Source organism: Pantoea sp. B566, from assembly GCF_024793925.1.
GTDB classification, from domain to species: Bacteria; Pseudomonadota; Gammaproteobacteria; order Enterobacterales; family Enterobacteriaceae; genus Pantoea; species Pantoea ananatis.
Genome location: NZ_JANUQL010000003.1, coordinates 2,466,656 through 2,581,998 on the forward strand (window position 1 = coordinate 2,466,656; position 115,343 = coordinate 2,581,998).

Annotated in this window: 103 protein-coding genes and 1 riboswitch (2 of these 104 running past the window's edge); of the genes, 45 read left to right on the top strand and 58 right to left on the bottom strand. The window is 54.8% G+C overall.

The features are described 5' to 3' along the window. From glgP to asd, 6 genes are all read right to left on the bottom strand, one after another. Positions 1–1,870 carry the 5' portion of a glycogen phosphorylase gene (glgP, locus tag NYE92_RS13305; protein ID WP_013027535.1) on the bottom strand. The gene continues 578 nt to the left of window position 1, outside the view, so only the first 1,870 of its 2,448 coding nucleotides appear in the window; its start codon is at positions 1,868–1,870; its stop codon lies off the left edge, out of view. An 18-nt stretch (positions 1,871–1,888) separates the two neighbouring features. Further along, on the bottom strand, positions 1,889–3,322 hold the full coding sequence (gene glgA, locus NYE92_RS13310) for a glycogen synthase GlgA (protein ID WP_014604840.1): 1,434 nt from the start codon (positions 3,320–3,322) through the stop codon (positions 1,889–1,891). A 63-nt stretch (positions 3,323–3,385) separates the two neighbouring features. After that, on the bottom strand, positions 3,386–4,678 hold the full coding sequence (glgC, locus tag NYE92_RS13315) for a glucose-1-phosphate adenylyltransferase (protein ID WP_014604839.1): 1,293 nt from the start codon (positions 4,676–4,678) through the stop codon (positions 3,386–3,388). A gap of 13 nt (positions 4,679–4,691) precedes the next feature. Continuing rightward, entirely contained in the window at positions 4,692–6,671 is a 1,980-nt protein-coding gene (glgX, locus tag NYE92_RS13320) for a glycogen debranching protein GlgX (protein ID WP_167310104.1), read from the bottom strand. Next, entirely contained in the window at positions 6,668–8,851 is a 2,184-nt protein-coding gene (gene glgB, locus NYE92_RS13325; protein WP_015699381.1) for a 1,4-alpha-glucan branching enzyme, read from the bottom strand. Before glgB ends, glgX begins: the two co-directional genes overlap by 4 nt. An 890-nt stretch (positions 8,852–9,741) precedes the next feature. After that, on the bottom strand, positions 9,742–10,851 hold the full coding sequence (asd, locus tag NYE92_RS13330) for an aspartate-semialdehyde dehydrogenase (protein ID WP_013027540.1): 1,110 nt from the start codon (positions 10,849–10,851) through the stop codon (positions 9,742–9,744). A gap of 219 nt (positions 10,852–11,070) precedes the next feature. Between asd and NYE92_RS13335 the strand changes: the two genes are divergently transcribed. Beyond that, on the top strand, positions 11,071–11,664 hold the full coding sequence (locus NYE92_RS13335) for a YhgN family NAAT transporter (protein ID WP_006121032.1): 594 nt from the start codon (positions 11,071–11,073) through the stop codon (positions 11,662–11,664). Positions 11,665–11,708: 44 nt separating this feature from the next. Here NYE92_RS13335 and gntU read toward each other — a convergent pair whose 3' ends face one another. From gntU to NYE92_RS13360, 5 genes are all read right to left on the bottom strand, one after another. Next, positions 11,709–13,049 carry a gluconate transporter gene (gene gntU, locus NYE92_RS13340; RefSeq protein WP_013027541.1) on the bottom strand — a complete coding sequence of 447 codons (1,341 nt, stop codon included), beginning with the start codon at positions 13,047–13,049 and terminating at the stop codon, positions 11,709–11,711. Between the two features lie 3 nt (positions 13,050–13,052). Further along, a complete protein-coding gene (gene gntK, locus NYE92_RS13345) occupies positions 13,053–13,589 on the bottom strand; it encodes a gluconokinase (RefSeq protein ID WP_078829321.1) in 537 nt (178 codons plus the stop codon). 141 nt (positions 13,590–13,730) lie between these two features. After that, a complete protein-coding gene (gene gntR, locus NYE92_RS13350) occupies positions 13,731–14,726 on the bottom strand; it encodes a gluconate operon transcriptional repressor GntR (RefSeq protein WP_013027543.1) in 996 nt (331 codons plus the stop codon). Positions 14,727–14,825: 99 nt separating this feature from the next. Next, entirely contained in the window at positions 14,826–15,521 is a 696-nt protein-coding gene (locus NYE92_RS13355) for a pirin family protein (RefSeq protein WP_014594800.1), read from the bottom strand. A gap of 94 nt (positions 15,522–15,615) precedes the next feature. Beyond that, positions 15,616–15,810: a hypothetical protein gene (locus NYE92_RS13360; protein ID WP_104932978.1), complete on the bottom strand. Its 195-nt coding sequence runs from the start codon at positions 15,808–15,810 to the stop codon at positions 15,616–15,618. Between the two features lie 74 nt (positions 15,811–15,884). On the opposite strand from NYE92_RS13360, the gene NYE92_RS13365 reads away from it, so the two are divergent. Next, a complete protein-coding gene (locus NYE92_RS13365) occupies positions 15,885–16,379 on the top strand; it encodes a GNAT family N-acetyltransferase (RefSeq protein ID WP_014604835.1) in 495 nt (164 codons plus the stop codon). A gap of 33 nt (positions 16,380–16,412) precedes the next feature. Here the strand turns inward: NYE92_RS13365 and ggt are convergent, their stop codons facing one another. Then, a complete protein-coding gene (ggt, locus tag NYE92_RS13370) occupies positions 16,413–18,164 on the bottom strand; it encodes a gamma-glutamyltransferase (RefSeq protein ID WP_014604834.1) in 1,752 nt (583 codons plus the stop codon). Positions 18,165–18,367: 203 nt separating this feature from the next. Between ggt and NYE92_RS13375 the strand changes: the two genes are divergently transcribed. Next, complete coding sequence (locus tag NYE92_RS13375) at positions 18,368–18,655, top strand: DUF2756 domain-containing protein (RefSeq protein WP_014604833.1); 288 nt, start codon at positions 18,368–18,370, stop codon at positions 18,653–18,655. Here the strand turns inward: NYE92_RS13375 and ugpQ are convergent. The 10 genes from ugpQ to NYE92_RS13425 form a co-directional block, all read right to left on the bottom strand. After that, entirely contained in the window at positions 18,652–19,395 is a 744-nt protein-coding gene (gene ugpQ, locus NYE92_RS13380; RefSeq protein ID WP_014594802.1) for a glycerophosphodiester phosphodiesterase, read from the bottom strand. The genes NYE92_RS13375 and ugpQ overlap by 4 nt on opposite strands. After that, positions 19,392–20,465 carry a sn-glycerol-3-phosphate import ATP-binding protein UgpC gene (locus NYE92_RS13385; protein ID WP_013027549.1) on the bottom strand — a complete coding sequence of 358 codons (1,074 nt, stop codon included), beginning with the start codon at positions 20,463–20,465 and terminating at the stop codon, positions 19,392–19,394. Before NYE92_RS13385 ends, ugpQ begins: the two co-directional genes overlap by 4 nt. A gap of 2 nt (positions 20,466–20,467) precedes the next feature. Then, the gene (gene ugpE / locus NYE92_RS13390; protein ID WP_013027550.1) at positions 20,468–21,313 is read right to left on the bottom strand and encodes a sn-glycerol-3-phosphate ABC transporter permease UgpE; all 846 of its coding nucleotides are present in this window, start codon (positions 21,311–21,313) and stop codon (positions 20,468–20,470) included. Continuing rightward, positions 21,310–22,197 (bottom strand): sn-glycerol-3-phosphate ABC transporter permease UgpA, encoded by an 888-nt coding sequence (gene ugpA / locus NYE92_RS13395; RefSeq protein ID WP_014594803.1) that lies wholly within the window; start codon positions 22,195–22,197, stop codon positions 21,310–21,312. The genes ugpE and ugpA overlap by 4 nt, the downstream gene beginning before the upstream one ends. 55 nt (positions 22,198–22,252) lie before the next feature. Further along, entirely contained in the window at positions 22,253–23,569 is a 1,317-nt protein-coding gene (gene ugpB / locus NYE92_RS13400; protein WP_013027552.1) for a sn-glycerol-3-phosphate ABC transporter substrate-binding protein UgpB, read from the bottom strand. Between the two features lie 274 nt (positions 23,570–23,843). Then, positions 23,844–24,551, bottom strand: coding sequence for a high-affinity branched-chain amino acid ABC transporter ATP-binding protein LivF (livF, locus tag NYE92_RS13405; RefSeq protein WP_013027553.1), 708 nt, complete (start codon positions 24,549–24,551; stop codon positions 23,844–23,846). 1 nt (position 24,552) lies between these two features. Then, positions 24,553–25,320 carry a high-affinity branched-chain amino acid ABC transporter ATP-binding protein LivG gene (livG, locus tag NYE92_RS13410; RefSeq protein WP_013027554.1) on the bottom strand — a complete coding sequence of 256 codons (768 nt, stop codon included), beginning with the start codon at positions 25,318–25,320 and terminating at the stop codon, positions 24,553–24,555. Beyond that, positions 25,317–26,588, bottom strand: coding sequence for a high-affinity branched-chain amino acid ABC transporter permease LivM (locus NYE92_RS13415; protein ID WP_013027555.1), 1,272 nt, complete (start codon positions 26,586–26,588; stop codon positions 25,317–25,319). Before NYE92_RS13415 ends, livG begins: the two co-directional genes overlap by 4 nt. Further along, positions 26,585–27,511 (bottom strand): high-affinity branched-chain amino acid ABC transporter permease LivH, encoded by a 927-nt coding sequence (gene livH, locus NYE92_RS13420; protein WP_014594805.1) that lies wholly within the window; start codon positions 27,509–27,511, stop codon positions 26,585–26,587. Before livH ends, NYE92_RS13415 begins: the two co-directional genes overlap by 4 nt. Positions 27,512–27,648: 137 nt before the next feature. Next, complete coding sequence (locus tag NYE92_RS13425; RefSeq protein ID WP_013027557.1) at positions 27,649–28,773, bottom strand: branched-chain amino acid ABC transporter substrate-binding protein; 1,125 nt, start codon at positions 28,771–28,773, stop codon at positions 27,649–27,651. 402 nt (positions 28,774–29,175) lie between these two features. Here NYE92_RS13425 and panM point away from each other — a divergent pair, with 402 nt between their 5' ends. After that, positions 29,176–29,562: an aspartate 1-decarboxylase autocleavage activator PanM gene (panM, locus tag NYE92_RS13430; protein ID WP_014604831.1), complete on the top strand. Its 387-nt coding sequence runs from the start codon at positions 29,176–29,178 to the stop codon at positions 29,560–29,562. Between the two features lie 45 nt (positions 29,563–29,607). Here panM and rpoH read toward each other — a convergent pair whose 3' ends face one another. The 4 genes from rpoH to ftsY all read right to left on the bottom strand — a co-directional run bounded on the left by rpoH (position 29,608) and on the right by ftsY (position 33,989). Further along, positions 29,608–30,465: an RNA polymerase sigma factor RpoH gene (gene rpoH, locus NYE92_RS13435; protein ID WP_013027559.1), complete on the bottom strand. Its 858-nt coding sequence runs from the start codon at positions 30,463–30,465 to the stop codon at positions 29,608–29,610. A 230-nt stretch (positions 30,466–30,695) separates the two neighbouring features. Beyond that, a complete protein-coding gene (gene ftsX / locus NYE92_RS13440) occupies positions 30,696–31,679 on the bottom strand; it encodes a permease-like cell division protein FtsX (protein ID WP_022622526.1) in 984 nt (327 codons plus the stop codon). After that, complete coding sequence (gene ftsE / locus NYE92_RS13445; RefSeq protein ID WP_013027561.1) at positions 31,669–32,337, bottom strand: cell division ATP-binding protein FtsE; 669 nt, start codon at positions 32,335–32,337, stop codon at positions 31,669–31,671. Before ftsE ends, ftsX begins: the two co-directional genes overlap by 11 nt. A gap of 5 nt (positions 32,338–32,342) precedes the next feature. Next, the gene (ftsY, locus tag NYE92_RS13450; protein WP_259019059.1) at positions 32,343–33,989 is read right to left on the bottom strand and encodes a signal recognition particle-docking protein FtsY; all 1,647 of its coding nucleotides are present in this window, start codon (positions 33,987–33,989) and stop codon (positions 32,343–32,345) included. Between the two features lie 233 nt (positions 33,990–34,222). Between ftsY and rsmD the strand changes: the two genes are divergently transcribed. Next, entirely contained in the window at positions 34,223–34,822 is a 600-nt protein-coding gene (rsmD, locus tag NYE92_RS13455; RefSeq protein ID WP_014594808.1) for a 16S rRNA (guanine(966)-N(2))-methyltransferase, read from the top strand. Further along, positions 34,812–35,081: a DUF1145 family protein gene (locus tag NYE92_RS13460; RefSeq protein WP_013027564.1), complete on the top strand. Its 270-nt coding sequence runs from the start codon at positions 34,812–34,814 to the stop codon at positions 35,079–35,081. Before rsmD ends, NYE92_RS13460 begins: the two co-directional genes overlap by 11 nt. Positions 35,082–35,109: 28 nt before the next feature. Here the strand turns inward: NYE92_RS13460 and NYE92_RS13465 are convergent, their stop codons facing one another. Beyond that, a complete protein-coding gene (locus NYE92_RS13465; RefSeq protein ID WP_013027565.1) occupies positions 35,110–35,466 on the bottom strand; it encodes a DUF2500 domain-containing protein in 357 nt (118 codons plus the stop codon). A gap of 152 nt (positions 35,467–35,618) precedes the next feature. On the opposite strand from NYE92_RS13465, the gene NYE92_RS13470 reads away from it, so the two are divergent. Beyond that, the gene (locus tag NYE92_RS13470; RefSeq protein WP_013027566.1) at positions 35,619–36,248 is read left to right on the top strand and encodes a lysoplasmalogenase; all 630 of its coding nucleotides are present in this window, start codon (positions 35,619–35,621) and stop codon (positions 36,246–36,248) included. Between the two features lie 88 nt (positions 36,249–36,336). Continuing rightward, complete coding sequence (locus NYE92_RS13475; protein ID WP_259019061.1) at positions 36,337–38,622, top strand: zinc/cadmium/mercury/lead-transporting ATPase; 2,286 nt, start codon at positions 36,337–36,339, stop codon at positions 38,620–38,622. A gap of 26 nt (positions 38,623–38,648) precedes the next feature. On the opposite strand, the gene tusA is transcribed toward NYE92_RS13475, so the two are convergent. After that, on the bottom strand, positions 38,649–38,900 hold the full coding sequence (gene tusA / locus NYE92_RS13480) for a sulfurtransferase TusA (protein ID WP_014604827.1): 252 nt from the start codon (positions 38,898–38,900) through the stop codon (positions 38,649–38,651). A 205-nt stretch (positions 38,901–39,105) separates the two neighbouring features. On the opposite strand from tusA, the gene NYE92_RS13485 reads away from it, so the two are divergent. After that, a complete protein-coding gene (locus tag NYE92_RS13485) occupies positions 39,106–39,771 on the top strand; it encodes a 7-cyano-7-deazaguanine/7-aminomethyl-7-deazaguanine transporter (RefSeq protein WP_014604826.1) in 666 nt (221 codons plus the stop codon). A 117-nt stretch (positions 39,772–39,888) separates the two neighbouring features. Then, positions 39,889–40,443 (top strand): DcrB family lipoprotein, encoded by a 555-nt coding sequence (locus tag NYE92_RS13490; RefSeq protein ID WP_013027570.1) that lies wholly within the window; start codon positions 39,889–39,891, stop codon positions 40,441–40,443. A gap of 106 nt (positions 40,444–40,549) precedes the next feature. On the opposite strand, the gene iolC is transcribed toward NYE92_RS13490, so the two are convergent. Further along, positions 40,550–42,469: a bifunctional 5-dehydro-2-deoxygluconokinase/5-dehydro-2-deoxyphosphogluconate aldolase gene (iolC, locus tag NYE92_RS13495; protein ID WP_014604825.1), complete on the bottom strand. Its 1,920-nt coding sequence runs from the start codon at positions 42,467–42,469 to the stop codon at positions 40,550–40,552. Positions 42,470–42,982: 513 nt separating this feature from the next. Between iolC and iolD the strand changes: the two genes are divergently transcribed. The 4 genes from iolD to NYE92_RS13515 all read left to right on the top strand — a co-directional run bounded on the left by iolD (position 42,983) and on the right by NYE92_RS13515 (position 48,007). Next, the gene (gene iolD, locus NYE92_RS13500) at positions 42,983–44,923 is read left to right on the top strand and encodes a 3D-(3,5/4)-trihydroxycyclohexane-1,2-dione acylhydrolase (decyclizing) (protein WP_112900597.1); all 1,941 of its coding nucleotides are present in this window, start codon (positions 42,983–42,985) and stop codon (positions 44,921–44,923) included. A 60-nt stretch (positions 44,924–44,983) separates the two neighbouring features. Continuing rightward, entirely contained in the window at positions 44,984–45,994 is a 1,011-nt protein-coding gene (locus tag NYE92_RS13505) for a Gfo/Idh/MocA family protein (protein ID WP_013027573.1), read from the top strand. 25 nt (positions 45,995–46,019) lie between these two features. Continuing rightward, positions 46,020–46,916: a myo-inosose-2 dehydratase gene (gene iolE / locus NYE92_RS13510; protein WP_029569244.1), complete on the top strand. Its 897-nt coding sequence runs from the start codon at positions 46,020–46,022 to the stop codon at positions 46,914–46,916. A gap of 239 nt (positions 46,917–47,155) precedes the next feature. Further along, positions 47,156–48,007, top strand: a complete 852-nt coding sequence (locus NYE92_RS13515; RefSeq protein WP_259019064.1) for a MurR/RpiR family transcriptional regulator — start codon at positions 47,156–47,158, stop codon at positions 48,005–48,007. A 546-nt stretch (positions 48,008–48,553) separates the two neighbouring features. Here NYE92_RS13515 and iolB read toward each other — a convergent pair. Next, a complete protein-coding gene (iolB, locus tag NYE92_RS13520) occupies positions 48,554–49,372 on the bottom strand; it encodes a 5-deoxy-glucuronate isomerase (protein WP_014604822.1) in 819 nt (272 codons plus the stop codon). Positions 49,373–49,429: 57 nt separating this feature from the next. Next, the gene (locus NYE92_RS13525; protein ID WP_014604821.1) at positions 49,430–50,935 is read right to left on the bottom strand and encodes a CoA-acylating methylmalonate-semialdehyde dehydrogenase; all 1,506 of its coding nucleotides are present in this window, start codon (positions 50,933–50,935) and stop codon (positions 49,430–49,432) included. 685 nt (positions 50,936–51,620) lie between these two features. Between NYE92_RS13525 and NYE92_RS13530 the strand changes: the two genes are divergently transcribed. Together NYE92_RS13530 and NYE92_RS13535 are read left to right on the top strand one after the other, a co-directional pair. Next, positions 51,621–53,000 carry a nucleobase:cation symporter-2 family protein gene (locus NYE92_RS13530; RefSeq protein ID WP_028715893.1) on the top strand — a complete coding sequence of 460 codons (1,380 nt, stop codon included), beginning with the start codon at positions 51,621–51,623 and terminating at the stop codon, positions 52,998–53,000. Positions 53,001–53,265: 265 nt separating this feature from the next. After that, positions 53,266–54,321 (top strand): AI-2E family transporter, encoded by a 1,056-nt coding sequence (locus NYE92_RS13535; RefSeq protein WP_013027580.1) that lies wholly within the window; start codon positions 53,266–53,268, stop codon positions 54,319–54,321. Here NYE92_RS13535 and NYE92_RS13540 read toward each other — a convergent pair. After that, on the bottom strand, positions 54,310–54,993 hold the full coding sequence (locus tag NYE92_RS13540; protein ID WP_013027581.1) for a FadR/GntR family transcriptional regulator: 684 nt from the start codon (positions 54,991–54,993) through the stop codon (positions 54,310–54,312). The genes NYE92_RS13535 and NYE92_RS13540 overlap by 12 nt on opposite strands. Positions 54,994–55,141: 148 nt before the next feature. On the opposite strand from NYE92_RS13540, the gene uxuA reads away from it, so the two are divergent. Both uxuA and NYE92_RS13550 read left to right on the top strand, forming a co-directional pair. Continuing rightward, positions 55,142–56,326 carry a mannonate dehydratase gene (uxuA, locus tag NYE92_RS13545; RefSeq protein WP_014604819.1) on the top strand — a complete coding sequence of 395 codons (1,185 nt, stop codon included), beginning with the start codon at positions 55,142–55,144 and terminating at the stop codon, positions 56,324–56,326. Positions 56,327–56,754: 428 nt separating this feature from the next. Beyond that, complete coding sequence (locus tag NYE92_RS13550) at positions 56,755–58,335, top strand: EAL domain-containing protein (RefSeq protein ID WP_013027583.1); 1,581 nt, start codon at positions 56,755–56,757, stop codon at positions 58,333–58,335. A gap of 50 nt (positions 58,336–58,385) precedes the next feature. Here the strand turns inward: NYE92_RS13550 and NYE92_RS13555 are convergent, their stop codons facing one another. Then, a complete protein-coding gene (locus tag NYE92_RS13555) occupies positions 58,386–58,706 on the bottom strand; it encodes a hypothetical protein (RefSeq protein ID WP_013027584.1) in 321 nt (106 codons plus the stop codon). Positions 58,707–59,198: 492 nt separating this feature from the next. On the opposite strand from NYE92_RS13555, the gene proP reads away from it, so the two are divergent. The 3 genes from proP to NYE92_RS13570 all read left to right on the top strand — a co-directional run bounded on the left by proP (position 59,199) and on the right by NYE92_RS13570 (position 62,563). Beyond that, positions 59,199–60,704, top strand: coding sequence for a glycine betaine/L-proline transporter ProP (gene proP, locus NYE92_RS13560; RefSeq protein WP_013027585.1), 1,506 nt, complete (start codon positions 59,199–59,201; stop codon positions 60,702–60,704). 129 nt (positions 60,705–60,833) lie between these two features. Further along, positions 60,834–61,811 (top strand): porphobilinogen synthase, encoded by a 978-nt coding sequence (gene hemB, locus NYE92_RS13565; protein WP_014594817.1) that lies wholly within the window; start codon positions 60,834–60,836, stop codon positions 61,809–61,811. A 287-nt stretch (positions 61,812–62,098) separates the two neighbouring features. Beyond that, positions 62,099–62,563, top strand: coding sequence for a helix-turn-helix domain-containing protein (locus NYE92_RS13570; RefSeq protein WP_013027587.1), 465 nt, complete (start codon positions 62,099–62,101; stop codon positions 62,561–62,563). A gap of 16 nt (positions 62,564–62,579) precedes the next feature. Here the strand turns inward: NYE92_RS13570 and NYE92_RS13575 are convergent, their stop codons facing one another. The 4 genes from NYE92_RS13575 to NYE92_RS13590 form a co-directional block, all read right to left on the bottom strand. Next, positions 62,580–63,239 (bottom strand): epoxyqueuosine reductase QueH, encoded by a 660-nt coding sequence (locus tag NYE92_RS13575; RefSeq protein WP_014594818.1) that lies wholly within the window; start codon positions 63,237–63,239, stop codon positions 62,580–62,582. A gap of 123 nt (positions 63,240–63,362) precedes the next feature. After that, complete coding sequence (locus tag NYE92_RS13580) at positions 63,363–64,043, bottom strand: SDR family oxidoreductase (RefSeq protein WP_014604816.1); 681 nt, start codon at positions 64,041–64,043, stop codon at positions 63,363–63,365. A gap of 133 nt (positions 64,044–64,176) precedes the next feature. Beyond that, positions 64,177–64,998, bottom strand: coding sequence for a hypothetical protein (locus NYE92_RS13585; RefSeq protein WP_013027590.1), 822 nt, complete (start codon positions 64,996–64,998; stop codon positions 64,177–64,179). Between the two features lies 1 nt (position 64,999). Beyond that, entirely contained in the window at positions 65,000–65,197 is a 198-nt protein-coding gene (locus NYE92_RS13590; RefSeq protein ID WP_013027591.1) for a hypothetical protein, read from the bottom strand. A 632-nt stretch (positions 65,198–65,829) separates the two neighbouring features. Between NYE92_RS13590 and NYE92_RS13595 the strand changes: the two genes are divergently transcribed. The 8 genes from NYE92_RS13595 to NYE92_RS13630 all read left to right on the top strand — a co-directional run bounded on the left by NYE92_RS13595 (position 65,830) and on the right by NYE92_RS13630 (position 74,082). Beyond that, positions 65,830–66,696, top strand: coding sequence for a MurR/RpiR family transcriptional regulator (locus NYE92_RS13595; RefSeq protein ID WP_013027592.1), 867 nt, complete (start codon positions 65,830–65,832; stop codon positions 66,694–66,696). A gap of 18 nt (positions 66,697–66,714) precedes the next feature. Next, the gene (gene ddpX / locus NYE92_RS13600) at positions 66,715–67,299 is read left to right on the top strand and encodes a D-alanyl-D-alanine dipeptidase (protein WP_013027593.1); all 585 of its coding nucleotides are present in this window, start codon (positions 66,715–66,717) and stop codon (positions 67,297–67,299) included. After that, complete coding sequence (locus tag NYE92_RS13605; RefSeq protein ID WP_014604815.1) at positions 67,296–68,861, top strand: ABC transporter substrate-binding protein; 1,566 nt, start codon at positions 67,296–67,298, stop codon at positions 68,859–68,861. Before ddpX ends, NYE92_RS13605 begins: the two co-directional genes overlap by 4 nt. A 54-nt stretch (positions 68,862–68,915) precedes the next feature. Then, positions 68,916–69,932 (top strand): ABC transporter permease, encoded by a 1,017-nt coding sequence (locus tag NYE92_RS13610; RefSeq protein ID WP_029569247.1) that lies wholly within the window; start codon positions 68,916–68,918, stop codon positions 69,930–69,932. Positions 69,933–69,935: 3 nt separating this feature from the next. Further along, positions 69,936–70,829: a D,D-dipeptide ABC transporter permease gene (gene ddpC / locus NYE92_RS13615; protein WP_014604813.1), complete on the top strand. Its 894-nt coding sequence runs from the start codon at positions 69,936–69,938 to the stop codon at positions 70,827–70,829. After that, positions 70,829–71,815 (top strand): ABC transporter ATP-binding protein, encoded by a 987-nt coding sequence (locus NYE92_RS13620; RefSeq protein ID WP_013027597.1) that lies wholly within the window; start codon positions 70,829–70,831, stop codon positions 71,813–71,815. Before ddpC ends, NYE92_RS13620 begins: the two co-directional genes overlap by 1 nt. Beyond that, entirely contained in the window at positions 71,808–72,758 is a 951-nt protein-coding gene (locus NYE92_RS13625; protein WP_072138373.1) for an ABC transporter ATP-binding protein, read from the top strand. The genes NYE92_RS13620 and NYE92_RS13625 overlap by 8 nt, the downstream gene beginning before the upstream one ends. A 73-nt stretch (positions 72,759–72,831) precedes the next feature. Continuing rightward, positions 72,832–74,082 carry a D-amino acid dehydrogenase gene (locus NYE92_RS13630; RefSeq protein WP_014604811.1) on the top strand — a complete coding sequence of 417 codons (1,251 nt, stop codon included), beginning with the start codon at positions 72,832–72,834 and terminating at the stop codon, positions 74,080–74,082. 21 nt (positions 74,083–74,103) lie between these two features. Here the strand turns inward: NYE92_RS13630 and NYE92_RS13635 are convergent, their stop codons facing one another. Continuing rightward, the gene (locus NYE92_RS13635) at positions 74,104–75,288 is read right to left on the bottom strand and encodes an NAD(P)/FAD-dependent oxidoreductase (RefSeq protein WP_014604810.1); all 1,185 of its coding nucleotides are present in this window, start codon (positions 75,286–75,288) and stop codon (positions 74,104–74,106) included. A 242-nt stretch (positions 75,289–75,530) separates the two neighbouring features. On the opposite strand from NYE92_RS13635, the gene pitA reads away from it, so the two are divergent. Next, the gene (pitA, locus tag NYE92_RS13640) at positions 75,531–77,033 is read left to right on the top strand and encodes an inorganic phosphate transporter PitA (protein WP_128392450.1); all 1,503 of its coding nucleotides are present in this window, start codon (positions 75,531–75,533) and stop codon (positions 77,031–77,033) included. 36 nt (positions 77,034–77,069) lie between these two features. On the opposite strand, the gene uspB is transcribed toward pitA, so the two are convergent. Next, positions 77,070–77,405, bottom strand: a complete 336-nt coding sequence (gene uspB, locus NYE92_RS13645) for a universal stress protein UspB (protein ID WP_014604809.1) — start codon at positions 77,403–77,405, stop codon at positions 77,070–77,072. Positions 77,406–77,828: 423 nt separating this feature from the next. Here uspB and uspA point away from each other — a divergent pair, with 423 nt between their 5' ends. Continuing rightward, positions 77,829–78,266: a universal stress protein UspA gene (gene uspA / locus NYE92_RS13650; protein WP_014604808.1), complete on the top strand. Its 438-nt coding sequence runs from the start codon at positions 77,829–77,831 to the stop codon at positions 78,264–78,266. Between the two features lie 53 nt (positions 78,267–78,319). Here uspA and rsmJ read toward each other — a convergent pair whose 3' ends face one another. Together rsmJ and prlC are read right to left on the bottom strand one after the other, a co-directional pair. Continuing rightward, a complete protein-coding gene (gene rsmJ, locus NYE92_RS13655; protein ID WP_041455812.1) occupies positions 78,320–79,069 on the bottom strand; it encodes a 16S rRNA (guanine(1516)-N(2))-methyltransferase RsmJ in 750 nt (249 codons plus the stop codon). A gap of 7 nt (positions 79,070–79,076) precedes the next feature. Further along, positions 79,077–81,119, bottom strand: coding sequence for an oligopeptidase A (prlC, locus tag NYE92_RS13660; RefSeq protein WP_015699358.1), 2,043 nt, complete (start codon positions 81,117–81,119; stop codon positions 79,077–79,079). 371 nt (positions 81,120–81,490) lie between these two features. Here prlC and NYE92_RS13665 point away from each other — a divergent pair, with 371 nt between their 5' ends. Together NYE92_RS13665 and NYE92_RS13670 are read left to right on the top strand one after the other, a co-directional pair. After that, positions 81,491–82,333, top strand: coding sequence for a 23S rRNA (adenine(2030)-N(6))-methyltransferase RlmJ (locus NYE92_RS13665; protein ID WP_013027606.1), 843 nt, complete (start codon positions 81,491–81,493; stop codon positions 82,331–82,333). A 61-nt stretch (positions 82,334–82,394) separates the two neighbouring features. Further along, entirely contained in the window at positions 82,395–83,210 is an 816-nt protein-coding gene (locus tag NYE92_RS13670) for a CPBP family intramembrane glutamic endopeptidase (protein WP_105079947.1), read from the top strand. A 3-nt stretch (positions 83,211–83,213) separates the two neighbouring features. On the opposite strand, the gene rnz is transcribed toward NYE92_RS13670, so the two are convergent. Continuing rightward, positions 83,214–84,125: a ribonuclease Z gene (gene rnz, locus NYE92_RS13675; protein ID WP_014604804.1), complete on the bottom strand. Its 912-nt coding sequence runs from the start codon at positions 84,123–84,125 to the stop codon at positions 83,214–83,216. 124 nt (positions 84,126–84,249) lie between these two features. Between rnz and gorA the strand changes: the two genes are divergently transcribed. Next, positions 84,250–85,602 (top strand): glutathione-disulfide reductase, encoded by a 1,353-nt coding sequence (gene gorA, locus NYE92_RS13680; RefSeq protein ID WP_029570766.1) that lies wholly within the window; start codon positions 84,250–84,252, stop codon positions 85,600–85,602. 59 nt (positions 85,603–85,661) lie between these two features. Here gorA and NYE92_RS13685 read toward each other — a convergent pair whose 3' ends face one another. After that, complete coding sequence (locus tag NYE92_RS13685; RefSeq protein ID WP_014604803.1) at positions 85,662–86,792, bottom strand: ROK family transcriptional regulator; 1,131 nt, start codon at positions 86,790–86,792, stop codon at positions 85,662–85,664. A gap of 299 nt (positions 86,793–87,091) precedes the next feature. On the opposite strand from NYE92_RS13685, the gene NYE92_RS13690 reads away from it, so the two are divergent. The 7 genes from NYE92_RS13690 (at position 87,092) to NYE92_RS13720 (ending at position 94,155) form a co-directional block, all read left to right on the top strand. Then, positions 87,092–87,865: an inositol monophosphatase family protein gene (locus NYE92_RS13690; protein WP_228225488.1), complete on the top strand. Its 774-nt coding sequence runs from the start codon at positions 87,092–87,094 to the stop codon at positions 87,863–87,865. A 292-nt stretch (positions 87,866–88,157) separates the two neighbouring features. Further along, positions 88,158–89,258, top strand: coding sequence for an ABC transporter ATP-binding protein (locus NYE92_RS13695; RefSeq protein WP_014604801.1), 1,101 nt, complete (start codon positions 88,158–88,160; stop codon positions 89,256–89,258). After that, complete coding sequence (locus NYE92_RS13700) at positions 89,255–90,121, top strand: ABC transporter permease (RefSeq protein ID WP_105080817.1); 867 nt, start codon at positions 89,255–89,257, stop codon at positions 90,119–90,121. The genes NYE92_RS13695 and NYE92_RS13700 overlap by 4 nt, the downstream gene beginning before the upstream one ends. Beyond that, the gene (locus NYE92_RS13705) at positions 90,121–90,957 is read left to right on the top strand and encodes an ABC transporter permease (protein WP_014594835.1); all 837 of its coding nucleotides are present in this window, start codon (positions 90,121–90,123) and stop codon (positions 90,955–90,957) included. The genes NYE92_RS13700 and NYE92_RS13705 overlap by 1 nt, the downstream gene beginning before the upstream one ends. A gap of 31 nt (positions 90,958–90,988) precedes the next feature. Further along, complete coding sequence (locus tag NYE92_RS13710; protein WP_259019069.1) at positions 90,989–92,092, top strand: extracellular solute-binding protein; 1,104 nt, start codon at positions 90,989–90,991, stop codon at positions 92,090–92,092. Between the two features lie 37 nt (positions 92,093–92,129). Then, positions 92,130–92,876, top strand: a complete 747-nt coding sequence (locus NYE92_RS13715) for a glycerophosphodiester phosphodiesterase family protein (protein WP_105087922.1) — start codon at positions 92,130–92,132, stop codon at positions 92,874–92,876. A 199-nt stretch (positions 92,877–93,075) separates the two neighbouring features. Beyond that, positions 93,076–94,155 carry a porin gene (locus NYE92_RS13720; protein ID WP_116198003.1) on the top strand — a complete coding sequence of 360 codons (1,080 nt, stop codon included), beginning with the start codon at positions 93,076–93,078 and terminating at the stop codon, positions 94,153–94,155. Between the two features lie 106 nt (positions 94,156–94,261). On the opposite strand, the gene NYE92_RS13725 is transcribed toward NYE92_RS13720, so the two are convergent. The 4 genes from NYE92_RS13725 to NYE92_RS13740 form a co-directional block, all read right to left on the bottom strand. Further along, entirely contained in the window at positions 94,262–95,197 is a 936-nt protein-coding gene (locus NYE92_RS13725; RefSeq protein ID WP_013027618.1) for an alpha/beta hydrolase, read from the bottom strand. A 170-nt stretch (positions 95,198–95,367) separates the two neighbouring features. Then, positions 95,368–95,706, bottom strand: coding sequence for a hypothetical protein (locus NYE92_RS13730; RefSeq protein ID WP_015699351.1), 339 nt, complete (start codon positions 95,704–95,706; stop codon positions 95,368–95,370). A gap of 30 nt (positions 95,707–95,736) precedes the next feature. Continuing rightward, positions 95,737–97,080 (bottom strand): sodium:proton antiporter, encoded by a 1,344-nt coding sequence (locus NYE92_RS13735; protein WP_013027620.1) that lies wholly within the window; start codon positions 97,078–97,080, stop codon positions 95,737–95,739. 61 nt (positions 97,081–97,141) lie between these two features. Continuing rightward, positions 97,142–98,350 carry an MFS transporter gene (locus NYE92_RS13740; protein WP_014594837.1) on the bottom strand — a complete coding sequence of 403 codons (1,209 nt, stop codon included), beginning with the start codon at positions 98,348–98,350 and terminating at the stop codon, positions 97,142–97,144. Positions 98,351–98,443: 93 nt separating this feature from the next. On the opposite strand from NYE92_RS13740, the gene NYE92_RS13745 reads away from it, so the two are divergent. After that, the gene (locus tag NYE92_RS13745; RefSeq protein ID WP_259019070.1) at positions 98,444–99,376 is read left to right on the top strand and encodes a LysR family transcriptional regulator; all 933 of its coding nucleotides are present in this window, start codon (positions 98,444–98,446) and stop codon (positions 99,374–99,376) included. A gap of 61 nt (positions 99,377–99,437) precedes the next feature. Here NYE92_RS13745 and NYE92_RS13750 read toward each other — a convergent pair whose 3' ends face one another. From NYE92_RS13750 to NYE92_RS13785, 8 genes are all read right to left on the bottom strand, one after another. Further along, complete coding sequence (locus tag NYE92_RS13750; RefSeq protein ID WP_014604798.1) at positions 99,438–99,941, bottom strand: TIGR00645 family protein; 504 nt, start codon at positions 99,939–99,941, stop codon at positions 99,438–99,440. Positions 99,942–99,995: 54 nt separating this feature from the next. Next, positions 99,996–102,671 carry a two-component system sensor histidine kinase KdpD gene (kdpD, locus tag NYE92_RS13755; RefSeq protein WP_013027624.1) on the bottom strand — a complete coding sequence of 892 codons (2,676 nt, stop codon included), beginning with the start codon at positions 102,669–102,671 and terminating at the stop codon, positions 99,996–99,998. 13 nt (positions 102,672–102,684) lie between these two features. Continuing rightward, entirely contained in the window at positions 102,685–103,254 is a 570-nt protein-coding gene (kdpC, locus tag NYE92_RS13760) for a potassium-transporting ATPase subunit KdpC (protein WP_014594840.1), read from the bottom strand. Positions 103,255–103,264: 10 nt separating this feature from the next. After that, complete coding sequence (gene kdpB / locus NYE92_RS13765; RefSeq protein ID WP_013027626.1) at positions 103,265–105,310, bottom strand: potassium-transporting ATPase subunit KdpB; 2,046 nt, start codon at positions 105,308–105,310, stop codon at positions 103,265–103,267. Then, positions 105,307–106,995: a potassium-transporting ATPase subunit KdpA gene (gene kdpA / locus NYE92_RS13770; RefSeq protein WP_029569254.1), complete on the bottom strand. Its 1,689-nt coding sequence runs from the start codon at positions 106,993–106,995 to the stop codon at positions 105,307–105,309. The genes kdpB and kdpA overlap by 4 nt, the downstream gene beginning before the upstream one ends. Beyond that, positions 106,995–107,084 (bottom strand): K(+)-transporting ATPase subunit F, encoded by a 90-nt coding sequence (gene kdpF / locus NYE92_RS13775; protein WP_015699348.1) that lies wholly within the window; start codon positions 107,082–107,084, stop codon positions 106,995–106,997. Before kdpF ends, kdpA begins: the two co-directional genes overlap by 1 nt. A gap of 110 nt (positions 107,085–107,194) precedes the next feature. Next, positions 107,195–108,361, bottom strand: a complete 1,167-nt coding sequence (locus NYE92_RS13780) for an HD-GYP domain-containing protein (protein WP_259019071.1) — start codon at positions 108,359–108,361, stop codon at positions 107,195–107,197. A gap of 149 nt (positions 108,362–108,510) precedes the next feature. Continuing rightward, positions 108,511–109,014, bottom strand: coding sequence for a GNAT family N-acetyltransferase (locus NYE92_RS13785; RefSeq protein WP_015699346.1), 504 nt, complete (start codon positions 109,012–109,014; stop codon positions 108,511–108,513). Positions 109,015–109,085: 71 nt separating this feature from the next. Here NYE92_RS13785 and NYE92_RS13790 point away from each other — a divergent pair, with 71 nt between their 5' ends. Next, complete coding sequence (locus NYE92_RS13790) at positions 109,086–110,918, top strand: ABC transporter ATP-binding protein (protein WP_259019073.1); 1,833 nt, start codon at positions 109,086–109,088, stop codon at positions 110,916–110,918. On the opposite strand, the gene NYE92_RS13795 is transcribed toward NYE92_RS13790, so the two are convergent. Beyond that, positions 110,915–112,039: a GNAT family N-acetyltransferase gene (locus NYE92_RS13795; RefSeq protein ID WP_259019074.1), complete on the bottom strand. Its 1,125-nt coding sequence runs from the start codon at positions 112,037–112,039 to the stop codon at positions 110,915–110,917. The genes NYE92_RS13790 and NYE92_RS13795 overlap by 4 nt on opposite strands. Before the next feature lie 181 nt (positions 112,040–112,220). Between NYE92_RS13795 and NYE92_RS13800 the strand changes: the two genes are divergently transcribed. Next, complete coding sequence (locus tag NYE92_RS13800) at positions 112,221–112,826, top strand: alpha/beta hydrolase (RefSeq protein ID WP_028715904.1); 606 nt, start codon at positions 112,221–112,223, stop codon at positions 112,824–112,826. 29 nt (positions 112,827–112,855) lie between these two features. On the opposite strand, the gene crcB is transcribed toward NYE92_RS13800, so the two are convergent. After that, complete coding sequence (crcB, locus tag NYE92_RS13805; RefSeq protein WP_015699341.1) at positions 112,856–113,233, bottom strand: fluoride efflux transporter CrcB; 378 nt, start codon at positions 113,231–113,233, stop codon at positions 112,856–112,858. 93 nt (positions 113,234–113,326) lie between these two features. Then, a riboswitch (Fluoride riboswitch) is annotated at positions 113,327–113,403 on the bottom strand. Between the two features lie 244 nt (positions 113,404–113,647). Between crcB and NYE92_RS13810 the strand changes: the two genes are divergently transcribed. Further along, entirely contained in the window at positions 113,648–114,565 is a 918-nt protein-coding gene (locus NYE92_RS13810) for a nucleoside hydrolase (protein WP_015699339.1), read from the top strand. A gap of 33 nt (positions 114,566–114,598) precedes the next feature. Here NYE92_RS13810 and NYE92_RS13815 read toward each other — a convergent pair whose 3' ends face one another. Beyond that, positions 114,599–115,343 carry the 3' portion of a zinc-binding alcohol dehydrogenase family protein gene (locus NYE92_RS13815; protein WP_022622550.1) on the bottom strand. The gene runs 284 nt beyond the window's last position, so only the last 745 of its 1,029 coding nucleotides appear in the window; its start codon lies off the right edge, out of view; the stop codon is at positions 114,599–114,601.

Here is a 115,343-nt window from a genome sequence, read left to right on the forward strand (position 1 = left end):
CCTTAAGTTTGTTTTTAACCTGAGGATCGTTGTTGATGACCTTAGCCACATCGTTAATCAGATGAATAATGTGCTTGGCAACGTAGTAAGCGGACGCGGCTTTACCTGCAAAAATGTTAACACGCGGCACCCACTCGGCGTCCGGATCGGCTTTGATGCGGTTGTAGCGCGTAATCACGTGCAAAACGTTAAGCAACTGGCGCTTGTACTCATGGATGCGCTTAATCTGTACGTCAAACAGCGCGTTAGGATCGATAACGACATCCAGATTCTTCGCCACCCAGATCGCCAGACGTTTTTTGTTTTCCAGCTTGGCTTCGGCCACTTTCTCAATAAACGCAGGATAATCAACACAGCTTTTGAGTTCACTGAGCTGGCTTAGATCGGTGCGCCAGTTACGGCCAATTTGTTCGTCCAGTAATTCTGACAGTGGCGGATTAGCCAGCGCCAGCCAGCGACGTGGCGTTACGCCGTTGGTTTTGTTACAGAATCGGCCTGGGAACAGCCGCGAGAAATCGGCAAACAGGGACTGAACCATCAGGTTCGAGTGCAGTTCAGAAACGCCGTTAACCTTATGACTGACAACAACAGCCAGCCAGGCCATACGTACCCGACGCCCGTCGTTCTCGTCGATGATCGAAATACGCGACAGCAGATCCCAGTCGTCTGGATAGTATTCCTGAATCGTTTTAAGGAAAAAGTCGTTGATTTCAAAGATGATGCTCAGATGACGCGGCAGGATCTTACCGATCATGTCTACCGGCCAGGTTTCCAGGGCTTCAGTCATTAACGTGTGGTTGGTGTAAGAGAACACCTGGCAGCACACATCAAACGCATCATCCCAGGTGAATTTATGCTCATCAATCAACAACCGCATCAGCTCAGGAATCGCTAACACCGGATGTGTGTCATTAAGGTGAATGGCGATTTTATCAGCCAGATTGTTCCAGGTGCGGTGCATCATCCAGTGGCGATTCAGGATATCCTGCACGGTAGCTGACACCAGGAAGTACTCCTGACGCAAACGAAGCTCACGCCCGGAATAGGTCGAGTCATCGGGATAAAGCACGCGCGACACGTTTTCTGAGTGGTTTTTATCTTCCACAGCCGCAAAATAGTCACCTTGGTTGAATTTACCCAGGTTGATTTCGTTACTGGCCTGCGCGCCCCACAAACGTAACGTATTGGTCGAGTCAGTGTCGTAGCCAGGGATAATTTGATCGTAGGCCATAGCGAGAATTTCTTCGGTTTCCAGCCAGCGCACTTTGGCACCTTCGTGCTGAACGCGGCCACCGAAGCGAACTTTATAACGGGTGTTAAAGCGCTGAAACTCCCACGGGTTACCGTATTCCAGCCAGTAATCCGGAGACTCTTTCTGCTCGCCGTCCACAATATTTTGTTTGAACATGCCGTAATCATAGCGGATGCCGTAGCCGCGTCCGGGCATGCCCAGCGTAGCCAGAGAATCCAGGAAGCAGGCGGCAAGACGGCCTAAACCCCCGTTGCCCAGGCCGGGATCGTTCTCTTCTTCCATGAGTTCGGCCAGATCGAGGCCCATTTCGTCCAGTGCCAGATTGAGATCGTCGTAGATCCCCATGGCCAGTAGCGCATTGCCCAACGTGCGGCCCATCAGGAATTCCATCGACAGGTAATAAACCTGACGCACATCCTGGGAAAGTTGAGCACGATTAGAACGCAGCCAGCGCTCTACCATGCGATCGCGCACGGCAAGCAACGCGGCGTTGAGCCATTCATGTTTGTTCGCAATCGAAGGGTCTTTACCAATGGTGAACATCAGTTTGTAAGCGATTGAGTGCTTTAAGGCATCAACCGTCAACGTAGGTGAAGCGTAAGTGAATGGTGTATTCATTTTCTGTTTCCCAATCCGTTACAACAAACGTTGGTAAAGATCGCGGTAGGCTTGAGCGGCAACCTGCCAGCTAAAGTCCATTCCCATCGCCTGACGCTGCACATAACGCCACAGTGAAGGACGAGACCACAACACAAAAGCACGACGAATGGCCCTTAATAAGGACCAGGCATTACTGTCTTCGAAACTGAACCCACTGGCAATGCCATCCGCTAAATTTTCTAGCGAACTGTCGTTGACCGTATCCGCCAGCCCGCCCGTGCGGCGGACCAGTGGCAGCGTGCCGTATTTCAGTCCATAGAGCTGTGTCAGGCCGCAAGGCTCAAAACGGCTCGGTACCATAATGACATCGGCCCCACCAACGATGCGATGCGAGAATGCCTCGTGGTAGCCAATCTGCACGCCCACGCTGCCGGGATGTTCGGCGGCGGCGGCCAGAAAGCCCTGCTGCAGCTCAGCATCACCCTGTCCTAACAGCACCAGCTGTCCGCCCTGCGCCAGTAAACCCGGCAGCGCTTCCAGCACCAGATCCAGCCCTTTTTGCCGGGTCAGGCGGCTGATCACGGCAAACACCGGTGCTTTATCGTCAACCTTCAGTCCCATCGCAACCTGCAGCTGGCGCTTGTTTTCCGCTTTAGCTTCCAGCGTATCCCGGTTGTAGCGGGAGCTCAGCAACAGATCGTGAGAAGGATCCCAAATAGCCGGGTCCACGCCGTTCAGAACGCCGCTCAGGCGACCTTCACGCATACGCTGTGCCAGCAACGTTTCCATGCCATAGCCGTACTCTGGCGTCGTAATTTCACGCGCGTAAGTTGGGCTGACTGCCGTCACGTGGTCGGCGTAGAACAAGCCGGCCTTCAGGTAAGAGATCTGGCCAAAGAACTCCAGACCAAACATGTTAAAAAACGATTGTGGCAGCTGAATCTGATCCAAATGGTGCGCCGAAAAAAGCCCCTGATAAGCCAGGTTATGCACGGTGAAGACAGACTTAGCCGGACGGCCACGCGCCTCCAGATAAGCACACGTCAGACCCGCATGCCAGTCGTGTGCATGAACAATATCCGGTCGCCAGTAGCTATCCAGCCCGCAGCCTAACTCACAGCCCATCCACCCCAGTAAAGCAAAGCGCAAATAGTTGTCGACGTAGGCAAACTGCGATTCATCATGATAAGGACTGCCCGGCCGATCGTAGAGATCGGGAGCGTCGATAAGATAGATACCTACCCCATCGAATCGCCCAAAAAGCAGGCGCACCGGACCGGCAAAGGTTTGCAGTTCCGCAACCACCTGCGTATCGGGTATTCCTTTACGTAATGCAGGAAACGCGGGTAACAACACACGCGTATCTGTTCCACCCGCAATTTGTGCCTGAGGTAATGCTCCGACTACATCAGCCAGCCCGCCCGTTTTCAGCAGCGGGAAAAGTTCTGAACAGACATGTAAAACCTGCATCCTCGACCTCATTAAGTTACCAGGCACGATCCTCGTGCCGATGGGTTGTGTGCCGCTTGTCGTTTATGATCCCGCGCTATTTAGTTTGGCCAGCATGGCGCGCGTAACCAGTACAATGCCTTCTTCTGAACGGAAAAACCGGCGGCTGTCTTCATCAGGGTTTTCACCAATCACCATCCCTTCTGGCAGCACACAGGCGCGGTCAATGACGCAGCGGCGCAGACGACAGGATCGGCCGACTACCACATCAGGTAGCAGTACCGTTGAATCGATATTGCAAAATGAGTTCACCCGCACGCGGGAAAACATGACCGAATTCACCACCACCGATCCCGAGATAATGCAGCCACCGGAGACCAGTGAGTTCATCGTCATACCATGGCTGCCGGAACGGTCCTGAACAAACTTTGCCGGTGGCAAAGGTTCCATGTGCGTCCGAATCGGCCAGGTGCTGTCGTACATGTCCAGCTCGGGTGTAACAGAGGCTAAATCAAGGTTGGCGCGCCAGTAGGCTTCCAGCGTACCCACATCCCGCCAGTAGGGCGGTGCCTCGTGATCGTTTTGCACACAAGAGATCGCAAACGAATGGGCGTAGCCCTCTCCACTCGCGACCACTTTTGGCAGAATATCTTTGCCGAAATCGTGGCTTGAACCTGCTTCATGCAGGTCGGCTTCCAGCAAGCCATAGAGGTATTCGGCGTCGAAGACATAAATTCCCATACTGGCCAGCGATTTGGTGTCATCGCCCGGCATTGTCGGTGGCTTCGGCGGCTTCTCTACGAAATCGATTACTTTATTGTTTTCGTCGACGGCCATCACACCAAATGCGGTCGCCTCATGCACCGGCACGGGCAGACAGGCGATGGTGCATCGCGCATCGTTCAGCACGTGGTCCAGCAACATCCTTGAGTAATCCATCTTATAGATATGATCACCGGCCAGGATGACGACGTACTGCGCGCCATAGCGTCGGATAACGTCAAGGTTCTGTGTTACTGCATCCGCTGTTCCGCGATACCATTGCTCCGTCGAGAAGCGCTGCTGCGCAGGTAGCAGGTCAACAAATTCATTCATCTCTTCGTTGAAGATAGACCAACCACGCTGAATATGTTGAGTTAACGTATGAGACTGGTATTGCGTAATGACCCCAATGCGGCGAATCCCTGAGTTCACACAGTTGGAAAGTGCAAAGTCGATAATGCGGAATTTGCCACCAAAGTGAACGGCGGGCTTGGCACGCTTAGCGGTAAGATCGACCAGACGCGTACCGCGTCCACCAGCCAGTACAAGGGCAACGGTTTGTGTAGGGAGCTGGCGCGCCAGCATGAGATGTTCTGCTCTTTCTAATTTGACCATGTCTGACTCCTTATCATTGCTTTTGGAACACACACACAGCGTGTGCGGGACCATGCCAGACAGTTAACCGGATGGGGTGACATTCCCCGGTGAAAGGAGGAAGGACGTGCCATTCTCCGTCTGGTAAGGCGATATCACATATCGAATCTGTCGCATTTATTGTTATTAACCAGCGGTCTGAAAGCAGAATCTGCAGGCTACACATGCCCTGCTTCCAGCCAGCTTCATCTACGGGATTACCCTGGGCGTCCAGCCACTGGACATTGCCGTCATCGTTCTGCCACCAGCGATCTGCTGTGAGTGCAGGAATTCGCTTGCGCAGTTGAATCAGCGACGCCGTAAAATCGACCAGCGCTTTTTCGTCATCGTGCCAGTTGAGCCAGCTCAGAGGATTGTCCTGGCAATACGCATTGTTATTGCCCTGCTGACTTTGACCCCGTTCGTCTCCCGCCAGCAGCATGGGCGTTCCCTGAGAAAGCAGCAGCGTGGTCAGCAGCCCTTGCATGCTGCGGCGCCGGCGCTGCGCCACCTCCGCACTGCTCTCCAGACCTTCTGTACCATGATTGTGGCTATAGTTGTTACCGTGCCCGTCACGGTTTTCTTCACCGTTAACTTCGTTATGTTTATTGTTGAAACTCACGAGGTCGCGTAGGGTAAAACCATCGTGAGCGGTAATCAGATTGATGGTCGCGTGCGGCCTGCGATCGTCATGCTGAAAAAGGTCGCTTGACGCGGCAAACCGGCAGGCAAATTCCCCCAGGCTGACGTCACCATGCAGCCATGCGCGCCGGGTCGTATCGCGAAATTGATCGTTCCATTCTGCAAAGGGCGCAGGAAAATTGCCTACCTGATAACCACCTGGACCGATATCCCAGGGCTCGGCGATCAGTTTGACTTTTGACAGTATCGGACAGGCGCGGATGGCCTCAAACAGAGCCGCATCGCGGTGATAATCCGGTTCGCGACCCAGCACCGGCGCAAGATCAAAGCGGAAACCATCGACGTGACAGACGCGCACCCAGTAGCGCAGCGCCTCCAGCGTCCAGTTCATTACCTGCGGATGGTTGAGGTTCAGGGTATTGCCGCAGCCGGTCCAGTTGTGATAATCGCCCTGTTCGTCCAGCCAGTAATAGCTGGCGTTATCAATGCCGCGAAAGGAAAGCGTCGGTCCGGTGTCATCCAGTTCCGCCGTGTGGTTAAACACCACATCCAGCAACACCTCAATCCCGGCAGCGTGCAGACGCTTTACCGCCTGCTGAAACTCTTGCAGAGGAGACAGGCCATCCTGACCCGATGCATAGCGGGGATCGACAGCCCAGAGGGCAAAGGGGTTATAACCCCAGTAGTTAGTCAGTCCCAGGCGCAGCAGGCGAGGCTCGCTGGCGAACTGCGCAATGGGCAGGAGCTCAATGGCGGTGATGCCCATTTTCAGCAGGTAATCCACCATCACCGGATGGCCCAGAGCAGCATAGGTGCCGCGCAGGGGTTCGGGAATGCCGGGATGCAGCTGCGTCAGACCGCGGACATGCGCTTCGTAAATGACGCTATCGCCCCACGACGTGCGCGGCGGCACATCCCCTTGCCAGTCGAAATCGTCCGTCACGACAATGCTCTTGGGAGCGAGGGCGGCGTTATCACGACCATCAGGCTCGCCATACCCGCAGTGAAAGCGCGGATCGTCGGGGACATCGCCCTGCACTGCTCTGGCGCAGGGATCGATTAACAGTTTGGCAGGATTAAAAAAGTGCCCCTGCTGGGGCGCCCACGGCCCGTGTACCCGATAGCCATAACGCTGTCCGGGCTTGAGTCCGGGCAGATAGCCGTGCCAGATATCGCCGCTTCGCTCAGTGAGTTCAACGCGCTGCTCAAGGCCGTTCTCATCGAACAGGCACAGTTCAACACGCTCAGCGTGATGGGAAAACAGCGTAAAATTGACCCCTTTCCCATCGTAGCTGGCACCCAGCGGTTGGGGATGTCCGGCACGTAATATCATTCCCCCTCCCGCACGAACCATACCGTCGCCAGTGGCGGTAAATTCAGGCTCAGCGATTGCGGGCGGCCATGACTTTCCTGCTGATCGGTGTGCACCAGATGATTGCGCACGTCGCTGCCGTGGTATTCATGCTGGTCGGTATTAAGCACTTCGCGCCAGCTGCCCGCCTGGTTCACGCCGAAGCGATAGCCCGGACGCGGGACAGGGGTAAAGTTGCTGACAATAATCACTTCATTGCCATCGCGGTCGCGACGTACAAACGCAAAGACGGAATGCTCTGCATCATCAACAACCAGCCACTCAAACCCCGATGGATCGAAATCAAGCTGATGCAGGGAGGTGTAATGCTGATAGGTATGGTTCAGATCGCGCACCAGACGCTGAACGCCGTGATGCCAGTTGTCCTCACCTTCAAGCAGGTGCCAGTCAAGGCTGACATCGTGATTCCACTCTTTGCCCTGCGCAAATTCGTTGCCCATGAATAACAGCTTCTTACCCGGAAACGCCCACATCCAGCCGTAGTAGGCACGCAGGTTAGCGAATTTTTGCCAGGCATCTCCCGGCATGCGATCAAGAATAGAGCGTTTTCCGTGCACCACTTCATCGTGCGACAGCGGCAGGACGAAGTTTTCGCTGTAGTTGTACATGATGCCAAAGCTCATCAGATTATGATGGTAGCGGCGATGTACCGGGTCGAGTTTCATATAGTCCAGCGTGTCATGCATCCAGCCCAGGTTCCATTTGTACCAGAACCCCAGGCCGCCACCTTCAGGCGGTCGTGAAACACCAGGATAGTCTGTGGACTCTTCAGCCATCGTCACTGAACCTGGGGCGACATGTCCCAAAGTACGGTTGGTATAGCGCAGGAAATTAATGGCTTCGAGATTTTCGCGACCACCGTATTGATTGGGGATCCACTCGCCTTCGGCGCGGCTGTAATCACGATAGATCATTGAAGCCACCGCATCGACACGCAGGCCATCAATACCGAAGCGCTCCATCCAGTACAGTGCATTGCCTGCCAGGAAGTTACTGACTTCCCGACGGCCAAAGTTGTAAATCAGCGTATTCCAGTCCTGATGGTAACCTTCACGCGGATCGCTGTGCTCATACAGTTCGGTGCCATCAAACTTTGCCAGACCAAAATCATCGCTCGGGAAATGGCCTGGCACCCAGTCCAGTAACACATTCAGCCCTGCCGCATGGGCGCTGTCGATAAAGTAGCGGAAATCATCACGGGTACCGAAACGGCGGGTGGGCGCATACATACCGAGCGGCTGATAACCCCAACTGCCGTCAAACGGATGTTCGTTAATGGGCAGCAGCTCGATATGGGTAAACCCCATCTCTTTAACGTAAGGCACCAGCTGCTCAGCCAGCTCTTTGTAACTGAGCCAGAAGTTGTCATCAGTATGGCGACGCCACGATCCCAGATGCACTTCGTAGATAGAGATGGGTTTATCAAACTCATTTGCCGCCTTGCGTGAGGCCGACATCTCCACTTTTTCGGGCAGGCCGCAAATCATTGATGCGGTTTGCGGACGCATTTGTGCTTCAAACGCTAAAGGATCGGCCTTGATACGGAGCTGTCCATGGGCATCGATGATTTCAAATTTATAGAGTTGCCCGTTAACAGCGCCAGGAACAAACAGCTCCCAGACGCCCATTTCCTGACGCAGACGCATCGGATGACGACGGCCGTCCCAAAAGTTGAAATCACCGACAACCGATACGCGGCGTGCGTTAGGTGCCCAGACACAAAAACGCGTACCAATCACACCATCAATGACGTCGCCGTGGGCGCCCAGCGTTTCATAGGGCCGCAGGTGCGTGCCTTCTGCCAGCAGCCACAAGTCCATCTCTTGCAACAAAGGGCCAAAGCGGTAGGCATCATCAATGAGGTTCTGCTGGCCGTGCCAGTTAACCGCCAGTTGATAGCGAAACGGATTTTTACGACGAGGAACGACGCCACTGAAAAAACCACGAGAATCATCACACTTCAGTTGGACCAGTTTGCGTCCTGTTGAGGTTTCAATGACCCAGACTTCCAGGGCTTCCGGAAGCAGCGCACGCACTTCAAGACCATTTTCGGTTTTATGCATCCCCAGCAGTGAAAAGGGGTCGGAATAATTACCCGCAAAAAGGGCATTGATCGCCTGGCGATCGGGTAGCTCTGACATGACTTTCTTCCTGTGATAGTTGGCAGGCGAAAAGACCACGACGTCGTGTTATCGCAGGTCTGTTGCGCTGCTCTTCATTGAGCCATGAGTACAGCGGCGTGGGTGTCAAAACGAAACGCTCCTCACCACGCGCCTCCTTAAATCACAACCAGTTAGCATCAAGCCTGTCTGCTCAATGCAAAGCCCGTAGTACCGCCAGATGCCCATCCGGCAAGCCTCCAGACATTAAATAACTTTTACTTTCACGTGCAAGCCGGCCCTGGCTAAAAAAGGCAGTCATCACCTACATCATCTGATGTAAGGCCGTTTTTAAGAGAGAACACCCGCCTTTTATTTTTGCGAACCGCCCCGCAAAAAATTAAATTATATTAATGTATAACAGATTCGCGTTTCATCTTATTTAATAAAAACCGGCCACTTTTCGCTAAGAGCCCGCCATTCCGCTTAAGCCGTTCTTTTTTTCGGAAAGACCGGCCGGGAGGAGGACGTTTTACCGCCCCGCTGCTGCACCGCGTATCTCAGGCGCAGCCGGGTTTTAACGCAGAGCGAAGCCGCCAGCATCGCGGGTTAAGCGCTGCCAGTCAGATATGATTTATCCGCCTCATCGGTTGGATGGACATCGGTGAAAAACAGTGCCAGTACGTTCCTCGAAAAAATGTCTTTCCCATCTACAACAACCATTTAGTTAATAAAGTAAAACAGTTAACTCGCGGCGCACCCTTGTTAAATCATAGCTTGATGACAGCGGTTATAAGAGCAGATAAGCAAAAATTTATTTCTGGACAGGCAAAAAGGGGAAGCGGATCACTTAGCGATCGTAACAGTAGAACAATTTGCAGTGAATTGTGGGAATAAGACCGGACAAGTCCGGTCTTTTGATGCTTTCAGATTTAGTCGATGAGCAAACGCAACATGCGACGCAGCGGCTCGGCAGCGCCCCAAAGGAGCTGATCGCCGACAGTAAAGGCAGAAAGATATTCTGGCCCCATATTCAACTTGCGGAGACGTCCTACCGGTGTATTCAGCGTACCGGTCACGGCGGCTGGGGTGAGTTCACGCAGGGTGAGTTCACGATCGTTAGGCACCACTTTCACCCATTCATTGTGGGAAGCCAGCAGTTGCTCAATTTCCGCCAGCGGCAGGTCTTTTTTAAGCTTAAGCGTAAAGGCCTGGCTGTGGCAGCGCAGCGCGCCCACGCGGACGCACAGCCCGTCAACCGGAATGACGCGCGGGGTCGCCAGAATTTTGTTAGTTTCGGCCTGACCTTTCCACTCTTCGCGGCTCTGACCGTTTTCGAGTTGCTTGTCGATCCACGGAATCAGGCTGCCCGCCAACGGCACGCCAAAGTTATCCGTTGGCAGCGTACCAGAGCGGGTGAAATCCGTTACGCTTCGCTCAATATCCAGAATCGCCGAAGCCGGGTTTTGCAGAGAAGTCGCCACGTGATCGTGCAACATGCCCATCTGCGTCAGCAGTTCGCGCATATGACGCGCGCCGCCGCCGGATGCAGCCTGATAGGTTGCCACTGAGGCCCATTCCACCAAATCCTGTGCAAACAGACCGCCTAGCGACATTAACATCAGGCTGACGGTGCAGTTACCGCCAACAAAGGTTTTTACGCCGCTGTCGATGCCCTGACGAATAACCTGATGGTTAACCGGATCGAGAATAATGATGGCATCGTCTTTCATACGCAGCGTTGACGCCGCATCGATCCAGTAGCCATTCCAGCCGCTGGCGCGCAGTTTTGGATAGATCTCAGAGGTGTAGTCACCACCCTGACAGGTGATAATGATATCCAGCGCGTTCAACGCCTCAATATCAAAGGCATCCTGCAACGTACCCTGCTGCTTGCCTGCAAACGTCGGGGCCGCTTCACCGTGCTGCGAGGTGGAGAAGAAGACCGGATTGATCACATCAAAATCCCGTTCTTCGCTCATGCGGGACATCAGCACTGAGCCAACCATACCGCGCCAACCAACTAAACCTACATTCTTCATGTCATGTCCGTTTCAGGATGATAAACACCTGACTTTCTTATCGAAGGGAAAAGTGTCGTGGTACTCTCACGCCACTCTGCGTAATAATCAGATCTGCCTGTGATGATTTACTCTACAAAATGCAGCTTTTCTGGCAAGTGAATTAATGTAATCAGGCCAACTTTTTCAGCAACACCGCTAATAACCTGACTTTATCTATAACGAGAAGACGTAAAACGAATGACTGAAATGATCTCGGCAACAATATTATTGTTGTTAATAATGGATCCCTTAGGCAATTTGCCGATTTTTATGTCGGTTTTAAAGCATCTGGAACCGAAACGTCGGCGAGTCGTGCTTATTCGTGAAATGCTGATTGCGCTCATCATCATGTTGCTGTTTTTGTTTACCGGCGAGCGAATTCTGGCCTTTCTCAACCTGCGTACCGAAACCGTGTCCATATCTGGTGGCGTCATCCTGTTTTTAATCGCCATCAAAATGATTTTCCCGTCACCTGAAAGCAGTAGCACGGGCTTACCGGCGGGAGAAGAGCCTTTTCTGGTGCCGCTGGCGATTCCCCTGGTGGCCGGGCCGTCATTGCTGGCGACCCTGATGCTGCTGTCGCATCAGTATCCCAATCAAATGTCGCATCTGGTGGGTGCCCTGCTCATTGCCTGGGGCGTAACGGTCATGATTCTGCTGTTGTCAGGCCTGTTTCTTCGGCTGCTGGGCGATAAGGGCGTTAATGCGCTGGAACGTCTGATGGGATTGATACTGATTATGCTGGCAACGCAGATGTTCTTAGACGGGATTCGCGTGTATCTGAAGTTGTAACCATGGTCGATTGTAACCGGGCAGCCCTGCCCGGTTACAACGCATCAGGAAAGCAGCGTAAAGGCGATCATGCCGACTACGGCACCGACGGTGCCCAAAATGGTCTCCATCAATGTCCACGTCTTTAAGGTTTCCCCTTCCGTGGCGCCGGTAAATCGCCCAAACAACCAGAAACCTGCATCGTTAACATGGCTGATAATAATGGAACCGCCACCGATACAGATGGACAAGGCCGCCAGCTGCGCGCCGTTATAATGCAGTGGCTCAATCACAGGCATGATCAGTCCCACTGTCGTCAAACAGGCGACCGTGGCCGATCCCTGAATCACCCGGACCGCCCCAGACAGAATAAAACAGGCCAGCGCAACGGGCAGCCCGGCACCGGTCAGGGCATTTCCCAACACAGGCCCTACGCCGGAATCGACCAGTACCTGTTTAAAGACGCCGCCCGCACCAATCACCAGCAAAATAATGCCCGCTGGCTGCAGTGCGCTGCCGCAGATCTGCATCACTTTCTCTTTTTCCATGCCCTGACGATAAGCCAGGCCGTAAATAGCCACCAGGCAGGCCAGCAGAATGGCGATAAAAGGATGGCCGATAAATTCCAGCCATTGATAAAGCGCGGTGCCTTCCGTGGTGAAGCGTGCGCCAATGGTTTTTAACCCGACCAGCACGAGAGGAAACAGGATTAACGCCAGGCTAAAACCAAAAGAGGGCAGCTTGTTTTCATCAATATCCGGCTGATGATCTTCAGGAGGCGCGCTGAACGAAACGCGTCTGGCGATAAAATTACCAAACAGCGGCCCGGCAATCAGCATGCCCGGCAGCGCAGCGCACAGGCCGATTAAAATCATCCAGCCAAAATCTGCATGCATCTGAGACGCCAGCAACATGGGCGCAGGCCCCGGCAGCAGAAAGGCCGCGGCGGCCGCCACTCCGGCAAACAGCGGTATCACCAGCTTCACCAGATTATCCCCCGTGCGTCGGGCGACGGCGAAAGCAATGCTGATAAGCAGTACCACGGCAACTTCAAAGAAGAGCGGTAAGGCGCAGATTAGCCCGGCGATTCCCATGGCAAAGTGGGCGCGGTTTTCGCCAAAGGTCTTGAGCATGCGAATCGCAATTTGGTCAACGGCACCGGTTTCATGCAGGATCTTGCCGAACATCGCGCCCAGCGCCACCACAATTGCCAGAAAGCCCAGCGTGCCGCCCATGCCTTTCTGCATGGTTTCGGCGATGTTATCCAGTGGCATACCGGATAACAGCCCGGCCCCGACTGAAACCAGCATCAAGGCAAGAAAGGCATGCATGCGGGCTTTCATCACCAGAAAGAGCAGCAGCAGGACAGAGCCTGCTGCGGTTAAAATAAGTGTTGCGGTATTCATGGCCTAGCCTTGATTAATGGCGTCCTTGATGGTCGCAACCGTCGCCGCCACAACCTCATCCAGCGGGTTCGCGATATCCACGACCAGCACATCTTTTTCATCACTGCCCGGCTCTTCCAGGGTGGCAAACTGCGTCACCAGCATTTGCGGCTTGAAGAAGTGGCCTTTACGCGCCTTCAGACGGGCTTCGATGGTATCGAAATTCCCTTTCAGATACACAAAACGCAGGTTGTCATTGCCCTGACGAAGAATATCGCGGTAATGCTTTTTCAGGGCTGAACAGACGATGATGGAAATGGCCTGGGTGCGTTGCATCGCGAAAGCCGCGTCGTTCAGAGCCTGTAACCAGGGCAGACGATCGTTATCATCCAGTGGATGGCCTTCTGCCATTTTCAGGATATTGGCACGCGGATGAAGAAAATCACCGTCGAGAAACGCGGTGTTCAACTGGTGAGAAACCTGGTTAGCGACAACGGATTTACCGCTGCCTGAAACACCCATCAGAATAAAAACGTGATGTGGCGAAGATTGCGTGGTCATTTTTTACTCCGGCAAGTTCAGTCAGTCTGCCATGTTACCGATAACAATGGTGGAGCACATTGTCCTGGTGGCATTCCATGCTGGCAACCTTTTTACATCCCAAAGCGTTAAAGTGTGAGCTGCTTCATAAAATCGCGTTAATCAGATACTGCCACCTTCCAGAATCTCAAAACCGATATCCAGCGGTGGTGTAACGCTGTGTTCCCCGGCGATACGCGCCAGTAATAATGCAGCAGACTCACGTCCCATTCGGTCGCGCGGGGTGAGTACCGTTGCCAGCTGCGGCGTGACAACCTGGCTAATATCATGGCCGTGGAAACCGGCAATCGCCATTTGGGAAGGCACCTTGAGTCCCTGTCGCTGACACTCAAACATCGCGCCGACCGCCAGATCGTCATTGGTACAGAACAGGCTGTCTGTCTGAGGATAACGGCGCTGCGCTTCACGCAGCAGATCGCCGCCTGCGCTAAACGAGGAGGCTTCTTCCATCATCACGCTGCGCGGAGTTAATCCGGCCTCGCGCATGGCGGCTTCATAACCGCGCTGTTTTTGCAGCGTTCGCTCATCCAGACGCGCGCCCAGATAAACGGTGTGCCGATGACCTTTATTGATGATGGCCAGCGTCATCTGCCGGGCCGCCTCGACATTGTCAAAGCCGACCGCCATATCAAGACAAGGGGTAACGCTGTCCATCATTTCAATGACCGGAATCCCCGCCACTTCCAGCATGCGCAACGTGCCGGGCGTGTGGGTGCGTTCCGTCAGGATAACGCCGTCGATGTTCCAGCCCAGCAACGACCGTAGCTGACGCTCTTCTTTTTCCGGGTTATAGCCAAAGTGCGCCACCAGCGTCTGATAACCGGCCTCATCGGTGACGGCTTCAATGCCACGCAGTACGTCGGCAAAAACCTGATTGGTCAGGGAAGGCAGCAACACGCCAATGGCGCGGCTGGTCGCATTCGACAGCATATCCGGGGCACGATTCGGTATGTATCCCAGTTCGTCCAGCGCCACGGCAATCTTTTTCCCCAGCGCAACGGACACCTGCTCGGGATTACGCAGATAACGACTGACAGTCATTTTGGTGATACCGATACGATCGGCAACGTCCTGTAAAACCGGTCTTTTCTTCTTCATCGTAAGCGCCTGGATAGCCCTGAAAGCAAGTTACGACGAGTCTATCACTTTTTTGCAGCCAGATTGCCAGTGGGGCGAGATATGCCCGCCCCAACAGGCTTATACCGGCGGCAGATCAAACAGCAGGACTTCCGCGGCGCTGTCTGCTTCGAGCACCAGGCTGCTTTCGTCCCAGATGGCAAAAGCATCGCTGTTTGTCGCTGGCTGACCGTTTACCTTGACCTGGCCCTTCACCACCTGGATCCAGATACGGCGGCCCGCGTCGGGTACCACGCTGTCGCTGTCGCCCGCCGCAAATACCCAGCGCGACAACGTCATGTCCTGCCAGACTTTGAGCGATCCGTCACGGGCATCAGGCGTCAGAATATACTGGCGTCCCTGTACGTCGGGAAAACGGCGCTGAGCGTAGCGCGGCTCTATCCCTGTACTTTCTGGAATAATCCAGATTTGGTAGAGGTGCAGGGGTTCGGTTTGGCTGGCGTTATATTCTGAATGACGCACGCCCGTACCGGCACTCATAATCTGGAATTCGCCTGCCGGTATCTGTTCTTTATTCCCCATGCTGTCCTGATGTTCAACGGTACCTGACAGCACATAGGTCAGAATTTCCATGTCTTTATGGGGATGCGTACCAAAGCCCTGACCCGGATCGATCACGTCTTCGTTAATGACGCGTAACGCCGAAAAGCCCATAAAATTGGCATCGTAATAGTTGGCAAAGGAAAAGGTATGCCAGCTGTCCAGCCAACCGTGATTCGCGTGACCGCGTTCTTCAGCTTTACGTAAATAGATCATGTTCAAATCTCCTCACTGTTTTTTATAGTGTGGTATCCGGCGTAAAAGATTGATAGCTGAAAAACTTCACCTCTCTGTTCAAAAATTATGAACATTAAATCACGGGTTGTTGAAAGGGGCTGAAGGAGGCCTGGCGGGAAGAGGTAGCAAAAAAAAAGCCAGCACCCGGCTGGCTAAATAATACTGGAAGCAATGTGAGCAATGTCGTGCGTTCTACCGTGTCGATGACACGCGAGAAAGCATGACAATAATAATCATTATCATTCGCATCTGTAAAGTCTTTTTGCACATTCTTTTATTGACGTCATGCGTAAATACCTTGAAGTTGAAAGGGTTATCACCCTGCCAACAAGGATAAGCGCTATGAACACGGTAACCATTCGTCATGCTATCCCTTCTGACGCATCCGCATTAACGCGTCTTTACAGCCAGCCCGAAACGCAGGCGGCTACCCTGCACCTGCCTTATCCTTCCCCCTCGCTGTGGGAGCAGAAACTCGCCAACCCGCGCGCGGGCGTTTATATGCTCGTTGCCTGTCTCGGTGAGCAGGTCGTTGGGCAACTTACGCTTGAGGGAATGACGGCCGCACGGCGACGGCATTGTGCCAGCCTGGGGATGGGCGTCGATCCGGCGTTTCATCGTCGCGGGATTGGCAGCGCCCTGATGGCCGCGATGATCGATCTCTGCGACAACTGGCTACAGGTTACGCGCATTGAACTCACGGTGTTTGCCGACAATGACAACGCGATAGCGCTGTATCACAAGTTCGGCTTCCGAATTGAAGGCACCGCGCAAGGCTTCGCCATGCGTGAGGGTGCCTTGATCGATACACATTATATGGCGAGGCTGAAAACATAAGATTACGGGCAGCCAAAGGGCTGCCCGTTTTCATCAGTAACCTGCGCTCAGGTCATCTACGGTGCGTGGATCGGACGCGCCATACAGCGTACCGTCAGGCCCAATCATAATACTTTGGGTACTGCCCATCGACGGCAGCACTTTCACATGCTGGCCTTTGGCCTCCAGTAACCGCAAGGTATCCGGACTGAATCCCTTTTCAACACGCAGCTGATCGGGCAGCCACTGATGATGGAAGCGCGGCGCGTTGGTCGCCTCTGCCACGTTCATCCCGTAATCAATACTGTTCACCACCATCTGCAATACCGTGGTGATAATGCGGCTGCCGCCCGGGCTACCCGTTACCAGCCAGGTCTTGCCGTCTTTCACCACGATAGTCGGTGACATCGAAGACAGCGGACGCTTCCCGGCCTGCACGGCATTGGCTTCGCCGCCGACTAACCCGTAAACATTCGGCGTGCCCGGCTTGGCAGAGAAATCATCCATCTGGTTATTCATCAGAATGCCGCTGTTACCGGCGACGATACCGCTGCCGAAGTAGGTGTTAAGCGTGTAGGTGACAGCGACCGCATTGCCACTTTTGTCCACCACGGAGAAGTGAGTAGTTTGATTACTTTCGTAAGGGGCCAGTTTACCCGGCTTGATCTCGCTGGACGGGCGGGCTTTGGCAATATCAATCTGCTGCGCCAGTGACTTCGCATAGGCTTTGCTGGTCAGCGCCTGCCAGGGCACCTTAACGAAATCCGGATCGCCCAGATATTCGGAACGGTCCGCGTAAGCATACTTCTCCGCTTCCGCCATGACCTGCATCGCGTCCGCGCTGCCGAAGCCCATTTTGCCCAAATCAAAATTTTCCAGGATATTCAGGATCTGCACGATATGAATGCCGCCCGATGAAGGCGGTGGCATGGAAAACACCTCATAACCACGATAGGTGCCGCTGACGGGCTTACGTTCAACCGCATGATAGGCTGCTAAATCGGCTTTATTAATTAACCCGCCATGCTGGGCCATTTCGGCAGCGATTTGATCGGCAATTTTCCCTTTATAGAAGGCATCCGGGCCTTGCTGCGCAATCAGCTGTAAGCTGTGGGCCAGATTTTTTTGCACCAGACGGTCGCCCTTCTGCCACGGCGTGCCATCGGGCTTATAGAAAATGGCTTTGCTATTGGGATGCGTGATCAGCACTTCCTTACCGTAGGTTTTCAGGTCATCCGCCAGCGCATCGTTGACGACAAAACCGTCACGCGCCAGTTTAATAGCAGGCGCCAGCAGCTTGCTGAGCGGCAGCGTGCCATATTTATTGACGGCTAAAGCAAAACCCGCCACGGTGCCGGGCGTACCTGAGGCCAGGTGCGAAGTGAGGGAAAGCTTGCTATCGGCATTTCCCTGCTTATCCAGGAACATATCGCGTGAAGCCGCCGCCGGGGCCATTTCACGGAAATCGATGGCCGTGGTCTGTCCTGATGCCGTGCGCAGCAGCATAAAGCCCCCACCGCCCAGGTTGCCCGCCTGCGGATGCGTGACCGCCAGCGCAAAGCCCACCGCAACGGCGGCATCCACGGCGTTACCGCCCTGGCGCAGGATATCAACGCCGACCTGGGTTGCCAGCGCATCCACTGAGGCCACCATACCGTTATGCGCCTTAACCGGATGAAACGTATCGCTGTCGATACCATAAGAGACGGGCGGTGCCTGAACCGGCGCGGCACCCGCCCCGGTCACAACAGTAAAACTCATCAATAATGACCAGCCCAGCTGGCGCAGTTTGCCTTGCATCATCATGTTGTTTCCACTCTCCACTTTTATTTACATTTCTTTATTCTTTATGTAACTGACTACAAACACAGTCGAATATCAAGAATTAACGCAAATTCAGTGCACTCCTGGAGCAGGAATCTGAACCCGTGCATAGAATGACGATAACGACCTCGTGACCCGATTTGGGCACGCACACACAGCACCCGGTCGTTTACTGGAGGATAAAAATGAAAAAGTGGCTTATGGTTTTTGCCGCCCTGCTGCCGTTAAGCGGCATGGCGAACATGCTGAATAACACAAACAATCCTAATCAACCCGGCTATAACCCTAGCCAGCAGCGCATGCAAACGCAGATGCTCAACCAGTCGCAGCAACAACAGAACAAACTGCAACAGGATCAGCAGCGTCAGAATCAGGATTTACAGCGTAAACTGCAGGAACAACGAGACAGTGCCCAGCAGCGAGTGATTAAATCGCAGCCGGGCCAGCAGCAGAATCAACAGAGTCAGTATTAGCGGAAATCGGGGCCGATGATGTCGATGCTGTCCGTACAGATGGCATCAACGCCCCATTTCAACAGCGTTCTGGCCCGGTCAGGGCTGTTTACGGTATAAACCAGAATATGCAGATCGGCCTCTTTCAGTTCTGCCACCCGCGCCTCGGTTAACACCTTATGATTGAGATGAATGGAGGTGCAGTCGAGCGCGCGGGTTTTCGCTTTCCACGCGGTGTCCCAGCTATGGGATAACAGCCCACGCGGTAGCTGAGGTTCAGCCTGCATCGCGGCTTCCAGCGCCTCAAAGGAAAATGATGACAGCAATGGCAGCGTTTGTCCCTGCCACAGCGCGGCGGCTGCCTGGGCAATGGCGCGCCCGGTTTCTGCATCCGTTCCTGTTGTAGGTTTAATTTCGATATTGGCCATCATGCCATGCTGGCGACAGCGCGCGGCGACCTCATCCAGCCGGGCCAGCTTTTCCCCCTGAAACACATCGCTAAACCAGCCGCCCGCATCCAGCTGCGACAGCTTGTCCCAGGGCAGTTCACCCGCTACGCCCCAACCGTTGCTGGTACGATCTAACGTATCGTCATGCAGCAGGAAAATATGCGCATCGGCCGACAGTTTGGCGTCGAATTCAATCATCAGGTGACCATATCTGGCGCCCGTATCAATTGCCGCAAGTGTATTTTCCGGTGCCAGCTTTCCTCCGCCCCGATGGGCGACGATGGGCGGATAAGGCCACTGTTTTTTGCTCATTCCAGACGTTTCCCGTGCGTTGAATCGAAGAAATGTAGCGACCCCACGGGCAGATGCAGCCATAAGGTACTGCCTGCTTCAGGGCGCTCGCTGTGGGGCAAGCGTACCACTAAACGTGCCTCACCGATGCGGCCATGCGCCAGATTATCCGCCCCGAGCATTTCCAGGGTTTCCACCCGGAACGGAATTCCGCCCTGCGCCTGGCTGCTGATCTGAATATGTTCTGGTCGTACGCCAAGGACGACGGGACGGTTGGCCCACTTTGCTTTTCCCTCGCCAATGGCTATCCCGTGGGAGGCATCAATCGTAAAGCGCGTCCCCTCCTGGCTGATATTGCCATGGATCAGATTCATGGCTGGTGAGCCCATAAAAGACGCGACAAACTGGCTGGCGGGCCGTTCATAGACCTCTACCGGCGTGCCGATCTGCTCCAGTATGCCTTTGTTCATGACCATGACGCGCTGTGCCAGCGTCATCGCCTCGACCTGATCGTGCGTCACGTACAGGCTGGTGGTTTGCAGACGACGGTGCAGCTGCTGAAGCTCCAGGCGCATCTGGACACGCAGGCGGGCATCCAGATTAGAGAGGGGCTCATCAAACAGAAACACGGCAGGCTCACGCACGATAGCGCGGCCCATGGCCACGCGCTGGCGCTGCCCACCCGATAACTCACGCGGACGGCGCGTCAGCAGGTGATCCAGCTCCAGGCTCCGTGCGGCTTCCAGCACACGTTGACGAACATGTTCTTTACTCATGCCGCGGATTTTCAGGCCGTAAGCCATGTTCTCTTCGACGGACATATGGGGATAGAGCGCATAGTTTTGGAACACCATGGCAATGCCGCGGTCTTTTGGCTCTTCGTGAGTGACACGTTTATCGGCAATATAGATATCGCCAGAGGTCACCCGCTCCAGTCCGGCGACCATACGCAACAGCGTCGATTTGCCACAGCCCGAAGGGCCCACCATCACCATAAACTCGCCGTCGTTGATCGTGACGTTGAGCGGTTGGATGATCTGATTTTTACCGTCGTAAGACTTGGTCACCGCCTGAAGGGTTACGCCTGCCATCTTTATTTCTCGCTCTCAACCAGACCACGCACAAAGGCGCGCTGCATAACAAATACCACCACCACCGGTGGAATCAGGGTTAACAACATTGCCGCCATCACTTCGTTCCACTGGGTCGGCGAACCGCTGGTGGAGATCATGCTTTTAATGCCGGCCACGGCAGTGCCCAGGTTAGCGTTATCAATGATTAACAGCGGCCAGAGATACTGGTTCCAGCCATAGATAAAGGTGATCACGAACAGCGCCGCCAGGTTAGTTTTCGACAGCGGCAGCACGATGTCCCAGAAAAAACGCATCGCGCTGGCCCCGTCAATGCGCGCCGCTTCGATTAACTCATCCGGTAGCGACATAAAGAACTGCCGAAACAGAAAAGTGGCGGTAGCTGAGGCCATCAGGGGCAGGGTCAGCCCGCTGTAGCTGTCCAGCAGATTAAGATCGGCGATAACCTGCACCGTCGGGAAAATGCGCACCTCAACCGGCAGCATCAGGGTAATAAAGATCATCCAAAAGAACAGCGAACGCAGTGGAAAGCGAAACCACACCAGCGCAAAGGCCGACAGAATCGACACCAGGATTTTGCCAATCGTAATACCCAGCGCCATGATGACGCTGTTCATCAGCATCACGCTAAAGGCCGGACCGTTGCCGTTAACCCCGCGCGTCCAGATGTTTGAAATGTTTTCCCACAGGTGCGTGCCAGGAATTAGCGTCATCGGGACGTTATACACGGCGTCGTTATCCAGCGTAGCCGCCACAAAGGCGACATAGAGCGGAAACAGAATGGTCAGGATGCCCAGTACCAGCACCACATGGCTGAATATGTCCAGCCCGCGACGGTTTTCAATCATTGGTATTGCACCTTACGCTCAACAAAACGGAACTGAATGACCGTCAGGCCAATCACCAGCAGCATTAACACCACGGACTGCGCGGCTGAAGAGGAGAGATCGAGGCCGGTGAAGCCTTCCCGGTAAATTTTATAGATAAGCGTGGTCGTTGCCTGAACCGGACCACCGCCTGTCGCGGCATCAATCACCGGGAAGGTATCGAAGAAGGCATAGATCAGATTGACCACCAGCAGAAAGAAGCTTACCGGCGTGATCAACGGGAGCGAAATCGAGAAGAAACGGCGCACCGGCCCCGCGCCATCAATGGCGGCGGCTTCGACCAGCGATTTCGGTATCGACTGTAATGCCGCAAAAAAGAACAGGAAGTTGTAGCTCATCTGTTGCCACACCGAGGCCAGCACCACCAGAAACATAGCCTGACCGCTGTTTTGGGCAAAGTTCCAGTTATAGCCCATGTGGTTAAGCAGATAGCTGAGTAAACCCAGGCCGGGGCTGAACAGAAACATCCATAATACCGCGGCAATAACCGGCGCCACGGCGTAGGGCAACAGCAGCAGCATCTGATACAGCTTGCGCAGCCGCACGACATAGTCCACCAGTGCCGCCAGGAGCAAAGACGATACCATGCCAAAAAACGCCACCATCCCGCTGAACTTGATCGTGGTCCAGAAGGTATCCAGATAGAGGCTATCGGAAAACAGCCGTTTGAAGTTATCCAGCCCGACAAAGGTGCTGGAGATACCGAAGGGATCCAGGTTTTGCAGGGAATACCACAGCGCTTCACCCGCTGGCCAGACAAAGAAAATAGCGGTGATCAGGAGCTGCGGGAGCACCAGCAAATAGGGTAACAGGCGATTGCGAAACACCGGGCGAGATGGAGACATAACGTTCTCTGACTTTGGGGAAAAAAGGCCAGCCGGAGCTGGCCTGCACACCGGATTACTTGTTCTGTTGCTCGAAACGACGCAGCAGTTCGTTACCGCGTTTCACTGCGTTATCCAGTGCCGCCTGCGGTGACTGCTTGCCGGTCCAGACGCCTTCCAGCTCTTCATCCAGAATGGTACGGATCTGAGGCATATTCCCCAGACGCATGCCTTTGGTGTAAGGCAATGGTGGCTTGTTCATCATCTGGCGAATGGCGATATCCGCGCCTGGGTTTTTATCGTAGAAGCCTTCTTTCTTCGTCAGCTCATATGCCGCAGTGGTAATCGGCAGGTAGCCGGTTTTCTGATGCCATTCCGCCGCAATTTTTGGCTCGGTGAGGAATTTCATGAATTCCGCTGCACCTTTGTAGGTGTTAGCATCTTTGCCCTTCATCACCCACAGGCTGGCACCGCCGATAATCGCGTTCTGTGGCGCATTCGGGATATCCGCATCGTAAGGCATCATGCCTACGCCGTAGTTGAATTTGGCATAATGACGGATGTCGGCCAGCGAGCCGGATGAGGCCGTCGTCATACCACAATCCCCGTTGTAGAACTTGGCGGTCGATTCATCTTTACGACCAAAATAGGTGAAGTCACCTTTCTTGTTCATATCTTCCAGTAGCTGGATATGACGAACCTGTGCCGGCTTGTTGAACTCCAGCACGGCATCAGTGCCGTCGAAACCATTGTTCTTGGTCGCCACCGGCAGACCGTTCCAGGCACTGAAGTTTTCAATCTGGATCCATCCCTGCCAGCCGCTGGCATAGCCGCAGCTCATGCCTGACTTACGCAGCGCGTCGGCATCCTTTGCCAGTTCCTGCCAGGTTTTTGGCGGCTGGTCCGGATTCAGGCCCGCTTTTTTAAACGCGTCTTTGTTGTAGTACAGCACGGGCGTAGAGCTGTTAAAGGGTTGAGAGATCAGCTGGCCTTGTGCGTTGCTGTAGTAACCGGCGACCGCAGGCACAAACTGCTTCTCATCCATTGGGATGCCAGCATCTTTAAACACCTGGTACACCGGCACGATGGCTTTGGAGGCCATCATGGTTGCCGTACCCACTTCATAAACCTGTAACAGCGCAGGGGCTTTTCCTGTGCGGACCGCAGCGATACCTGCCGCCAGACTCTGTTCGTAGTTCCCTTTATACACCGGGACGATCTTGTAGTCGGGGTGCTCCTGGTTAAAACGTTGTGCCAGTGAGTCAACTTCTTTGCCTAACTCGCCTTCCATTGAGTGCCAGAAAGGGATCTCAGTTACGGCCAGTGCATTACCACTGATCGCCAGACCGAGCAGTGCGCTCATCAGGCTACGACGAAAAGTAACAACGGACATAGAATTTTCCTGTTCAGGTAGGTACGCGCGTTATCACGCATTTTTTGCTCGCGAAGTAACATGACACGCGGAAATGACGGAAAAATAACAGTCAGATGACGGAAAAATGACGGCAGAATGTCAGAAGATGACAGGGATAAGCGGGATTAATGCATGATGACGATAAGCGAGTGCAGAAGAATGCAGCTAAGGCAGCGCTGAGAAACAGCGCCCACACCTGTACGAGGAGGGGCGCTGCCGGATCCTGGCCTGACAGGAACGTCAGGCCAGAAAGCTAGGCGCCCAGATACGCGCTGCGCACGGCCTCGTTAGAAAGCAATGCCTCACCGCTGTCCTCCAGCACCACGTGACCGTTTTCCAGTACGTAGCCCCTGTCGGCCAGTTTCAGTGCCTGGTTCGCGTTTTGCTCGACCAGGAAAATCGTCATGCCTTCGCTGCGTAACTGCTCAATCGTATCGAATATTTGCTGAATAATAATCGGCGCCAGGCCCAGAGAAGGCTCATCGAGTAACAACAGGCGCGGCTGGCTCATCAGTGCCCGGCCGATAGCCAGCATCTGCTGTTCGCCACCGGACATCGTGCCTGCCCGCTGAATTTTACGCTCAGCCAGACGCGGGAACAGCTGGTAAACACGTTCGATGCGCTGCAGATACTGCTGACGACTGGCAAAAAAACCGCCCATCGCCAGATTCTCTTCCACGGTCATACGTGAAAATACGCGACGGCCTTCAGGCACGATGGCAATGGCTTCACGCATAATGCGCGCCGTTTGCCAGTCGGTAATGGCTTTGCCATCAAAAGTAATGGTGCCGCTGGTGGCACGCGGTTCGCCGCACAGCGTACCCAGCAGCGTGGTTTTACCGGCACCGTTGGCACCAATCAGCGTGACGATCTCACCCTGATCGATATGCAGGCTTACGCCATGCAGGGCCTGAATTTTGCCGTAATGCGCACTGACGTTATCAATGGTTAACATGGCCATATTACGCCTCTCCTAAATAGGCACGGATCACGTCCGGATTGTTACGAATCTCTTCCGGCGTGCCGTTAGCCAGCGGCGTTCCCTGATTAACCACATAGATACGATCGGAAATGCCCATGACCAGTTTCATGTCGTGCTCAATCAATAAAACGGAAACCTTATGTTCGCCACGTAACTCGGCAATCAATTCATCAAGCTCGTGCGTTTCTTTGGGGTTAAGCCCGGCGGCCGGTTCATCCAGCATTAAAATCTCCGGACGCGTCACCATGCAGCGGGCGATCTCCAGGCGGCGCTGCTGACCGTAGGCCAGATTACCGGCCTGGCGGTTGGCCATGTCCAGCAACCCGACGCGTTCGAGCCAGGTGGCGGCACGATCCAGCGCCTCGCCTTCACTGCGGCGAAAGGCGGGCGTTTTAATCAGGCCGGAAAAGACCCCGCTTTTCAGATGTTGGTGCTGCGCGACCAGCAGGTTTTCTATCACCGTCATTTCGCGGAACAGGCGCACATGCTGAAAGGTACGGACAATCCCCATGCGCGCGATCTTCTGCCCGGATAAACCAGCCAGATTCTTGTCACGCAAGGTAATGCTGCCGCCTGTTGGCTTGTAGAAACCTGTCAGGCAGTTGAACACGGTGGTTTTGCCTGCTCCGTTCGGACCGATAAGCGACACGATTTCCTGTGGACGCAGTTCCAGTTTGACGTTGTTTACGGCTAACAGACCGCCGAAGCGCATCATCAGGCCTTCAACGGCTAATAAAGGCTGACTCATGCCTGCTCTCCTTGTTTACCCTGCCTGAGTTTCAGGTGTGGACGCTTCATCGGCAATAAACCCTGCGGCCGCCAGATCATCATCAGCACCATCAACCCACCGAGGACCAGCATGCTGTACTCATTGAGGTCGCGCATCAGTTCACGCGACACCACCAGCAGAATGGCGGCCAGAATCACCGCAAACTGCGATCCCATTCCGCCCAGAACCACGATGGCCAGCACAAACGCGGATTCAACGAAGGTAAAGGATTCGGGACTGACAAATCCCTGGCGCGCGGCAAACAGCGTACCGGCAAACCCCGCAAAAGCCGCACTGATAGTAAAGGCAGTCAGCTTGATACGGGTCGGGCTTAAGCCCAGCGAGCGACAGGCAATCTCATCTTCACGCAGTGCTTCCCAGGCCCGTCCAAGCGGCATACGCAGCAGACGGTTAATCACAAACAGCGTCAACACCACTAACAGTAACGCCACCAGATACAGGAAAATCACCCTGTCGCTGGGATCGTACTTCATGCCAAAGACCTCGTGAAACGTGCCCCATCCCCCTTCACTGACGCGGCGGCCGAACTCCAGGCCGAAGAAAGTGGGTTTGGGAATCTGGGCAATACCGTTCGGTCCCCCTGTAATCGCGGTATTGTTAAGCAGCAGAATACGGACGATTTCGCCGAAGCCCAGCGTCACGATAGCCAGATAATCGCCGCGCAGCCGCAATACCGGGAACCCCAGCAGCAGGCCAAAGGCCGCGGCCACTAATCCGGCCAGCGGCAGGCTCTGCCAGAAACCGAAACCATAGTAATGATTGAGCAAAGCAAAGGTATAGGCACCGATGGCATAGAAGCCGCCATAGCCCAGAACCAGCAGCCCCGATAGCCCAACCACCACGTTCAGCCCCAGGCCCAGCATGATGTAGATGAGCGTCAGCGTCGCAATATCAACGCTGCCGCGCGAGACCAGAAAAGGCCAGATAACGGCAGCAGCGATCATTAACGCCATGACAAGTTTTTGCTTCGGCGTGGAACCATCAAACCCAGGCAGCACCAGACCGCCACTGCTGCGCTTCAGCTTGCCCTGAAGCAGCGGACGCAGCAGCTGGAACAGAAACACCACCGCACAACCGATAAATATCCAGTTCCAGCGCACGCTACCGGCATTGACCACCTGTAGCTTCGTACCATTCAGATCGAGGCGCATTCCCATAAAGAACGCAGCCAGAACCAGCAACATGACCGTAGAGATCAGCGCATTGACCAGACCAAGGCGTTTCATACTTTCTCTACCTCCGGACGGCCCAGAATGCCGGTCGGCATCACCAGCAGCACCACGATCAGTAAGGCAAACGACACCACATCTTTATATTCCGTGGAGAGATAGGCCGAGGTCAGGGCTTCAGCAATGCCCAGCACCAGACCGCCAATCATCGCGCCGGGAATACTGCCAATGCCGCCCAGCACCGCTGCGGTAAAGGCTTTCATGCCCGCCATGAAGCCGATAAAGGGGTTGATGGAGCCATAAAACTGGCCTAACAGCACACCGGCCACCGCCGCCATCGCGGCACCAATCACGAAGGTCAGCGAAATGACGCGATCCGTATTAATGCCCAGCAGGCTGGCCATTTTCAGGTCTTCAGCACAGGCTCGGCAGGCGCGGCCCATGCGGGAATAGCGAATAAACAGGGTCAGCGCCAGCATGGTCAGGAACGTCACCACCCAGATCACCAGCTGCATCGTCGACAGCGTGGCCGCGAAACCATTGCTTTCTCCCAGCGTCCACTGGCCGGTAATTAAGCTCGGCAACGCAAGATCGCGCGAGCCCTGGGTGAGGCTGACGTAGTTTTGCAGGAAGATGGACATTCCGATGGCGGAGATCAGCGCAATCAGGCGCTTGGAAGAGCGAACCGGCCGGTAAGCCACGCGCTCAATGCTCCAGCCATAGGCGCTGGAAATAATCACTGCCATCACAAAGCCGGCGGCGATCATGAGCCATGAGGTATCAATGCCCATCATCATCAGGGCAGCAATCACCATAAAAGAGACATAGCTGCCGATCATATAGACCTCGCCGTGGGCGAAGTTGATCATGCCGATAATGCCGTAAACCATGGTGTAGCCAATGGCGATCAGCGCGTAGGTGCTCCCGAGGGTGACCCCGTTGAACATCTGCTGAATGAAATAGAGAAACTGCTCGGACATAATGAGGACCTACTCAGAAACCAGAAAACCCCTCTCCTGCCAGCAGGAGAGGGTTAGCAAGGCGAAAGCATTGCCCCACAGGGCGCATCGCTTTGGCCTGCTTCCCCGAGCAAAGGCTGCAGGGAAGCGTCATGACCTTATTTAACCGCGGTGGATGAACCGTCTTTGTGCCATTTGAAGACACCAAACTCGAAGCCTTTCAGATCGCCTTTCTGATCCCAGCTCAGGTCACCCATCACTGTCGGCACAGGCGCGCCGGTTTTCAGGTTCTTCGCAATCGCATCTGGCTCATCGCTCTTACTGCGTTCAATACCAGTTACCAGAGACTGAATCGCCGCGTAGGTTGTCCAGACAAAGGGGCCGGTTGGATCTTTGCGGTTAGACGCGGTATTCGCTTTAATGGCTTCAACAATCGCCTTGTTCTGCGGCAGCTGGTCGTAACGTTTTGGTAAGGTTACATACAGCCCTTCAGAAGCGTCGCCTGCGATGTTAGACAGCGAGGCGTTACCCACACCTTCTGGTCCCATAAAGCCGGCTTTCAGGCCTGCCGCTTTCGCCTGGCGCAGAATCTGGCCCAGCTCCGGGTAGTAACCACCGTAGTACACGAAATCCACGTTCTCTTTCTTCAGACGCGCAACCAGCGTAGAGAAATCTTTATCGCCCGCGGTGATACCTTCGAACATCACCACGTTGCCGCCTTTGGCCTTCAGGGTTTTTTGTACGGATTCCGCGAGGCCCTGGCCATACTGCTGTTTGTCATGCACCACAGCGATACGTTTAGGTTTGATCACATCCAGAATGTAGTTCGCCGCCGTTGGGCCCTGGTCAGAATCCAGACCGGTGGTGCGCATCACATCTGCATAGCCACGTGCCGTGAGTTCAGGTGCCGTGGCCGCGGGGGTAATCATCAGCACGCCTTCGTCGTTGTAGATATCTGAAGCGGGCTGAGTTGAGGAGGAGCACAGGTGGCCGATAACATACTTAATGCCGTCGTTGATCACCTTGTTCGCCACCGCAACCGCTTGTTTTGGGTCGCAGGCGTCGTCATATTCCACACCGACCAGTTTGTCGCCGTTCACGCCGCCTTTGGCATTAATATCTTTAATCGCCTGTGCAGCACCGGTAAATTCCATATCACCGTATTGCGCGACTGGGCCAGTAGCGGCGCCTACGATAGCTATTTTAATCTCTTTCGCCATTGCCGCATGGCTCATCGCCAATGCAACGCATCCAGCCAGTAACGCGCGACCTGTCATTTTCATGCGAACTACCCCATCAGTTGTGTCGTGTTTGTTGTGAGTGGTTTTATTTTCTGCCAGATAAAGTGGAAAACTGATTTAACAATAATGAGTTAGCACGCTTTTCTGGCTTTTATTAATAATAAGGCTTTATATTTCAGTCTATTAAACAGGAAGTATATTCTGTAAAGCAACTGACATATTCATGATTCGCAGCCAAAAGCAGCATAATCCTCTGGAGCCAATGCGTGGCTTTTACTCACCAGGCCAGCGCGTTATGCTGCCTTTAAAAGCGGATATCATGTTTATAGCTATTATCCTGGCACTCTGTCGCTGTTTTGACCTGTTTTATTGCCTAAAATGTGCCAGGGTTCCGGTAACGGGAATTGACTACACTAACGACTTTTACACGCACAGGTGTTTATTATGAAGCTCACCATTTTGCGTCTCACCTCGTTGACGCTACAGGACCGGATAGATCTGGGGAAAATCTGGCCTGAGATCGATATAGAAAAGCTGGAGACAGCGTTGAATGAAAGCCATCGTCTTTATGCGGCGCGCTTCAACGATCGTCTACTGGCTGCATTACAACTTGAAATTTCAGGTATTCACGGCAAAGTGCATCATTTGGCTGTAAGAGATGTTACCCGGCGACGTGGCGTAGGACAGTATTTGCTGGAAGAGACGATGAAGCAGAATCCATCGTTAAACGACTGGTGGATTGCCGATGACGGCAGTGACGATCAACGTATTCGGGCGGCGTTTATGCAGGCCTGTGGTTTTCGCGCCCAGGTTGACGGCTGGGTAAAATAAAAAAACAGACAATAAAAAAGGGCGACCTGAAGTCGCCCTGTCTCGTCAGGCTTCGATAGCCATTCGGAGTTTCTTCATCGCGTTCTTTTCAAGCTGTCGGACGCGCTCTGCGGAAACGCCATAACGATCGGCCAGTTCCTGCAGGGTAGTTTTGTTGTCCTCATCCAGCCAGCGGGCGCGAATGATATGCTGGCTGCGCTCGTCCAGGCCTTCCATTGCGTACGTCAGCTTGTCGGCTGCATGTGACTCCCAGTTATCCTCTTCGATACCGTCGGCAAAATCAGAGGTTTTATCCTGGAGATACAGCACCGGCGCCATGGATTTACCTTCACCGCTTTCGTCATCAGCGGACATATCGAAGGTCATATCCTGCGCGGCCATGCGCGATTCCATTTCCCGCACATCTTTGCTGCTCACGCCCAACTCGCGCGCGACCATTTCTACTTCGTCCTGATTAAACCAGCCCAGGCGCTGCTTGGTTTTACGCAGGTTAAAGAACAGCTTGCGCTGTGCTTTCGTGGTCGCCACTTTCACGATGCGCCAGTTACGCAGCACATATTCGTGAATTTCCGCTTTAATCCAGTGTACGGCAAAGGATACCAGACGGACGCCAACTTCAGGATTAAAGCGACGAACGGCTTTCATCAAGCCGATGTTACCTTCCTGAATCAGGTCAGCCTGAGGCAGGCCGTAACCTGAGTAGTTACGAGCGATATGAACAACAAAGCGTAGGTGAGACAGGATCAGCGTCTTAGCCGCATCCAGATCGCCCTGGTAATGCAGCCGTTCAGCCAACGCCTTTTCCTCTTCTGCCGACAGCATCGGCCAGGTGTTGGCAGCCCGAACGTAAGATTCCAGGTTGCCCAGAGGAGCAATAGCTAAAGTTTGCATTTCTTTGGTCATTCAAACCCTCACAAAATCAATGGAATTGCCGCATCTTTCCTTAAGCGCACGTCACATTATGTCAACGTCGCAGGAAAACCAAAAGCAATCTGTGCTACTTGGAAAACAAAGTTATCCACAAGTTCAATTTTAGCAGTGAATATTTTACACACAGATGACAGCGGGGCAATATCCTCTGCACCCATTGTCGGCAGCAGAGGATGATTATAACAAAAAAATGTTGCAGAGGTTTACTGCGGCGTAAATCGGCGTAAATGTTGTACCGTAGCCAGCCAGGCCGCAACCCATCCAATAATCGCCGCGATCAGCAGCAACAACAGTGCCTCATCCCAGGAGAACCCTTCCAGCGAGAAGGTCGTGCCAAACACCGAGGCAACATGGGCCACCACGGACTGCAAACGCAGGACAAGCACTTCGGAAAGAAGCAGCGATAACACGGCACCAGAGAAACCTAACAACGCACCGCCATACAGGAACGGACGCAGAATAAACCCGTCGGTCGCCCCGATCAACTTCTGCACGTTGATGGTATCGCGCCGGGCAAAAATGCTCAGCCTGACGCTGTTGCCAATCACCAGGAACACCGCCACGATCATTAAGATACCGATCATGGAGGCAATCTGCCCCACCAGCCCGGTCAGCGCCGCAAGACGAGCAAACCAGCTGTCATCCATGCGCACTTCGTCAACGCCCTGCACTTTCGCCACCCTGTCGCGCAAAGTTTGTAGCGTGTCGGAATTCTGGAAGGTCAGTTTAGGCGTAATGATGACCACGGCCGGGAGAGGATTCTGCTCCAGCATATCCATCGCGCCGCCAAAGCCTGACCAGTTACGGAATTCGTTCAGGGCTTCTTCACGCGTCAGGTAGTTAACGTGGTCCACGCCATCGACCTGCTTCAGCTGAGTCGTCACGTTTTCGGCGGCGGCATCATCCAGCGTTTTGGAGAGATAGACCGTCAGCTGCGGCGCGGGATACCACTGAGTGGCGGCCTGGCTAACGTTTTTCCACACCATGTAACACACGCTGGGCAACGTCAGAGAGATCGCGATAACCATCACCGTCAGCAACGTCGCTAACGGCTGACGCCACATGTCAGACAACGTACCGCGCAGCGCATAGCGCCACTGCTCCTGCCAGCCGCCGCGTAACGCTTTGCTTTTCGACGGTTGCTTCGCCTTCGGCGCGGGCGCGCGTTTGTTGCGTTTATTGACCATCGTGGCCTCCGTGCAGGCGTCCTTTATTTAGCGTCATCACCCGATAATTTCGGCGACCGATTAGCCCCACATCGTGTGTCGCCATCAGGACCGTCACCCCAACGCGGTTAAACTCTTCAAACAGGCGCAGGATGTCTTCAGACAGCGCCTCATCCAGGTTACCGGTTGGTTCATCAGCCAACAGCACCGCCGGTTTATTCACCACGGCGCGTGCAATACCCACGCGCTGCTGTTCACCACCGGAAAGTTGAATAGGATAACTTTTCGCTTTGTCGAGCAGGCCCACTTTATCTAGCGCGGCTGAAACACGCCGCCGGATATCTTCCCCGCTGGCACCGGAGATGATCAGCGGAATGGCCACGTTGTCATAGACAGAACGATCCATCAGCAGGTGGTGATCCTGAAAGATCATACCAATCTGACGGCGCAGAAACGGCACCTCGCTGTTACGCAGGCGTGAAATGTCATGCCCGCTAAACCAGATTTGTCCGGCGCTGGGACGCTCAATGCCACAAATCAGCTTCAGCAAGGTACTTTTCCCTGCGCCAGAATGGCCGGTCAGAAACGCCATTTCACCGGGGCGTAGATGAAAATCTACGCCCTGCAGCGCCTGACGTCCGCCGAGATATGCCTTACTGACCTCTTCAAAGCGAATCATCCTAATTAGTCCTCTCGGGCAAACAATGCCTCAATAAAATCCTCGGCCTTGAACGGCCGTAAATCTTCGATGCCTTCTCCGACACCGATATACCGGATAGGGATGCCAAACTGATCTGCCACCGAGAAAATCACACCGCCTTTGGCCGTGCCATCCAGTTTTGTCAGGGTAATACCGGTCAGACCAACCGCTTCATGGAACAGTTTGGCCTGGCTGATGGCATTTTGCCCGGTGCTGGCATCAATTGTCAGCATGACTTCATGCGGCGCCTGCTCATCCAGTTTTTTCATGACGCGCGTAATTTTCTTCAGTTCTTCCATCAGGTGCGATTTGTTTTGCAAACGGCCTGCGGTGTCGGCGATTAACACGTCAACGCCACGGGATTTCGCGGCCTGAATCGCATCGAAAATCACCGAAGCGGAATCGGCACCGGTATGCTGCGCCACCACAGAAATGTTGTTACGCTGGCCCCATACCTGAAGCTGTTCAACGGCCGCTGCACGGAAGGTGTCGCCCGCCGCCAGCATGACCGACTTGCCTTCTGCCTGATACTGACGAGCCAGCTTGCCGATGGTGGTCGTTTTACCTACGCCGTTAACACCGACCATCAAAATGACAAAAGGCGTTTTGCCTTCAACATTAAGCGGTTCTTCCACTTTCGCCAGAATGTCGGCCATTTCAGTTTTCAGCAGGCCATAAAGCGCCTCTGCATCGCGAAGCTGTTTACGGTCGGCATGCTGCGTCAGGCTGGTGATGATACGGCGCGTCGTTTCGACCCCCACATCCGCAATCAGCAGTTGCTCTTCGAGCTCTTCAAACAGCTCATCATCAATCTTTTTGCCACGGAACAGGCCGATAAAACCCGATCCCAGGTTCTGACGGGTTTTCACCAGGCTGCGTTTCAGGCGGGCAAAGAAGCCCTCTTTTGTCGGACGATCCTGCTCCTGCGTCACCAGTGGCGCGGCGGCTAAAGGAAGATCGCTGACGGTATCTGTTGGCTCCACCCGATCGGCGTTTTCTGGAACATCCTGAACGGCATCCGCGTCGGCCAGCGCCAGTGCGGCGAGTTCGTCATCGCTGAGCGGCGCCTCGTCTGCCTCCGGGACAGGTTCGGACTGAAGGATTTCAGGCTCGTGCGTCGTAACCTCCACGATATCCGCATCGGCCAGCACCAGCGCGGCGAGTTCGTCATCGCTGAGCGGCGCCTTGTCTGCCACCGGGACAGGTTCGGGCTGAAGGATTTCAGGCTCGTGCGGCGTAACCTCCACGATCTCCGCATCGGCCAGCGCCAGTGCGGCGAGTTCGTCATCGCTGAGCGGTGCCTCATCGTCCACAGGCTCGGACGCAGGTTCTGCGGGCGTGATAACGCCATCATGCGGATCAGGCACGTTTTCAGCCGATGGGGTAATTGCTGTCAGCTTTACTTCGCTATCGGGATCCGCTGTGTGTTGCTGTTCAACGACTTTTTCAGTCGTTTCAACGGTCTCTTCCGCGTGGATCTCCGCCTGACTTATTGCCGGGGCTTCCTGTTCTGGCTGCTGGACTTCCGGTTGTGCAGTTTGTGATGCCTGCGCTTCCGTTGAGGGTTGTTTCTCTTCTTCTTTGCCAAATCCCAGCCAGGAAAAAAAGCCTCGTTTTTTCTCTTTTGCCATTGTGTAACCACACTCCTCGATGGCTTCATCCCGGTAGCACAATGTTCCCAGGGTTAAAAACAGTATTGGTGATAAACGCCAGATGAGCGTCAAACCGCAGAATTATGCATAACAGCAGCAACGCTGTAGTCTAACACTTTCCAGCCAGCTCACCACAGCACCCTTTTTTAACGTTTCTTCTCATCGTTTCGCCCGTTAAACTACGCAACAAATTATGAAGATTTGTGAGCAAGATGATAAAACCTCCCCGTAAGACTGGTGGTGCAGGCCAAATCCGCATTATTGGCGGACAGTGGCGCGGCCGCAAATTGCCGGTGCCGGACAGCGCCGGACTGCGTCCGACTACCGACAGAGTGCGTGAAACGCTGTTTAACTGGCTGGCGCCCTCTATTCAGGCGGCCAACTGTCTGGACTGCTTTGCCGGCAGTGGTGCGCTGGGGCTGGAAGCCTTGTCGCGTTTCGCCGCGTCGGCAACGTTACTGGAGCTGGAACGCCCGGTAGCGCAGCAGTTGGCCAAAAATTTACAGACGCTTCAGGCCGCCAACGGCCAGGTTGTGCAGACCAATACGCTGACATGGCTGGCGCAGAGCGGTAAGCCGTTCAATATCGTGTTTATCGACCCGCCGTTTCGTCAGGGCCTGCTGGAACAAACGCTGCAACTGCTGGAGAATAACGGCTGGCTGACTGCTGACGCACTCATCTACGTTGAAAGTGAAGTTGAACGCGGTGCTCCCCCGGTTCCAGCACACTGGGATCTATACCGCGAAAAAATTGCCGGCCAGGTGGCCTATCGCTTATATCAGCGCCAACAGGAGACACACGATGTTACTTAATTTAGGACGCCTGCTGATGCTGTGCGTATGGGGTTTTTTACTGTTTAACCTGATTCATCCTTATCCTAAGCCACTGACCTGGTTTATCAATGTGGCTCTGATATTTATGATTCTGATGCATGGTCTGCAGTTGGTCCTGCTGCGCACCACCCAAGGTAAAGATGCGCCGCCGATCGATCGTGTCACCCAGATAAAAGTCTTTTTGTTTGGCGTATTCGAACTGGTCGCGTGGCAGAAAAAAAACTTTCCACGTAAGTAAGTCGTCACGGCGGGCACCTGGCCCGCCGTCAGTGCCGGGCGGGCGTAAACTGAATAAAGCGCGAGCCCTGCAGAGTCAGTTCCCCTTGCGTGCCCTTGTCCATCAGATGGTAGTCGCTTTCACTTACCCGCATCTTAATATCGCTTTCGCCGTTCAGCGGATGAAACCAGGCCTCATAGCGCATTTCATCACCGGCGATCACTTCCCGTTCACGCGAGCGCCGGCTGGAAACAGAAAACTCACGTTTGGTTTTCACTTCGACTGTCAGGGTGCGAACCGGCGAGGCATCGTTGACGGCGGCTTCACGCCGCTGTTTGATGAACTGGCGAGTCGCTAAAACGGCGATAACAGCCAGCACAATGATAAAAAGTAGCGGTGGTTTCATAATATCCCAACGTTTCTCAGGTTACAGATGGCGTACATGGCGCGCTAAAGCATACAACCAGAGTTGACCGATTGTCACATCAGGCTGGCGTAACCTAGACTGACAGGAGTATTTCAGGAACTGTCACCATTTTTGGTCAATAGGGAGAAGCAATGCTCTGGTCCTTTCTCGCGGTACTTTTCTCCGGCTGGCTGTATGTGGATGCCTCTTACCGGGGACCTCAATGGCAACGCTGGTTATTCAAGCCGGTAACCTTACTGCTGTTAGTCGGCCTCGCCTGGCAAGCCCCCACGCGCAACACGTCAGACTATCTGATTGTGGCCGGGCTGGTCGCCACGCTTGTCGGCGATACGCTGACGCTGCTTCCACGTCAGCAGACGCTCTACGCGCTGGGCGCGTTTTTCCTGTCGCATCTGCTCTATACGCTGTGCTTCGCCGCCAACATGACGATGAGTTTCTACTGGCCCATTCCGCTGACCTTTTTGATCATCGGGGTTGTCGTGATTGGCATTCTGTGGAGCAAGCTGGAAACGCTACGCTGGCCGGTCTGTACGCTTATTGGCATGACGCTGGTGATGAACTGGATGGCGGCAGAGCAATATTTTTTCCGTCCCAGCGATTACAGCTTTTCGATTCTCGTCGGTTCGGCCCTGCTTCTTTTGGCCAATATTGTGTGGTTTATCAGCCATTACCGTCGCCGCTTTAGCGCGGACAGCGCCATCGTCGCAGCCTGCTATTTCGCGGGCCACTTTATGATTGTCCGCTCCCTGTGGATTTACTAAGAAAGCGTCACAATAAATCTGAAGATGGAATAAACCGTCGGGTGTAAGATAAGGCGTGGGCATGGTGCCCACGTCTTCCGGAGGTTATATGCATCAACATCATGCTTGTGGCTGCGGTAAGCCCTGCGGTACGCACCGTGCCGCAAAACCGCTTTGTGCAATCCGCCCTGTTCGTTCCGGTACGCTGTCTGTTACTGCGGCAACGCCTGAAATTTCTGACGGCAATGGCTGCGGTGGTGACTGCGCGTGCGGCAGTTCATCCAGCAGTGAAGCCAATGACGAAGGTGACCGACGACGGTCCTCAGATGCTTTTCAGTTCAGCTGGCTGGTCAGCGGCATGGACTGCCCCAGCTGTGCCCGCGCTATCGAAACGGCCGTTCGTCAGCTTCCTGACGTCACCCAGGCCCGCGTCGTATTCTCCAGTGAGAAGCTGATTGTTGACGCCCGCGCACCGGTTCAAGGCGCGATAGAAGACGCCGTCAGAAAAGCCGGATTTCAACTCTCCTCCACCGCTGCTTCCGCTTCTTCACTCGCCTCCTGGCAAAAACATATCCCCCTTTTTCTGCTCGCCGGGTTAATGCTGGCCAGCGTTGCGCTCAGCCAGATCAATGCTGTGTGGGGCGATCGATTATTTATTCTCACCACGCTGGTTGGTCTGGCACCGGTCGCGCGTAAAGCCTGGCAGCGTCTACGAACCGGCTCCGCTTTTACGATTGAAACCCTGATGACGCTGGCGTCGGCGGGCGCGCTGTTGATTGGCGCCCATGCGGAAGCAGCCATGGTGTTGCTGCTGTTCCAACTGGGTGAACGCCTGGAGGCCTATGCGGCAACCCGTGCGCGCAGTGGCGTGAGTCAGCTGATGGCGATCCGTCCCGAATCGGCCGTGCGCCTGCAAAATGGCGTTCGCAGTGAGGTTCCACTGGCGGCGCTGCAGCCAGGCGACCGTATAGAGGTTGCCGCCGGTGGTCGCCTGCCGGTTGACGGATGTCTGGTCGCGGAAAGCGCCAGCTTCGATGAAAGCGCCTTAACCGGCGAGTCTTTGCCGGTTCTTCGCATGCGGGGCGATAAGGTGCTGGCTGGCGCCACCAGCGTAGACAGGCTGGTGACGCTGGACGTGGTGTCAAAACCCGGCGAGAGCGCGATTGACCGCATTTTGCAGCTGATTGAGGAAGCCGAAAGCCATCGTGCTCCGGTGGAACGCTTTATCGATAATTTCAGCCGCATTTACACGCCTGCAATCATGCTACTGGCGCTGCTGGTCATGGTCATACCGCCGCTGCTCGGCGCGGGTCCATGGCTACCGTGGATCTACAAAGGGCTGACGTTACTTCTCATCGGTTGCCCCTGTGCACTGGTGATCTCGACGCCAGCGGCCATTACGTCTGGCCTTGCGACCGCGGCGCGGCGCGGCGCTTTAATCAAGGGCGGTGCAGCCCTGGAACGCCTGAGTACGGTGCAGACGATTGCGTTCGATAAAACCGGGACGCTCACGGAAGGTAAACCGCAGTTAACCCGCATTTTGTCATTCGGCGATCTCAGTGAAGACGAGATTCTGCTGCTGGGCGCCGCCGTTGAACGGGGCTCCACGCATCCGCTGGCTACGGCAATTGTGGCTGCGGCCCAGGCGAAATCCCTGACAATTCCGGCAGCCGCACATCAACAGGCCATCGCCGGCAGCGGCATCAGGGCCGAGGTTGCAGGCCAGCGCATTGAACTGCTGGCACCGGCCTACGTCAACGCGCTGAACGCCCGGCAACTGGACATGATTAGCGAGCAGGAAGCCCAGGGCGAAACCCTGGTGATTGTGCTGCGTAATGGCGATGCGCTGGGTGCACTCGCGTTGCGCGATCGGCTGCGCAGTGAAACGCCTGCCGCGTTGCAGGCGTTAAAGGCGCTCGGCATCAACAGCATTATGCTCACAGGGGATAACCCGCGAGCGGCGGCTGTGGTGGCGCAACAACTGGATATCGCGTGGCACGCAGGCTTATTACCCGCCGACAAGGTTGAGCGGGTTCGCCAGCTCAGTCAGCATCAGGTTGTGGCAATGGTGGGCGACGGCATCAATGATGCGCCAGCCATGAAGGCGGCCACGCTGGGCATCGCCATGGGCAGCGGCACCGATGTCGCGCTGGAAGCAGCCGATGCGGCCCTGACGCGCAATCAGCTCAGCCATCTGGCTCCGATGATCGGTCTGGCGCGTCGCACCCGGGCAATTATTCGTCAGAATATCGGCATTGCGTTAGGGCTTAAGGCGCTGTTTCTGGTTACCACGCTTCTCGGACTGACCGGATTGTGGCTGGCGGTGCTGGCTGATTCTGGCGCCACCGCGCTGGTCACGGCGAACGCGTTGCGGCTGCTGCGCACGCGGGATTAACAACCTGACGGCGGCAGGTGCCGCCGTTATTCGCCCATCCCTTTCCTGATCAAAAACTGATAAGGCAACGTGTCGGTTTGCGCGACCAACAGGCGATGCTCCATAAAGCGGCAAAAACCGGGAATATCCCGCGTGGTCGCCGGATCGTCAGCCACGATCAGTAGCGTTTCACCGTCCTGCATCCCACGCACGGTTTTGCGAACCATCATGACCGGTTCGGGACAGCGAAGGCCTAACGCATCCAGTTGATGGTCGGCGGAAGAAAATGCATCACTCATCACGATCTCAATTCAGGTTGGCGGGCGCTTATTCTAGCGCGTCAGCCCTTTGACGCAAGGCGATAACGATTGCGTTAAAATTAGCCATTGCATTAATAGCACACCAGGGTAAGATTCGGCCGTTTTTTGTTCATGAAACCGTAGTGCGCGGACCGTTCTGCGCCCTGCAATGGGTTCCCTCACCCCACGATTAAAAAGGCTAACTATGCTCGCATTTACCCCGCGTCAGCGCACTTATGCGCTTTTCTGGCTGTCCCTGTTTCACCTGCTGGTGATTACCTCCAGTAATTATCTGGTGCAGTTGCCCGTCTCCCTTTTTGGTTTCCATACCACCTGGGGCGCCTTTAGTTTCCCGTTTATCTTCCTGGCGACCGATCTCACCGTCCGCATTTTTGGCGCGCCGCTTGCACGGCGGATTATTCTGGCGGTCATGGTGCCGGCGTTGTTTATCTCCTATACCATTTCCAGCCTGTTTTATCAGGGCGAGTGGCAAGGCTGGCAGGCATTGCAGCAGGTGAACCTGTTTGTCGCCCGTATCGCCTGCGCCAGCTTTATGGCTTACGCGCTGGGCCAGATTCTGGATGTGCATGTCTTTAACCGCCTGCGTCGCCTGCCGCAGTGGTGGATAGCGCCCGGCTGTGCCATGTTTTTAGGTAATATCAGCGACACGCTGGCGTTCTTTTTTATCGCCTTCTATAAAAGCTCCGATGCGTTTATGGCGCAGCACTGGGTGGAAATCGCCCTGGTCGATTACAGTTTCAAGGTGCTGATCTGCATGGTGTTCTTCCTGCCTGCCTATGGTGTGTTGCTCAATGCGGCGTTGAAACGTCTGGCCGAACGCCAGGCTCAACCACAGATACATTTCGGCTAACCGGCAATACAGCCTTTCCTGACAATCCGCTAAAATCTTCTGACAATACTCAGGTTGCGTTTGCAGCCTGATTCCTGTTGTATAAACGCCTGAGTGGAAATTTAAAAAGGGATTCTGATGCGTAATTTAGTGAAATATGCGGGAATTGGTTTGCTGGTCCTCGGCCTTGCCGCCTGTGACCAAAAGAAAGATGACGCGGCAAACGACAACGGCGCATCTGCCAGTCAGTCGGCACAAACCGTGACGCTGATGGATGGCAAGTTAAGCTTCGCCTTACCGCCGGGCATGTCCGATAAGAGCGGCAAGCTGGGCTCACAAAGCACCAATATGCACGTGTATGCTGATGAAAGCGGCGCGCGGGCGATTATCGTCATTGCAGGTGATCCCACTAACGAAGGGCTGGATGTTTTATCACAGCGCATGGAACAACAGCAGCGTAACCGCGATCCGCAGCTACAGGTTGTCTCTAACAAAGCGGTCACCCTGGGCGGCGAACCTGCACAGCAGCTGGACACCGTGATCTCAGCCAATAACCAGACCTCCTGGTCTTCCGTCGTGTTGGCCAAGGTGGATGGTAAGCTGATGACCATGCAGATCACGCTGCCGGGCCAGAACCAGCAGCAGGCGCAAAGCGATGCTGAAACGGTAGTGAAGAGCATTAAACTGAAATAACCGCAACAGGCCCTTGCCTGATATGGGTGTTATTTCAGGTTCCCGCCCTGAAAACAGCGAGCCGCGTGGGAAAGCACGTCTCCACACGGCTCGATTCTGGTTCTTTTCACGCCTGCTCGCGTGCCGTGCGCCAGTAATCAATCAAACGCAGATAGTTATCTTTTACAGCCGTTACCAGCGCCGCGTCGTCAATTTCACCCTGCAACCACTGACTTGAAGGCTGGGCAAAAATCGTCCGTCCCACCGCGAAGCCTTTCACCCATGGCGCAGCCGCAGCCGCAGCGAAACCGAGTTTCAGCGTCTCCTCTGGCGCATCCAGCCCGAGCAACAGGATACCGCGACAGTGAGGATCCTGCGCCTCAATCAGGGTGCCAATGGCCTGCCAGCTCGCTGTTGACAGGGGCGGTAATTTCCACCAGTCCGGCTTGATTCCCAACGCATAAAAGTGGCTCAGAACCGCCAGATAACAGGCTTCGTTACGGTCTGGCTGCCCCTCTGGCAGAATCACTTCCAACAGCAGTTCATGCCCGCTTTTGTTACAGCCTTTCCAGACATCCAGCAACACGGCATCCTGCTCTTCACGCAGTTCGGCGCTGTCATGCGGGTGATAAAACACCAGACATTTTACCACGTGCTCCATTGGCCAGCTGGCAAGCTGTGTGCCGATATTGCCGTGTTCAAGGCGTAACGGTCGGGATCCCGGTAACTCTATCGGCCGCCCGATCCATCTGTTCTTGCCGGTAATGGCGTTAAGCGTTCGTTGCCCGAAGGTGGTATCGGCCAGAATGCCGCTTTTGCTTTCAATGCCTGCCTGCTGTACCGCCTGCTCTGCGGCCTGGAGCAGCAGGAGCTTGAGTTGAGGAATGTGGCTGACGTCAGCCCCCGCTGCCTTGGCCATATCGACCAGTTGCTTACGATGGTCAAAGGCAAAGATATTGAGTTCCGGCCAGGCACGCTGCCGGGTGGTCACGCGGTGCAGGTGCGTTAATCGACTGTCCAGATCCGGACGCTTGACGGCGTTTTCGCGGCTCAGAAAATCGTCCAGTTCTTCTCGGGTCGGCATCGCCGGCGCGCAACCGTGGCGTGAAACCACCAACGCACCGCAGGCATTGGCATAACGGCAGGCCTGCTCCCAGCCTTCATCATTTAACCAGCCACGCAGCAGGCCCGACATAAACGCGTCACCTGCGCCCAGCACGTTTAACACCTCGACGCGCACGCCGCTGTGCAGCGTTACCTGCTCCCAGCTTTCCGGAATCTCATGTTCAAAGACAACGCATCCCATTGCACCCCGCTTACAGACCAGCGTAGCCTTACTGACCTCACGGACATTTCTCAGCGCCGTCAGCGTATCGGTGCTGCCGCCCGCGATATGGAATTCTTCTTCGGTGCCTACGATAAGATCGAAATAGTGGACGACCTGCTGCAGTTGCGCCGTTACCTCTGACGATGCAATGAAACGTGTTTCACCGTCACCCAGCGAGGTTAATCCCCACAATACTGGCCGGTAGTCGATATCCAGCGCCGTTCGCAGGCCGTTTTTGCGGGCGAGCTCCAGCGCCTTTAGCACAGCCGCCCGGGTCTGGGGATGTGACAAGTGCGTGCCGGTGACCGCTACCGAGCGGGAGGAGGCGATAAAGGACTCCTCGATATCCTCTGGCACCAGCCCCATATCGGCGCAGTTATCACGATAAAAAATGAGTGGGAACGTTTCGTCGTCTTTGATGCCGAGAATCACCAGGGCAGTAAGGCGTTTTTTATCCGTTATCAGCGCATCGGTATTACACCCAACCCTTTGCAGGCTTTCACGTAAAAAACGGCCGTTATGCTCATCGCCTACGCGCGCCAGCATGGCCGAACGCAACCCCTGAATAGCGGTGCCATAAGCGACGTTACCCGATGAACCGCCAAGATATTTGGCAAAGGACGTGGTGTCCTCCAGTCGCGCGCCAATTTGCTGACCATAGAAGTCTACGGCGATGCGTCCAATACAAATCACATCAAGACGCTTCTGTTGTGTACTCATGCTTCTGGTTTCCTTCTGTGATGAGCAGACACTGTGGACAAGTTGGATATCGGGGTCTGAAGGTGTCTGATTAGCGATAAACACAGTATGAGGAACAAATATTCCAAACTCAATTCAAAATGAAACTTACAATGCAATTATGTGAACCAGTTAAAAATCTGTCGCTCCCCGGTACTTTATCGCCATGCCCTGCGCACCGCGTACCACAAGGCGGCAGACTCACCGCCCGTCTTTTAGGGCTGACCTGACAATGAAATGAAATATCTTAAAAAACGGCAACTCTCACCAATCATTCCAGTTCCCCCCTTTCCTGCGTATTACGTGGGATCGGCAGGAATGTAAATTTGATCCCCCTCGCAAAATGAAATATTTCTTCTGTAATTGTATTTTATGAAAAATGCATTTGTTTATAATCCTCTGACATTTCAGTTATCCCGGTAGCTCTCTCCGTTACGTCACGCCGTTTATACGCGGGGCCGGACGCCGCTACAGCCAGCACGTTGAGGAAAGTTTATGGCCACCATCAAACTGACTACCGCACAGGCATTAGTTAAATTTCTTGATAATCAATACATTGACGTAGACGGGCATGAGACGAAGTTTGTCCATGGCATTTTTGCCATTTTTGGCCATGGCAATGTACTGGGTCTGGGCCAGGCACTGGAACAGGACAGTGGGGATCTGGTGGTATACCAGGGACGCAATGAGCAGGGAATGGCGCACGCTGCAACCGGCTTTGCCAAACAATCCCTGCGGCGTCAGATCATCGCCTGCACCTCTTCTGTTGGCCCGGGTGCGGCCAACATGTTAACGGCGGCGGCCACGGCGACGGCGAACCGAATTCCCCTGCTGCTGCTGCCCGGTGACGTTTTTGCCACCCGACAACCTGACCCGGTGTTGCAACAGATTGAGCAATCCTGGGATCTGAGCATCAGCACCAATGATGCCTTCAGAGCGGTCAGTAAATACTGGGATCGCATCAGCCGCCCTGAACAGTTAATGAGCGCCTGTATTAATGCGATGCGCGTGCTCACCGACCCCGCTGAAACCGGGGCCGTCACGCTCTCTTTACCGCAAGATGTGCAAGGCGAAGCCTGGGATTACCCCGACTATTTCTTCCAGAAACGCGTGCACCGACTGGACCGTCGTCAGCCCACCGTGGCCCAACTTGAAGATGCGCTGAAGCTTATTATCCGCAAACGTAAGCCGCTGATTATCTGCGGCGGTGGCGTCAAATATTCGGGGGCGGGCGAGGCGCTGCAGGCGTTCGCTGAACGGTATCAGATTCCGTTCGCTGAAACGCAGGCCGGAAAAGGGACGCTGCTGTCCGATCATCCGCTCAACGTTGGCGGCGTAGGTGAAACCGGCTGTCTGGCGGCAAACCTGCTGGCAAAAGACGCCGATCTGGTGATTGGGATTGGCACACGCTATACCGATTTTACCACCTCATCGAAATGGATTTTCCGGCATCCCGAGGTGAGCTTTCTTAACATCAACGTCAGCAATTTTGACAGCTACAAACTGGATGGCGTGCAGCTGCTTGCCGATGCGCGTGAAGCCCTGCTGGCGCTCAGTCATGGGCTGGTTTCGCAGCACTACGGCAACGACTGGGGCACGCAGGTTGCCGAGGCGCGGCAACAGTTAGAAGAAGAAAGACAGCGCGTGTATCACGTTACACATAACGATGCTGAATTTGTGCCCGAGATTGCCGACCATCTGGATCGGGACGCCGTCTACGCCGAATTCAATCGCTTGACGCAGTCTCTGCTGACCCAGAGCAGTGTCTTGGGTACCCTCAACCAACATTTGCCTGCCGATGCCGTCATCGTCGGTGCTGCAGGCAGCCTGCCCGGCGACCTGCAACGCGTCTGGCGCACGCGCGGCTATAACGGCTATCACCTCGAATACGGCTATTCCTGTATGGGATATGAAGTGAATGCGGCGTTAGGCGTTAAGCTTGCGGAGCCCCAGCGGGAAGTCTTTGCCCTGGTCGGCGACGGCTCTTTTATGATGCTGCATTCCGAGCTGGTGACCTCCATTCAGGAGGGTGCCAAAATCAACGTGGTGCTGCTGGATAACATGAGCAATGGCTGCATTAACAACCTGCAAATGGAGCACGGTATGGACAGCTTCATTACCGAGTTTCGCTTCCGCAATACGGACAGCGGTAAGCTAAACGGCAGCCTGGTGCCGGTAGACTTTGCCGCAATTGCTGCCGGTTATGGGTGCAAGACCTATCGCGTCAGCACGCTGGAACAGCTTAAGGCTGCGCTGGACGATGCGAAAACACAGCAGGTTTCTACGCTGATAGATATTAAAGTACTGCCCAAGACCATGATTCATAAATATTTCAGCTGGTGGCACGTTGGCGTTGCACAAACTGCCCAATCGGCGCGCACGCAGGATGTGGCGGACAAACTGAATGCGCATCTGGCACAGGCCCGCAAATACTGATTTCCGGGCCGTCTGACGGCCCTTGTTTCTTCTCTTCGATTTAACCCTACAGGTGTAATTATGACATTGAAACTTGGTGTGATTGGAACAGGCGCGATTGGTCAGGAACACATTCGCCGCTGCAACAATGTCTTACAAGGGGCAAGAGTGGTCGCGGTATCCGATATCAACGTTGAAGGCGCGCAGGCTGCACTGCAACGGCTGAATAGTGATGCGCAAGTCTGCAAGGATGGCTATGAGGTGATTCAGTCACCTGATGTGGATGCGGTGCTGGTGACCTCATGGGACCCGACGCATGAAGAGTTTACCCTGGCGGCCATCGCGGCGGGTAAGCCGGTGTTCTGTGAAAAACCGCTGGCCATGAGCGCAGAGGGTTGCCGTCGGGTGGTCGAAGCAGAAATCCAGCACGGTAAGCGGCTGGTTCAGGTGGGTTTTATGCGGCCTTACGATGCCGGCTACCGGGCGCTGAAAAAAGTGATTACCGACGGTGAAATCGGCGAGCCGCTCATGCTGCATTGCGCGCATCGCAATCCGACGGTGCCCGAAAATTACAATACGGAAATGGCGATCACCAATACGTTAATTCATGAACTTGACGTACTGCGCTGGCTGACGAGTGACGACTACAAAAGCGTGCAGGTGGTTTTCCCGCGCGTCAGTTCCAAAGCGCGTCCGCATCTGAAAGATCCGCAAATCGTCCTGTTTGAAACGCAAAAAGGCGTGCGCATCGATGTAGAAATTTTTGTTAACTGTACCTACGGCTATGACATTCAGTGTGAGGTAGTGGGTGAAGAAGGCATCGCCAGACTGCCGGAGCCTTCGTCAGTGCAGCTGCGCAAACAGGCCAAACTTTCCAACACCATTTTAGTCGACTGGAAAGACCGCTTTATCGAGGCTTACGACGTCGAACTGCAGGCGTTTATCAACGACGTGAAAGCCGGGCAGTTAACCGGTCCGTCTGCCTGGGATGGTTTTGCCGCCTCCGTCGCCGCTGACGCCTGTATCAAGGCGCAGAAAAGCGGTGCCATTGAACCGATTGAAATGCCCGCTCGTCCGGCATTCTATAACTAAATCTCTCGCCTTTGGCAGGTAAATAATGAACAACGATAACGTAAAGCTGGCGATAGCGCCCATTGGCTGGACAAATGATGATATGCCCGAGCTGGGCAGCGAGAATACCTTTCAGCAAACCGTCAGCGAGATGGCACTGGCGGGCTTCTCAGGAAGTGAAGTGGGTAGCAAATACCCACGCGATCCTGCCATTCTCAAGCCAATGCTCGATATTCGCGGCATTCAGATCTGCAACGCCTGGTTCAGCACATTTTTTGCGCAGGGTGACAAAAACGAGACCCTTGAGGGTTTTACGGCGCACATGAATTTTCTCTATGAAATGGGTGCCCGGGTGATCGGCTGTTCAGAGCAGAGTAAAAGTATTCAGGGCACAGCACGGGCAGTGTTCGATCACAAACCGGTGTTTAACGATGACGAGTGGCAGAGAACGGCGGAAGGCTACAATACGCTTGCCGACCTTGCCGCCGCGAAAGGGATGCGCGTTTGCCTGCACCACCATATGGGCACCGGCATTCAGACGCCCGCGGAAATCGACCGTTTCATGGCGCTCACGCATGACAATGTCGGTTTACTCTATGATACCGGCCACATCTATTATTCTGAAGGCTCACAGGACGTGATGCTGGCAGTGCTGAAAACCCATCTGCCGCGCATTTTCCACGTTCATCTGAAAGACGTGCGGGATGAGATTGTCGCAGAAGTGCGTGACCAGCACCTGTCGTTTCTGGACGGTGTGAAAAAGGGCACATTCACCGTTCCAGGCGACGGCGTCATTGATTTTAAACCGGTTTTCAAAATTCTTGATGACTACGGCTATCAAGGCTGGATGGTGGTTGAGGCTGAGCAGGATCCTGCGTTGGCCAATCCGTTCGAGTACGCGGTAAAGGCAAGAAAATATATTCGGGAGAATACCGGACTGTAAGACTATCATCCGCCCTGAAGAGAATGATCAGGCCCTGTGTAAGGCTGTGCCCTCATCGGATGCAGCCTGTTTTAGTGGCCAGCTCGCCCGCGCGTCGCCCCTGTCGCGGTGAATCTGTGAGTCATTTCATAAACCAATGAAATAAAAGCTGCATACATAACAAAAAAATGAAATTTTCCAACCATCTGATATCATAGCGTTCATTATCCAGCCACGTTTTCCGCAAATGAGCAGATGTCATGAGTAATAATCCCTCCCAACTTTCACTGCTGCAGGACGAGATTCGCCGTCGCTACGAAACGCTGAGCAAGCGTCTGAAGCAGGTGGCTCGTTATATCCTTGATAACAGTAACAGTATTGCTTTTGACACCGTGGCCTCTATTGCGCAGCAGGCCGACGTTCCGCCATCTACGCTGATTCGCTTTGCTAATGCATTTGGCTTCAGCGGTTTCAACGAAATGAAACAGGTTTTTCGTCAGCATCTGATGGAAGAGACCGTCAACTATACAGAACGAGCGCGGCTGTTTCGTCAGACAGCAGCGGACGATGCTGCGAATTCGCCCGAAAGTCCGGCTGAAATTCTCAATGTTTTCACCATGGTCAACAGTCAGGCCCTGCAGCAGCTGGCCATGCAGGTGAGCCCGGACCAGTTAGACAAAACCGTGCAGCTTATGAACGAAGCCGAAAATGTCTACGTAATCGGCCTGCGGCGGTCGTTTAGCGTTGCCTCCTATCTAGTGTATGCCCTGCGCCATCTGGAACGCCGTGCCTTCCTGATTGACGGGCTGGGCGGCATGTTTACAGAACAGCTTAATCTGGTTACGCCCAAAGATGTGGTGATTGCCATCAGCTGTTCACCCTATGCAAGGGAGGCGGTAGAAGTGGTCGAGTTGGGGGCCAAACGCGGTGCCAGCTTAATCGCGATCACTGACAGCCAGGTCAGCCCACTTGCCGCCTTCAGTGACGTCTGTTTCGTTGTACGCGAAGCCCAGGTTGACGGTTTTCGCTCTCAGGTTGCCTCGCTGTGCCTGGCACAAACGCTGGCCGTATCCCTGGCGCTGGCGAATGCGCAGTCCGGTCAGCTCTCCTGACATGCCGCCAGCTGCGGCGGCACTGCTTACACGTCATACCTGAACACATGATACACGCGCCCTCAGTAAAGCCGGGAGCATGACGCCCCCGCGCGTCCCGGCGAGAAACGCCCTCTGCAGCGACAAAAACGCAGTCCTCAGGCTCAATGCTGGTCACTTAGGTGACCAGCTTTTTTTTATCGGCATATTTCCGTGATCTTATTCGCAGCTCCCGCGGAAAGTTTCGTTCTCTTCGCCCCGGCAGTATCAGCCATCTCGCCTTTTTATACGGCGTTCTCAGTTCGCCCGGAACCGTGCCCGGGGTAACTCATCAGGAGCCGCGATATCTCACTGGTGGCTCTGCTGAGGCTCAGCGGGAATAAGATCAGAGAGCGAACGGGCGCGTTCGGGAGAAGTGGAATGAATGATGCCCAGAGCCTGTGAGAGTTCCATAAAAAAGGGTTCATGATGAACATGAACCCCTTTGATCCCTTCCACTGGATCGGTCAACCGGGCCTTAAATGACCCGCATTAGCCCTCAGGCTGCCGTTTTGCTTTCAGCAGTGATTAACGTGACGGATAGCGATCGCTGTTGATCCAGGCATGATCCTGTTCCCAGCTGAATTTCCACAGGCGAACCGGCCCTGCCATAACGTTAAGGTAGTAATTGTTATAGCCAGCCAAGGTTGCTACAGGATGGTAACCGCGCGGTACGGTGACGACATCCCGGTTATAAACAGCCATGCACTCATCCAGAGAACGATCGTCCGTATAAACGCGCTGCATCGCGAAGCCCTGTTCGGGTTCAAAACGGTGGTAATAGGTTTCTTCCAGATAGGTTTCGTTCTCGCTGTTTTCCTGGTCGTGCTTGTGACTCGGATACGAACTGGTATTGCCCTCATCGGTAAACACTTCCACCACCAGCAAGCTATTTGCCGGTTCACTGTCCGGCAGAATGTTGTGCACAAGTCGCTGGTTGTGGCCTTTGCCGCGCCGCTCAACGCCGACATCTTCTGGCGCAATCAGTCGGGCGGGCAGGTTGTCGCCCTGCCCCGGTGCCTTGCAGACCGCCAGCTCAAGATCGCTGTCCGCTCTTACCGTCACTGCATCATCATGAGGGACATACACGGAATAAGGCGGCGTACGTTCAAACGGCGACATTCGCTTACCTAACCCCGGAAAGTTTGCATGACGCGTGCTAATCGAGGCCAGGCCTGCCACCAGCACCAGGCAAAGCTCGCTGTCACCGCTGGCCATGTCGAGCGTCTGTCCTTGTTTTAACAGGAAAGACTCGAAACCCACATAGCGCCAGCCCGCACTGTCTGGCGTTACCTGCTGTATGCGCCCCTGCTCATCGGGTTGTTTTACCTTTGAGAGTAATGACATCCGCCGTCTCCTAATCCATCGCCCTTTATCGTCAATACGCTGTCACTCAGCGCCCACTCAACCCAACGTCGGCATACTGAATTCAGAAACCGTTTGCTGGCCGCTCGGCCAACGGACGGTCGCTGTTTTCATGCGCGTATAAAAACGTACGCCGTCCGGACCGTGGACATTCAGTGCGCCAAACACCGAGCGCTTCCAGCCACCAAAACTGTGGAATGCCATTGGCACCGGCACGGGCACGTTGACGCCGACCATTCCGGCTTCGACGTTTTGGACAAATTCACGCGCCGTGTGACCATTACTGGTAAAAATGGCGCTGCCGTTGCCGAATTCGTGACTGTTAACCAGTTTCAGCGCACTGTCGTAATCCGGCGCGCGCATGATGCTCAGCACCGGGCCAAAGATTTCTTCACGCCAGATCACCATCTCTGGGGTTACGTGATCGAATAACGTTCCACCGACATAGTAGCCGTCCTCATAACCTGCAACCTTCTGGTGACGACCATCCACAACCAGCGTTGCCCCTTCCTGCTCGCCGATGTCGATATAACCCAGCACTTTCTTCTGATGGGCGGCCGAAACGACAGGCCCCATTTCATTCTCGTCACTGCCCTTACTCATGCCCGGCCCGACGCGTAATGCTTTAATCAGCGGCGTCAGGCGCGAAATCAGTTTATCGGCGGTGTCATCGCCTACTGCGACCACGACAGGCAACGCCATGCAGCGTTCACCCGCCGAGCCAAATGCGCCCCCCATGATGGCATTGACCGTGGCGTCCAGGTCAGCATCAGGCATGACGATAGCGTGGTTTTTGGCCGCGCCAAATGCCTGCACGCGTTTGCCGTGCGCGCTGGCCGTTTTGTAAATGTGCTCAGCCACACCCGACGAACCCACAAAGCTAACGGCCGCGATACGGGGATCTTTGTAAAGCTGTTCTGCATTCTCATTCGAACTGTGTACCACGTTGAAAACGCCATCCGGCAGGCCCGCTTCTTTCAGTAACTCCGCCATGCGCACGGCGGCAGACGGATCCAGCGCCGGGGGTTTAAGTACAAAGGTGTTGCCGCAGGCCAGGGCAATAGGGAACATCCACAGTGGCACCATGGCGGGGAAATTGAAGGGGGTAATCCCTGCAACCACGCCGACCGGCTGCATGAGCGAGTAGCTGTCTACGCCGCCGCCCACGTTAGGCGAGTTCTCCCCCTTAAGCAGGTGAGGAATGCCGCAGGCGAACTCAATCACCTCAATCCCGCGCGTCAGTTCACCCAACGCATCAGACCAGACTTTGCCGTGCTCGGACACGATCAGCGCCGCCAGCTCATCACGATGTTGTTCCATTAAGGCTTTAAAGTTGAACATCACGCGTGCGCGGCGAAGCGGGGCGGTTTTGGACCAGGCAGGAAAGGCTGCATGCGCCACGTCGATTGCCTGGGCCACTTCGTCTGCGCTGCATTGGGTAAGTTCACGGATCACCTTGCCGGTTGCCGGATCGAACACAGGAATGGTTTCGTTGCTGGCACTGAACGTGGTTTTACCGCCAATAAAATTTCCTACGATAGTCATGATGTTGCCTCTTTGGTATGTACGGTTCCAGCAGGCAAAGCACAAGAAGTGGCATGCTGGCTGGGCAGGAAAAGCCAAAAGCATGCTGAGAAGCTATTACAATGGAATAAATTTTTCAAATAAATATTTTTGAAAAATTACTTTTTAGCGGGGCAGATCGCATTTTTGCATGTCGCTCTGAACGGCTCGCCAGCAATGGCTGTACATGACTTGTCTGGGGGGAAGTTAGTGCCTGTATGCTGTGACGACAAGCGCCAGCGTGAAGCCTGCACTGATGCGGTCGTCCCTTCCCGGTCAGGCGTCAAAATAAGCAGGGAGAGACAAAACACCGCCTTCCTTTTAAGTTTCATTAAATCGCATAGTGAAATGAATATTTCTTTTTACGCACCTCTTGCCCTCAGCCTGCCTTTGACAAGGTTCACTCTGCTGGCGCAACGCCCTTAAGCCAAACTGGTGCACGACAGTGGTGCAAAATCCCTCAACCACGGCCATTTTCTGAACCAATAATTTCCTGATTGCAAATCAGGAATCATGTGTTTCACAGCTTACCGCCTTTCCTGCATCGCAGGGTAACGGTCTATCTTTATGATTATTAGCATTATTTATGAGATCCCTCGACACAACGCAAAACCTGGCCTGCTTTATGCAATATCGTCGGACCTCCCTGCACCCGAAAGAGATAATCATGTCTGACCCAAAAAACAGCGGCTTACTGTACGGACTGGACCAGCGAATCCCACCACTCCAGGCTTTCTTCAGCGCTTCACAGCATGTGCTGGCGGGCCTGGTTGGCATTATTACGCCCCCGTTGCTGATCGGCACGGCGCTGGGTCTGGATGCGTGGCTGCCTTATTTGATCAGCATGTCGCTCCTTGCCTCCGGCATCGGGACGTTTCTGCAGTCAAACCGGGTATGGGGCATAGGTGCCGGCATGATATGCATGCAGGGCACCAGTTTTGCCTTTCTTGGTGTGGCCATCTCCGGCGGCCTGTGGGTCAAAGCACAGGGCGGCAGTCCAGAAGACATCATGGCGATGCTGTTTGGCGTCAACTTTGTCGCGGCGCTGGTGCCGGTCATCGTCAGCCGCTTCATCGATACCTTAAAGCGGGTCTTTACGCCGGTGGTGACGGGGAGCGTGATTGCGCTGATTGGTATCAGCCTGATCAAAGTCAGTGTGATTAACTGGTGCGGTGGTGAGAAAGCCCAGGATTTTGCCAGCCTCAGTAACCTGGCGCTGGGTGCGTTAACGCTTGGCGTCATCGTTGTGCTGAGCTGCTCCGGTAACCGCTGGCTACGCCTTTCATCGGTCGTGGCCGGCATTGCAGCAGGCTGTATTGCCGCTGCCCTGAGTGGCAAATTTCAGGTTCACGATCTGGGCGAGAGCGTCTTTCGTTTACCCTCTCTGTTTCCGTTTGGCTTTCACTTCAACAGTACGCTTTTCATTCCGGTGGTGCTGGTCTCTCTGGTCTGCATCATCGAGGCGGTGGGCGATCTTACTGCTAACAGCCTGATTTCCGGTAAATCTATTACCGACAAGACCTTTAGCGCCCGTCTCAAGGGCGGCATTCTGGCAGACGGACTGAGCTGCATGATTGCGGCGATGCTGAGCGCCTTTCCCAACACCACCTTTGCGCAAAATAACGGCGTGATCCAGATGACGGGCGTGGCGAGTCGTTTTGTCGGCCGTTACGTCGGCGTCATTCTTATCCTGCTGGGGCTGTTTCCGCCTTTCAGCGAAGCACTGCGTCAGATTCCCACACCGGTGCTGGGGGGAGCCACGATGGTGATGTTCGGCTGCGTCGTCACGGCGGGGATTCGCATCCTAAGCCAGGCTCCGCTAACGCGCAGGGAAATACTGATTGTCGGTCTGGCGTTTAGTTTCGGGCTGGGAATCGAATCCGTTCCCGCTTCGCTTTCCCATCTGCCGCCCATGTTTGAGAATCTGTTTGGCTCCGCGGCCACCACCGGCGGCCTGGTCGCCATTGTCCTGAATCTTCTCATTCCTGGCGCAGACAAGCCGGCACGTGAAGAAGTAGAAGAGGGCGAATCCGCACAGTCATTGTAATCCTGCCACATTCGCCCGCGACGCAGTCGTTGCGGGTGACCGCCTGTGCGCTCAGGCCCCCTGCTCTTGATGTCTCCGACAGCTTTCTCACTGGATCCGCCCCAGAATCCTTTAACACCCAGACGGCAACACAGCAGGAAATCCGGCTTATTCCGCCATTTATCGGGTAAAAAACTCGCCTGATTTACCGTTTCCCTCAACAAATCAGACCGTTACTTTTCCTTCAACTACACTTTCATCAGTTATTTATGCGCAGAGATACAGAATGAACGCGTTACAGCAGGAAAAAATTGGACAAAATATCTTAATCAAACTCGCGATGCTGGTGATTATCCTTGCCGGGATAAGAGCGGCCTCCGACATTCTGGTCCCGTTACTTCTGGCGGCCTTTTTTGCCATCGTACTGAATCCGTTAGTCACGATACTGATGCGGCGCGGGCTGCGGCGGGGGTTGGCGATTACCCTGGTGATTACGGTGATTTTTATCGTGATTCTGCTGCTGGGAGCCATACTGGCAAGCTCGATGAGTGAGTTTTCCGACCTCTATCCTCAACTGCGCACCATTATGGAAAAGAAAATGGCGGTGGTTCAGCATCTGGCAGCCAGCATCCATCTCAATATCTCAACCGATGCCCTGGTTCAGCGTTTCGACCCCAATACCGTTATGAATCTGGCCAGTGTGGCGCTGAGTGGCTTTTCAGGCGCGATGACCAATACCGTGTTACTGATCCTCACCGTGGTCTTTATGCTGTTTGAGGTGCACCATCTGCCTTATAAAATGCGTAACTCGTTTGTGAACCCCAAAATTCGTATCGCCGGTTTACACAAGGCCTTAAAAGGGGTGACGCATTATCTGGCACTGAAGACGCTAATCAGCCTGATCACCGGCATCGCGGTCTGGCTGACGCTCTACCTGCTGGACGTGAAATTTGCGTTACTGTGGGGCGTGGTGGCCTTTATCCTTAACTTTATTCCCAATATCGGGCCGATTATTGCCGGTATTCCTCCTTTCCTGCAGGCGCTGCTGCTCAACAGCGTGTTTGACGCGGCAATGGTGGCGGCGCTGTTTACTGCCATTCACATGGTTTTCGGCAATATGCTTGAGCCACGCATCATGGGGCGCGGTCTGGGCTTATCAACATTGGTGGTGTTTCTGTCATTGATATTTTGGGGCTGGCTGCTGGGCCCGGTCGGTATGCTGCTGTCCGTTCCTCTGACCAGCATCACTAAAATTTTAATGGAAACTACCCCGGGCGGGAGCCGTCTGGCCATTATGCTGGGAACCGGCCGCCCCAAGCCTTCGCGGCTGTTAACCAAGTAAACGCTGCTGCACATGCTGCAGATGATCTCTCATCGCCGCCTGTGCAGCCTGCTCATCACCGGACGCAATTGCCTCGGCGATGCGCTGATGGTCCGCGTTCATTTCATCTGCAAAGGTATTGTCGGCATAATGACGTTCCAGCCGGCGGAAATGGGCGCTGTCGCGTTTGTTCCACAGATTTTCCATCATTTCCCGCAACAGATCATTGCCGCTCATCTCGCTAATCAGCAGATGAAAGCCTTTATCCTGCTCGATGAAAGCCGCGTCGTTTTCATTAAATGCCTGGAGCGCTGCGCTCAGGGACAGCAGCTGCTGACGCTGGGCCTCACTGCCGTTTCGCGCCGCCATGCCCGCCAGCATGCTCTCATAGGCTTCGCGCGCCTGTAGCAGATCCTGCAGGCTGAAGTTCTCGGTTTCTTTGCCTGCTGAAGGTTGCGGTAAGGTCTGAGCGACAAAAACCCCCGTACCGGTGTGGATGCTGACGTAACCCGTCATCTCCAGCGCTATCAGGGCTTCACGCACCGATGAACGACTGACGCCCAGTTGTCGGGCCAGTTCCCGTTCGGGCGGCAGCGCCCCGCCCGGCACGAAATCGCCGCCATGAATGCCCGCAATGATGGCATTAGCAATTTGCCGATAAAGCCGCTCAGTTTTCAGTACCGCTAACCCCATAACTCTCTCCTGTTGCAGGCCGCCTTTCGGGCATCAGATGATACGTATTTATATTGCTGCGATCCGGATCACGGCCTTAATTTACGCGCTATCTTACTCTTGGTCCAGCGGCCTGACCACTGGGCCACACGTCCAACAAGGAGCAATAATGGAACATACATGGCGCTGGTACGGCCCGAACGATCCTGTGTCACTTGACGATGCCCGCCAGGCAGGTGCAACAGGAATTGTCACAGCACTTCACCACATCCCTAACGGAGAAGTGTGGCCTGTAGCCGAAATCAAAGCGCGTCAGGCGCTGCTGGCGGAAAAAGGTCTTACCTGGTCAGTCGTTGAAAGCATTCCTGTGCACGAAACGATTAAGACCCAACGCGGCGATTATCAGCACTACATCGCCAATTATCAGCAGTCAATTCGCAACCTGGCAGCGTGCGGGATTGATACCGTATGCTATAACTTTATGCCGGTTCTGGACTGGACGCGTACCGATCTGGCCTGGGAACTGCCGGACGGCGCTAAAGCGCTGCGCTTTGATGCCGATGCCTTTGCCGCGTTTGAACTGCATCTGTTACAACGCCCCGGCGCGGAAAAAGATTACAGCGCCGCCGAACAACAGGCCGCCGCAACGCGTTTCGCCGCCATGACCGAGGAAGAGAAAGCCACGCTGGTGCGCAACATCATCGCAGGCTTACCCGGTGCAGAAGAGGGTTATACGCTCGAACAATTTCAGGCACAGCTGGCGCAATACGACGGTATTGATAAAGCCAGGCTGCGCGAGCATATGGCCACCTTTCTGCGCGCCATCGTGCCGGTGGCGGAAGAAGTCGGCATTAAGCTGGCCGTCCATCCTGATGATCCTCCCCGTCCAATTCTTGGCCTGCCGCGCATTATCTCCACGCAAGAGGACATGCAGTGGCTGAAAGAAACGGTAGACAGCCTGCATAACGGATTCTGTTTCTGTACCGGTTCCTACGGCGTACGTGAGGATAATGCCCTTATCGAGATGGCAGAAACCTATGCCGACCGCATTAACTTTGTGCACCTGCGGGCAACAAAGCGAGAAACGAACCCCAACAGCTTCCACGAGGCGGCCCATCTGACAGGCGATGTGGATATGGTTGGCGTCATCAAAGTGATCCTGGCCGAGGAGCAGCGTCGCCGTAGGGCGGGCGAACAGCGAGCCATCCCGATGCGCCCCGATCATGGTCACCAGATGCTGGATGACTTGCGTAAGCGCACCAACCCAGGCTATTCCGCCATTGGCCGCCTTAAAGGGCTTGCAGAACTGCGCGGCGTCGAAGTTGCCCTGAAGCAGATCTATTTCCAGGACTAAACGTTGTTGCCCCGACGTCGTTATGCTGTCGGGGCAAAGGGTAGTTTAGACAGGTTGCTGTACTCATATTTATGGCGCGTCATCAGTTGGTCAGCCGCGCTTTCCAGGTAACAAGAGGGTTCTCATTTCTCTCCCTTCTGGCTGCCGTGTTTTGGATTACTCCTCCCACGGCTTCGCTGCGGCACCCTTTTCAGGACACCCCCAAGCTCACCTTTTCCACGACCGGTTTACAGCCGCCATCAAACTAATGTGTGAGCATTCACTAATAGCATGAATTTTTTGTCAATTAATTGCCTGCCAGGTCGATAATTGACCATATCGGAGAATAAGGGATTTCCGACCGTTCACCAGCGGCGTGAACTGGCGTGCTATGCTGCATTAACCCTTAGCACCTCTCAAAACACGATCACGATTCAGAGGTTTTTACGGTGCCGCTAATAAAAAGAAAACATGAGCATGCCAAATCGCTCATTGTCCTCGCAGGACTATTGCCGCTGCTCCTGGGGTTGTTGTTCACGATAATTGATGCCAGAAAAACAGTAAAAGAACAGCAAATTGATACGGCCGCGACCTTACTGTCTCAGGCAGAAAAAATCAGCGATAACGCCTGGAGCATGATCGCCTGGCTGCGCCAGTATGAGTACCAACCCTGTGAAAAGATAGAAAATACGCTACGGGTTAATAGCACTCTCCATCCCTATTTTCGCGGTATCGGCAAACTGGAAAGTAACACGGTAAGCTGCTCTTCTGCCTACGGTAACAAGCCCGCTACGCTTAAAGCCATGATTGGCGTCGCCCCGCCCGTGACCGGCAAAGACTGGTGGAGCCTGTCCATCGCGGGTTCTTACATCGTGCCAGACCGACCTGCCGTGATATTTGTGCGCCAGCTGGCAGCTGGCAGAGCCCTCTGGGTGATGGTTGAAGGGCAGTATCTTATTGATTTTATGAGCGCGCTGGGCAGTACGCATCATTATCAGATAACCATGCGTTTTAGTAACGGTGCGCCAATCGTGTCAGGCGATCGTGAAATGGCCGACGACAGGTGGCTTAAGCCTCAGGTCTATCATGCCACCTCTTCCCGCTATAGCATCAAGGTCACCCTGATAGCGCCCGGTGCTGAGCTGGTTAAAACATGGACGCAGCTTCTTTTCGTGTTTATGCCGATGGCGGCGATTTTTTCCGTGCTGTTTATGATTCTTACCGCCTCCTGGCTTCGCAGACGTTTTTCCTGGGGAGATGAAATTCGTCGCGCCATTCAGTCCCGTCAGTTCAGCGTGCATTATCAACCTACCTACAGCTGCACGCTGCAACGTTGCACGGGCGCAGAAGCCCTGTTGCGCTGGACTCTGCCCAACGGTAACAGCGTGCGCCCGGACACCTTTATTACCGCCGCAGAAGCGGAAGGGATGATTATCCCGATTACCCATCATTTGATGGCGTTGATCGTTGAAGACACGCAAAGCTGGGCGCCTAACCCCGGCTTTCATCTGGCGATTAACGTGGCTGCCGAGCATCTTCAGCACCCGGATTTTGTTGACGATATGCTTAATTTTGCTGACAGGATGGCGAGAACCGAATTCAACATTACTCTGGAACTGACGGAGCGGAGCCTGATCAAAGAAGGGAGCCTTGTCGCGGCTAAGCTGGCGCAACTGCGTCAGGCAGGCATGAAAGTCGCTATTGATGACTTTGGTACGGGGCACTGCTCTCTGAGTTACCTGCAAACCTTTACGCTGGACTACCTAAAAATCGATCAGGGTTTTATCAATGCCATCGAATCCCTGGAGGGGGAAACGCCGGTGCTGGACGCCATTATCAGTCTGAGCCATAAACTGAAGCTGCAGGTATTGGGAGAAGGCGTCGAAACGGCAATGCAGTTCCGCTATTTACAGCAGCATGGTGTCACCTTTATCCAGGGCTATTTTTACGCCAGGCCCATGGATAACCCCACGATCGTGGCGTGGATGAAACAATATGGTCATTTGCCGGTTGAGGTTGAAAACACCTGAGCCGCAACTTACTGACGCACGCGGCACAATGACGGCGAAGAAGCGCTAAATCAACGCGCTTTTCGCTGTGCTGCACGCTGCTTACTCGCCGCCCGCATTGCCACCGCAATGGCCTCTTCCTGTTGAATGACGTGCTCAACAGGCGCACTGGCGCGCTGATTCAGCCGTTGCAGCGTAGGCATCGACTGCTGCAACAGTTGCTGGCACTCCTCGTATTCCGAGCGTTGCTTACCTGTCACGGTCGATGTTTGTAGTGCTTCGCTCAATTGAGCCAGGCGGTCAATCCAGTATTTCGTGCGGCAGCTAAGCCATCCAGAACTGAGCTGCGCCTCAGGAGACCGGGAAGCCGTGGGCACCTCAGAAGAATTCATTAATTTTCTTTCTACACTATCTATCTGCGCCACCCAAGGGCTCTGGCAAGTAAGGGGTGCTTTCCTTGACATTCTTCCTACAAATCAAGGTGAAAGAGTATTGCCGAAGGCGTTCTGATAGGCAAGCCTCAAACCTTAACCCGCCCAATCCTTAATCTTTATTAATAGCTTTAAGCCAGACGGCTGAGTGAGCTCAAACCGCAGCGCTCACTTAACACGCAAACGCGCGCAGAACCTGACTTTTTTTCGCTTCAGGGGCTGCTATAAACCACCGGTAAAATTGTTCGTTTTCAGGTCAAACATGACAAATATCACACAAAAACGTTATACTCTGCGGCCGATAAATCAGATAACAACAGTATTTGTTGTTTTGATGGATCGACAGATAATGCTGTTTTACGGCTATGCTTAAATTTCCTCAACGCAGCGGTCTGAACGCTGTTTTCGGTTCGCGCCGTTGAGGACTTTCATGTTCCATTACAGGGTAATTCTATGAAATTGCGTAGGAAGCGTGTAAAACCGATTGGGATAGATGATGTCACCATCATTGATGATTCCCGTTTACGTAAAGCCATTACCGCCGCCTCTTTGGGTAACGCCATGGAGTGGTTTGATTTTGGTGTTTATGGCTTTGTGGCTTATGCCTTAGGTAAGGTGTTTTTTCCGGATGCCTCTCCAGGGATTCAAATGATTGCCGCACTGGCAACCTTCTCCGTTCCTTTCCTGATTCGTCCTTTAGGCGGCCTGTTTTTCGGCATGCTGGGGGATAAATATGGTCGTCAGAAAATCCTGTCGATTACCATCGTCATTATGTCGGTCAGTACCTTCTGTATCGGCCTGATTCCCTCCTATGCCTCCATTGGCATCTGGGCGCCGGTTCTGCTGCTGTTGGCCAAAATGGCCCAGGGCTTCTCAGTCGGTGGGGAATATACCGGTGCCTCTATCTTTGTGGCCGAGTATTCGCCTGACCGTAAGCGCGGCTTTATGGGAAGCTGGCTGGACTTCGGTTCTATCGCCGGCTTCGTGCTGGGCGCGGGCGTCGTCGTCTTAATCTCTACCATCATCGGCGAAGAGAACTTCCTTGCGTGGGGATGGCGTCTTCCGTTCTTCCTGGCCCTGCCACTGGGTATTATTGGCCTGTATTTACGCCATGCCCTGGAAGAAACCCCCGCGTTCCAGCAGCACGTCGACAAACTGGAACAAGGCGATCGCGAAGGCCTGCGTGACGGCCCGAAAGTCTCTTTCAAAGAAATCGCCACGAAACACTGGCGTAGCCTGCTAGCCTGTATCGGTCTGGTTATTGCAACCAACGTGACCTATTACATGTTGCTGACCTACATGCCAAGTTACCTGTCGCACAACCTGCACTACTCTGAAGATCATGGCGTGCTGATTATCATCGCCATCATGATGGGCATGCTGTTTGTCCAGCCCGTGATGGGGCTGCTGAGCGACCGCTTTGGCCGTCGTCCGTTTGTGATTATCGGCAGTATCGCCCTGATGATCTTCGCCATTCCGGCCTTCATGATGATCAACAGTGGCATGCTGGGAATGATTTTCGCTGGGTTGTTGCTGCTGGCCGTTATCCTTAATGCCTTTACCGGCGTGATGGCTTCGTCACTGCCTGCTATGTTTCCGACGCACATTCGCTACAGTGCATTAGCCAGCGCCTTCAACATATCGGTACTGATTGCAGGCCTGACGCCAACGTTAGCGGCCTGGCTGGTAGAATCGACCAATAACCTTTATATGCCCGCTTACTATCTGATGGTGGTTGCAGTCATTGGCCTGATTACCGGCCTCTACATGAAAGAGACGGCGAATAAGCCCCTGAAAGGTGCAACTCCCGCCGCCTCTGACATGGAAGAAGCGCGCGAAATTCTGCAGGAGCATCACGATAACATCGAGCAGAAAATCGAAGATATCGACGCCGAGATGGCCCGCCTGGAAGCCAAACGTAAAAATCTGGTTGAACAGCACCCAAATATCAACGAGTAACGCCCCTCTCTCCCGCCCCTGAGGCGGGAGAATCTTTTGCTGCCTCTGCACACCGCACACAAACCTTCATCGCCTGCACCTAATCGGAGTAGACTGTGCGTCTTATTTAAACTGGCTACGTGAGTGTCTATGTCTGATTTTTCCCTTACCCAACGTCCCAGAAGATTGCGCGCCAGCGCGTCAATGCGTGCAATGTTTCAGGAGTCCAGCCTTAGCCTGAACGATTTGGCCCTGCCCATTTTTGTTGAGGAAGGTGTTGATGACTATAAAGATATTCAGGCCATGCCTGGCGTAAGACGTATTCCTGAAAAACGTCTTGCCTATGAAATTGAACGTATCGCTAAGGCGGGCATTCGCTCGGTCATGACCTTCGGGATTTCCCATCATACCGACGCGACCGGCAGCGATGCGTGGAATGAAAACGGCCTGGTGGCGCGTATGTCGAAAATCTGCAAAGACACCGTGCCTGAAATGATCGTGATGTCGGATACCTGCTTCTGCGAATACACCAGCCACGGCCACTGTGGCGTGCTGTGTGACCACGGCGTCGATAACGATGCCACCCTGATCAATCTAGGCAAGCAGGCCGTTGTGGCGGCGGCGGCGGGGGCCGACTTTATCGCGCCTTCTGCCGCAATGGATGGCCAGGTTCAGGCGATACGCCAGGCGCTGGACGCCGCAGGCTTTACCCAGACAGCGATCATGTCTTATTCCACCAAGTTTGCATCATCCTTCTATGGCCCCTTCCGGGAAGCGGCAGGTACGGCCCTGAAAGGCGATCGTAAAACCTATCAGATGAACCCGATGAATCGTCGTGAGGCTATTCGCGAGTCGCTAATTGACGCGGCTGAAGGTGCCGATGCACTGATGGTTAAACCGGCCGGAGCCTATCTGGACATTCTGCGCGATATCCGCGAGCGCACCGAACTTCCGCTGGCGGCCTATCAGGTTAGTGGTGAGTACGCGATGATTAAATTCGCGGCCCAGGCGGGCGCCATCGATGAGCGTAATGTCGTGCTCGAAAGCCTTGGCGCGATCAAGCGGGCTGGCGCAGATTTGATTTTCAGCTATTTTGCACTTGAGTTGGCCGAGAACAACCTGCTCTGAGCCATGGCCCTTCTGCGACGGTGCCTGCACCCTCGCAGAAGGCGTTATTCCTGTCCGGTAAACGGGGAAATGAACGCGATGCTTATTGGCGTGAATTAATCACATCACTCATTATGCCCTCTATTCAGTAAACAAATAATACACAAATCGCAACGTAATATAATCTTTTATCCTTTACTTCCACATCGCAGGAAATAACCATTCACTTCCTTAAGAATCTTTACGCATGTAATGTTTTGAGAAACACAGGATAATTTACAATCACCTTCGAAATTTAAGGGGGTGTTATGAATGAGAACAAATACAATGAGAGCGTGATTATTTCTGTTACTGACTGGATTAATAAGAATCTGGACCAGCGCTTAAGCATTGACGACATTGCTGAAAAGGCGGGTTATTCAAAATGGTATCTACAAAAGTTATTTTCTCGTTATCATAATGAAACGCTGGCCCATTACATCCGTAGAAAGAAATTAATTGCCTGTATTAATGATTTAAAATACAGCCATGCGCCCATTATCAGCCTGGCGGTTAAATACCACTTTGAAAGTCAGCAGTCTTTTACCCGCTCCTTCAAGCAGATGATGGGCTGTACGCCTAGCGTATGCCGTAAAAGCCAGCGACTGAACGTTACCGACAGCAACGCCCATCCTTGCAGCGTATGTAGTAAGGCTGAAAACCCCCCAAAAAAGAAGTTATTTAGCGGAATAAACGAAACCTTCGGGGTTGGTCATTTAGTCCGCTTGCTTTAACCGTGGCAGCAAAAAACTAGTTATCATCAGGCTTATAGTACTGTACGCCAATCTGGATCCGCTCGCGACCACTGGCAACGCGATGACGATTGGTATCCCGTAGGGAGTAAACACAACCGCAATATTCCTGCTGATAAAAACTCTCACGCTTACTGATTTCAATCATGCGTGCCGATCCGCCGCCTTTACGCCAGTTGAATTCCCAGTAGGACAGATCGGGATAATGTGCGGCAGCACGGACGCCGCAGTCGTTAATTTGCTGCATGTTCTTCCAGCGGGAAATCCCCAGTGAACTTGTGATCACCGGGAAACCATTTTCATGGGCGTACAGCGCCGTGCGCTCGAAACGCATATCGAAGCACATGGTGCAGCGCTCACCGCGCTCCGGTTCCCACTCCATCCCTTTGGCACGTTTAAACCAGTCGTCACGATCGTAGTCCGCATCGACAAACGGCACGCCAAACTTTTCGGCAAAGCGGATATTTTCGTCTTTGCGCAGCTCATACTCTTTAAGCGGATGGATGTTCGGATTATAGAAATAGATGGTGTATTCAATGCCGGATGCCAGCATCGCCTCCATGACTTCTCCCGAACAGGGCGCGCAGCAGGAGTGCAACAGCACTTTTTTATGGCCACCCGGTAAGGGTAGCGGTTGTCGCTCGTAGGGCTGAGACATAAGCACCTTCAATCAATGTAATCAAAAGCGCAGTGTAATGCCGGGGCGTGGATGTTGCAAAATTTCACGCTGACGGGCTGCCATTATCCCTGTCAGCCCGTCAGCGTTACTGCAACCTTTACCTCACCACTGAAGCGTTTTGCCCGCGTAGTCCAGATAATGGTGGCCGCCACGTCCCCGACTGGCGGTTAACTGCGTAACAATCCCATTGGCGCTTTCTTCAGGCGTGAGCGGTGCCGCATCGCCTCCCATATCCGTTTTGACCCAGCCGGGATGCAGGGTTAGTAGCGTGCCGTTTTGCGCCGCCACCGGTCTGGCCAGCGAACGCGTGAGCATATTAAGAGCCGCTTTGCTGGCTGAGTAAAGTGGCGCTTCTGCATGTCGATTCTCATTCAGGCTGGCAAGTTGAGATGAGGTTAACGCCAGTACGCCGTGTTGCTGGTTCAGTAACGGCAGCAAAATTTCTGCGGTTCGTATCGGCGCAACGGCATTGGTCATAAACAGCTGGATTAGCTCAGCATCGTTGCTCTCTGACAGCTTCTGATGCGCAGGCCCGTAAATGCCGGCGTTGATCAGAATCGCGTCAAAAGGCGGCCCGCTCAGCCCAACCGCAAATTGCTTGACCGCCTCGGTCTGCGTCATATCGAGCCGACGCCAGTCAACCTGCGGGATTTCCCCCTGCGGGGGGACTTCACTGCGATGGGTTGCCGTGACCTGCCAGTTGTTGGCCGCAAACGCCTTGACGACCGCCAGTCCTATGCCACGTGATGCACCAATCACTAACGCTTTGCCTTGATAAGCCATAGAGTTTCCTCGTTGATAAACGCAGTAAACAGCGTAGATACGTATTGGCAAACACACTGCATCATCAATGCTATTTTGCATTCAGACAGCATTGATGGGGCAGTGAATACGTACGGACAGAGGTGTTGCTGTATTATTCAATTTGCTGGTCTGGCGGGGATGAATGGTCACCTTCACGACTTTTCTCAACGCTCTGCGGATGGTCTTCGCCCATTGACAGTGCAGTTGCGCTGGCAGGATCAAACAGTGAGAAGCTTTCAATCTGATCCACCATGATGACTTTTCGAAATGCCATCGCGTTTTTCGGCTCAGAATCCAGTGTGATGTCGTGCTCGGCATACCAACTGCTGTAGTTGTGCTCGACCGACAGTTTCAGCGTATGGCTGTCGCGGTAGCCGCTCAGCATCGGGATGAGCACGATATTGGCCGTGCGCTCATATTCAAAGGTGGCAGCGTGTACCATGCCGATATAAATACGACGGGATTTTAAGGTGATCCACGCCAGCTCTCCTTCTTCCATGCACTGGAACAGCATCTGTTCAACACCATTGGATCGTGAAAGCTTCTGATAAAGATCTTTGCGACCTGACACGTTCAGTTGTGCGCTGCCTGCCCAGTTTGACCGGTAGAGACAGAACAGGATGGCAAAGCCCAGCATGATTACCACTGGGGCCTGAATACCGAGAAAACTCCAGTTCATGAACTTCATTTGCAGTTGCAAATGATCGCCAGGAAACGCATACAGGAAATTGGAAACGCTTGAAATAATAAACAAGATAAACCAGATAAGGGCGGTGACGAAAACGCCCTGCAGTACAAAAATACAGCCGTAAAGTGCGACAAGAAAATAGACATCCCATCCTGAAGAACGACGCATTTTGAAACGGCTGGACAGATCCCGGCTGGTGTACCAATAACCACTCACCATCAGTACCATAAAAATTGCGGTTCCCACCTCAAACTCCCTTTAAGGTATTGACGTGCCGATTGAAATCTTCCTTTACTTCATCACTGAGAATATTGACGGCAGCATTGCCATTTTCATCAATAATTATGCGCTCACCATCCGCAATGGAGTCGTTTATGTCCTGGCGGCTCATTATCTGCAGGAATTTATCCGGGCTGGCGAACAAAGAACGAACGAAGCTAATCATGATGTGTCACTTAACGAGTCAAAAAAGCAAGTATGTGACTGAATCGTGTTTACTGCCATTTTATTGCCGGTAAACATTCTTAAAAGTCACTTTAGCGAAGCGGTAGTCAGCCATAATTTTTTCTGCATGTAAAAGGCCGCCGTTTTTAAAAAATCACGCCAGAAACAGGTTATTTTAACGCTGAATTTTCCCCTGCGCGGCCACCGCTGATTTTTGCTTTACCTCACTCATTGAGGTTCAAAACGCGACCTGAAAAACCGATCGTCTTTGACTGGCCCTCAGCATGGCGAGTAATGTCTCCGCACCGTTCAGGCCACTCAGGCCTTGTCCTCAGACCTCGTAGCGCAACGGCCTTAACCGCGCTGACCGGGTCCGCGCCGTGCTGAACCGTTTTCTTCACCTGCATCACATTTCCCGCCGATTTTGTTGCCCCAATGTGATGCAGGTTTCAAATATGTTGCACCCTAATTGCGCCAGATTGATGGACGGGCTATTCACTCCTCTCACTCCCTTTACTGAATCCTCTGACGTGCGGCTTATTTTCATGCACCTCAGAAATATGGCATGCATTGTGCTTGTTACCTGACTAACAACGCAGCAGACAATGACAGCCAGGTAACATTGAGGACAACATGAGCGCGAACGAAGCCCTGTTCAAAAAAATCGAAGCCGCTTTTAGCCTGCAAACGCCAAGCGAAAAGCGGATTAGTTCGTGGCTGTTAAGTCATCCCGAGCAAATTCCGTTTGAAACGGCTGACAGCATCGCCCAGGCGACCGGTACCAGCGGTATAACCGTAGGGCGTTACCTGCGTAAGCTGGGGTTTAAAAACCTTGATGATGTGAAAAACCTGCTGCGCGACGTCCCCAATACGCCCTACAAGCAATGGGGCGTTATTGACCGTCTTGATTCCTGGGAGCAGCAACGCACCCTGCCCGACCTGTCCAGCCAGTCCCTGCAGATGGAGCTGGATGCCATTCGCTATGTCTATCAGCTGGCCCAAACGGATACTTTCCGCCATATCAGCCAGCAAATCGCGGATGCCGACACGGTCATCGTGCTGGGTATTCAGTCTACACGCGGCATTGCCAACACCTTTTTCAGTCATCTGGAATATTTGCGCCCGCGCGTTACCTACGCCGATGGCAGCTCAGGCAGCTGGCTGGAGTCGCTGAATTCCGAGTCTTCAAGGCCTTACGTCATTCTTACCGATACCCGGGCCTATTCCACCGTAGCAAGGCAGTTTTGCCGGATTGCCACCGAGCGCCAGGTCGCGATGGCGCTCGTCACCGATATCTGGTGCCCATGGGCGCGTGATTACCCGGTTGATCTGCTTCAGGTAAAAACGGATACCGCCAATTTCTGGGACTCTCTTGCGCCCATTAGTTGCCTTTTCAACCTGCTGCTGTCTGCCATCGTGGAACGACTTGGCCCGGCGCTTTCTGAGCGTCTGGCACAGAACCGACTGTTGCAGCAGGAATTTGGCCAGTTTGAACATTAACAAAACAGGGATTACAGCATGATGCAGGAAACAGAGTTGGTCGATATTGCAGCGGCCTTTCCCGCGCTCACTATCGACCTGAAATATGCCACCGCCGATAACATCACGGGACAGCCCATCTACAGCGTCGCCCGCTGTCTGCTGCACCCCGATGCGGTCAGCGCGCTGGCGAAAAGCATCGCTATCGCAAAAGTGGCCGGATTGAGTCTGCTGGTGCTGGACGCCTATCGCCCGCAAAAAGCCCAGGAGCTGCTGTGGCACGCCTGCCCCGATCAGAATTACGTGGTGCCTTTATCGCAAGGATCCAACCATAGTCGTGGTACCGCCATTGACGTCACGCTGGTCGATGCCGAAGGTCAGATCCTGGATATGGGTACCGGATTCGATGAAATGCAGGCGTTGTCCCATCCCTATCATCCCGACGTACCGCTAACGGCTCAACGTAACAGGCTGCTGCTTAATGCCGTGATGTTTGGCGGCGGCTTCACTGGCATTGCCACGGAATGGTGGCATTTCGAATTACCGGAAGCGGCCCGTTATCCGCTGCTCAATGATGTTTTTACCTGCATATCCCCAGCCCAGACTGACGGAGTATTACCATGAAAATGACGCACACAGCACCCGGCTATTTTCGCCCTTTGTTACTGGCCATGACCCTTGCTGCCACCACGACATCCGTCCTGGCGGCGGTTCCCAAAGACATGTTGGTGATAGGTAAAGCTGCCGATCCCCAGACGCTTGATCCTGCCGTGACTATCGATAATAACGACTGGACCGTTACCTATCCTGCCTACCAACGATTGATCAAATACAAAACCGAGGACGGGAAGGGTTCGACAGACGTTGAAGGCGATCTGGCAGAAAGCTGGCAGAGCAGCGAGGACGGAAAGGTGTGGACGTTTAAATTACGTCCCGGCGCCGCGTTTGCGGATGGGTCAGCCGTTAACGCGGAGGCCGTTAAGCTGTCGTTTGAGCGCCTGCTGCGCATTAAGCAGGGGCCTTCAGAAGCGTTCCCGTCCGATCTCAACGTTGAGATCGTGGACCCGCTTACCGTGCGCTTCACACTGAAGACGCCGTTTGCGCCTTTCCTTTACACTCTCGCTAACGACGGCGCTTCCATCATCAACCCTGCCGTGCTGAAAGCGAATGCCGCTGACGACGCGCGCAGTTATTTGGCCGACCATACCGCGGGCTCTGGCGCCTACATGCTGCAGCGCTGGCAGAAAGGTCAGCAGCTCGTGCTGGTGCCGAATCCACATTTCTCCGGACCTAAGCCTGCCTTTAAGCGCGTGTCCGTAAAGATTATCAGTGAAAGTTCGGCCCGACGCCTGCAGCTGGCAAAAGGTGATGTGGACATTGCGGACGCCCTGCCGATGGACCAGTTTGCCGCCCTGAAAAAGCAAAATGAGGTGGCAGTGCGGGATTATCCCGCTCTGCGCGTGACCTATCTCTATCTCAACAACAGTAAACCGCCTCTGAACCAGCCCGATTTGCGCAGAGCGATCTCCTGGGCCACCGATTATCAGGGAATGGTGCAGGGCATTCTGGGCGGCAACGGTAAACAGATGCGTGGACCGATTCCGGAAGGCATGTGGGGCTACGATGCCAAGGCCATGCAGTACAGCTTTAATCTTGCGAAAGCCAAAGCGGAGATGGATAAAGTGGCCACTAAACCGCAGTCGCTGTCGTTCCTCTATTCTGACAACGATCCCAACTGGGAGCCGATTGCCCTGTCGATGCAGGCCAACCTTCAGGCTATTGGCATCAATGTGAAGCTGGAAAAACTGGCCAACGCCACCATGCGTGAGCGCATCGGTAAAGCAGACTATGACATCGCGATTGGTAACTGGAGCCCGGACTTCGCCGATCCCTACATGTTTATGAATTACTGGTTTGCGTCAGACAAAAAAGGCCTGCCGGGTAACCGCTCCTTTTATTCCAACCCTGAAGTCGATGCGCTGCTGAAAAAAGCGGTATCGACCACGAATCAGGCTGAGCGGACTGCCGATTACCAGCAAGCGCAAAATATCGTGATTAACGATGCAGCTTACGTTTACTTATTCCAGAAAAATTATCAGGTTGCGATGAACAAATCGGTTAAAGGCTACGTGTTTAACCCGATGCTCGAGCAAATATTTAACATCGCCACCATGCATAAAGAATAACACCGCTCACGCCCGTTCATGCAGGGCCTGCCTGGCCCTGCTGAGGAAGACATGATGAGTTACTGGAGTTTATTAAGACAGCGTAGCTGGGGACTACTGTTGGTGGTCGCCGGCGTCTGCGTCATTACATTTATTATTTCGCATCTTATTCCCGGGGATCCTGCCAGGCTGCTGGCGGGCGACCGCGCCAGTGATGAAATCGTCCAGCACATCCGTCAGCAGTTGGGGCTGGATTTACCGTTATGGCAACAATTTATCCGTTATGTGGAGCAGCTGTTACATGGCGACCTGGGCACCTCTATCCGGACAGGTCGCCCGGTCCTGGACGATCTGCGGGCGTTTTTTCCCGCGACTCTGGAACTGGCCTTTTGTGCCCTGACCATCGCCCTGCTCGTTGGCGTGCCGCTGGGCGTGCTCTCTGCGGTGTATCGTAACCGCTGGCTCGATCATCTGGTTCGTCTGCTGGCGCTGACCGGGATTTCCACACCGGCCTTCTGGCTGGGCCTGGGGGCGATCGTGCTGTTCTATGGCAAGTTAAACCTGCTGCCCGGCGGCGGACGGCTGGATGACTGGCTCGATCCCCCTGCGCGCGTTACCGGCTTCTATCTGATCGATGCCCTGCTGGAAGGCAACATCGAAGTCTTCTTTAATGCGCTTCAGCATCTGATCCTGCCTGCCACCACCCTGGCCTTTGTTCACCTTGGCATTGTGGCGCGCCAGATTCGCTCGGCCATGCTGGAGCAGTTGAGCGAAGACTATATTCGTACCGCGCTGGCCAGCGGGCTGCCGAAATGGACTATCGTCGTGCGCTATGCCCTGCCCAATGCCCTGATTCCCTCCGTAACCGTACTGGGCCTGGCATTAGGCGACCTGCTGTATGGTGCAGTATTAACCGAAACCGTGTTTGCCTGGCCAGGTATGGGCGCGTATGTGGTGTCTTCTATTCAGGCGCTTGATTTCCCGGCGGTGATGGGCTTCGCCATCGTGGTTTCCTTTGCTTACGTGCTGGTAAACCTGTTCGTGGATCTTCTTTATCTGTGGATTGACCCGCGAATGGGTCGGGGAGCGTAGAACATGATGATAACGCAAGAGCAGCCCGCCGTGCGTCAGGTAAAACCCAGCCTGTTCGCCTGGAAACGCCGCCTGTGGATGCTAAGTAAAAGCCCTCTGACCCTGTTGGGTGCCGCCATCATCACGCTGATGCTGGGATTAATGGTGTTTTCACCGTGGATTGTGCCGCACGATCCCAACGCCATTAGCCTGACCGATCGCCTCCAGCCACCCAGTGCCGCGCACTGGTTCGGGACTGATGAGGTGGGGCGGGATCTGTTCAGCCGTGTCCTGGTGGGGAGCCAGCAGTCGGTCGCGGCAGGGCTGGCGGTCGTGCTGCTGGCAGGCATAAGCGGCTCGTTACTGGGCTGTCTGTCCGGCGTATTAGGTGGCCGCAGCGATGCGATAATTATGCGCCTGATGGACATCATGCTGTCTATTCCTTCTCTGGTACTGACCATGGCGCTGGCTGCCGCGCTGGGGCCGAGCCTGTTCAACGCCATGCTGGCTATCGCCATTGTGCGCATCCCTTTCTATGTCCGGCTGGCGCGCGGTCAGACGTTAATCGTCAAACAGCATACCTTTGTTGAAGCGGCAAAAACGTTCGGTGCTTCGCGCTGGCACCTGATTAGCTGGCATATCCTGCGCAATGCTCTGCCGCCCTTGGTGGTGCAGGCCTCCCTGGATATTGGCAGCGCCATTTTGATGGCGGCCACGTTGGGTTTTATCGGGCTGGGCGCTCAGCAACCGACGGCGGAATGGGGGGCAATGGTGGCTAACGGACGTAACTATGTTCTTGACCAGTGGTGGTACTGCACCTTTCCCGGGGCCGCGATTTTGATCACAGCGGTGGGATTCAATCTGTTTGGCGATGGCATCCAGGACCTGCTGGACCCCAAAGCGGGAGGACGTAACTGATGCAAGAAAGAATTCTGACGATCGAGGATTTACGTCTCAGCTTCCCGGTTTATCAGGGAGAGGTGAACGTGCTGAATAGCGTATCAATGCACATCAATCGCGGCGAGATTGTGGGCGTTGTCGGCGAATCAGGTTCGGGGAAATCCGTCACCGCCATGCTGGCGATGCGGCTCATTCCGGAACACAGCTATCACATCAAAGGCGGCAGGCTGGAGCTGGCGGGTCAGGATGTCCTCGCCGCCAGTGAAGTGGACATGCGCAAAATGCGCGGCAATCGTGTTGCCATGATTTTTCAGGAGCCCATGACCGCGCTGAATCCGACCCGCCGCATTGGCAAACAGATGGTCGATGTGATCAGACAGCATCGTCCTCTGTCTGTCCGTGAGGCAAAAGCCCGGGCGCTTACGCTGCTGGGCGATATGCAAATTGCGGATGCGAAGAACGTTATGGAGCGCTATCCCTTTGAACTGTCAGGCGGAATGCGTCAGCGCGTCATGATTGCCCTGGCCTTTTCCTGTGAGCCAGACCTGCTGATTGCGGATGAACCCACGACCGCACTGGATGTTACCGTTCAGCGGCAGGTACTGCGCCTGTTGAAACAAAAAGCCGAAGCGACCGGCACCGCCGTGCTGTTTATCAGTCACGATATGGCTGTGGTTTCACAGCTGTGCGATCGGATCTACGTTATGTATGCCGGGTCCGTCATTGAAAGCGGCGTCACTGAAACCGTGCTGCGTTCACCACGCCATCCCTATTCCATTGGTCTGCTGGCCTGCTCGCCTGACGCGATTGAACCGCGTGCTCCGCTGGCATCCATTTCCGGCACCGTGCCTAATCTGGCCTGTTTACCCGCAGGCTGTGCCTTTCGCGATCGCTGTTTTGCGGCAGGAGAACGCTGCACCACCACGCCGCGCTTGCATACTACCGACAACGCCGCGCAGCAGGTTGCCTGCTGGTATCCACAACAGGAGGCGCAGCATGTCTGACGCTCTGCTTACGCTGCAAAACGTACATGTCACCTTCCCGGCCAAAAAGAACTGGCGCGGCAAAGTCATGGAACAGGTCCATGCGCTGAATGGCCTGGATATGGAGGTCAGACAGGGAGAAACGCTGGGGATTGTTGGCGAATCCGGCTGTGGAAAAAGCACCCTGGCGAAACTGTTGATGGGCATGCTCAGCCCAACCTCAGGCCAGCTCGAACTGGCAACAGCGCCTGCCGATAACCGGGGACGTCGCATGCAAATGGTGTTTCAGGATCCGCTCTCTTCACTCGACCCCCGCCTGCCCGTCTGGCGCATTATCACCGAGCCGGTGTGGATTCAGTCGCGTGCTTCAGAAAAAACGCGGCGCGCGTTGGCGGAATCACTGGCTCACCAGGTCGGTATTCGCCCCGAATATCTGGACCGTCCGCCGCATGCGTTTTCCGGCGGCCAGCGTCAGCGCATCGCGATTGCCCGGGCCCTGTCATCGCAGCCCGATATTATCGTGCTGGATGAACCGACCTCGGCACTGGATATTTCTGTTCAGGCGCAGATTCTGAATCTGCTGGTAGAACTGCAAAAACAGCAAAACCTGACCTATATCCTGATATCGCACAACGTGTCGGTCGTGCGCCATATGAGCGATCGCGTTGCAGTCATGTATCTGGGACAAATTGTGGAGCTGGGTGAAACACAGCGCGTCCTTGACGCCCCGCAACATCCTTATACCCAGCTACTGATGGCGTCCGTGCCGCGCATCGGCGCAGTGTTGGATGGCGCGCCGCTGAACACCGAGCTACCGGGTAACCGCCACCTGCCAACGGGATGCTATTTCCGCGACCGCTGTCCGCAAGCCACCAGCGGCTGCGAGGCGCCTCAGTTACTTCTGTCGCAGGAAAAAGGCAGCGCGGTGCGATGCTGGCAGGCACAAAACCGGGGTCAGGCATAAGCCACAACGAGAACAGATGGCCCAGGCAACGCCTGCGCCATTGAGCGATAACGCATGCAGGATAACGATCAAAATGAAAATTATTGTACTCGGCAGTGGTGTCGTGGGCGTAACAACCGCCTGGTATCTGCAGCAGGCCGGACATCAGGTGACCGTGATTGATAAAGAAGCCGGTCCGGCATTAGGCACCAGCGCGGCCAATGCCGGGCAAATTTCCCCAGGCTATGCCGCGCCCTGGGCTGCGCCGGGCGTTCCCTTAAAGGCGGTGAAATGGATGGTACAGCGTCATGCTCCCCTTTCCGTGCGCCCGGATGGCTCACGTTTTCAGCTTGCCTGGATGATGCAAATGCTGAAAAACTGCAATCCGCAGAGTTACGCCGAAAATAAGGCCAGAATGGTCAGGCTGGCAGAGTACAGCCGGGACTGCATCAGAGCACTGCGGGCCAGCACGGGCATTGAATATGAAGGGCGTCAGGGCGGCACGCTGCAGCTGTTTCGCACCGCTCAGCAGTTTGACAATGCGGCACGCGATATCGCCGTGTTGCAGGACGCCGGCGTTCCTTATCAACTGCTGGAAGCCTCACAACTGGCCGAGGTTGAACCGGCGCTGGCGGCGGTTAAGCATAAGCTGACCGGCGGGCTGCGACTGCCTAATGACGAAACCGGCGATTGCCAGTTATTTACCCAGCGGCTTGCGGCAATGGCGCGCGAGGCGGGCGTCGACTTTCGCTTTAACACAACCGTGGATGCGCTGCTGACACAGGGAGACAGGATCAGCAGTATGACCTGTGGCAGCGAAACGCTGACGGCGGACGGATACGTCATGGCGCTGGGTTCGTACTCCACGCCATTACTCCGGCCACTCATGTCTGTTCCGGTTTACCCACTCAAAGGCTACTCGCTGACGATCCCCATTGCCGATGCGTCAGCCGCGCCGGTGTCCACGGTGCTGGATGAAACCTACAAAATTGCCATTACGCGCTTTGATGATCGCATTCGCGTGGGCGGTATGGCGGAAATTGTGGGATACAGCAACACCCTGCTGCCTGCCAGACGGCAAACACTCGAAATGGTAGTGAACGACCTTTATCCCCGTGGCGGTCGCGTTGAGCAGGCAACCTTCTGGACCGGGTTACGTCCCATGACGCCTGACGGCACGCCCATCGTCGGCCATACACATTTCAGCAACCTGTGGCTGAATACCGGCCACGGTACGCTGGGCTGGACGATGGCCTGCGGCTCCGGCCAGCTGTTGAGTGATGTGATTTCAGGCAAACCGCCCGAGATTGCCCATGCGGACTATGCGGTTTCGCGTTATGCCTGAGTGCAGGGCGAGATGGCGACCTTACAGCGCCTGGGCGCAGGCCCAGGCCGAACTCCAGGCCCACTGGAAATTATAGCCGCCGAGCCAGCCAGTCACGTCCACCACCTCACCGATAAAATACAGCCCCGGTACGTCCCGCGCTTCCATCGTCTTCGATGACAGTTGAGTAGTATCAACGCCACCGAGGGTCACTTCGGCGGTGCGATAACCTTCGGTGCCGTTAGGCTGAACCTGCCAGCCATGCAGCGTCTGCACCAGCTCTGTTTGCTGCTTGCGGTTAAGTTGCTTCAGCGTCACATCCGGCACGACGTTCATATCCTGTAGGACCTCCACCAGGCGCTTGGGCAGAATTTTCGCCAGGCTGTTTTTCAGGCTCAGATTCGGATGCGCCTCACGTTGAATCGTCAGGAAATCCTCAAGACGGGTGGCCGGAGAGAGGTCCACAGTGAGGTATTCGCCCGGCTGCCAGTAGCTGGAAATCTGCAACACTGCCGGGCCGGACAGGCCGCGGTGGGTGAACAACATCGCCTCTTTGAACAGGGTGCCGTCTTTTGCCGCAATGGTCGTATCCAGCGCAACGCCTGACAGCGTCTGCAACTGTTCCAGGAGTGGTTTATGTAAGGTAAAGGGCACCAGCGCCGCGCGCGTGGGCAGCACCTTCAGCCCAAACTGCTCAGCAATTTTATAGCCAAACGGTGATGCACCCAGGCCCGGCATGGAAAGGCCGCCACTGGCAATGACCAGCTTCTCAGCCTGAACCGCGCTGCCGTTGAGCTGCAGGCTGTAGCCCGCATCATCCCGGGTTACGCTCAGTATTTCGCTGCGCAGCCGAACGGTGACACCACCTTTGTCACATTCGGCCATTAATAAATCGACCACCTGCTGGGCAGAATCATCGCAAAACAGCTGCCCCAGGGTTTTCTCATGCCAGGCGATACCGTGGCGATTCACCAGATCGATAAAATCCCATTGGGTATAGCGCGCGAGGGCCGACTTACAAAAGTGGGGATTATTCGACAGGTAGGCGGCCGGTTCAGTGTAGAGATTGGTGAAATTGCAGCGCCCACCGCCAGACATCAAAATCTTGCGTCCCGGCTTCTTGCCGTTATCCAGCAGTAACACGCGGCGACCACGCTGTCCGGCCTGCGCAGCACAAAAAAGCCCGGCAGCGCCTGCCCCAATTACGATAACGTCAAACTGTTCCACTGCTTTTGCCCACCAGGTAAGAGAGGGGCAGATTGTAGTGATCTGCTCCTGTGGATGCCAGTGTCAAAATTTTGCCGTAAATATGTCACAATGTAACCAGCTAATTTTTATAGCTTTTGTATCCGTTCACCGGGTTAATTGACACTTTTAGTCCAAATCATGACTATATTTTCCTTTCCCAGACAGCATGTTGTCGCGGATAATGCGCCGCGTTCATGTCCTCCAAAAATGGCGTAACGTCTATGCTACATCTGTTTGCTGGTCTAGATCTTAGCACCGGCCTGTTACTGATACTTGCTCTGCTGTTTGTATTGTTTTACGAAGCAATTAACGGCTTTCATGATACGGCCAACGCGGTTGCGACGGTCATTTATACCCGTGCCATGCGGGCGCAGCTTGCCGTTTTAATGGCAGGCGTCTTCAACTTCTTTGGTGTATTGCTCGGCGGATTAAGCGTGGCTTACGCTATCGTGCATATGCTGCCTACCGATCTGCTGCTGAATGTCGGATCGGCCCACGGTCTCGCCATGGTCTTTTCCATGCTGCTGGCGGCGATTATCTGGAACCTGGGTACCTGGTATTTGGGCCTGCCCGCGTCCAGTTCCCATACCTTAATCGGCGCGATTATCGGCATTGGCCTGACGAACGCGTTGATGAGCGGCACATCGGTCGTTGATGCGCTTAACATCCCGAAAGTGCTGAATATTTTCCTGTCTCTGATTCTTTCCCCTATTGTCGGACTGGTGATTGCGGGCAGCCTAATTTTTCTTCTCCGCCGTTACTGGAGTAACACCAAAAAGCGTGCGCGTATTCATATGACGCCCGCCGATCGCGAGAAGATTGATGGCAAGAAAAAACCGCCTTTCTGGACGCGCACGGCACTGATTATCTCCGCCATTGGTGTCAGTTATTCACACGGTGCGAACGACGGGCAGAAAGGCATTGGCCTGATCATGCTGGTTCTGATAGGCGTTGCGCCAGCCGGCTTCGTGGTGAATATGAACGCATCGGGTTACGACATTACGCGTACACGGGATGCGGTCAATCATCTTGAGCAGTATTATCAACAGCACCAGGCCTCACTGAACCACATCATCGAGATGGCGCCGCCTAAGCTGCCCACCCCGGAAGAAGTGGCGCCGGTATCATCGACAGAGTTTCATTGCGACAGTGCTCGTGCGCTGCAGGCCGTGCAACGTGCTCAGTTGCTGCTGAACAACCTGCAAAGCTACAGCGATCTGTCCGTCGAGCAGCGTAGTCAGATGCGTCGCCTGCTGCTGTGTATTTCCGACACCGCCGATAAAGCGGCGAAGCTGCCGGAAACCTCTCCAGACGATAAACGTTTCCTGGGCAAGCTCAAAGGCGATCTGTTGAACACCATTGAGTACGCGCCGGTATGGATCATCATGGCGGTTGCGCTGGCATTAGGCGTCGGCACCATGATCGGCTGGCGTCGCGTGGCCACCACCATCGGTGAGAAAATTGGTAAGAAGGGCATGACCTATGCGCAGGGCATGTCTGCGCAGGTGACGGCGGCCGTGTCGATAGGCATCGCCAGCTACACCGGCATGCCGGTCTCCACCACGCATATCCTCTCTTCTTCCGTTGCCGGCACCATGCTGGTTGACGGCGGCGGCTTGCAGGGCAAAACCATCAAAAACATCGCCATGGCGTGGGTATTTACCCTGCCGGTCTGTATTTTGTTATCGGGTTCGCTCTACTGGATAGCGCTGAAACTCATCTGATTCGGCGGCATACCAGGGCGACTTCGGTCGCCCTTTTTAATGCCAGATGGCCAGCGCAATCAGGCTGATAATCACCAATCCACACAGTGAACTGGTTAAGATAAACAGACCTCTCACCCGCTCACACCGGCGAATGAATTCGTCGTCATGATGATCAAGATAGCGCCTAGCCCAGATGTAACGCACCAGCCGCACCTGCTTGCCGGGCTGACCATGGGATGTGAAAAATCCCGCGCCATCAACATACTGATAGAGCAGCGGATCACAGCCACGCAGAACCACCAACAGCGCACGCAGCGATGAGAAATAGCGCGCCATATTCACAATACATACCACACAAAGAGCCCAAAAAAGCGCGATAGTGCTGATCATGTCATCCTCCTTACCGGCACCGCAGCAGGGTGCTGAGCGCGCACCCTGTTGAACAGTCCCTGCAGAATTAGCCAACAACCCCGTAAAGCGATTTGTAGTTTTATTTTGAATCATCAGAAAAGTAGCAACCGTGTGACGCAGGCTGCTTTTTCCAGTTTAGGAGAAATGTTCAATTTTTTACCAGCGAGGATTTTCGTTTTATACGAGTAAAAATCGTTCATCATTGATCTTATTCACAACCCAGGCGGCTTCAGAAGCATTTGTTAACACACAGGGCTATACTTTCAGGTATAACAACATCATCGCCTGTGCTGTACATTAATCATCTCGGTGGCGCTCATCGCCCGTTCGCGCAATGGATTTCGCAACTGTGACGCGTCTGGAAACCGCTGCCATTCTGAATCTCGTGGAAGGAGTAATATCATGGCTTATAAACATATCCTGATTGCAGTCGATCTTTCGCCAGAAAGCCAGTTGTTAGTGGATAAAGCTGTCTCACTCGCGCGCCCTTACGACGCAAAAATCTCGCTGATTCATGTCGATGTTAATTACTCGGATCTCTACACCGGCCTGATTGATGTCAACCTGGGAGATATGCAAAAGCGTATTTCTGAGGAAACGCATCTGGCGCTAAAAAGCCTGTCCGATGCCGCGGGCTACCCTATCACCGAAACCCTGAGCGGCAGTGGCGACCTGGGGCAGGTGCTGGTGGATGCGATTAAGAAATACGATGTGGACATGGTGGTGTGCGGTCATCATCAGGACTTCTGGAGCAAGCTGATGTCGTCTGCCCGCCAGTTGATCAATACCGTGCACATCGACATGCTGATTGTGCCGCTGCGTGACGAAGAGGATGAATAATTCGCGAGCGTTAAGCCGGTGCGACTGAGGTGCCGACCGGCTTAAAACCACGATTAAGACAGAGGCGGATAGATATCGAAGCGGTGGCTTTTGGTGACCACCGCAGACTGCGTGGCAACACCGGCCAGCGGTGGCGCGTAGTCGGGACGCTTCACCACAATACGTTTCTTTGCCAGACGGCGAGCCGGTGCCAGCAGTGCGTCGGCATCTTCATCCGCCCCCACCAGCGACTGAAAGACCCGCATCTCTTTTTTTACCATGGCGCTTTTTTGCCGATGGGGATACATAGGATCGAGATATACCACGTCCGGCTGCGGGGTAATATCGGTCAGAGCCTGAATGCTGGAAGCATGAATCAGCGTCAGGCGTTCGCGCAGCCAGCCGCCAATTTCTGCATCTTCATAGCCACGCGTCAGCCCGTCCTCCAGCAGTGCGGCCACCACCGGATGGCGCTCCAGCATGCGAACCCGACAGCCCAGCGCGGCCAGCACAAAGGCATCCCGTCCTAATCCGGCGGTGGCGTCCACCACATTGGGCAGGTAGGTCCCTTTTATCCCCACTGCCTTCGCGACGGCTTCACCGCGGCCACCGCCAAAACGACGTCGATGTGCCAGGGCACCGGAGGCGAAATCCACAAAGATGCCCCCCAGTTTGGGCTCATCCCGTTTGCGCAGTTCAAGATGTGTGGCGGTCTTCACCAGCGCCAGCGCGGCGTCATCACAGTGCGTCAGTTGCCAGCGTGCGGCTAAAACAGGTAAGGCGCCGTCACCGGCGCCTGTCTCATCAAGCAAACAGATTTTCACGTACGGCTTATCCCTGAATACCGTAGTGTTCCAGCATGGCATCCAGCTGTGGTTCACGGCCGCGGAAGCGTTTAAACAGCTCCATCGGTTCTTCTGACCCGCCGCGCGTCAGAATATTGTCGAGGAAGGACTGCCCGGTATCCCGGTTGAAAATCCCCTCTTCTTCAAAGCGCGAATAGGCATCTGCTGCCAGCACATCGGCCCACAGATAGCTGTAATAGCCCGCTGCATAGCCACCCGCAAAGATATGGCTGAAGGCATGAGGGAAACGTCCCCACTCCGGGCTGGGGACCACGGCGACTTTGCTTTTCACTTCGCGCAGGGTTTCGAGAATCTGTGCACCTTTTTCCGGATTGAATTCGGTATGCAGGCGGAAGTCGAACAGGCCGAACTCCAGCTGGCGCAGGATAAACAGCGCCGCCTGGTAGTTTTTCGCCGCCAGCATTTTATCCAACAGTTCTTTAGGCAGTGGCTCACCGGTTTCGTAGTGCCCCGAAATAAACGCCAGTGCTTCCGGCTCCCAGCACCAGTTCTCCATGAACTGGCTAGGCAGTTCCACGGCGTCCCATGGCACGCCATTAATGCCGGACACGCCCGCTGCCTCGATGCGCGTCAGCATATGGTGCAGGCCGTGACCGAACTCGTGGAACAGGGTAATCACTTCGTCATGCGTAAACAGCGCAGGCTTGCCGCTTACCGGACGGTTGAAGTTACAGGTCAGGTAAGCCACCGGTTTTTGCAGGCTCCCGTCCGCTTTACGCATTTGGCCCACGCAGTCGTCCATCCATGCGCCGCCGCGTTTGTGTTCGCGAGCATAGAGATCGAGATAGAAACTGCCGCGCAGCTCGCCGCTTTCATCGAACAGATCAAAGAAGCGGACATCCGGATGGTAAACATCGACGTCAGTGCGCTCTTTCGCGGTAATACCGTAAATGCGCTTCACCACTTCAAACAGGCCGGACACTGCACGCGACTCCGGGAAGTAAGGGCGCAGCTGTTCATCGCTGATGGTATAAAGATGCTGCTTCTGCTTTTCGCCGTAGTAGCTGAGATCCCATGGGTTCATGGTTTCTACGCCGAACGCTTTCTGCGCAAAAGCGCGCAGCTGCGCCAGCTCTTTCTCACCCTGTGGACGGGCGCGATCGGCCAGATCGTTCAGGAAATCGATCACCTGTGCCGGGCTCTGTGCCATCTTGGTGGCCAGGGATTTATCCGCGAAGGAGTCGAAGCCCAGCAGCTGCGCCAGCTCGTGCCGCAGCGCCAGCTCTTCCGCCATAATCGGACCGTTATCCCATTTACCCGCGTTAGGGCCTTGATCGGAGGCGCGGGTCGAATAGGCGCGGTACATCTCTTCGCGCAGCGCGGCATTATCGCAATAGGTCATGACCGGCAGATAGCTGGGGATATCCAGCGTCAGTAACCAGCCTTCCTGCCCTTTGGCTTCCGCCTGGGCTTTCGCTGCGGCCAGCGCGCTTTCCGGCATGCCCGCCAGCTCGCTTTCGTCCGTAATCAGCTTGCTCCAGCCCATTGTGGCATCAAGCACGTTGTTACTGTAGGCCGAGCCCAGCTCGGAAAGACGCGCGGCAATTTCGCCGTAACGCTGCTGCTTGTCTTTTTCCAGACCGATACCGGAAAGCTCAAAATCACGCAGTGCGTTATCGACCGCTTTCTGCTTTGCCTGATCCAGCGAAGCATAATGACTGCCTTCTTTCAGATCGCGGTAGGCCTGATAAAGCCCTTCGTGTTGGCCCACCCAGGTACTGTATTCAGACAGCAGCGGCAGCGTTTGTTCGTAGGCTTCGCGCAGTTCCGGACTGTTTTTAACCGAGTTCAGATGGCTGACCGGTGAAAAGATACGGCTCAGGCGGTCATCGGTTTCTGCCAGCGGCTGAACCAGGTTATCCCAGGTGTAAGGTGCGCCTTGCGCCACCACTTTTTCCACCATTGCGCGGCATTCATTCAAAACGTCGGTTACGGCGGGCACCACATGTTCAGGCTTAATCGCTGAAAACGGGGGAAGTGTGAACGAGGTGAGTAACGGATTGGTCATAGCGCAGTCCTTTAACAATGTGTGGGGCGCGACGGCTCGCGCGACGCAATTTAATTAACATGCGGTCGGATATCACGAAAATCAATGGCGCGACCGGCGGTGATTTCAACAATGGTGCGAATAGTGATCCTTCTGACAATGAGATCAATCATAGCCGACGCCAAAACAGGCTATCACTTTCCTGTCGCTGAATACGTAACGGAGGTTAACAGCCTGTGGCAGATTGCTATGCAAAGTGTAAAGCGGTCTGAACAGGGAAAACCGGCCTCGCGGGCGACGGATGCGCGAAATGCCAGCAATTATTCCCGTCTGTCGGTATAATCGGGCCAATATCACTATTTTTAGCTTCAACCGCGGAAATCCCCTTTTTTATGCTGAGTTATCGCCACAGTTTTCACGCCGGCAACCATGCCGATGTGCTTAAGCACACCGTACAAAGCCTCATCATCACCGCCCTGAAAGAGAAAGAAAAACCGTTTTTCTATCTTGATACACATGCAGGCGCAGGACGTTATCAACTGAGCGGCGAGCATGCAGAGCGTACCGGCGAATATCTGGAAGGCATTGGACGCATCTGGCAGCAGCCGGATGCGCCCGCACTGCTGCAACCCTATTTTGATGCGATTCATGCCCTGAACCGCAGTGGAACGCTGCGTTACTATCCAGGCTCCCCACTGATCGCCCGCCACTTGCTCCGCCCGGAAGATAAGATTCAACTGACCGAGCTGCATTCCAGCGATTTTCCCATGCTGCGCACTGAGTTCAGTAAAGACAGCCGCGCGCGCGTTGAAAAGGCCGATGGCTATCAGCAGTTAAAATCAAAGCTGCCCCCGCTTTCACGCCGTGGGCTGGTGCTGATCGATCCACCTTATGAAATGAAGAGTGATTACCAGGCGGTCGTCAAAGGCATTCAGGAAGGCCACAAGCGCTTTGGCACCGGCGTTTATGCCCTGTGGTATCCGGTTGTCATGCGTCAGCAAATCAAGCATATGCTGCGCGATCTGCAGGCGACCGGCATTCGAAATATCCTGCAAATTGAACTGGCTGTGCGTCCTGACAGCGATCAGCGCGGGATGACCGCCTCCGGCATGATTGTGATCAATCCCCCCTGGAAGCTGGCCGATCAGATGAATACGCTGCTGCCGTGGTTACACCAGAAACTGGTACCGGCAGGTACAGGTCATTTCAGCGTAAACCAGATCGTTCCTGAATAACGCCTTTCCCGTTTAGCGTCGCCGGTTCAGTTACGGCGGCGTGATATCGCAGGTCATTTTTATGTGGATTATTCTGGCAGGCGCCCTGGCGGCTCTGCAACCGGCGAAACGCCTCTCTCTGTTACTGCTGGCACTGGCAACGGCTCTGGGTGTGTACCAGAACGTGCTGGACTGGCCCGTTACCCTCGTTTTTGCTGCGGTGGCAGCGCTGGTCGCGTTTCGTATTTACGATCGCCGCAGTCGCTTGTGGCAGGGCATAAGCGAGGTGCTCCTGGTCGTGATGGCCGCTGCGCTGCTGCTGCATGTTATTCCCGGCTTTAACAATCCGCGTCAAATCGATGCCGTTCAGGTAGGCGCACGCAGCCTGCCCTTCTCTTTTTCATTTAATTTTGACAAAGCCCTGATCCCCTTCCTGTTGCTGGCCTGTATGCCGACGCTGTTCAAAGCTGAGGCGCACCCACCGCGCACGCCTCTGTTATGGCTGGTACCCGTGGCGGCGATTCCGCTGCTGTTAGTCAGCGCGGTAGGACTGGGTGGCCTGGCGTTTGAGCCACACCTGCCTGACTGGCTGGGCGCGTTCGCACTGGCCAACCTGTTTTTTGTCTCGCTGGCAGAAGAAGCATTTTTTCGTGGCTATCTACAGCAGCGGCTGCGCCAGAAATGGGGCGGCACAATCGCCCTGGTGGCCACCGCCTTGCTGTTTGGCCTGGCGCATGCGTCCGGCGGCGTACTGCTGATGATATTTGCCGGACTGGCCGGGCTCATTTATGGCCTGGTCTGGCACTGGAGCGGCCGGCTCTGGCTGGCAACAGCCTGCCATTTTGCACTCAACATGGTTCATCTGTTGTTGTTTACCTACCCGGCACTGATGCATTAGTCGTTACAGCGTAAAGACGGCCAGGTCATACGCCATCTCGGTTTCGGGGAAAATGGCCTGGCACTCTGCCAGCAAACGCGTCATATCTCTGGCGAGATAGCGTGAGCTAAAATGCGTGGCGATCATCCGTTTTGCACCGGCCTGCTTTGCTACTGTAGCGGCCTGCACGGTAGTTGAGTGACCGCGCCCGTTGGCTTTTTCCGCCAGCGCATCCTCCAGCGTGGTTTCGTGCACCATCACATCCACATTGGCCGCCAGCTGTAACGCCACCTCGGTGGGTGCCGTATCGCCAAAAATCGCCAGGGTTTTTCCTTTGGTGGACGGCCCCAAATATGCCGCGCCATCAATGGTGCGTCCATCTTCCAGCGTAATACGTTCTCCCTGCTTCAGCTGTTGATACCACGGGCCACGTGGCACACCTTCCGCTTTGAGACGTGCGGCATCCAGAAAGCCGGGCTTGTCTCGCTGTTCAATACGATAGCCAAAGCAGTCAATAGTGTGATTCATCGGCCAGGCCGTGACACGAAACTCGCCATCATCCAGCACCTCGCCCGCCGCAATCTCGATCACCTCAAGCGGATAGTCGGTGTACGAGCTGGACAGGGAAAGTGCGCTATCAACAAAGGCTTTCAGTCCTTTTGGGCCGTAAACCGTCATCGGCGTGGTCAGCCCGGCCATTGAACGGCTGGTGAGCAGGCCCGGCAGGCCAAAAATATGGTCACCGTGCAAATGGGTAATAAAGATTTTATCGAGCTTGCCGGGTTTAAGATCGGATCGCATAAACTGAAGCTGAGTGCCTTCACCACAGTCAAACAGCCAGGTGTCGCCACTGCTTGCCCGGGTGAAGGCAATGGCGGTGACGTTACGCTGCAAGCTGGGCGCGCCACCGCCCGTGCCAAGAAAAGTCAGGTGCATGCTATGCTTCTCTGTAAGTAGTGGAAAAATATGGCCTGTTACAATCATAGGCGCAATTTTTGCGACACCGTGCCCTGCGGCGTTACACTCTATATCAATTTCCATGTAACCGGATGATACTTCAATGACCCGACATTATGACTATCTCGCCATCGGCGGCGGCAGCGGCGGTATTGCTTCGATTAACCGTGCAGCAAGCTATGGCCAGAAGTGTGCCTTGATAGAAGCCAAAGCGCTGGGCGGAACCTGCGTCAACGTAGGCTGTGTGCCGAAAAAAGTCATGTGGCATGCCGCGCAAATCGCCGAGGCCATTCATCTTTACGGGCCTGATTATGGTTTTGATACCACGGTAAACCGCTTCGACTGGGGCACGCTGGTCAAAAACCGCAGCGCCTACATCGACCGTATTCACCAATCATACGACAATGTTCTGGGGAAAAATAAGGTCGATGTCATCACCGGTTTTGCCCGTTTTATTGATGCGCATACCGTTGAAGTCAATGGCGAAACCATTACGGCCGACCATATTTTGATCGCCACCGGCGGACGTCCGAGCCATCCCTCTATTCCCGGAGCGGAATACGGAATTGATTCAGATGGCTTCTTTGAACTTGATGCGCTGCCAAAACGGACCGCGGTGATCGGTGCCGGTTATATCGCGGTTGAGCTGGCAGGCGTGGTCAATGCGCTGGGCTCGGAAACCCATTTATTCGTCCGTAAACATGCCCCGCTGCGCAGCTTTGATCCGCTGATTACCGATACGCTGGTTGAGGTCATGAACGCGGAAGGCCCAACGCTGCATACCGAGGCGACACCAAAAGCCGTCGTGAAAAATTCCGATGGTAGCCTGACGCTGCAGTTGGAAAACGGCAGTGAATACACCGTGGATTGCCTGGTCTGGGCGATTGGCCGGGTGCCGGAAACCGACAGCCTGAATATCGAGGCGGCGGGCGTTGCGCTGGATGAAAAAGGCTATATTAAGGTCGATAAATTCCAGAATACCAACGTGCCAGGCGTTTATGCCGTTGGTGATAACACCGGCGCCGTTGAGCTGACGCCGGTAGCGGTGGCGGCAGGTCGTCGCCTGTCTGAGCGGTTGTTTAATAACAAACCCGATGAGCACCTGGATTACAGCAATATTCCTACCGTGGTGTTCAGCCATCCGCCGATCGGCACCGTGGGCCTGACGGAGCCGCAAGCGCGCGAGCAGTACGGTGATGACCAGGTAAAAGTCTACAAATCGTCCTTTACCGCAATGTATACCGCGGTGACCCAACATCGCCAGCCGTGCCGCATGAAGTTAGTCTGCGTCGGCCCGGAGGAGAAGATTGTGGGTATTCACGGCATCGGCGGCGGAATGGACGAGATGCTGCAGGGCTTTGCGGTGGCGTTGAAAATGGGCGCGACCAAGAAAGACTTTGATAACACCGTGGCGATTCACCCGACGGCGGCAGAAGAGTTTGTGACGATGCGTTAATCCGCTTACGCGCATAACGTAGCGCTGCCCGCTGACCCTGTGGTCTGCGGGCAGCAGCCTCAATTAAAATAGGTCTCCCGCAGCGGCGTCAACGCCGCGCCCAGCGCCGAACTGTCCCCTTCGATCTCGCTCAGCAGAATATCCGGATATTCCGCAGAAATGTTCCAGCGTTTACCCGAACTGATGCGCGGCATGGCTAAAAACATTTCGCCCAGCTTACGGGGAATCTCGCCCCCTAATATGATGGCTCCGGGATCGATCACCGCATTCATGGCATCCATTGCCCGATGCAGGTTTGGCGTGACGTCTTCTACCCACTGTTGCGCAATCGGCCAGGCCGGATCGAATTTATGATTGAGATCGCGAATATCTTTAATTTCAATACCACCGTTACGTAACCGATCGATCAAGATCCCCAGGGCCGGGCGCAGCTTGCCCTCTTCCGGCGTAAAAATACGGCTGATCTCCCCCGCATTTCCAAACGCACCCTGGAACGGTTTACCGTTAATCACGATGCCACCGCCAAAACCATAATTAAAAGAGAGATAGCCAAAGGTATCGTATTTCAGCCCGGCGCCTAAAAAGGCTTCAGCGTGCGCCGCCGTTGTGGCGTTATTTTCAATCCATACTGGTCGATCAAATAACATGGTAATTTCACGGCGCAGATCGATGCCCATCCAGTTTTTTAAAGGTTCAGGCGGATTGAAATACTTTCGTGATTCATAAAGAAAGCCCGCCATGCTGTATCCCACACCACAGACTTTGTCTGGCGAAATACCGTATTGTTTCAAGGTATCCAGATAGTGATGTTTGATGTTGAGTAATGTACGGGCAGGATCGCGCGGATGCGTATCCAGTACGCAGTATTCTGTAATACCGCCCCGGAAATTAATCAGGCTGGCGGCAACGCTGTCTGAGTTAATAGAGATGCCGTAACCGTAACGCGCATTCGCATTCAGTGATAACGATGGGCTGGGCTTGCCTCTTCCCTGGGACGGTGATTCCCCCAGGCTGAGAAAGCCGTTTTCGGTCAGCGTATCAACAATGCGGTGAACAGATGACTGATTCAGAATGGTTTGCGAAACCAGCGAGGAGCGGGAAATGCCATCGTTGCGGCGGACAAGCTCAAGAATGAGTTTTTCACTGCGATTAAGTTCGACTTCATGACCAGCGGAATATCCATGAACCACAGCGTTGTCCTCACCGTATTTAATAATGGGTTCTGTTAATACCCTAGCATGCTTTTATGCAGTACGAATAGTAAAGGCCCCTGCCTTTACGTTTTAATAAAATGTGCTGCTTTTCAGCTTCTCCGGCCCGGTTTTTCCCGATCATAAAAGCATCATAATAGTGAAACATAACGGAGAGACACTCTAATATCATGCAATGAGCATTATATTAAAAGCGAGCCTTATGTCCGGATGGGCACTTTCATGTGCGTAGGGTTCTGTCTTCATTCACATGCTTCTTCTTATACATCAGGTAAACAATGGAAACGCGCTTAAAGGTTGCTGAACGCATCGCACAAGAGGCTTCACTTTTGGCTCTTGACTATTTCAGACAGCTGAGTGAATTAGCGATCTGCGAAAAAAGGCCGCAGGATGTCTTCAGTGAAGCCGATCGGGAAGTGGAAAATCTGATTCGGCAGCGCCTGGAACACCATTTCCCACAGGATTCTGTTGTTGGGGAAGAGCATGGCGGTGAGCTCAGCGCCAGCTACTGGTCTGTTGATCCTATCGATGGTACGAGTAACTTCCTGCGCGGCTCGTCATTGTGGGGGATTTCTGTTGGCTATGTGCACGATGGCGAGCCGGTTATGGGCGTGATCGTCCATCCGGTATTAAACCTCATGGTCAGCGGCGGCAAAGAGACAGGGGTTTATCTGAATGGTGAACCCTTTGAACGGCCAGTGGTCGCCGAGGCGCTGAAAACCGTGGCGATTGGCGATAGTCCATCATGGGATTTCACCCATCAGCTCTGTCTTGAAAAGGCCTATCGGGACGACGGCTGGAATGTGGTGCGCTATCGCTGTGCCACCGTAGGTTTAACCTTTAGCGTGCTGGGTTACGTTGACGGTTATCAGGAATGTTTTAGCAGCATGTGGGACGTTTCTGCGGGTTATGCACTCTGTAAAGCGGCCGGACTGGATGCGCATCTTGCCGGCACACAGGAAAAAAGCAGTACACATGTTAGTGTCGGTACGGCTGAAATGAACCGCCTTTCCGCCCAGTTTATCCCTCACCCTCGTTTTACTCCCGCCTGACCACGCATTGCCCCCGGCTTACCTCATCACTGCATTTCAGGACAGCGTTCCCCCGCTGTCCTGCCCTCTGTGCGCTTGCTGATACAACAACCTTGTTCTTCGCCTCAAATATTAATCACAACGCATTAAAATAGTTAGCGCGTTAAACGTACGATTTCAAAGTAACCCTTCATTTAACTGTTATATATAGGTTTTAAAAACTTAATAAATTCTTAACCTGTCTGAAATTGCTTAAATTCACTACAGCAAATTATTATGCGTCTCGCATTAATTAAGAAGTCCCTGGCATTATATGACGGAGCAGCCCAACGTGAACACGCTAGAAATACACAATGCCATGCTGACGTTCGACGATTTTGTCGCGCTGAACGGCATTTCACTGCAGGCCAAAAAAGGACAATTTGTTTCCCTGCTTGGCCCATCTGGCTGTGGCAAAACCACGCTGCTTAAAGTTATTGCCGGCTTTTACAGTCTTGATAGTGGCGAAGTACTGATCCACCAGCAGGACATGCATCATGTAAAACCTGAACATCGCGACACGGCGATGTGCTTTCAGTCCTATGCGCTTTTTCCTCACCTTTCCGTTGCTGAAAATATCGGGTTTGGCCTCAAGCAAATGAAGATGGCGAAAACGGACATTCACGATCGCGTCGCGCAGACCGCCGCTCAGGTATCGCTGAATGCGCATTTGCCTAAACTGCCCGCGCAGTTATCCGGCGGTCAGCAGCAGCGCGTGGCGCTTGCCAGAGCGCTGGCCGTGCGTCCGGAAATCGTGTTGTTCGATGAGCCGCTGTCAAATCTGGATGCCAAATTACGCGACAAGGTACGACTGGAGATCAGACAGCTTCAGCGCTCCCATGGGTTTACCGCCATTTATGTTACCCACGACCGTGCAGAAGCCTTGTCGATGTCTGACATTGTAGTGGTCATGAATGCCGGAAAAATTGAACAAACCGGTACGCCGGATGAGATCTATTATTCCCCGGTAAACCGCTTTGTCGCCGGTTTTGTCGGTCAGGCTAACGTCATGAAAGCCCGCGTAGTGGATAGCGACAGCAGCACCGGTATTTATCGCATTGCGTGCGTACTGGGCGAAATGGAGATCCATAGCCATGTGCCGCCCGTCTCGGACAAGGTCTATACCTTCTGGCGCCCTGAGGATGCCTTACTCAGCGAACACAGTGCCGGGAAAAACACGCTGGCCTTCGAGATCGGTGCGGTGAGTTTTCTGGGCAACCTTTCTGAACTCCAGGTTCATCCGCTGGGCCATGAAGAAACGGAATATCAGTGGTGTATCCAGCTGGTCGGTAAAAACCACATTCGCGAAGGTGACAACGTTAATTTCTCTATTGCGCCAGACAAGATCCGCTTTTTACGGGAAAGCTATTCATGAAAACGCGCAACCGGAACAGGCTCTGTTGGTTGCTGGTCCTGCCTGCGGTCGCGCCGGTCATCATCACTCTGGTGCTGATTGTGATCATGGCGTTAGCGCAATCCGTTGGCCTGTTTAATTTTGGCGCACCGGCGCACTTCACGCTTCAGTACTGGCAAACCATTCTGAATGACAGCCAGCTGTGGCGCGCGACAGGCTATTCGCTCAGAATCGGCGTGCTGAGTGCAGTGCTGTCCGTTGCCCTGGCGATTCCGCTGGCACTGTGGCTGAGAAAGCCGTTTCCCGGCTCGATGCTGATGGGCGGCTTACTCAAAGCCCCGCTGATGGTACACGGGCTGGTGGCTGCGCTGCTGTTTATCAACCTGATTTCCTGGCAGGGCTTTATTAACCTGGGCTTGCTCAAGCTGGGGATCATCTCGCACCCCATCAGAATGCAGAATGACCGCTGGGGAATTGGCGTGATTATTTTGCAGGTCTGGAAACAACTTCCCTATGCGCTGCTTATCATTACCGGCAGCCTGCGCGCGATTGGTGACGAAATTTTTAATGCCGCACGGGATTTAGGCGCCGGCAAGACTGCCCGGTTGTTACAGATCATCCTGCCCTTATCTATCAAGTCCGTTCAGGTATCGCTGGTGCTGATCTTCATCGGCGCCTTGGGTGACTTTTCATTTCAGGTCGTTGCGGGGCCAACCAGCGTGTTCTCTCTTTCGCAATACATGCTGCGCTTCCCTGAAATCAGCGCGCAGGGCTGGAATCTTGCGGCCGTTGTCGCGGTAATTTTGATGCTGGCGGCTTTTATCGGTGCAGTGGTGCTTGCCACCCTGGCGAAGTGGCTACAACAAGCCGGAGAACAGAGATAATGAAAGCCAGAGAGACGTTATCCCCGCTGCGAATCGTCATGATGATCCTTATCACCGCCCTGTTTATGCTGTGGCTGGTTATTCCCTTTATGTTGACCGTCCTGTGGTCACTGGTCGATAAAACCCATCCGTGGGCATGGCCAGATGCCCTGCCGCCGGTTCTCTCACTGGGACGCTGGGTGGAGGTATGGACCACGACCGCGTTACCCCAGGCGCTCAGGAACAGCTATTTACTGGCGGCAACCGTCTCCGTCTGCACGCTGATGTTGGCTCTGCCTGCCGCGTGGGCGTTTGGCAGAATGTCGTTTACGGGCAAACACCTTTTACAGAATGCGATCTTACTGCCGCTTATCGTTCCGGGCTTTGTCGTCGCGCTGTTTTTTTCCATGTTGCTCAACGTGGCGGGCATTCACAGCCGGTTTGGTGGCATTTTGCTGGGGCATATTATTATCTTGATGCCTTATGCCGTGCGCATTCTGACCCTGTCATTTTCGCAGATACGCCAGGACACGCTCGATGCAGCACGAGATATGGGCGCTTCGGTGATCAACCGTTTTTTAGTGGCCTGCCTGCCCACCATCAGACCGGGAATATTTGCTGCATTAATTATTGTCTTTACGTTATCAATAGAAGAGTTCGCCATAAGTTTCATTGTTGGCTCACCCGATTTTATTACCGTCCCTACCATTCTGTATTCTTATCTGGGTTATAACTTTATTCGACCCAATGCGGCGGTTATTTCTTTAATGCTGGTTGTGCCAAATGTCATGTTGATGTTGATTGCAGAAAAATTACTGACAAAAAATCCTGTCGCCTCCTTTGCAGGAAAAGGCTGACAGTCTTTAACACGCGTTATTGGGGAAAAATATGTTCAGACTCGTTGCTGCAATATTATTGCTGGCCGGGGCTTTCTGTAGCCAGGCTCAGGATTTAACCTCGATGAACTGGGAACAGATTGTCGAACAGGCGAAAAAAGAAGGGAAATTAACCTGGTATCAATGGTATTACCAGGACCGTTTAAAAGAGCAGGTCAGCCTGTTTGAAAAACAGTACGGTATTAACGTTACCCTGTCTGAAGGCACATTACAGGGCAACATTAATAAACTCATGGCTGACCGGGGACGAGAAACGGGCGATATTGATGTGTTTTCGATTGGCGGGGGCGCATTCGGTACCGTATCGCCTCAGCAAACGTTTTTTGGCCCGCTTAATACACTGCTGCCGGAAGGCAAAGCCCTGAACTACACCATTGAGGGAACGGACAGTAAAGGCTATGGCGTGGCATTTTGGGGCAACCAGACCGGTCTGGCCTACGATTCGCGCCGCCTGAAAGAAAGTGAGTTGCCACGAACCCTGCCGCAGATTACGTCCTTCCTGCAAAGTCATCCTCAGGAATTTGGCTTCAACGTTGAAAACGGCGGTTCCGGCCCGGCCTTTATTGAATCGGTGACGCGCACGCTGGTACCGGGTTTTGATTTCACCAAAGGCGACGCTGATGTAAAAAGCCTGACGGCTCTGCAGCCCGCCTGGAACTGGTTCAAACAGCAGCGCCCCAACTACATCATTACGGCCTCCAACGCCGACAGCGTCACCCGACTGGTCAGCGGTGAGTTCCTGCTGGTCCCCGCCTGGGAAGATTACCTGGTGGGATTAGAAAACCACGGTGAAGTCCCGAAAACTATCCGGCTGTATATCCCCGATTTCGGCATGCCCGGCGGCGGAAATATGGTGGCGATACCTAAAAACGCGCCCCACAAAGCGGCAGCGTTGCTGTTTATCCACTGGTTGACGCTGCCCACCACCCAACGGCTGTTCCAGCAGGTTTATGGCATTACGCCTCAAAACAAAGAAGTGAATCGTGATGCCGGGCTGATCAACAGCAAAGAGCGCGTTCATGGCACTCAGTTCATGCCTAAACCGCTGGGTGATGAAGTCAGGACCGAATTCTCTAACCAGGTTTTGCTTAAGTAGACCTGCGATAAAACCCTAACAGAAGGTAAAGCCAAGAATGTCGACCAAAAAACACCCTGCACGCGTAGTGAACGCCCGCCTGATTGCCCATCGGGGAGCACCGCTGCTGGCACCGGAAAACACGCTGCCTTCGTTTCAGGCGGCGGTTGAACGCGGAGCGACGTGGATAGAGGTGGATGTCAAACTCACCAAAGATATGCACCCGGTCATTATTCATGACGATTCCGTAGACCGGACAACGAATGGCAAAGGCTATGTGGCAAATTTAACCCTGGATGAGATCCGGTCGCTGGAGGCTGGCGTGTGTTACGGCCACCTCTTTAAAGGCGTGAAAGTGCCTACGCTGGCTGAAACTGTGGGCTTTGTACTGGATAAAGGCGTCGGGCTGCAACTGGAAATCAAACCCACCTCCGGGCAGGAAGTGGAAACGGCGGAGATTGCGATCGCTCAGTTGAAGTCGCTGTGGCCAGCGAGCGAGAAGAAGTTATTTATCAGTAGCTTCTCTGAGATTTCGCTGCAGGTTGCCGCCAGGCTGATGCCTGACGTACCGCGTGGGCTGGCGGTTTGCGTCCCGCCAAAAGACCCGGCGGCGCTCCTCGCCAGAACAGGTTGCCAGATCCTGCATTTCCTGGGTGACTTCGCAACGGACGAAGACCTGACGCGCCTGGCCCGTTCAGGTATTGAATTCGCGATTGCCACAATCAATGACCCGATGCTTGCCCGAAAATATATTGATGCGGGCGCACAAACGGTATTAAGCGATATACCCGACTTGGCATTTTGAATAAAAAGTTCATCAGGATGTTCTCTGCCTGAATGCAATAACACCAGGGAAAGCCATTATAAAAAATGGCCATAAACTTTATGGCCGCTATACCCATTTTATTATTTAGTCATTAAATAAGACGAAAGTGATATTGAAATAAATACCGCCCTGAGCGGTAACATCCTCATGCTTTAGTTAACTGATAAGGGTAGATGATATGCACAATAAAATAAAAACAGTCGCGCCGTATGCAATGTGTTTTCTGGTCTCATTTTCTGCATGCTCCGCCGAGATTTATAATAAAAGTGGAAATAAGCTCGACCTGTACGGTAAAGTCGATGCGCGCCATGTTTTCTCAGATAATATTGCAGAAGATGGCGACAACTCTTATGCACGCCTGGGTTTTAAAGGTGAGACGCAAATTAATGATAAGCTTACCGGTTATGGTCAATGGGAATATAATTTCCAGCTGAATCACAGTGAAGGCGGTAGCGATGCGCAAACGGGTAATGCCACACGTTTAGGGTTTGCCGGTCTGAAACTCGCCGACTTCGGCTCGTTCGATTATGGCCGTAGCTTTGGGGTACTGTATGTTGCCTCTGCCTATACGGATATGGCACCGATCTACGGTTCCGGCACCATGACCACCAACGATAACTTCCTGTCAAAACGCTCAACCGGCCTCGCGACCTGGCACTCTCCGGACTGGGGCGGGTTAAAGTTAACCCTGCAGTATCAAGGGAAAAATGACCGCACAACCGCCAAACTGGCTAACGGAGATGGTTACGGTGCTGGCCTGACTTACAGCATTACCGATGGGCTGAGCATTGCGGCAGCAGGGATGAAAGCAAAACGGACACTGACTCAGCAAGCTGACGGTCAGGGAGACGATGCCACCGCCTGGGTAACCTCTGCAAAATATGACGCCAACCAGATCTATCTGGCCGCCATGTATGGCGAAGCCAATGACGTTACGCCTTATGGACAGCTGGCACAGGTCGCCGACAAAACCCATAACTTTGAGGCGATTGCACAGTACCAGTTCCTGAACGGTTTGCGCCCTTCTGTCGGTTTTGTCACGCAGCGTGGCGAAAACCTGCAGGGCGCTGGGAATTTTGCCGGGGGCAGCCAGACGATGCAGAAATATATTGCGGTGGGCACCTATTACTATTTCAACAAGAACATGCTGACCTACGTGGACTACCGCATTAACTTACTGAAGGAAAACGATTTTACGCGCGCCACCGGCATTACGACGAAAAACAGTATCGGTATGGGCCTGACCTATCAATTCTGATCCGCCTATTGCTGCTTCGTCCTGTGTTGCTTCAATCCTGATCATCGCTCATTTAGCGAGGCCGGCAAATGCCGGCTTTTTTTACGCCTGCCGCAGGAAGCGTCAGTCAGGACAGAACGGAGGCGTGCCTGACCGCCAATGCGCCCTGACTGAGGTTTTCCAGCCATTTAACATAGGCCTGATCCCACAGCGCGGCAGGTGTACCCGCTTTGCCGAGTCCAAAACCATGCCCCCCGCTGGACAGCTGAATCAGCTGCACCGGTACGCGGTTGCGGCGACAGGTGTCACGCATGAGCTGGGTGTTAAAGGGTTTTGAGGTGTGATCGTCTCCGGCCTGAGCCAGGAACGTGGGCGGATAGAGATTCGTCACATAGTTTTGTACTGACCAGCTGGCTTCTTCTTGCGGACTGGCGTCATTGCCCACCATCATCAGGTGCGTGTTGGTATGCTGATAGGGCGCTTCAAGCGTAATCACCGGGTAAATCAGCCCAACACTGTCGGCTTTAGGGACTTCCTGATCCAGCCTGTCCACCGGCGGATATGACTGAAATTCCGGGCGCGCCGCCGCCATGCCCAGTAAATGCCCCCCAGCCGAAAACCCCAGGACATGCACTTTTCGTTCAAACGAACGTATCAGGCGCAGCGCGCGCTGTGCATCCTGTAAGGGCGCGAGGTTGCCAGCCTGCCATTTCTCGCGCGGTAAGCGGTAGCTGAGCACATAGGCGGTATAACCGTTAGCATTTAACCAGTGCGCGACGGGCCAGGCTTCGCGTCCCATACCAATCCACCGGTAGCCTCCCCCGGCCGCAATCAGCACCGCTTCGCCATTGGGATTTTCTGGCCTGAAGCGTTGAATCGCCGGGCTGACAATATTCGACCATGAACCCCAGGCGTCCACGCGCAATGTTCCAGACGGCCCACCGCCGCCGGGCGGTTCGTCCGGCCAGAGAGGAATAATATCATCGCGGGCAAACAGTTTGCTGGTAGCCAGTGAAAGCGCAAGCGCTCCTGTGCCGAAAATAAAGCGTCGACGCGTAATCATGATGCCTGTTAAATCAATGCCATAAAGGTCAGCCGACCCTTTCGGCCCGCTGCGTTTTTATTATGTATCGCACATTTGGTTAAGACGCTGGCGATTATGTACGCAATCGGTAGGGAAAATCCATTAAAAAACGCGCCATTTTAGCGCGTTTATTGGCGAATTAACTGCGGTTAATCTTCCTGCTGAAACTGCGTCATCACCGTTTGTTCACACTGTTGGGTATTGGTGCGGAGTTTGGCGCGTTCTTCATCACCCAGCTGCAGCCAGGCGCTGGCCACTTCATTGGCCAGCTCTTCATCAAATTCAGGCTTGCTGACGGCAGAGGAGGACTGCGATCCTGCCACGCTGGCCTTCATTTTTTCCACATACTGGTCGGCTGTCGAAACGCTTTTTTCACTGCTAACAATGTGACACAGCTGGCTTGCATACACGCTTTCTTCACTATTGTCTTCCGCCAGCGCGCTGCCCGACGCCAGCATGCTCAGCAACAGTATCTGAGATATCTTCATCATCTACTCCCGTTATCAGTTAATTCACTCTCATGACTGGCGTTGTTTCGCCTCCAGTCGGGCCTGGCGCCAGTTGAGCAGCGGCGTCACCGAAATGCCGTGAACCACGATACTGCACACCACCAGCGTCAGCGCCATATCAGCCATTATCGTTGCTTCTGCGCCCCCCATGCCATGGACCCAGGCGAACGCAATATAGTTAAGGCTCCCAATACCGCGGATACCCAGCCAGCCAATAAGCAACCGCTGAGGAAGCGGCATGCCCGTCCCGAGGGTAACCAACCACACCGCCAGGGGGCGCACCACGATAAACAGCAGCAGTCCAAGGAAGATGCCCTGAATGTTCCAGTGGTATGCCATGGTTACGCCCAGTACCACCATCATGATGGCAGCCAGCAAACGTTCAATAGTATCGCCAAAAGAAAGCGCGTCGCCTACTACTAAACCAACGGATTTCACCATGCCACTGCTGCGTTGCTGCAGGCGCTTGTTGGGATTGACCAATGCCTCTGCAGGCAGTAACCGATCGTCGTCCGACATATCGTCTGGCTGGTAACGTTTAAAGACGCCCAGCTCAGCACGGCGCAGCCCAAGACCGGCGGCAAAGGTGGCCAGAAAGCCTGAAGCACCCAGCCATTCCGCCAGGGCGTAGCTGAGCGCGATCAACGCCAGCGCCAGAAAGTCGTTGGGGGCGCAATCCCCATGCGCATTGCGAAGCCGGGTGGCCAGTAAGCCAACGAGTCGGCCCAGGCCAAATCCCAGCAGGATACCGCCGCCGATGGCCCACACGACGTCGACAGCAGCCCAGTGCGCCAGCATGCCTGCACTGAGGTTTTCGCCGTTGAACAGCAGCAAAGCCAGCACCAGCAACGGCAGCGCTGAACCATCATTCATGCCCGCCTCGCTAGAAATGGCGACGCGCAAGGCGTCATCGTCCTGCGCGTCGCTCACCGAAATCAGGCTAGCCAGTACCGGGTCGGTGGGCGCAACAATTGCGCCAAACGCCAGTGCAACGGGCCAGGACAACCCGACCAGCCAATGAGACAGCAGCGTCATGGCCGCCACCGTCATCAACATCGCCGGAAAGGCCAGTAAGCCTCCGGCTCGCCAGCTTTTCGCTTTAAGCGGCAAGCGTAATTTGAGCCCCGTAATAAACAGTGACGCAGCCATCGTGATTTCGGTAATGTGCGTCACCAGTTCCGCATGGCGAATGATATCAATCTCGATAACATCAAACATCCACGGCCCACAGGCGATCCCGGCTAACAAGAAAAGACCAAAAGAGGTCACTGGGCCACGGTGGATCCACCCTGATGCCAGTGACATTAATAACAGAAGACAGCCCGTCGCAGCTGTCCAGGCAATAAAGTTCATAACGCACCGTTTTAATTGAGTTTATGACTAAGCCTGGCACATTTGCTGACGGGCGGAAGGATCAGTCCTTGAGATGACGACTGGCGAGCCGCACCATCAGGCTGGCAGCGGCGGCGAGCGTGGACAACACCACAACGCCATTCCAGCCCCAGTGGGCAAGCGCCAGGCTGCCCAGCGCCGCACCGCTGGCCATGCCGATAAACACGATGGTAAACAGTAGGGCGTTAAGACGACTACGTGCATCGGGTACCAGACCATAAATCAGCGTTTGATGGGCGACCAGCGTGGCCTGCACGCCTAAGTCGAAACCAAGCGTGCTGATAACGATGACGACCAACTGACCGGGGAGCGACAGCAGCGGCAGCAAAAACATCAGGGCGAAGGCCGCCGTGACCAGGCCGGCACCAAACTGGGTCACGCGTGCCGGGCCGAGTCGATCGGCCAGGTTACCCGCCAGCGGCGCGGCCAGTGCACCCGCCGCCCCTGCCAGACCAAAGGCACCGGCGATGGCACTGTCAAAGTGAAAACGTTCGCTGAGCATGATCGCCAGCGTAGACCAGAAGGCGCTGAAGCTGACAGAAAGCAGTCCCTGAGCCAGGGCCGCGCGCCGCAGGGTCTGGTGTTCGCGCCACAGGTGAACCAGCGATAAAAGCAGGCGGGGATAGCTTACCGACGTGCCGGGCGTAAAGCGCGGCAGCACACGCCACAACGTCAGGCTAATCAGAAACACAGCCAGAGCCGCGATAATATACATGGTGCGCCAGCCAAAATACTCTGCCACCACGCCGCTGACGACCCGGGAGAGTAAAATGCCTACCAGTAATCCCGTCATTACCGTACCCACGGTTTTACCCCGGCTGTGCGCCGGTGCCAGCGCCGCCGATGCCGGAACAATATCCTGCGCCACGGTCGCCGTCAGGCCGGTGACAAAGCTGGCGATGAGCAGCGCGCTGATGCCGCCGGAAAACCCACACAGCAGCAGCGCCATCACCAACAGCAGCCCTTTGATCAAAATTATCGTGCGGCGATCGTGGCGATCGCCAAGCGGGGCCAGCAGCAGAATACCTAAAGCATACCCGGCCTGCGTTAACATCGGCACCATGCCTACGGTGCTCACACTAACCTGAAACTGCTTACCGATGATATCCAGCATCGGCTGACTGTAGTAAATCGAGGCCACGCTCAGGCCCGCGCCGGCAGCCAGCGTAAAGACCAGGGGGGCGGGCAGGCGTTCAGTTGAGTGGGGAGTCATAGTTTTTACCGCTGACATGGTTACATCCTCAAAAAATAGTGTGGCAAGTAAAGCCTGTTTTTGACATACGCGGTAGACTAATAAAAAGCAAAACGGTTATACGTGGAACGCATGAGCAATTTCAGTAACAGCGATCGTATCGAACTGATGCACACCTTTATTCGCATTGTCGAAAGCGGCAGTTTGTCTGCCGCAGCGTTGCAACTGGGTATTACGCAACCGACAATCAGTCGCCGGTTGCAGTCTCTTGAACAGGGGCTGGGGCTGAAACTGATTCTGCGCACCACCCATGCGCTAAAGCTGACTGATGATGGTGAGCGTTGCTATGCACAGGCCCGGCAGCTCCTGGCAACCTGGCACGCGCTGGAAGATGAACTGACCGGCGCCGGCAGCGATCCGATTGGCATTTTGCGGGTGCGCGCGCCCCACGCTTTTGGCCAGGATCAGCTGGTCACACCGCTGGTGAACTTTATGCGCCGCTATCCGCGTTTGCGCATTGAATGGATGCTGAACGACAGGACGCCAGACTTCGTCGCCGAGAACGTGGACTGTGCGATTCAGGTGGGGGCACTGACCGACCCTTCTGTTGTAGCCGTGCTGCTGGCCGAAGTGCCGCGCATTGTTGTCGCTGCGCCCGCGCTGCTTCAGCAATATCCCCCGATTAACCAGGTGGCGCAACTGGGCGATTTGCCGTGGCTGGCGCTGACGAGTTTCTACCGTAACGAGATCGCATTACAACATAAAGACAAGGGGGAACCGATGAATCTGCCTATCGTTCCCCTGCTCAGCAGCGACAGCCTCTTCGCCGTGCGCAAAGCTGCGCTGGCGGGGCTGGGAACCGCTATTCTGTCGACATGGGTCATTCAGGAGGATCTGGCACAGGGCAATCTGATTCAGCTTATGCCGGAATGGCAGGCTCCCCCGTTGCCAGTCTGGCTGACCTATCCGTGGGCGAGCTATTATCCCGCCAGGCTGACCGCCTTCTTTGCCATGATCAAAGCGGTATTTCCGCATCTGACGGGCGCGCGGCCCGCTTCAGGCTGAAAAAGGCCTCCCCCACCGGGGAAGCCGTGTCACCGGACGGCGTCCAGGGGGTTGCCGTCGATCAGACGTTTTTCTTTTCCGCTCGCGACATGTTGTCCAGCCAGCCCATCACGAAGGCAGACAGGACAAAGGTCAGGTGGATGATGACGTACCACATCAGCTTGTCGTTTTCGACATTGCGCGCATCCATAAACACCCGCAGCAGGTGAATGGAGGAAATCGCCACAATCGAGGCCGCGACTTTATTTTTCAACGAGCCGGAATCCATCTTGCCCAGCCAGCTCAGCTTCTCTTTGCCCTCGTCAATGTCGAGTTTGGACACAAAGTTTTCGTAGCCTGACAGCATAACCATGACCAGCAACCCACCCACCAGCGTCATATCCACCAGCGACAGCAGCAGCAAAATCAGATCGTTTTCTGCAATGCTAAAAATGTTGGGCAACAGGTGAAAAATTTCCTGGAAAAATTTGACGGTGAGCGCCAGCAGTCCCAGCGAAAGTCCAATGTAAACCGGAGCCAACAACCAGCGCGATGCATACATCAGGTTTTCGGTAAAACGTTCCATAATTTCCCAATCATAATCAGTAAGGTCGCGCATTATAACCGATCATCTGTGAAGTTATTTCAAGCCTTCAGGAGAAATTTCAGGAACGGGTGGAAGTGGTAAAGAGAGACGAAAGCAGGCACCGCCTTCAGCACGATTTTCCGCCCAGATCTGACCGCCGTGGCTTTCGATAATCGTTTTACAAATCGCCAGTCCCAGCCCAACGCCCGGTACGGCCGATTCTTTATCACCGCGTGAAAATTTATCGAAAATCCGCGTCAGGTCGTTTTGGGCGATGCCCGGCCCGCCATCCCAGATGGCGATTTCCAGCCGGGTATTTTCACACCAGGCACGTATGCCGCGGGGCGCACAGTTGCCAGCGTACTTCAGGCTGTTTTCAATCAGGTTGGTAAATACCCGCTCCAGCAACGTACTGTCGCCTTTGATCAGGACAATATCTTCAGGCAGGTCGAGTTCGACCTCTCTTCCCTTGAGCGACGGCGCCATGCTACTGAGCGCGCCGCCAATCACCTCTTCCAGCGCCAGCCACTCTTCGCGTAAATTCAGGCCGCCTGACTGAATACGCGCCATATCCAGCATGTTGCTGACCAGACGAATGGTACTCAGGGTTTGTTCACGAATCTGGCTGGCCTGGGGCACATACTTTGAGTTATCGCTGGCCAGGTCCAGCATCAGCATTTCTGCCTGACCAAACAGCACCGTCAGCGGGGTACGTAAATCATGGGAGAGCGCCGACAGCAAAGCATTACGCAGCTGCTCACGTTCAGCTGACAGCCGGGAAGCCGCCTCACTCTGGGACAGCGCCATCCGCTCCAGGGCATTGGCAATCAGCACGGTGAAGGTTTCCAGCAGCCGTTGCTGTTCCGGCACCATCAGCTGACGCACATTCTGCGGTTCAACCACCAGCAATCCGCGACACAGATCGCCCACTTTCAGCGGCAGAATTTGGTAGGGCACCGCCGGTAAGGTGTCCGTGCCTGCGCCTGCTGGCTGGCCCTTGCTGAAGCTCCATTTCGCGATAGCCCAATCCGGTTCGTTGCCCGGCAGCGCGTTGCCCAGCGTGTGCAGTTCGCCCTGCTCATCGGGTAGCAGCAGCAGGCATCGCGCCTGTAAGGTCGCCTCCAGCACCCGCTGGCTGGTTGCGGCGATATCTTCAGGCGTCAGGCCGCTTCCCAGCGACTTGGCCATTTCATAAAGCTGCCGCGTGCGCTGCTCCCGGTAGCGGGCAACCCGCGCCTGGTAGCGGACGCCGGCCGTCAGGTTGCCAACAATGACCCCGACCGCCAGCATCACCCCAAAGGTCACCAGGTATTGCAAATCCGAGACCGCGACCGTGCCGGTAGGTGCGACGAAAAACAGGTCAAAGGCAATGATGTTCATGACGGTGGCGATAACGGAGGGCCATCGTCCATAGCGCAACGCGACGATCACCACCGCCAGCAAATAGATCATCACACAGTTGGCCGGATCGAAGCTGATCAGAACCGACTGCCCTGCGGCGGTGACCACAATACACAGCACCAGCGCCATCAGTACGCCGCGCAGCTGCAGCCGCCATTTGTCGCTGTTAACCCGATCCTCGGCTAACGGATGGGGCGCATCCTGGATAGGCTCATTGAGCGCCACGACCAACAGATCCAGATCGGGACCCAACTGCCCCAGCCGCTCGGCAAAGCTGTCACGCCGCCAGCGGCGCGCCGGGCGTCGGCCTGTCACAATCTTACCCAGATTGTGTTCCCGCGCGTAACGCAGGACCGCCTGCGCCTCATCAGGGTCGGACAGCGTCGCCGTTTCCGCCCCCATATCCTGCGCCAGCTTCAGCGTGCGTAAAATGGCCCGACGCCGCGCTTCCGGTAGCCGGTTAAGCCGGGGCGTTTCCACGTAAACGGCGTGCCATTCGCTGCCCAGCCTGGCGGCCAGCCGCGCCGCCGTCCGCACCAGTTTTTCGCTGCCGGTATCGTCCCCAATACACAATAAAATGGCATCACGCGTGTGCCAGACCCGATCGCGGCCCTGACTGTCGCGCCAGGCGCGCATCTGGTCATCGACCCGGTCGGCAGTGCGGCGCAGCGCCAGCTCACGCAGGGCATACAGGTTGCCCTTACGAAAGAAATTTTCGATGGCGCGTTCGGCACGATCGCCAATGTATACCTTGCCCTCTTTCAGGCGCTGGCGGAGATCGTCAGGCGGGAGATCAACCAGTACCACTTCATCGGCAGCGTCGAAAAAGGGATCGGGAACGGTTTCACGCACCTGAATGCCGGTGACGCCACCGACCACATCATTCAGACTTTCCAGATGCTGAACATTCACTGTCGTCAGGACATCAATGCCCGCCTCCAGCAGTTCCTCAATATCCTGCCAGCGTTTGGGATGACGTGAGCCCTTCACGTTCGTGTGCGCCAGCTCATCCATCAAAATTACTGCCGGATGGCGCGCCAGCGCGGCATCAAGGTCGAACTCCGCATGCCGCGAACGGCCCGTCGCCCGGCGCGGCAACAGCACCAGTCCGTTAAGAAGCTGCGCTGTTTCCGGACGTTCGTGCGTTTCCACTACGCCCACCAGCACATCCAGCCCCTGGGCACGCAGCCGCTGCGCCTCCTGCAACATGGCATAGGTTTTTCCTACGCCCGCACAGGCGCCAAAATAGATTTTCAGTTTGCCGCGATGGCTGTCGCTGCTGGTCTGCAGCAGCGCATCCGGATCGGGGCGCAGCGGTTCGTGGTTCATAGCGTCCTTACAGTTATTTGAGGTCGTTCAGCGCCAGATTAAGCTGCAGCACATTGACAGTCGGTTCGCCGATAAAGGGCAGCAGCGGGCGCTGCGTCATGCTGTCTACCAGGGCATCCACTTTCGCCAGCGGCAGCTGACGTGCCGCCGCGATACGCGGTGCCTGCCACAGCGCAGCCTCAGGCGAAATCTCCGGGTCCAGTCCACTGGCCGAGGTGGTAACCAGCTCGACCGGTACCGCCCCGTTAGCCTGCGGATTCGCCGTGCGCAAAGCCGCCACGCGCTCGGCTACAGCCTTATCCAGCGCCGGGTTGCTGGCCGCCAGGTTGCTGCCGCTGGAGGCCAGAGGATTATAAGGCTTATCACCGGTTGCAGAAGGACGCCCCCAGAAATAACCGGGCTGGCTAAAATTCTGACCAATCAGCGCTGATCCCCGTTCTTCGCCATCGACATTCAATACTGACCCGTTAGCCTGCCAGGGAAACAGCAGTTGCGACAGTCCCGTGGTAAGCAAAGGATAAACGACGCCGCACACAACCGTTAGCAGCAAAAGCAGGAAAATCGCCGGACGTAACTGACTCATTTTAATCTCCTCAGGCCATACCAGACAGCACGAGCAACATATCAATCGCTTTGATGCCGACAAAGGGCACCAGCAGCCCACCTAACCCATAAATCAGTAAATTACGGCGCAACAGCGATGCGGCACTCAAAGGACGATAGCTGACACCTTTAAGCGCCAGAGGGATCAGGAATACAATCACCAGGGCGTTAAAAATCACGGCCGACAGGATGGCCGATGCGGGCGAGTGCAGCTGCATCACGTTGAGCATATTTAACTGTGGATAGGTTGCAGCAAAGGCGGCCGGGATGATGGCGAAATACTTGGCAACGTCATTGGCGATACTGAAGGTGGTCAAGGAACCGCGCGTCATCAGCATCTGCTTACCAATGTGCACCACTTCCAGCAGTTTGGTGGGGTTCGAGTCCAGATCGACCATGTTGCCCGCTTCTTTCGCCGCCTGAGTACCCGAGTTCATGGCGACCGCCACGTCCGCCTGGGCCAACGCTGGCGCGTCATTGGTGCCGTCACCGGTCATCGCGACTAAGCGCCCCTCCGCCTGATACTGACGAATCAGTGCCAGCTTGGCTTCCGGCGTCGCTTCTGACAGAAAGTCATCCACCCCTGCCTCTGCCGCGATGGCGGCGGCGGTGAGCGGGTTATCACCGGTGATCATCACGGTTTTAATGCCCATCTTGCGCAGTTCCGCAAAACGTTCTTTGATGCCACCTTTAACGATATCTTTTAGCGCCACCACGCCCAGCACCTTTGCGCCTTCCGCCACCACCAGCGGTGTGCCACCGGCCCGCGCCACCTCTTCAACCCGGGCGTTCACCTCAGCCGGAAAGGCACCGTGGCTGGCTTCAATATGACGGCGCACCGCATCGACCGCACCTTTACGGATCAGGCGGTCCTGTACGTTGACGCCGCTCATACGGGTTTGAGCCGAGAAGGGAATAAAGCTGGCGCCCATGCTGCTCAGGTCACGTTCACGCAGGTTAAACTTTTGCTTCGCCAGCACCACGATGCTGCGCCCTTCCGGCGTTTCATCCGCCAGGGACGCCAGCTGCGCCGCATCCGCCAGCTGTTCTTCCGTGACGCCGGGAGCCGGTAAAAACTGCGTTGCCTGACGGTTACCCAGCGTGATGGTGCCGGTTTTATCCAGCATCAGCACATCCACGTCGCCAGCGGCTTCAACAGCGCGGCCACTGGTGGCAATGACGTTAGCGCCCAGCATCCGGCTCATCCCGGCCACGCCGATAGCGGACAGCAGACCGCCAATGGTGGTCGGGATCAGGCATACCAGCAGCGCCACCAGTACGGTGATGGTGACCGGCGTGCCGCCCCAGGCTGAAAAAGGCCACAGCGTGACGGTGGCTAACAGAAACACAATGGTGAGCGACACCAGCAGAATGGTCAGGGCAATCTCATTCGGGGTTTTACGACGCTGTGCGCCTTCGACCATGGCGATCATCCGGTCCAGGAAGGTTTCGCCTGGGTTGGCGCTGCAGGTAATGACCAGCCAGTCAGACAGAATGCGTGTCCCGCCGGTCACCGAGGCGAAATCCCCGCCCGATTCACGGATCACCGGTGCCGATTCACCGGTGATCGCGCTCTCGTCTACCGATGCGCCCCCTTCCACGACTTCACCGTCGCAGGGGATCACATCACCGGCCTCTACCAGCACGGCATCCCCTTTACGCAGCGCATCGGCCGCCACCTGCTGCCACGCTGCACCGTAGTGCGCCGCCGACAGTTTTTTGGCGAAGCTGGTCTTTTTAACGCCTTTCAGGCTGTTTGCCTGGGCTTTACTGCGCCCTTCCGCCAGGGCTTCTGCCATGTTGGCAAACAGCACGGTGAACCATAACCACAGGGCAATCGCGCCGGTAAAGCTGGCGCTGCCGCTCTGGTGTCCGGTAAACATCATTATGGCCAGAATCGAGGTCAGGATACTGCCCAGGTAAACCACAAACATGACCGGATTGCGAAACTGCACGCGAGGATCGAGTTTTTTTACCGCATCGATCGCTGAGGTACGTAACAGCGCTGCGTCAAACACCTGTTGTTGACGACTCATGATGATTGTCCCTGAATAAGTTGCAGGTGCTCGGCGACCGGACCCAGCGCCAGAGCAGGAATAAAGGTCAGCGCGCCGACCAACAAGACGGTACCGACCAGCAGTGCGATAAACAGCGGACCGTGCGTAGGGAGCGTGCCGTTACCTACCGGCTGCACTTTTTTCACCGCCATTGCCCCCGCAATCGCCATGACCGGAATAATGATGCCGAAGCGACCTACGAACATGCACACCGCCAGCAGCAGGTTCCAGAACGGCGTATTGGCGCTCAGGCCCGCAAAGGCGCTGCCATTGTTATTGGCGGCCGACGAAACGGCATACAGGACTTCACTAAAGCCATGCGTTCCGGGGTTTGCCATACCTGCGCGTCCGGCGTCGGTCATCATCGCAATCGCCGTACCGATCAACACCAGCGCGGGCGTGACCAGAATCGCCAGGGCCGTCATTTTCATTTCCCATACGTCGATTTTCTTGCCGAGGAATTCCGGTGTGCGGCCAATCATCAACCCGGCAATAAACACCGCCAGTAAGACAAACAGCAGCATCCCGTACAGACCGGCACCCACGCCGCCAAACACCACCTCGCCCAGTTGCATCAGCAGCATCGGCACCATACCGCCCAGCGCCGTAAACGAGTCATGCATCGCGTTTACCGCACCGCAGGACGCCGCCGTCGTAATCACCGCAAACAGGCTGGAGTTGAGAATGCCGAAGCGCGTTTCTTTGCCTTCCATATTGATGGCGCTGTCAGCCCCTAGCGTCAGAAAGTGCGGGTTGCCACGTAGTTCGGCCCACATCACCAGCGCAGCAGCCACGACAAACATCAACGTCATGGACCACAGCAACATTGAGCCCTGGCGCCGATCTTTAACGCTTTCGCCAAAGGCAAAGCAGAGTGCTGCAGGAATCAGGAAGATACTAAGCATCTGTACGAAATTGCTCAGCGCGGTAGGGTTCTCAAACGGATGCGCAGAGTTGACGTTGAAAAAGCCGCCGCCGTTGGTGCCCAGCATTTTGATGGCTTCCTGAGAGGCAACCGGCCCCATTGCCAGCGTTTGCTGCGCACCTTCCAGGCTGGTGACGTTGTGATACGGCAGGAAGTTCTGGATGCTGCCCTGGCTGACAAAAAACAGCGCCATCAGCAGGCTGATCGGCAACAGGACATAGAGTGTAATGCGCGTTAAATCGCGCCAGGCGTTGCCCAGGGTTGCCACCGAACGATTAGCAAAACCGCGAATCAGCGCAAACGCCACGGCGATGCCGGTGGCGGCGGAAACGAAGTTCTGCACCGTCAGCCCGACCATCTGGCTGAAGTAACTCAGGGTGCTTTCACCGGCATAAGACTGCCAGTTGGTGTTGGTGACAAAACTGATAGCGGTATTCAGCGCCAAATCCCAGCTCAGTCCGGGAAGATGTTGCGGATTGAGCGGCAACGCTCCCTGAAACATCAGGATGGCGAGCAGCACCACGAAGCCAAGCAGGTTGAACACCAAAATTGCCAGCAGGTAGTGCTGCCAGCGCATACCGCCTTCTTGTACACCCGAAAAACGCCATAGCAGGGCTTCAGCACGTGCAAAGAGGGGTTTATCGGCAACCAGCGCGGCCAGCCCACGCCCCAGCGGTTGCGCCATCACCATCAGCAACAGCAGATAAACCGCGATCAGTAAAAACGCATTGGCCGCCATCAGAAGGCCTCCGCATTTAACAGGGCATAGATCAGATAGCCCAGCAACAACACTACCAGCACAATGCCGGTTATTACGCCTGCACTCACAGCAACCTCCAGAGGATTGGATTTGCTGAGTAGCTTGCGCTGGCGCACATAAAGAAAGGGTTAAAATGCGGGTCGGGGATGTAAAAAATGTATAAAAACGACCCGCAATATCAGGCGGCGTCCAGCAACCAGATTCGGCGCAGATCGACGTTGTCCCAACGGCCGTTATCTTCGGCACACACAATGCTGTCAGTACAAAAACTGTCGCCCAGATCCAGCACCTCAGGTTTGATTTCCCGCTGCGCGTGCAGTGACCAGAAGACATGCACCGTAGGTCGCTGTAATGACTTATCGCCGCCCTTCACCACCAGCGCAATGCGTCCAGACGCCAGGCGAACCAGGGAACCGACGGGATACATCCCTATCGTACTGACGAAAGCGTGCAGTAAGGTACTGTCGAAATGCCCCGGCCAGCTCAACATCATTTGCAGGGTTTTGGCTGGGGTCCAGCCTTTACGGTAAGGCCGCGTTGAGGTCAGCGCATCGTAAACGTCACAAATCGTCGCCATGCGGGAATACACGCTGATCTCATGGCCTTTCAGGCCATAGGGATAGCCGCTACCGTCATATTTTTCATGGTGATGCAGCGCGATATCCACAAGATCATCGCCTGCCTGTACATCCATCAGCATTTGCGCACCTGCAATCGGATGTTCACACATTATCTTAAACTCTTCGTCGTTGAGCGTGTCCGGTTTGTTGAGGATAGCGAGTGGTACGGCTGCCTTGCCCAGATCGTGCAGTAATCCGCCCATCCCCACCCGCTGAAGCTGCTGAGCATCCAGCCCCAGTTTTTTTCCAAAGGCGATCATGAGCCCACAGACCGCCATGGAATGCAGGTAGGTGTAATTGTCATGATCCTTTAGCTGCGCAACGCGTAACAGCGCAGAGGGCTCACGCTCAATAGAGCCCGCAATCTGATCGACAATGGCAATCATATCATTGAGATTCAGACCATGGCCCAGGCGTGCCTCGCTGAACATGGCCAGCACTTTTGGCTTTCCCTGTTCAAAGATATGCTGCGCCTGCTCCATTTCCTGAGAAAAAGGCGCACGCAGGCCTGAATCGACCTTTTTCGGCACAGATGGCGTCACTGAAATCGATTTCTCCATATCGATCCATAAACGCTGTATGCCCTCATGACGAAACATCGAAACCTGACGTTGATCGGTGATCAACATCTGATTACGAATGCGTTTGTCTTTAAACCACCAGACTTCAAGCTTGTGGACGAACATACCCGGTTTTAGTTCGTCAATGGTGATGAGTTTAATCACAATCTCCCTCCAGAGTATCAGCGGGTGATATCGTGATATCGGCAGGCACTCGGTTTTGTGCAGGTCATTTTGTGCGAACTGTGGCACAGCACAAATTTTAGCCGCCGAAGGGAGATTTTTCCTGTTAACCGGTAAAAAAAAGAGCGTGGTCAGACTGTCTCAGTGAGAAATTTTGCCATCATCACCACATCGTGAAATTTGCCTTCACGCAGTGACGCCTGGCGGCGGATGCCTTCGCGTTCAAAACCCAGTCGCTCATACAGCGCCAGCGCCCGGTGATTATCGTGAAACACCTCCAGCTCCATACGGGTGATGCCCAGCCAGTTGCGCGCATAATCCATGGCGTTACGAATCAAATGCTCTCCGATTCCCCGACCAGAGAAGGCGGGATCGACGCCAATACCGAAACTGATGCAGTGGCGGGTACGCGGATTATGATTGGTAAACAGCGTGAGTTCGCCCACCATTTTCCCCTCAACTTCGGCGATAAAATTGATAAAGCCTTCCGCATCCATCTTTGCAAACTTCTTTTCCCAGGTCGCGACGCTGGGGAAAGGCAACTGAAGCGTCCAGGGATAAACCGCCGGATGACCGTAAAGACGTTGGTATGCCGCAGCATCGCCAGGCTCGCGGCCGCGCAGAGTGATATCCATATTTAATCCTTTTTAATCGGGCGTACACATGCACTAAGCTGTAACTCTTCCCGAACGGAAAGAGTAACTCTATGTTGTATCGTCGTTTCGAACGTTTTATCAATATTTTTCAGGATGCGCCAACCGATATGCCGCCTTCACGGGTCTGGCCATTTTACTTTTACTATCTGCGTCAGGTGTGGCCGAGCTTTGCCGCACTACTGGTGGTGGGATTAATTGGCGCACTGATTGAGGTTGCACTGTTCAGTTATCTGAGCCGCATTATCGATTTGGTGAATCACGCTACGCCAGCAACGTTGTTCAGGGATAACTGGCAAACGTTGTTATGGATGGGCTGTGTTGCGCTAATACTGCGCCCGGTATTTATTGCACTGCACGATATGCTGGTCCATCAGAGCATTAACCCCGGCATGACCAGTATGATCCGCTGGCAGCACCATAATTATGTCCTGCGGCAGAGCATGAACTTTTTTCAGAACGACTTCGCCGGGCGGATTGCGCAACGTATTTTGCAAACCGGTAATTCGCTGCGCGACTCGGCAGTACAGTTGGTGGATGCGATCTGGCATGTGCTGATCTATGCCGCAACGGCGATGGTCCTGTTTGCAGAAGCCGACTGGCGTTTGATGATTCCGCTGATAATCTGGATTGTGGCCTACGTTGCCGCGCTGCGCTTTTTCGTCCCCCGGGTAAAAGCCCGTTCGGTGGTGTCATCGGAGGCCCGTTCGAAGCTGATGGGCACCATTGTTGACGGCTATACCAACATCGCCACCATCAAGCTTTTCGCGCACAGCGATCTTGAACGTCAGTATGCCCGCGAAGCGATTCAGGAGCAGACGGATAAGACGCAGCAGGCTAACCGGATGGTGACCAGCATGGACCTCACCTTATCAACGCTGAACGGAATCCTGATTGTCTCAACGTCAGGACTGGCGCTGTGGCTGTGGAGCGAGTCGCTGATCAGCGTTGGCGCCATTGCCCTGGCAACCGGCCTGGTGATCCGCCTGGTCAACATGTCCGGCTGGGTGATGTGGGTGGTAAACGGGATTTTTGAAAACATCGGTATGGTGCAGGACGGGCTGAATACCATTTCACAACCGCTTAGCGTGCAGGATTCCTCAAAGGCAACACAGCTAAAGGTGACGCAGGGCGAGATTCGTTTCGACGCTATCCGTTTTGACTATGGCGGCGGCCGTCAGGTCATTGATGGCCTGAACCTGACCATCAAACCCGGAGAAAAAATTGGCCTGATTGGGCCTTCCGGTGCGGGTAAATCCACCCTGGTGAACCTGCTGCTGCGCCTGTACGCCCTCAACGGCGGTCGTATCCTGATTGACGGTCAAAATATTGCTGAAGTGACGCAGGAGAGCCTGCGCAGCCAGATCGGGATGATCACCCAGGATACCTCGCTGCTGCATCGCTCTATTCGCGAAAACCTGCTGTACGGGCGACCAGATGCCAGCGAAGAAGAACTCCAGTTAGCCATTCATCGCGCCCGCGCCGATGAGTTTATCCCCTTACTGTCGGATTCTCAGGGCCGGTTTGGTCTGGATGCACATGTGGGCGAACGCGGCGTGAAACTGTCAGGCGGGCAGCGCCAGCGCGTAGCTATCGCCCGTGTCCTGTTGAAAGATGCGCCGATCCTGATTATGGATGAAGCGACGTCCGCGCTCGATTCCGAAGTGGAAGCCGCGATTCAGGAAAGCCTGGAATCCCTGATGCAGGGCAAAACGGTGATTGCCATCGCCCACCGCCTGTCCACCATTGCCAAAATGGATCGTCTGGTGGTGCTGGAAAAAGGCCAGATTGTGGAAATCGGTAGTCACTCTGAGCTACTGGCTCAAAATGGCCTGTATGCCCGTCTGTGGCAGCATCAGACGGGAGGATTTGTTGGCGCAGATTAATCGCCGCGTCGATATGGCAGGGCGTCACGGGCTTCTTCGGCCCAGAGATGGACGCCTTGCCGCTCCTGCTGCAGAAAGTCATCCACGGCCGCGCGCAGGCCAGGATGACACAGATAGTGCCAGGAGTGGGTCATCTGGGGTTCAAAACCACGTACCAGTTTGTGCTCGCCCTGCGCGCCCGCATCAAAGCGTTGCAGCCCTTCCGCAATGGCGAAATCCATCCCCTGATAAAAACAGGTTTCGAAGTGAAGCCGGTCAAATTCCGCCAGGCAGCCCCAGTAGCGGCCATACAGGCTTTGGCCGTCCTTGAGGTAAAAGGCCATCGCCGCCGGTTGTTGCTGCAGACGGGCAATGACCACGCGAATATTGTCCGGCAGCCTCTCAGCCAGCAGGCTGAAGAAGGCGCGGGTCAGATAGGGCCGCTGGCCGCGCACTGCATAAGTATTGGCGTAGCAGGTATAGACAAAGTCCCACTGATCCTCGCGCAGTTGATCGCCGCGATACCAGTCAAATTCAAAACCGCTCTGCACCACCTGCTCGCGCTCTTTTCGCAGCTGTTTACGTTTACGCGACATCAGCGTATCCAGGAAATCCTGAAAGTCGCGATAGCCTCGATTGTGCCAGTGATACTGGCTGCCCAGGCGTGACAGCCAGTCAGGTTGCGCCGCCAGCAAGGCGTTCGCTTGCGGGTCGGTGAAGTTGATATGCGCACCACTCAGCCCCTGTTCAGCCAGCGCGTCCGGGAGAGCCGCAAGCAGTCGGGCGGCGGCATCCGCTGCGCCGAGTACGCGTGCCCCTGTGACCGGGCTGAAAGGAATCGCGCCCAGCCATTTCGGATAGTACGGAATCCCGGCGCGCTGACAGGCATCTGCCCAGGCGTGATCGAAAACGTATTCACCCTGAGAATGAAACTTTTGATAACCGGGAAGCGCGGCGCGAAGCACACCGGCCTCACGCCAGAGAAGGTGATCGGGCTGCCAGCCCCTTTCCGGCCGGACGCTGCCACTTTCTTCCAGGCTCAGCAAAAACGCGTGGCGTAAAAAAGGCTGTTGATCGGGTAACAGCGCATCCCATTCAGCGGCAGAGATATCTGAAAGCGAACTCAGGTGAAACAACGACATGCATAACTCCAGACAGCAACCGATGACACGTCAGTCAAGCAGGTTTTAGGGTTCAGGGAAAGCAGAACGGCACGGAATGCCTCATGCCAACGCGCGACCTGAAGCGTCGTTAGGTTTTGACGTTAATCCCGCCAGCTGTTCAAATGCCTGCAGAATCTGACAAAACAGCGAAGGAACGGACATGGCAAAAGCATTGGTGATCTTCCTGCACGGCGTGGGCAGTAACGGAGACGATCTGGCCCCCATTGGCGACGACTGGGCAACCCTGCTCCCGGATGTGGCCTTTGCCTCACCGGATGCGCCTTACGTCTTTGAGCATGGCGCGGGCTATCAGTGGTTTAGCCTGGCCGGGATTACGCCGGAAAATCGCCCGGGTCGGGTGCGTGAAGCCCGCGAGGCCTTTGACCGCGTTATTCGTCATCTGATGGCGCAGCACGGAATGGCAGATCGCTGGGAAAACGTCATTCTGGTGGGCTTTTCGCAGGGCTCAATTATGGCGCTGGATCTGCTGGCTTCCGGGCGTTATCCGCTCGCGGGCGTGGTGGCGTTTTCCGGACGCCTGGCCTTTGACGGCCCGCTGACGCCAGCACCTCACACGCCAGCCCTGATAATTCATGGCCGTGCTGATACGGTCATACCGGCCAGTGAAAGCGAGTCGGCGGCCACTCGCCTGAAGGCGGCTGGCGTCCTGGTCGAAGCGGTATTTGAGCCGCAGACCGGTCACTCGATTTCGGGTCAGGGCGCGATGCACGCCGCCGGGTTTATTGCTCAGTGCTTGCAGGACTAAACCGCAGACATGCCGGTTTGGCCCTCAGGCTAGCCCAACAGGTTAATGAGCGCGAAACCGGCAAAACTCATCAGTAACGAGCCAATGACATGCACCAGCGCACTGCTCATCGCCCACAGGTATTTGCCGGTCTGCAATAAGGTCATTAACTCTGCTGTAAACGTGGAAAACGTGGTAAGCCCGCCGCATAAGCCCGTAATGATGAGTAACCGCCAGGCGGGATCGAGTGAGGGATTTTTGATAAACCAGGCCATTGCACCGCCAATCACGAATCCGCCAATCAAATTCACCAGCAAAGTCCCCGGTGGCAGATTGGGGAAAAACGCATTAAAACGCATACCGAACCACCAACGCAGTACACAGCCCACACTGCCGCCCAAAATCACAGCCAATAGCGGTTTTAACATCACAGACTCCATTTCAGGATTTGCGCAGAAGAGGGTGGAGGGCCAGAAAAAATGCATGCACCTGACACTCCAGCTCCCGCGAAAGGATTAAGGATAATGTCAGGCGTCATCAGCCGCAGGTTACGCCTGCAGGCGGTTGGGAAAGGTGGAACGCCATCACCTTATGCGCGCCATAATACGACGCCTTTTTCTGACTGGCAACCACAGTTGAGCGGGGAAATCAGCAATGCCAACCGACGCCGCCTGGACAGATGACCCCGCTCAGGCTGCCGCAAAGCAGACGGTTTTGGGCCACACAATTCAGGTTTCCTCTTGAGCCGTTTTCCGCTTAAATGGTGACCTGCCAGCGGCCTTAAAGGGCCGTTTAATGCCCTTCACGCATAGCGAAGGGATGAGCCTGTTCTGGAGCGGCCTGTGCGAACTGTCATTTTAGATACTGATATCGGCGTAGACGATGCCTTTGCTCTGGCTTATGCCGCCCGCACCCAACATTTGCTGGGCATTACTACGGTGTTTGGCAACGTTGCCGTGGGACAGGCCGTGAAAAACGCCCGGCTGTTTTGCCACAAAATGGCGATTGAGGTGCCGGTATACCGGGGCTGTTCACGTCCATTGGCCCTGGCGCCGAGCGCGCCTGCCCGACTGCATGGTGAAGATGGTTTAGGTGACGCGTTTGATAATCCCTTCAGCGATGAGGCACCCGGTGCCGTTCAGTTTATTATCGACAGCGTGCGGGCCAGTCCGGGTGAAATCACGCTTGTCGCGATAGGTCCGCTGACCAATATCGCCAGCGCAATCAATCAGGCGCCGGATATTATTCCGCTGGTGAAAGAGCTGGTCATGATGGGCGGCGCATTTGGCACGGATGGGCATAGCGGGAATGTCACACCCTTCAGCGAATTTAATATCTGGAAAGATCCTCACGCCGCCGATCAGGTTCTCTCTTCCACCTTGCCGATCGTGGTGATCCCGCTCGATGTCACGCATAACGTCTTGATCCACAGCGATGAGGTCGATCGACTTCATCAACCCGTCCTGCATGCGATCTGCCGCCCCTATCTGGCATACAGCCTTGAGAAGGAAGGCTTTTCTGGTATGGCGCTGCATGACACGCTGACGATATCCTGGCTGTGTTTGCCTGACGCGTTCACGCTGGTGGAAAGCCCGCTTCGTGTCATTACGGAAGGCATTGCCTGCGGCCAGACGGTGCGTCAGTTGAGTGCCCTGGCGTCCCGGCATGATCCCTTCCGCAATCTGCCTCGACAGCGCATCGCACTGGGGGTTGATGCGGAGGCCGTGCGGAAACACTTTTTTCAGTTGCTCAGCCGATAAGCCTGGCGGCGAGACGGCTCCTGTCATCCACCGTTAGCGATCAAAATCGATAACGCCTTTAATCAACTCACGATTGTTGATAACCGCTTCCTCAAAGTGCTCTGCCAGCGTAGAGAAGGCGAAATGGCGGTTCAGCATCATGTCTGCTCGCAGTTTCCCGGCGGCCATGAGTTCACGCACCCGGTCAAAATCTTCGCGCGTAGCGTTCCGGCTGCCCATCAACGTACTCTCTTTTTTGTGGAATTCACTGTCGGGGATGACCAGGTCGCCTTTGTGCAGGCCTACATAAACCACCGTACCGCCATGCCGAATCAGGTTAACCGCCGCGTTCATGGCCGCCGGGTTGCCCGTGGCATCGATCAGGGTTAACGCCAGCTGACCGTTAAATCCAGCGCGCAGCTTGGTGATGAAATCGGCGTCAGCCGGGTTAAGCGCGGGAAGACCCAGCTGTTGACTGACGTGCTGGCGGCGGTATTCACTGGTGTCCGCCACGATGACCTGCGCGCCATTGGCCGCCGCGATGGCCGCCGCCCCCAGCCCAATAGGGCCAGCGCCCACCACCAGCACGGCATCGCCCTGTGCCACTGCCGCACGCCTTACCGCATGGGCGCTAATCGCAAAGGGTTCAATCAGCGCCGCCGCCTCAGGTGCCAGCGCATCCACGGCCAACAGGTTTGACGCAGGCACGCTCAGATAGTCACAAAAGCCACCATCCTGATGTACGCCAATAACTGAGATATGTTCACAACAGTTGGTTTTACCACTTTGGCAGGCATCG

What these genes read in the sequence shown, in the direction of transcription:
- livG (WP_013027554.1), bottom strand. Translation starts at nt 25,320, where the DNA reads ATGAGTCAGCCTTTATTAGCCGTTGAAGGCCTGATGATGCGCTTCGGC.
- gntK (WP_078829321.1), bottom strand. Translation starts at nt 13,589, where the DNA reads ATGACCACGCAATCTTCGCCACATCACGTTTTTATTCTGATGGGTGTT.
- NYE92_RS13505 (WP_013027573.1), top strand. Translation starts at nt 44,984, where the DNA reads ATGACATTGAAACTTGGTGTGATTGGAACAGGCGCGATTGGTCAGGAA.
- kdpD (WP_013027624.1), bottom strand. Translation starts at nt 102,671, where the DNA reads ATGAACCACGAACCGCTGCGCCCCGATCCGGATGCGCTGCTGCAGACC.
- ggt (WP_014604834.1), bottom strand. Translation starts at nt 18,164, where the DNA reads ATGATGATGCAAGGCAAACTGCGCCAGCTGGGCTGGTCATTATTGATG.
- livH (WP_014594805.1), bottom strand. Translation starts at nt 27,511, where the DNA reads ATGTCCGAGCAGTTTCTCTATTTCATTCAGCAGATGTTCAACGGGGTC.
- NYE92_RS13515 (WP_259019064.1), top strand. Translation starts at nt 47,156, where the DNA reads ATGAGTAATAATCCCTCCCAACTTTCACTGCTGCAGGACGAGATTCGC.
- NYE92_RS13735 (WP_013027620.1), bottom strand. Translation starts at nt 97,080, where the DNA reads ATGAACTTTATTGCCTGGACAGCTGCGACGGGCTGTCTTCTGTTATTA.
- asd (WP_013027540.1), bottom strand. Translation starts at nt 10,851, where the DNA reads ATGAAGAATGTAGGTTTAGTTGGTTGGCGCGGTATGGTTGGCTCAGTG.
- NYE92_RS13470 (WP_013027566.1), top strand. Translation starts at nt 35,619, where the DNA reads ATGCTCTGGTCCTTTCTCGCGGTACTTTTCTCCGGCTGGCTGTATGTG.
- NYE92_RS13610 (WP_029569247.1), top strand. Translation starts at nt 68,916, where the DNA reads ATGAGTTACTGGAGTTTATTAAGACAGCGTAGCTGGGGACTACTGTTG.
- NYE92_RS13415 (WP_013027555.1), bottom strand. Translation starts at nt 26,588, where the DNA reads ATGAAACGCCTTGGTCTGGTCAATGCGCTGATCTCTACGGTCATGTTG.
- NYE92_RS13465 (WP_013027565.1), bottom strand. Translation starts at nt 35,466, where the DNA reads ATGAAACCACCGCTACTTTTTATCATTGTGCTGGCTGTTATCGCCGTT.
- NYE92_RS13525 (WP_014604821.1), bottom strand. Translation starts at nt 50,935, where the DNA reads ATGACTATCGTAGGAAATTTTATTGGCGGTAAAACCACGTTCAGTGCC.
- NYE92_RS13750 (WP_014604798.1), bottom strand. Translation starts at nt 99,941, where the DNA reads ATGGAACGTTTTACCGAAAACCTGATGTATGCATCGCGCTGGTTGTTG.
- ugpA (WP_014594803.1), bottom strand. Translation starts at nt 22,197, where the DNA reads ATGTCTCCATCTCGCCCGGTGTTTCGCAATCGCCTGTTACCCTATTTG.
- NYE92_RS13790 (WP_259019073.1), top strand. Translation starts at nt 109,086, where the DNA reads ATGTTGTATCGTCGTTTCGAACGTTTTATCAATATTTTTCAGGATGCG.
- ddpX (WP_013027593.1), top strand. Translation starts at nt 66,715, where the DNA reads ATGATGCAGGAAACAGAGTTGGTCGATATTGCAGCGGCCTTTCCCGCG.
- NYE92_RS13625 (WP_072138373.1), top strand. Translation starts at nt 71,808, where the DNA reads ATGTCTGACGCTCTGCTTACGCTGCAAAACGTACATGTCACCTTCCCG.
- iolB (WP_014604822.1), bottom strand. Translation starts at nt 49,372, where the DNA reads ATGTCATTACTCTCAAAGGTAAAACAACCCGATGAGCAGGGGCGCATA.
- kdpB (WP_013027626.1), bottom strand. Translation starts at nt 105,310, where the DNA reads ATGAGTCGTCAACAACAGGTGTTTGACGCAGCGCTGTTACGTACCTCA.
- NYE92_RS13375 (WP_014604833.1), top strand. Translation starts at nt 18,368, where the DNA reads ATGAAAAAGTGGCTTATGGTTTTTGCCGCCCTGCTGCCGTTAAGCGGC.
- NYE92_RS13785 (WP_015699346.1), bottom strand. Translation starts at nt 109,014, where the DNA reads ATGGATATCACTCTGCGCGGCCGCGAGCCTGGCGATGCTGCGGCATAC.
- NYE92_RS13555 (WP_013027584.1), bottom strand. Translation starts at nt 58,706, where the DNA reads ATGAATTCTTCTGAGGTGCCCACGGCTTCCCGGTCTCCTGAGGCGCAG.
- NYE92_RS13485 (WP_014604826.1), top strand. Translation starts at nt 39,106, where the DNA reads ATGCTCGCATTTACCCCGCGTCAGCGCACTTATGCGCTTTTCTGGCTG.
- panM (WP_014604831.1), top strand. Translation starts at nt 29,176, where the DNA reads ATGAAGCTCACCATTTTGCGTCTCACCTCGTTGACGCTACAGGACCGG.
- proP (WP_013027585.1), top strand. Translation starts at nt 59,199, where the DNA reads ATGAAATTGCGTAGGAAGCGTGTAAAACCGATTGGGATAGATGATGTC.
- ugpB (WP_013027552.1), bottom strand. Translation starts at nt 23,569, where the DNA reads ATGTCCGTTGTTACTTTTCGTCGTAGCCTGATGAGCGCACTGCTCGGT.
- NYE92_RS13590 (WP_013027591.1), bottom strand. Translation starts at nt 65,197, where the DNA reads ATGATTAGCTTCGTTCGTTCTTTGTTCGCCAGCCCGGATAAATTCCTG.
- NYE92_RS13620 (WP_013027597.1), top strand. Translation starts at nt 70,829, where the DNA reads ATGCAAGAAAGAATTCTGACGATCGAGGATTTACGTCTCAGCTTCCCG.
- NYE92_RS13730 (WP_015699351.1), bottom strand. Translation starts at nt 95,706, where the DNA reads ATGAAGATATCTCAGATACTGTTGCTGAGCATGCTGGCGTCGGGCAGC.
- NYE92_RS13460 (WP_013027564.1), top strand. Translation starts at nt 34,812, where the DNA reads ATGTTACTTAATTTAGGACGCCTGCTGATGCTGTGCGTATGGGGTTTT.
- gntR (WP_013027543.1), bottom strand. Translation starts at nt 14,726, where the DNA reads ATGAAGAAGAAAAGACCGGTTTTACAGGACGTTGCCGATCGTATCGGT.
- gorA (WP_029570766.1), top strand. Translation starts at nt 84,250, where the DNA reads ATGACCCGACATTATGACTATCTCGCCATCGGCGGCGGCAGCGGCGGT.
- rnz (WP_014604804.1), bottom strand. Translation starts at nt 84,125, where the DNA reads ATGCACCTGACTTTTCTTGGCACGGGCGGTGGCGCGCCCAGCTTGCAG.
- NYE92_RS13530 (WP_028715893.1), top strand. Translation starts at nt 51,621, where the DNA reads ATGTCTGACCCAAAAAACAGCGGCTTACTGTACGGACTGGACCAGCGA.
- pitA (WP_128392450.1), top strand. Translation starts at nt 75,531, where the DNA reads ATGCTACATCTGTTTGCTGGTCTAGATCTTAGCACCGGCCTGTTACTG.
- NYE92_RS13720 (WP_116198003.1), top strand. Translation starts at nt 93,076, where the DNA reads ATGCACAATAAAATAAAAACAGTCGCGCCGTATGCAATGTGTTTTCTG.
- iolD (WP_112900597.1), top strand. Translation starts at nt 42,983, where the DNA reads ATGGCCACCATCAAACTGACTACCGCACAGGCATTAGTTAAATTTCTT.
- ddpC (WP_014604813.1), top strand. Translation starts at nt 69,936, where the DNA reads ATGATGATAACGCAAGAGCAGCCCGCCGTGCGTCAGGTAAAACCCAGC.
- uspA (WP_014604808.1), top strand. Translation starts at nt 77,829, where the DNA reads ATGGCTTATAAACATATCCTGATTGCAGTCGATCTTTCGCCAGAAAGC.
- NYE92_RS13575 (WP_014594818.1), bottom strand. Translation starts at nt 63,239, where the DNA reads ATGTCTCAGCCCTACGAGCGACAACCGCTACCCTTACCGGGTGGCCAT.
- NYE92_RS13475 (WP_259019061.1), top strand. Translation starts at nt 36,337, where the DNA reads ATGCATCAACATCATGCTTGTGGCTGCGGTAAGCCCTGCGGTACGCAC.
- NYE92_RS13700 (WP_105080817.1), top strand. Translation starts at nt 89,255, where the DNA reads ATGAAAACGCGCAACCGGAACAGGCTCTGTTGGTTGCTGGTCCTGCCT.
- rpoH (WP_013027559.1), bottom strand. Translation starts at nt 30,465, where the DNA reads ATGACCAAAGAAATGCAAACTTTAGCTATTGCTCCTCTGGGCAACCTG.
- NYE92_RS13385 (WP_013027549.1), bottom strand. Translation starts at nt 20,465, where the DNA reads ATGGCAGGCGTAACCCTTCAGGCGGTGACCAAGTCTTACGACGGTAAA.
- glgA (WP_014604840.1), bottom strand. Translation starts at nt 3,322, where the DNA reads ATGCAGGTTTTACATGTCTGTTCAGAACTTTTCCCGCTGCTGAAAACG.
- tusA (WP_014604827.1), bottom strand. Translation starts at nt 38,900, where the DNA reads ATGAGTGATGCATTTTCTTCCGCCGACCATCAACTGGATGCGTTAGGC.
- NYE92_RS13570 (WP_013027587.1), top strand. Translation starts at nt 62,099, where the DNA reads ATGAATGAGAACAAATACAATGAGAGCGTGATTATTTCTGTTACTGAC.
- iolE (WP_029569244.1), top strand. Translation starts at nt 46,020, where the DNA reads ATGAACAACGATAACGTAAAGCTGGCGATAGCGCCCATTGGCTGGACA.
- NYE92_RS13595 (WP_013027592.1), top strand. Translation starts at nt 65,830, where the DNA reads ATGAGCGCGAACGAAGCCCTGTTCAAAAAAATCGAAGCCGCTTTTAGC.
- livF (WP_013027553.1), bottom strand. Translation starts at nt 24,551, where the DNA reads ATGGCCATGTTAACCATTGATAACGTCAGTGCGCATTACGGCAAAATT.
- iolC (WP_014604825.1), bottom strand. Translation starts at nt 42,469, where the DNA reads ATGAGTACACAACAGAAGCGTCTTGATGTGATTTGTATTGGACGCATC.
- NYE92_RS13800 (WP_028715904.1), top strand. Translation starts at nt 112,221, where the DNA reads ATGGCAAAAGCATTGGTGATCTTCCTGCACGGCGTGGGCAGTAACGGA.
- NYE92_RS13705 (WP_014594835.1), top strand. Translation starts at nt 90,121, where the DNA reads ATGAAAGCCAGAGAGACGTTATCCCCGCTGCGAATCGTCATGATGATC.
- NYE92_RS13670 (WP_105079947.1), top strand. Translation starts at nt 82,395, where the DNA reads ATGTGGATTATTCTGGCAGGCGCCCTGGCGGCTCTGCAACCGGCGAAA.
- ugpQ (WP_014594802.1), bottom strand. Translation starts at nt 19,395, where the DNA reads ATGAGCAAAAAACAGTGGCCTTATCCGCCCATCGTCGCCCATCGGGGC.
- prlC (WP_015699358.1), bottom strand. Translation starts at nt 81,119, where the DNA reads ATGACCAATCCGTTACTCACCTCGTTCACACTTCCCCCGTTTTCAGCG.
- NYE92_RS13355 (WP_014594800.1), bottom strand. Translation starts at nt 15,521, where the DNA reads ATGATCTATTTACGTAAAGCTGAAGAACGCGGTCACGCGAATCACGGT.
- ftsY (WP_259019059.1), bottom strand. Translation starts at nt 33,989, where the DNA reads ATGGCAAAAGAGAAAAAACGAGGCTTTTTTTCCTGGCTGGGATTTGGC.
- kdpA (WP_029569254.1), bottom strand. Translation starts at nt 106,995, where the DNA reads ATGGCGGCCAATGCGTTTTTACTGATCGCGGTTTATCTGCTGTTGCTG.
- uxuA (WP_014604819.1), top strand. Translation starts at nt 55,142, where the DNA reads ATGGAACATACATGGCGCTGGTACGGCCCGAACGATCCTGTGTCACTT.
- crcB (WP_015699341.1), bottom strand. Translation starts at nt 113,233, where the DNA reads ATGTTAAAACCGCTATTGGCTGTGATTTTGGGCGGCAGTGTGGGCTGT.
- NYE92_RS13690 (WP_228225488.1), top strand. Translation starts at nt 87,092, where the DNA reads ATGGAAACGCGCTTAAAGGTTGCTGAACGCATCGCACAAGAGGCTTCA.
- NYE92_RS13725 (WP_013027618.1), bottom strand. Translation starts at nt 95,197, where the DNA reads ATGATTACGCGTCGACGCTTTATTTTCGGCACAGGAGCGCTTGCGCTT.
- NYE92_RS13540 (WP_013027581.1), bottom strand. Translation starts at nt 54,993, where the DNA reads ATGGGGTTAGCGGTACTGAAAACTGAGCGGCTTTATCGGCAAATTGCT.
- gntU (WP_013027541.1), bottom strand. Translation starts at nt 13,049, where the DNA reads ATGAATACCGCAACACTTATTTTAACCGCAGCAGGCTCTGTCCTGCTG.
- NYE92_RS13695 (WP_014604801.1), top strand. Translation starts at nt 88,158, where the DNA reads ATGACGGAGCAGCCCAACGTGAACACGCTAGAAATACACAATGCCATG.
- NYE92_RS13715 (WP_105087922.1), top strand. Translation starts at nt 92,130, where the DNA reads ATGTCGACCAAAAAACACCCTGCACGCGTAGTGAACGCCCGCCTGATT.
- glgC (WP_014604839.1), bottom strand. Translation starts at nt 4,678, where the DNA reads ATGGTCAAATTAGAAAGAGCAGAACATCTCATGCTGGCGCGCCAGCTC.
- ftsE (WP_013027561.1), bottom strand. Translation starts at nt 32,337, where the DNA reads ATGATTCGCTTTGAAGAGGTCAGTAAGGCATATCTCGGCGGACGTCAG.
- NYE92_RS13425 (WP_013027557.1), bottom strand. Translation starts at nt 28,773, where the DNA reads ATGAAAATGACAGGTCGCGCGTTACTGGCTGGATGCGTTGCATTGGCG.
- NYE92_RS13795 (WP_259019074.1), bottom strand. Translation starts at nt 112,039, where the DNA reads ATGTCGTTGTTTCACCTGAGTTCGCTTTCAGATATCTCTGCCGCTGAA.
- glgB (WP_015699381.1), bottom strand. Translation starts at nt 8,851, where the DNA reads ATGTCAGAGCTACCCGATCGCCAGGCGATCAATGCCCTTTTTGCGGGT.
- hemB (WP_014594817.1), top strand. Translation starts at nt 60,834, where the DNA reads ATGTCTGATTTTTCCCTTACCCAACGTCCCAGAAGATTGCGCGCCAGC.
- NYE92_RS13535 (WP_013027580.1), top strand. Translation starts at nt 53,266, where the DNA reads ATGAACGCGTTACAGCAGGAAAAAATTGGACAAAATATCTTAATCAAA.
- ftsX (WP_022622526.1), bottom strand. Translation starts at nt 31,679, where the DNA reads ATGGTCAATAAACGCAACAAACGCGCGCCCGCGCCGAAGGCGAAGCAA.
- NYE92_RS13605 (WP_014604815.1), top strand. Translation starts at nt 67,296, where the DNA reads ATGAAAATGACGCACACAGCACCCGGCTATTTTCGCCCTTTGTTACTG.
- NYE92_RS13580 (WP_014604816.1), bottom strand. Translation starts at nt 64,043, where the DNA reads ATGGCTTATCAAGGCAAAGCGTTAGTGATTGGTGCATCACGTGGCATA.
- NYE92_RS13745 (WP_259019070.1), top strand. Translation starts at nt 98,444, where the DNA reads ATGAGCAATTTCAGTAACAGCGATCGTATCGAACTGATGCACACCTTT.
- rsmD (WP_014594808.1), top strand. Translation starts at nt 34,223, where the DNA reads ATGATAAAACCTCCCCGTAAGACTGGTGGTGCAGGCCAAATCCGCATT.
- uspB (WP_014604809.1), bottom strand. Translation starts at nt 77,405, where the DNA reads ATGATCAGCACTATCGCGCTTTTTTGGGCTCTTTGTGTGGTATGTATT.
- glgX (WP_167310104.1), bottom strand. Translation starts at nt 6,671, where the DNA reads ATGATATTACGTGCCGGACATCCCCAACCGCTGGGTGCCAGCTACGAT.
- kdpC (WP_014594840.1), bottom strand. Translation starts at nt 103,254, where the DNA reads ATGAGTCAGTTACGTCCGGCGATTTTCCTGCTTTTGCTGCTAACGGTT.
- NYE92_RS13630 (WP_014604811.1), top strand. Translation starts at nt 72,832, where the DNA reads ATGAAAATTATTGTACTCGGCAGTGGTGTCGTGGGCGTAACAACCGCC.
- NYE92_RS13365 (WP_014604835.1), top strand. Translation starts at nt 15,885, where the DNA reads ATGAACACGGTAACCATTCGTCATGCTATCCCTTCTGACGCATCCGCA.
- NYE92_RS13335 (WP_006121032.1), top strand. Translation starts at nt 11,071, where the DNA reads ATGACTGAAATGATCTCGGCAACAATATTATTGTTGTTAATAATGGAT.
- NYE92_RS13665 (WP_013027606.1), top strand. Translation starts at nt 81,491, where the DNA reads ATGCTGAGTTATCGCCACAGTTTTCACGCCGGCAACCATGCCGATGTG.
- ugpE (WP_013027550.1), bottom strand. Translation starts at nt 21,313, where the DNA reads ATGATTGAAAACCGTCGCGGGCTGGACATATTCAGCCATGTGGTGCTG.
- NYE92_RS13490 (WP_013027570.1), top strand. Translation starts at nt 39,889, where the DNA reads ATGCGTAATTTAGTGAAATATGCGGGAATTGGTTTGCTGGTCCTCGGC.
- NYE92_RS13710 (WP_259019069.1), top strand. Translation starts at nt 90,989, where the DNA reads ATGTTCAGACTCGTTGCTGCAATATTATTGCTGGCCGGGGCTTTCTGT.
- NYE92_RS13740 (WP_014594837.1), bottom strand. Translation starts at nt 98,350, where the DNA reads ATGTCAGCGGTAAAAACTATGACTCCCCACTCAACTGAACGCCTGCCC.